This window comes from Aeromonas sp. Marseille-Q7275 (assembly GCF_965119515.1).
In genome coordinates, this window is sequence record NZ_CBCPLW010000002.1 from 109914 (window position 1) to 223885 (window position 113972).

At 62.2% G+C, this 113972-nt stretch carries 104 protein-coding genes, 7 tRNA genes and 1 pseudogene (1 of these 112 only partly in view); 51 read left to right on the forward strand and 61 right to left on the reverse strand.

Annotated elements, in window-relative coordinates:
- Positions 1-74: 74 nt before the first annotated feature.
- Positions 75-557, forward strand: a complete 483-nt coding sequence (gene rsd / locus ACWPWQ_RS02730; RefSeq protein ID WP_454008944.1) for a sigma D regulator — start codon at positions 75-77, stop codon at positions 555-557.
- A 102-nt stretch (positions 558-659) separates the two neighbouring features.
- Positions 660-1043, forward strand: a complete 384-nt coding sequence (locus tag ACWPWQ_RS02735) for a PilZ domain-containing protein (protein WP_025325652.1) — start codon at positions 660-662, stop codon at positions 1041-1043.
- Positions 1044-1100: 57 nt separating this feature from the next.
- Here ACWPWQ_RS02735 and radA read toward each other — a convergent pair whose 3' ends face one another.
- A complete protein-coding gene (radA, locus tag ACWPWQ_RS02740) occupies positions 1101-2465 on the reverse strand; it encodes a DNA repair protein RadA (protein WP_139436893.1) in 1365 nt (454 codons plus the stop codon).
- Positions 2466-2565: 100 nt separating this feature from the next.
- Here radA and ACWPWQ_RS02745 point away from each other — a divergent pair, with 100 nt between their 5' ends.
- On the forward strand, positions 2566-4935 hold the full coding sequence (locus ACWPWQ_RS02745; RefSeq protein ID WP_404837694.1) for a PilZ domain-containing protein: 2370 nt from the start codon (positions 2566-2568) through the stop codon (positions 4933-4935).
- A gap of 92 nt (positions 4936-5027) precedes the next feature.
- Here the strand turns inward: ACWPWQ_RS02745 and ACWPWQ_RS02750 are convergent, their stop codons facing one another.
- Positions 5028-5933 carry an alpha/beta hydrolase family protein gene (locus tag ACWPWQ_RS02750; protein WP_404837693.1) on the reverse strand — a complete coding sequence of 302 codons (906 nt, stop codon included), beginning with the start codon at positions 5931-5933 and terminating at the stop codon, positions 5028-5030.
- A 29-nt stretch (positions 5934-5962) separates the two neighbouring features.
- Complete coding sequence (gene serB / locus ACWPWQ_RS02755; RefSeq protein ID WP_454008945.1) at positions 5963-6967, reverse strand: phosphoserine phosphatase SerB; 1005 nt, start codon at positions 6965-6967, stop codon at positions 5963-5965.
- Between the two features lie 127 nt (positions 6968-7094).
- Here serB and ACWPWQ_RS02760 point away from each other — a divergent pair, with 127 nt between their 5' ends.
- The 3 genes from ACWPWQ_RS02760 to ACWPWQ_RS02770 all read left to right on the forward strand — a co-directional run bounded on the left by ACWPWQ_RS02760 (position 7095) and on the right by ACWPWQ_RS02770 (position 10850).
- Complete coding sequence (locus ACWPWQ_RS02760) at positions 7095-7733, forward strand: AhpA/YtjB family protein (protein WP_202047445.1); 639 nt, start codon at positions 7095-7097, stop codon at positions 7731-7733.
- Between the two features lie 490 nt (positions 7734-8223).
- Positions 8224-9909 carry a DUF3300 domain-containing protein gene (locus ACWPWQ_RS02765; RefSeq protein ID WP_454008946.1) on the forward strand — a complete coding sequence of 562 codons (1686 nt, stop codon included), beginning with the start codon at positions 8224-8226 and terminating at the stop codon, positions 9907-9909.
- Positions 9909-10850, forward strand: a complete 942-nt coding sequence (locus tag ACWPWQ_RS02770; protein WP_454008947.1) for a DUF2950 domain-containing protein — start codon at positions 9909-9911, stop codon at positions 10848-10850. Before ACWPWQ_RS02765 ends, ACWPWQ_RS02770 begins: the two co-directional genes overlap by 1 nt.
- A gap of 356 nt (positions 10851-11206) precedes the next feature.
- On the opposite strand, the gene deoD is transcribed toward ACWPWQ_RS02770, so the two are convergent.
- From deoD to ACWPWQ_RS02805, 7 genes and pseudogenes are all read right to left on the reverse strand, one after another.
- Positions 11207-11920 carry a purine-nucleoside phosphorylase gene (gene deoD / locus ACWPWQ_RS02775; RefSeq protein WP_025325643.1) on the reverse strand — a complete coding sequence of 238 codons (714 nt, stop codon included), beginning with the start codon at positions 11918-11920 and terminating at the stop codon, positions 11207-11209.
- A 144-nt stretch (positions 11921-12064) separates the two neighbouring features.
- Positions 12065-13273 carry a phosphopentomutase gene (locus tag ACWPWQ_RS02780; protein ID WP_025325642.1) on the reverse strand — a complete coding sequence of 403 codons (1209 nt, stop codon included), beginning with the start codon at positions 13271-13273 and terminating at the stop codon, positions 12065-12067.
- Between the two features lie 14 nt (positions 13274-13287).
- Entirely contained in the window at positions 13288-14619 is a 1332-nt protein-coding gene (gene deoA / locus ACWPWQ_RS02785; RefSeq protein ID WP_404837689.1) for a thymidine phosphorylase, read from the reverse strand.
- Positions 14620-14702: 83 nt separating this feature from the next.
- A complete protein-coding gene (gene deoC / locus ACWPWQ_RS02790) occupies positions 14703-15476 on the reverse strand; it encodes a deoxyribose-phosphate aldolase (RefSeq protein ID WP_043128921.1) in 774 nt (257 codons plus the stop codon).
- Positions 15477-15881: 405 nt separating this feature from the next.
- A pseudogene (locus tag ACWPWQ_RS02795) lies at positions 15882-16030 on the reverse strand (XapX domain-containing protein).
- A gap of 123 nt (positions 16031-16153) precedes the next feature.
- Positions 16154-17428 carry a NupC/NupG family nucleoside CNT transporter gene (locus ACWPWQ_RS02800; protein WP_139436905.1) on the reverse strand — a complete coding sequence of 425 codons (1275 nt, stop codon included), beginning with the start codon at positions 17426-17428 and terminating at the stop codon, positions 16154-16156.
- A gap of 209 nt (positions 17429-17637) precedes the next feature.
- The gene (locus ACWPWQ_RS02805; protein ID WP_404837688.1) at positions 17638-18429 is read right to left on the reverse strand and encodes a TatD family hydrolase; all 792 of its coding nucleotides are present in this window, start codon (positions 18427-18429) and stop codon (positions 17638-17640) included.
- Positions 18430-18469: 40 nt separating this feature from the next.
- On the opposite strand from ACWPWQ_RS02805, the gene tppF reads away from it, so the two are divergent.
- Positions 18470-19084, forward strand: coding sequence for a type IVa pilus pseudopilin TppF (tppF, locus tag ACWPWQ_RS02810; RefSeq protein WP_429109936.1), 615 nt, complete (start codon positions 18470-18472; stop codon positions 19082-19084).
- Here tppF and ACWPWQ_RS02815 read toward each other — a convergent pair.
- The 4 genes from ACWPWQ_RS02815 to amt form a co-directional block, all read right to left on the reverse strand.
- Positions 19053-19226, reverse strand: a complete 174-nt coding sequence (locus ACWPWQ_RS02815) for a hypothetical protein (protein WP_454008948.1) — start codon at positions 19224-19226, stop codon at positions 19053-19055. The genes tppF and ACWPWQ_RS02815 overlap by 32 nt on opposite strands.
- Positions 19227-19308: 82 nt before the next feature.
- Positions 19309-19818: an N-acetyltransferase family protein gene (locus tag ACWPWQ_RS02820; protein ID WP_454009047.1), complete on the reverse strand. Its 510-nt coding sequence runs from the start codon at positions 19816-19818 to the stop codon at positions 19309-19311.
- A 122-nt stretch (positions 19819-19940) separates the two neighbouring features.
- Positions 19941-21293: a 23S rRNA (uracil(1939)-C(5))-methyltransferase RlmD gene (gene rlmD, locus ACWPWQ_RS02825; protein WP_454008949.1), complete on the reverse strand. Its 1353-nt coding sequence runs from the start codon at positions 21291-21293 to the stop codon at positions 19941-19943.
- A gap of 234 nt (positions 21294-21527) precedes the next feature.
- Positions 21528-22955 (reverse strand): ammonium transporter, encoded by a 1428-nt coding sequence (amt, locus tag ACWPWQ_RS02830; RefSeq protein WP_139436913.1) that lies wholly within the window; start codon positions 22953-22955, stop codon positions 21528-21530.
- Between the two features lie 549 nt (positions 22956-23504).
- Between amt and ACWPWQ_RS02835 the strand changes: the two genes are divergently transcribed.
- Positions 23505-23873, forward strand: a complete 369-nt coding sequence (locus ACWPWQ_RS02835; protein ID WP_454008950.1) for a VOC family protein — start codon at positions 23505-23507, stop codon at positions 23871-23873.
- A gap of 138 nt (positions 23874-24011) precedes the next feature.
- On the opposite strand, the gene ACWPWQ_RS02840 is transcribed toward ACWPWQ_RS02835, so the two are convergent.
- Positions 24012-24096 (reverse strand) — tRNA-Leu (locus ACWPWQ_RS02840).
- A gap of 142 nt (positions 24097-24238) precedes the next feature.
- Between ACWPWQ_RS02840 and ACWPWQ_RS02845 the strand changes: the two genes are divergently transcribed.
- Complete coding sequence (locus tag ACWPWQ_RS02845; RefSeq protein WP_005332441.1) at positions 24239-24757, forward strand: RDD family protein; 519 nt, start codon at positions 24239-24241, stop codon at positions 24755-24757.
- A gap of 176 nt (positions 24758-24933) precedes the next feature.
- Here the strand turns inward: ACWPWQ_RS02845 and lptG are convergent, their stop codons facing one another.
- Positions 24934-26004, reverse strand: coding sequence for an LPS export ABC transporter permease LptG (gene lptG / locus ACWPWQ_RS02850; protein ID WP_454008951.1), 1071 nt, complete (start codon positions 26002-26004; stop codon positions 24934-24936).
- 135 nt (positions 26005-26139) lie between these two features.
- Positions 26140-27252 (reverse strand): LPS export ABC transporter permease LptF, encoded by a 1113-nt coding sequence (gene lptF, locus ACWPWQ_RS02855; RefSeq protein WP_454008952.1) that lies wholly within the window; start codon positions 27250-27252, stop codon positions 26140-26142.
- A 172-nt stretch (positions 27253-27424) separates the two neighbouring features.
- Between lptF and pepA the strand changes: the two genes are divergently transcribed.
- From pepA to pbpG, 6 genes are all read left to right on the forward strand, one after another.
- Positions 27425-28936 (forward strand): leucyl aminopeptidase, encoded by a 1512-nt coding sequence (gene pepA, locus ACWPWQ_RS02860; RefSeq protein ID WP_202047457.1) that lies wholly within the window; start codon positions 27425-27427, stop codon positions 28934-28936.
- Positions 28937-29092: 156 nt separating this feature from the next.
- On the forward strand, positions 29093-29548 hold the full coding sequence (locus ACWPWQ_RS02865; protein WP_041206456.1) for a DNA polymerase III subunit chi: 456 nt from the start codon (positions 29093-29095) through the stop codon (positions 29546-29548).
- 65 nt (positions 29549-29613) lie between these two features.
- A complete protein-coding gene (locus tag ACWPWQ_RS02870; protein ID WP_454008953.1) occupies positions 29614-32466 on the forward strand; it encodes a valine--tRNA ligase in 2853 nt (950 codons plus the stop codon).
- Positions 32467-32709: 243 nt separating this feature from the next.
- Positions 32710-34002 carry a hemolysin family protein gene (locus tag ACWPWQ_RS02875; RefSeq protein ID WP_319912224.1) on the forward strand — a complete coding sequence of 431 codons (1293 nt, stop codon included), beginning with the start codon at positions 32710-32712 and terminating at the stop codon, positions 34000-34002.
- An 18-nt stretch (positions 34003-34020) separates the two neighbouring features.
- Positions 34021-34686 (forward strand): DedA family protein, encoded by a 666-nt coding sequence (locus ACWPWQ_RS02880; protein WP_025325626.1) that lies wholly within the window; start codon positions 34021-34023, stop codon positions 34684-34686.
- Positions 34687-34822: 136 nt separating this feature from the next.
- Entirely contained in the window at positions 34823-35650 is an 828-nt protein-coding gene (gene pbpG, locus ACWPWQ_RS02885; RefSeq protein ID WP_139438681.1) for a D-alanyl-D-alanine endopeptidase, read from the forward strand.
- A gap of 377 nt (positions 35651-36027) precedes the next feature.
- Here the strand turns inward: pbpG and ACWPWQ_RS02890 are convergent.
- The 12 genes from ACWPWQ_RS02890 to pncC form a co-directional block, all read right to left on the reverse strand.
- Positions 36028-36104 (reverse strand) — tRNA-Arg (locus tag ACWPWQ_RS02890).
- Between the two features lie 25 nt (positions 36105-36129).
- A tRNA-Arg gene (locus ACWPWQ_RS02895) sits at positions 36130-36206 on the reverse strand.
- Between the two features lie 25 nt (positions 36207-36231).
- Positions 36232-36308 (reverse strand) — tRNA-Arg (locus ACWPWQ_RS02900).
- A 26-nt stretch (positions 36309-36334) separates the two neighbouring features.
- Positions 36335-36411 (reverse strand) — tRNA-Arg (locus ACWPWQ_RS02905).
- A gap of 98 nt (positions 36412-36509) precedes the next feature.
- A tRNA-Arg gene (locus ACWPWQ_RS02910) sits at positions 36510-36586 on the reverse strand.
- Positions 36587-36590: 4 nt separating this feature from the next.
- Positions 36591-36683, reverse strand: a tRNA-Ser gene (locus ACWPWQ_RS02915).
- A gap of 213 nt (positions 36684-36896) precedes the next feature.
- A complete protein-coding gene (csrA, locus tag ACWPWQ_RS02920) occupies positions 36897-37085 on the reverse strand; it encodes a carbon storage regulator CsrA (protein ID WP_005315760.1) in 189 nt (62 codons plus the stop codon).
- 93 nt (positions 37086-37178) lie between these two features.
- Positions 37179-38426, reverse strand: coding sequence for an aspartate kinase (locus ACWPWQ_RS02925; protein WP_454008954.1), 1248 nt, complete (start codon positions 38424-38426; stop codon positions 37179-37181).
- A gap of 16 nt (positions 38427-38442) precedes the next feature.
- Positions 38443-41067, reverse strand: a complete 2625-nt coding sequence (gene alaS, locus ACWPWQ_RS02930; RefSeq protein ID WP_454008955.1) for an alanine--tRNA ligase — start codon at positions 41065-41067, stop codon at positions 38443-38445.
- A gap of 276 nt (positions 41068-41343) precedes the next feature.
- Positions 41344-41844: a regulatory protein RecX gene (locus ACWPWQ_RS02935; RefSeq protein ID WP_454009048.1), complete on the reverse strand. Its 501-nt coding sequence runs from the start codon at positions 41842-41844 to the stop codon at positions 41344-41346.
- Between the two features lie 40 nt (positions 41845-41884).
- Positions 41885-42946 (reverse strand): recombinase RecA, encoded by a 1062-nt coding sequence (gene recA, locus ACWPWQ_RS02940; protein WP_005324574.1) that lies wholly within the window; start codon positions 42944-42946, stop codon positions 41885-41887.
- Between the two features lie 80 nt (positions 42947-43026).
- Positions 43027-43518 carry a nicotinamide-nucleotide amidase gene (pncC, locus tag ACWPWQ_RS02945; RefSeq protein WP_139438834.1) on the reverse strand — a complete coding sequence of 164 codons (492 nt, stop codon included), beginning with the start codon at positions 43516-43518 and terminating at the stop codon, positions 43027-43029.
- A 240-nt stretch (positions 43519-43758) separates the two neighbouring features.
- Between pncC and ACWPWQ_RS02950 the strand changes: the two genes are divergently transcribed.
- Positions 43759-44166 (forward strand): Spy/CpxP family protein refolding chaperone, encoded by a 408-nt coding sequence (locus ACWPWQ_RS02950; protein ID WP_236661740.1) that lies wholly within the window; start codon positions 43759-43761, stop codon positions 44164-44166.
- Positions 44167-44434: 268 nt separating this feature from the next.
- Positions 44435-47005, forward strand: a complete 2571-nt coding sequence (gene mutS, locus ACWPWQ_RS02955) for a DNA mismatch repair protein MutS (RefSeq protein WP_454008956.1) — start codon at positions 44435-44437, stop codon at positions 47003-47005.
- A 75-nt stretch (positions 47006-47080) separates the two neighbouring features.
- Here mutS and ACWPWQ_RS02960 read toward each other — a convergent pair whose 3' ends face one another.
- Complete coding sequence (locus tag ACWPWQ_RS02960; RefSeq protein ID WP_429161812.1) at positions 47081-48679, reverse strand: BCCT family transporter; 1599 nt, start codon at positions 48677-48679, stop codon at positions 47081-47083.
- Between the two features lie 9 nt (positions 48680-48688).
- Complete coding sequence (locus ACWPWQ_RS02965; RefSeq protein ID WP_454008957.1) at positions 48689-49216, reverse strand: hypothetical protein; 528 nt, start codon at positions 49214-49216, stop codon at positions 48689-48691.
- A 163-nt stretch (positions 49217-49379) separates the two neighbouring features.
- On the opposite strand from ACWPWQ_RS02965, the gene ACWPWQ_RS02970 reads away from it, so the two are divergent.
- On the forward strand, positions 49380-49859 hold the full coding sequence (locus ACWPWQ_RS02970; RefSeq protein ID WP_025325615.1) for a MarR family winged helix-turn-helix transcriptional regulator: 480 nt from the start codon (positions 49380-49382) through the stop codon (positions 49857-49859).
- Positions 49860-49924: 65 nt separating this feature from the next.
- Here the strand turns inward: ACWPWQ_RS02970 and ACWPWQ_RS02975 are convergent, their stop codons facing one another.
- Positions 49925-50506 (reverse strand): YjaG family protein, encoded by a 582-nt coding sequence (locus ACWPWQ_RS02975; RefSeq protein WP_338888779.1) that lies wholly within the window; start codon positions 50504-50506, stop codon positions 49925-49927.
- A gap of 161 nt (positions 50507-50667) precedes the next feature.
- Here ACWPWQ_RS02975 and ACWPWQ_RS02980 point away from each other — a divergent pair, with 161 nt between their 5' ends.
- Positions 50668-51612 (forward strand): D-2-hydroxyacid dehydrogenase, encoded by a 945-nt coding sequence (locus tag ACWPWQ_RS02980; RefSeq protein ID WP_454008958.1) that lies wholly within the window; start codon positions 50668-50670, stop codon positions 51610-51612.
- A 67-nt stretch (positions 51613-51679) separates the two neighbouring features.
- Here ACWPWQ_RS02980 and mepM read toward each other — a convergent pair whose 3' ends face one another.
- Positions 51680-53017, reverse strand: a complete 1338-nt coding sequence (mepM, locus tag ACWPWQ_RS02985) for a murein DD-endopeptidase MepM (RefSeq protein ID WP_454008959.1) — start codon at positions 53015-53017, stop codon at positions 51680-51682.
- A 270-nt stretch (positions 53018-53287) separates the two neighbouring features.
- Here mepM and ACWPWQ_RS02990 point away from each other — a divergent pair, with 270 nt between their 5' ends.
- Both ACWPWQ_RS02990 and ACWPWQ_RS02995 read left to right on the forward strand, forming a co-directional pair.
- Entirely contained in the window at positions 53288-54586 is a 1299-nt protein-coding gene (locus tag ACWPWQ_RS02990) for a LapD/MoxY N-terminal periplasmic domain-containing protein (protein ID WP_202047465.1), read from the forward strand.
- A complete protein-coding gene (locus ACWPWQ_RS02995; protein WP_429161808.1) occupies positions 54583-55524 on the forward strand; it encodes a TAXI family TRAP transporter solute-binding subunit in 942 nt (313 codons plus the stop codon). Before ACWPWQ_RS02990 ends, ACWPWQ_RS02995 begins: the two co-directional genes overlap by 4 nt.
- On the opposite strand, the gene ACWPWQ_RS03000 is transcribed toward ACWPWQ_RS02995, so the two are convergent.
- Both ACWPWQ_RS03000 and znuA read right to left on the reverse strand, forming a co-directional pair.
- The gene (locus ACWPWQ_RS03000) at positions 55519-56193 is read right to left on the reverse strand and encodes a transglutaminase-like cysteine peptidase (RefSeq protein WP_454008960.1); all 675 of its coding nucleotides are present in this window, start codon (positions 56191-56193) and stop codon (positions 55519-55521) included. The two genes, ACWPWQ_RS02995 and ACWPWQ_RS03000, sit on opposite strands and share 6 nt — an antisense overlap.
- Positions 56194-56269: 76 nt before the next feature.
- Positions 56270-57214, reverse strand: a complete 945-nt coding sequence (gene znuA, locus ACWPWQ_RS03005; RefSeq protein ID WP_454008961.1) for a zinc ABC transporter substrate-binding protein ZnuA — start codon at positions 57212-57214, stop codon at positions 56270-56272.
- 94 nt (positions 57215-57308) lie between these two features.
- On the opposite strand from znuA, the gene znuC reads away from it, so the two are divergent.
- Together znuC and znuB are read left to right on the forward strand one after the other, a co-directional pair.
- On the forward strand, positions 57309-58073 hold the full coding sequence (znuC, locus tag ACWPWQ_RS03010) for a zinc ABC transporter ATP-binding protein ZnuC (RefSeq protein ID WP_205643074.1): 765 nt from the start codon (positions 57309-57311) through the stop codon (positions 58071-58073).
- Between the two features lie 20 nt (positions 58074-58093).
- Positions 58094-58873 (forward strand): zinc ABC transporter permease subunit ZnuB, encoded by a 780-nt coding sequence (znuB, locus tag ACWPWQ_RS03015; protein WP_454008962.1) that lies wholly within the window; start codon positions 58094-58096, stop codon positions 58871-58873.
- A gap of 98 nt (positions 58874-58971) precedes the next feature.
- On the opposite strand, the gene ACWPWQ_RS03020 is transcribed toward znuB, so the two are convergent.
- Positions 58972-59862: a LysR substrate-binding domain-containing protein gene (locus ACWPWQ_RS03020; RefSeq protein WP_025325605.1), complete on the reverse strand. Its 891-nt coding sequence runs from the start codon at positions 59860-59862 to the stop codon at positions 58972-58974.
- Positions 59863-59953: 91 nt separating this feature from the next.
- Here ACWPWQ_RS03020 and ACWPWQ_RS03025 point away from each other — a divergent pair, with 91 nt between their 5' ends.
- Complete coding sequence (locus ACWPWQ_RS03025; RefSeq protein ID WP_139438720.1) at positions 59954-60811, forward strand: DMT family transporter; 858 nt, start codon at positions 59954-59956, stop codon at positions 60809-60811.
- Position 60812: 1 nt separating this feature from the next.
- On the opposite strand, the gene ACWPWQ_RS03030 is transcribed toward ACWPWQ_RS03025, so the two are convergent.
- The gene (locus ACWPWQ_RS03030) at positions 60813-61394 is read right to left on the reverse strand and encodes a uracil-DNA glycosylase family protein (RefSeq protein ID WP_454008963.1); all 582 of its coding nucleotides are present in this window, start codon (positions 61392-61394) and stop codon (positions 60813-60815) included.
- Positions 61395-61495: 101 nt separating this feature from the next.
- Here ACWPWQ_RS03030 and rarD point away from each other — a divergent pair, with 101 nt between their 5' ends.
- Both rarD and ACWPWQ_RS03040 read left to right on the forward strand, forming a co-directional pair.
- A complete protein-coding gene (gene rarD, locus ACWPWQ_RS03035; protein WP_171272734.1) occupies positions 61496-62389 on the forward strand; it encodes an EamA family transporter RarD in 894 nt (297 codons plus the stop codon).
- Positions 62386-62730, forward strand: coding sequence for a GIY-YIG nuclease family protein (locus tag ACWPWQ_RS03040; RefSeq protein ID WP_454008964.1), 345 nt, complete (start codon positions 62386-62388; stop codon positions 62728-62730). The genes rarD and ACWPWQ_RS03040 overlap by 4 nt, the downstream gene beginning before the upstream one ends.
- A gap of 70 nt (positions 62731-62800) precedes the next feature.
- Here ACWPWQ_RS03040 and pspG read toward each other — a convergent pair whose 3' ends face one another.
- The 4 genes from pspG to ACWPWQ_RS03060 form a co-directional block, all read right to left on the reverse strand.
- Positions 62801-63019, reverse strand: a complete 219-nt coding sequence (pspG, locus tag ACWPWQ_RS03045) for an envelope stress response protein PspG (RefSeq protein WP_319916846.1) — start codon at positions 63017-63019, stop codon at positions 62801-62803.
- 48 nt (positions 63020-63067) lie between these two features.
- On the reverse strand, positions 63068-63274 hold the full coding sequence (locus ACWPWQ_RS03050; RefSeq protein ID WP_042649985.1) for a PspC domain-containing protein: 207 nt from the start codon (positions 63272-63274) through the stop codon (positions 63068-63070).
- A 2-nt stretch (positions 63275-63276) separates the two neighbouring features.
- On the reverse strand, positions 63277-63939 hold the full coding sequence (pspA, locus tag ACWPWQ_RS03055) for a phage shock protein PspA (RefSeq protein WP_454008965.1): 663 nt from the start codon (positions 63937-63939) through the stop codon (positions 63277-63279).
- A 207-nt stretch (positions 63940-64146) separates the two neighbouring features.
- A complete protein-coding gene (locus tag ACWPWQ_RS03060; RefSeq protein WP_139438739.1) occupies positions 64147-64875 on the reverse strand; it encodes a 1-acylglycerol-3-phosphate O-acyltransferase in 729 nt (242 codons plus the stop codon).
- A 176-nt stretch (positions 64876-65051) separates the two neighbouring features.
- On the opposite strand from ACWPWQ_RS03060, the gene ACWPWQ_RS03065 reads away from it, so the two are divergent.
- The 4 genes from ACWPWQ_RS03065 to ACWPWQ_RS03080 are packed head-to-tail and all read left to right on the forward strand — an operon-like array spanning position 65052 to position 68781.
- Positions 65052-65429 (forward strand): hypothetical protein, encoded by a 378-nt coding sequence (locus tag ACWPWQ_RS03065; protein WP_454008966.1) that lies wholly within the window; start codon positions 65052-65054, stop codon positions 65427-65429.
- 50 nt (positions 65430-65479) lie between these two features.
- Entirely contained in the window at positions 65480-67522 is a 2043-nt protein-coding gene (locus tag ACWPWQ_RS03070) for a protein-disulfide reductase DsbD family protein (RefSeq protein WP_454008967.1), read from the forward strand.
- Positions 67519-68250: a DsbA family protein gene (locus tag ACWPWQ_RS03075; RefSeq protein ID WP_265436985.1), complete on the forward strand. Its 732-nt coding sequence runs from the start codon at positions 67519-67521 to the stop codon at positions 68248-68250. The genes ACWPWQ_RS03070 and ACWPWQ_RS03075 overlap by 4 nt, the downstream gene beginning before the upstream one ends.
- A 3-nt stretch (positions 68251-68253) precedes the next feature.
- Complete coding sequence (locus tag ACWPWQ_RS03080; protein WP_454008968.1) at positions 68254-68781, forward strand: protein disulfide oxidoreductase; 528 nt, start codon at positions 68254-68256, stop codon at positions 68779-68781.
- A gap of 79 nt (positions 68782-68860) precedes the next feature.
- Here ACWPWQ_RS03080 and ACWPWQ_RS03085 read toward each other — a convergent pair whose 3' ends face one another.
- Positions 68861-69280 carry an EF-hand domain-containing protein gene (locus tag ACWPWQ_RS03085; RefSeq protein WP_454008969.1) on the reverse strand — a complete coding sequence of 140 codons (420 nt, stop codon included), beginning with the start codon at positions 69278-69280 and terminating at the stop codon, positions 68861-68863.
- A gap of 361 nt (positions 69281-69641) precedes the next feature.
- Between ACWPWQ_RS03085 and atcJ the strand changes: the two genes are divergently transcribed.
- The 7 genes from atcJ to ACWPWQ_RS03120 all read left to right on the forward strand — a co-directional run bounded on the left by atcJ (position 69642) and on the right by ACWPWQ_RS03120 (position 74070).
- Positions 69642-69926, forward strand: a complete 285-nt coding sequence (gene atcJ / locus ACWPWQ_RS03090) for a cold adaptation protein ActJcold adaptation protein ActJ (RefSeq protein WP_025325592.1) — start codon at positions 69642-69644, stop codon at positions 69924-69926.
- Between the two features lie 7 nt (positions 69927-69933).
- Positions 69934-70464, forward strand: coding sequence for a cold adaptation protein AtcA (gene atcA, locus ACWPWQ_RS03095; RefSeq protein ID WP_139438756.1), 531 nt, complete (start codon positions 69934-69936; stop codon positions 70462-70464).
- Between the two features lie 13 nt (positions 70465-70477).
- Positions 70478-71239 carry a cold adaptation protein AtcB gene (gene atcB, locus ACWPWQ_RS03100; RefSeq protein WP_139438759.1) on the forward strand — a complete coding sequence of 254 codons (762 nt, stop codon included), beginning with the start codon at positions 70478-70480 and terminating at the stop codon, positions 71237-71239.
- A gap of 10 nt (positions 71240-71249) precedes the next feature.
- On the forward strand, positions 71250-72152 hold the full coding sequence (gene atcC / locus ACWPWQ_RS03105; protein ID WP_454008970.1) for a cold adaptation protein AtcC: 903 nt from the start codon (positions 71250-71252) through the stop codon (positions 72150-72152).
- A gap of 200 nt (positions 72153-72352) precedes the next feature.
- Complete coding sequence (locus ACWPWQ_RS03110; protein ID WP_202047581.1) at positions 72353-72604, forward strand: hypothetical protein; 252 nt, start codon at positions 72353-72355, stop codon at positions 72602-72604.
- Between the two features lie 71 nt (positions 72605-72675).
- Positions 72676-73050 carry a hypothetical protein gene (locus ACWPWQ_RS03115; protein WP_454008971.1) on the forward strand — a complete coding sequence of 125 codons (375 nt, stop codon included), beginning with the start codon at positions 72676-72678 and terminating at the stop codon, positions 73048-73050.
- A 255-nt stretch (positions 73051-73305) separates the two neighbouring features.
- Positions 73306-74070 carry a CPBP family intramembrane glutamic endopeptidase gene (locus ACWPWQ_RS03120; protein WP_202047480.1) on the forward strand — a complete coding sequence of 255 codons (765 nt, stop codon included), beginning with the start codon at positions 73306-73308 and terminating at the stop codon, positions 74068-74070.
- A gap of 118 nt (positions 74071-74188) precedes the next feature.
- Here ACWPWQ_RS03120 and ACWPWQ_RS03125 read toward each other — a convergent pair whose 3' ends face one another.
- Entirely contained in the window at positions 74189-74401 is a 213-nt protein-coding gene (locus ACWPWQ_RS03125; RefSeq protein WP_454008972.1) for a hypothetical protein, read from the reverse strand.
- 319 nt (positions 74402-74720) lie between these two features.
- Between ACWPWQ_RS03125 and ACWPWQ_RS03130 the strand changes: the two genes are divergently transcribed.
- On the forward strand, positions 74721-75710 hold the full coding sequence (locus ACWPWQ_RS03130; protein WP_454008973.1) for a toll/interleukin-1 receptor domain-containing protein: 990 nt from the start codon (positions 74721-74723) through the stop codon (positions 75708-75710).
- Positions 75711-75812: 102 nt separating this feature from the next.
- On the opposite strand, the gene parC is transcribed toward ACWPWQ_RS03130, so the two are convergent.
- The 11 genes from parC to nudF form a co-directional block, all read right to left on the reverse strand.
- A complete protein-coding gene (gene parC, locus ACWPWQ_RS03135; protein WP_454008974.1) occupies positions 75813-78107 on the reverse strand; it encodes a DNA topoisomerase IV subunit A in 2295 nt (764 codons plus the stop codon).
- Between the two features lie 71 nt (positions 78108-78178).
- Positions 78179-80074, reverse strand: coding sequence for a DNA topoisomerase IV subunit B (gene parE / locus ACWPWQ_RS03140; RefSeq protein ID WP_265437058.1), 1896 nt, complete (start codon positions 80072-80074; stop codon positions 78179-78181).
- Between the two features lie 168 nt (positions 80075-80242).
- Positions 80243-82255, reverse strand: coding sequence for an FUSC family protein (locus tag ACWPWQ_RS03145; protein ID WP_454008975.1), 2013 nt, complete (start codon positions 82253-82255; stop codon positions 80243-80245).
- 1 nt (position 82256) lies between these two features.
- Positions 82257-83123 (reverse strand): efflux RND transporter periplasmic adaptor subunit, encoded by an 867-nt coding sequence (locus ACWPWQ_RS03150; protein ID WP_247627317.1) that lies wholly within the window; start codon positions 83121-83123, stop codon positions 82257-82259.
- Positions 83116-83358, reverse strand: a complete 243-nt coding sequence (locus ACWPWQ_RS03155; RefSeq protein ID WP_454008976.1) for a DUF1656 domain-containing protein — start codon at positions 83356-83358, stop codon at positions 83116-83118. The genes ACWPWQ_RS03150 and ACWPWQ_RS03155 overlap by 8 nt, the downstream gene beginning before the upstream one ends.
- 93 nt (positions 83359-83451) lie before the next feature.
- Positions 83452-83853, reverse strand: a complete 402-nt coding sequence (locus tag ACWPWQ_RS03160; protein WP_454008977.1) for a GFA family protein — start codon at positions 83851-83853, stop codon at positions 83452-83454.
- A 38-nt stretch (positions 83854-83891) separates the two neighbouring features.
- On the reverse strand, positions 83892-84515 hold the full coding sequence (locus ACWPWQ_RS03165) for an NUDIX hydrolase (protein ID WP_139438796.1): 624 nt from the start codon (positions 84513-84515) through the stop codon (positions 83892-83894).
- A 2-nt stretch (positions 84516-84517) separates the two neighbouring features.
- Positions 84518-85105 (reverse strand): YqiA/YcfP family alpha/beta fold hydrolase, encoded by a 588-nt coding sequence (locus ACWPWQ_RS03170; protein ID WP_202047489.1) that lies wholly within the window; start codon positions 85103-85105, stop codon positions 84518-84520.
- A gap of 9 nt (positions 85106-85114) precedes the next feature.
- Positions 85115-85933, reverse strand: coding sequence for a 3',5'-cyclic-AMP phosphodiesterase (gene cpdA, locus ACWPWQ_RS03175; protein ID WP_454008978.1), 819 nt, complete (start codon positions 85931-85933; stop codon positions 85115-85117).
- A 27-nt stretch (positions 85934-85960) separates the two neighbouring features.
- Positions 85961-86407 carry a DUF1249 domain-containing protein gene (locus tag ACWPWQ_RS03180; protein ID WP_454008979.1) on the reverse strand — a complete coding sequence of 149 codons (447 nt, stop codon included), beginning with the start codon at positions 86405-86407 and terminating at the stop codon, positions 85961-85963.
- Between the two features lie 209 nt (positions 86408-86616).
- On the reverse strand, positions 86617-87258 hold the full coding sequence (gene nudF / locus ACWPWQ_RS03185; protein ID WP_043132558.1) for an ADP-ribose diphosphatase: 642 nt from the start codon (positions 87256-87258) through the stop codon (positions 86617-86619).
- A gap of 307 nt (positions 87259-87565) precedes the next feature.
- Here nudF and tolC point away from each other — a divergent pair, with 307 nt between their 5' ends.
- Positions 87566-88891: an outer membrane channel protein TolC gene (tolC, locus tag ACWPWQ_RS03190; RefSeq protein WP_319912243.1), complete on the forward strand. Its 1326-nt coding sequence runs from the start codon at positions 87566-87568 to the stop codon at positions 88889-88891.
- A 108-nt stretch (positions 88892-88999) separates the two neighbouring features.
- On the opposite strand, the gene hldE is transcribed toward tolC, so the two are convergent.
- Positions 89000-90427 (reverse strand): bifunctional D-glycero-beta-D-manno-heptose-7-phosphate kinase/D-glycero-beta-D-manno-heptose 1-phosphate adenylyltransferase HldE, encoded by a 1428-nt coding sequence (hldE, locus tag ACWPWQ_RS03195; RefSeq protein WP_025325570.1) that lies wholly within the window; start codon positions 90425-90427, stop codon positions 89000-89002.
- A 251-nt stretch (positions 90428-90678) separates the two neighbouring features.
- Here hldE and lpxL point away from each other — a divergent pair, with 251 nt between their 5' ends.
- Positions 90679-91602 (forward strand): LpxL/LpxP family Kdo(2)-lipid IV(A) lauroyl/palmitoleoyl acyltransferase, encoded by a 924-nt coding sequence (gene lpxL / locus ACWPWQ_RS03200; RefSeq protein WP_454008980.1) that lies wholly within the window; start codon positions 90679-90681, stop codon positions 91600-91602.
- Positions 91603-91664: 62 nt separating this feature from the next.
- Here the strand turns inward: lpxL and ACWPWQ_RS03205 are convergent, their stop codons facing one another.
- The 3 genes from ACWPWQ_RS03205 to ACWPWQ_RS03215 form a co-directional block, all read right to left on the reverse strand.
- Positions 91665-93644 (reverse strand): bifunctional 2',3'-cyclic-nucleotide 2'-phosphodiesterase/3'-nucleotidase, encoded by a 1980-nt coding sequence (locus ACWPWQ_RS03205; protein WP_454009049.1) that lies wholly within the window; start codon positions 93642-93644, stop codon positions 91665-91667.
- Positions 93645-93771: 127 nt separating this feature from the next.
- Positions 93772-94392 carry an L-lysine exporter gene (gene lysE / locus ACWPWQ_RS03210; RefSeq protein ID WP_139438811.1) on the reverse strand — a complete coding sequence of 207 codons (621 nt, stop codon included), beginning with the start codon at positions 94390-94392 and terminating at the stop codon, positions 93772-93774.
- A gap of 264 nt (positions 94393-94656) precedes the next feature.
- On the reverse strand, positions 94657-95439 hold the full coding sequence (locus ACWPWQ_RS03215; RefSeq protein WP_005324972.1) for a LuxR family transcriptional regulator: 783 nt from the start codon (positions 95437-95439) through the stop codon (positions 94657-94659).
- Between the two features lie 64 nt (positions 95440-95503).
- On the opposite strand from ACWPWQ_RS03215, the gene ACWPWQ_RS03220 reads away from it, so the two are divergent.
- The 8 genes from ACWPWQ_RS03220 (at position 95504) to ACWPWQ_RS03255 (ending at position 106098) form a co-directional block, all read left to right on the forward strand.
- A complete protein-coding gene (locus ACWPWQ_RS03220) occupies positions 95504-96130 on the forward strand; it encodes an acyl-homoserine-lactone synthase (RefSeq protein ID WP_454008981.1) in 627 nt (208 codons plus the stop codon).
- A gap of 241 nt (positions 96131-96371) precedes the next feature.
- The gene (locus tag ACWPWQ_RS03225; protein WP_319912248.1) at positions 96372-97271 is read left to right on the forward strand and encodes a LysR family transcriptional regulator ArgP; all 900 of its coding nucleotides are present in this window, start codon (positions 96372-96374) and stop codon (positions 97269-97271) included.
- Between the two features lie 100 nt (positions 97272-97371).
- Positions 97372-99408, forward strand: a complete 2037-nt coding sequence (locus tag ACWPWQ_RS03230) for an exoribonuclease II (RefSeq protein ID WP_454008982.1) — start codon at positions 97372-97374, stop codon at positions 99406-99408.
- Between the two features lie 708 nt (positions 99409-100116).
- Complete coding sequence (locus ACWPWQ_RS03235) at positions 100117-102045, forward strand: PTS mannitol transporter subunit IICBA (RefSeq protein WP_454008983.1); 1929 nt, start codon at positions 100117-100119, stop codon at positions 102043-102045.
- A gap of 37 nt (positions 102046-102082) precedes the next feature.
- Entirely contained in the window at positions 102083-103228 is a 1146-nt protein-coding gene (locus tag ACWPWQ_RS03240) for a mannitol-1-phosphate 5-dehydrogenase (protein WP_454008984.1), read from the forward strand.
- 103 nt (positions 103229-103331) lie between these two features.
- Positions 103332-103853, forward strand: coding sequence for an MltR family transcriptional regulator (locus ACWPWQ_RS03245; RefSeq protein WP_005332927.1), 522 nt, complete (start codon positions 103332-103334; stop codon positions 103851-103853).
- Between the two features lie 124 nt (positions 103854-103977).
- On the forward strand, positions 103978-105765 hold the full coding sequence (locus ACWPWQ_RS03250) for a cation:proton antiporter (protein WP_454008985.1): 1788 nt from the start codon (positions 103978-103980) through the stop codon (positions 105763-105765).
- A gap of 84 nt (positions 105766-105849) precedes the next feature.
- Positions 105850-106098, forward strand: coding sequence for a hypothetical protein (locus ACWPWQ_RS03255; protein ID WP_202047497.1), 249 nt, complete (start codon positions 105850-105852; stop codon positions 106096-106098).
- A 39-nt stretch (positions 106099-106137) separates the two neighbouring features.
- On the opposite strand, the gene ACWPWQ_RS03260 is transcribed toward ACWPWQ_RS03255, so the two are convergent.
- Both ACWPWQ_RS03260 and zntB read right to left on the reverse strand, forming a co-directional pair.
- Entirely contained in the window at positions 106138-106656 is a 519-nt protein-coding gene (locus tag ACWPWQ_RS03260; protein WP_139438827.1) for a mechanosensitive ion channel domain-containing protein, read from the reverse strand.
- A 9-nt stretch (positions 106657-106665) separates the two neighbouring features.
- Positions 106666-107631: a zinc transporter ZntB gene (gene zntB / locus ACWPWQ_RS03265; RefSeq protein WP_202047498.1), complete on the reverse strand. Its 966-nt coding sequence runs from the start codon at positions 107629-107631 to the stop codon at positions 106666-106668.
- 139 nt (positions 107632-107770) lie between these two features.
- Here zntB and ACWPWQ_RS03270 point away from each other — a divergent pair, with 139 nt between their 5' ends.
- Positions 107771-108223, forward strand: a complete 453-nt coding sequence (locus tag ACWPWQ_RS03270) for a YaiI/YqxD family protein (RefSeq protein ID WP_202047499.1) — start codon at positions 107771-107773, stop codon at positions 108221-108223.
- Between the two features lie 506 nt (positions 108224-108729).
- Complete coding sequence (locus ACWPWQ_RS03275) at positions 108730-111726, forward strand: beta strand repeat-containing protein (RefSeq protein WP_454008986.1); 2997 nt, start codon at positions 108730-108732, stop codon at positions 111724-111726.
- 168 nt (positions 111727-111894) lie between these two features.
- On the opposite strand, the gene ACWPWQ_RS03280 is transcribed toward ACWPWQ_RS03275, so the two are convergent.
- Positions 111895-113100, reverse strand: a complete 1206-nt coding sequence (locus ACWPWQ_RS03280; RefSeq protein ID WP_025325553.1) for a NupC/NupG family nucleoside CNT transporter — start codon at positions 113098-113100, stop codon at positions 111895-111897.
- A 531-nt stretch (positions 113101-113631) separates the two neighbouring features.
- Between ACWPWQ_RS03280 and dbpA the strand changes: the two genes are divergently transcribed.
- Positions 113632-113972 carry the 5' end (the start) of an ATP-dependent RNA helicase DbpA gene (gene dbpA, locus ACWPWQ_RS03285; RefSeq protein ID WP_139439596.1) on the forward strand. 1039 nt of this gene lie beyond the right edge of the window, so 341 of the gene's 1380 nt are visible here — the first part of the coding sequence; its start codon is at positions 113632-113634; the stop codon falls past the right edge of the window.

The following is a 113972-nucleotide window of genomic DNA, read 5'->3' on the forward strand; positions in this document are numbered from 1 at the left end:
GGAGTGTCGTCAGTCGCTGAGAATGACCGAAGGCCTGCAGCCATCGCGCTTCATGCCATGCCCATGGAGGGACTATGTTAACTGAACTGGAACAAACCAAGCGCGCGTTGGCAGGCAAGCACAGGGCAATCGATGACTGGCTGGATGCCAGGCAGGCATTGCTGGTCGAGTACATGCGACTGGCCGGGCGCATGCCCACCAAGTCCAAGCAACGCTCCCTTCCCGGTCATGTCGAACTGCAACGCTTCTGCGAGCAACTGGTCGACTACGTCAGCGCCGGTCATTTCGAGATCTACAACCACGTGGTCACTGCCTTCGAGCAAGCCAGCGGTGACAAGCTGGAACTGGCCAAACGCATCTATCCCCATATCCGTGCCTGCACCGAGTTTGCCCTGGAGTTCAACGACAAATACAGCAATGCCGACGAGGCCCAGCTGTTGCAGCTCGATGAGGATCTGAATCAGCTGGGTCCCGTGCTGGAGGACAGGTTCAAGCAGGAAGACAGGCTGGTCAAGGCGCTCCAGGTGGTCGAATCCCTCAGCCGCCAGCAGGTCTGATGTTCAATATTGGAGCCAGTTCAACATCCTGATGCGCCGGCTACATTACACTCTGGGGCATGGATGGTTAGCACTGTGCTCCCACGCAGACCGGAGATGAACATGGCCGAGCGCCGCCACTTTACCCGAATCTTCTATTTGACCGCCGCCAAGCTGACCCAGGGGGTGCGCCAGTGGCGTACCCAGCTGGTGGATGTCTCCCTGCAGGGTGCCCTGCTGCTCAGGCCCGAGGATTGGGTCGGCAGCGACGACAAGGAGTACGAGATCTGCTTCATGCTGGGCGGCAGTGACATCGAGATCAAGATGCAGGTCGAACTGACCCACGAGGCCAGCAAGAAGCTGGGGTTCTACTGCCACCACATCGACATCGACAGCGCCACCCACCTCAAGCGGATGATGGAGCTGAACATAGGTGAAGAGCAGTTGCTGTATCGCGAGCTGGAGCAGTTGCTGCAAGAGCACAGGGAGCACAATCCCCCCTCCTGACCCGCCAGCAATGAAGAAGGAGCCTGACAGGCTCCTTTTTGTTTCTCTTTTCGGTGGTCACAGCGCCTCGAGGGCATCGGACAGCTTCTTCACCGGCACCACTTCCATCCCCTCGATGGGGTGCTTGGGGGCGTTGGCATGAGGCACTATGGCGCGGCGGAAACCGTGCTTGGCCGCCTCCTGCAACCGCTCCTGGCCGGAGGGCACGGGCCGGATCTCCCCAGACAGCCCCACCTCGCCGAACACCACCAGATCCTTGGGCAGGGGCTGATCCCGGAAGCTGGAGACCATGGCCAGCAGCAGCGCCAGATCCGCGCTGGTCTCCTCGACCTTGACCCCGCCGACCACGTTGATGAAGACGTCCTGATCCGCCATCTGCAAGCCGCCGTGACGGTGCAGCACCGCCAGCAGCATGGCGAGACGGTTGTGATCCATGCCCACCGCCACCCGCCGCGGATTGGAGACCTGGGAGTAGTCCACCAGCGCCTGCAACTCCACCAGCAGGGGGCGCGTCCCCTCCCAGATCACCATGACGATGGAGCCGGGGGCCTGCTCCTCGCCGCGACTCAGGAAGATGGCGGAGGGGTTGCTCACCTCCTTCATCCCCTGCCCCGTCATGGCGAAGACGCCAAGCTCGTTGACCGCACCGAAGCGGTTCTTGTGGGAGCGCAGGGTCCTAAAACGCGAGTCGTGGGCACCGTCCAGCAGCACGGAGCAGTCGACGCAGTGCTCCAGCACCTTGGGGCCGGCCAGGGTGCCGTCCTTAGTGACATGGCCCACCATGAAGATGGCGACATGGTTCTGCTTGGCGTAGCGGGTGAGCAGGGCCGCGGATTCGCGCACCTGGGAGACGGAGCCGGGGGATGACTGCACATCCGCCACATGCATCACCTGGATGGAGTCGATGACCATGATCTGCGGCTGCTCCTGCTGGGCAATGATGCAGATCTGCTCCACGCTGGTCTCCGACAGCATGCGCAGCTTGTCGGTGGGCAGGCCCAGCCGGCCGGCCCGCATCGCCACCTGTTGCAGGGACTCCTCCCCGGTCACGTAGAGCGTCTTCATCCGCTGGGCCAGGCCGCACATGGTCTGCAGCAGCAGGGTCGATTTGCCCGCCCCCGGGTTGCCGCCGATGAGGATGGCCGAGCCCGGCACCACACCGCCGCCGAGCACCCGATCCAGCTCCTTGAAGCCCGAACTGAAGCGGGGGATCTCGGTGGTCGCCACTTCGGCCAGGGTCTGCACCTGGCTGCCGACGGCGCCGGCATAACCCGTGTAGCGGGCACTCTTGCCGGGGGTAGCGACGCCCAGCCGGACCTCGGTGATGGTGTTCCACTCCTTGCACTCGCTGCACTGACCTTGCCAGCGGGTGAAGTCGGCGCCACATTCGGAACAAACATAGGCGGTTTTGTTTTTGGCCATGGATAACTCGGGGACAGGATGAATTCCTGCTTGATATACTGGTTTGCGACCGGCAGATCAAACCCAGAATCGGAAAAGTGACTTTCCGCGGCAGGAATACATGGATTCAGAACAACCACTCCACCTGATAGAACAACTTGTCCCCCTGCTCCGGGAAAAGGACTTCGACGAGATCTTCAACCGCCTGACCCAGAACGAGAATACCAACGGCCGCTTCCTGCTGAAGATGGAACTCAAGCGCAAGTGCACCCCCTGCCGGCGCGTGATCGACATGCGCAACGAGCTGGGGGCTCTCTGCCAGGTGCACGAGTTCGAAGGGGTGACCCACTTCATGCCCGCCGAGGCCGTCGAGCAGTTCCAGTCCCAGTGCTACCTCTACCGGGACAGCTACACCCTCGGGGTCTACGAGGCGCTGCAAGCCTGGTACAGGCTCAATCAGGGGCGCAGCGAGAGCCTCTCCCTGCCCGCCAGCCCGTTCAGCCCCTTCGACGTCAACGCCATCCCCTTCGCCAGCCACTACGGCCGGCAGGAGGAGCGGATGCACTTCAGCTCCCCCATGGTGCTCAAGCTGGCGAGCGGGGAGAAGCTGCAGGCCAAGAGTTCGGACATCTCTCTGGGCGGGATCCGGGCCTCGGTCCCCCATCTGCCCGACTACCAGACCGGCGACCACATCGAGGTCTTCTTCACCGGCCTGGAGCGCGAACACCCCCACCCCCTGCTGCGTGGCTCGATCAGCTACCAGATCCTGGGAGAGGAGCAGAAAGAGGGGAAATTCTGGCTGCGGCTGGTTCGATGCGGCGAGCACCCCGCCTTCGACGAGTTCCTGCGCGACTTCATCGAGCGCAACCGCAGCCGCTATCGGGTCAGTGTCGACTACCTGCTGTCGGCCGCCATCATCAAGGGATACGAACAGTTCTACCTGCCGCGCATGACCGGCATGCCGCTCTACTTCGGCAAGGGCGACGCCCCTGGCCTCGAGATCGCCCTGCGCACCGAGAACAACCAGCACATCCTCGAGTACTGGCGTGACGCCAAGAACCGCGACATGCTCGCCAGCCTCTTCACGGCGGCGCGCATGCCCTCCCTGTTGCCCGCCAAAGGGGGGCTGCGAGAGACCCTGATCTACAGCTTCACCCACTCGGTGCGCAGTCACCTCTACTTCTTCTCCGCCACCCGCGAAGAGTTGCAGCAGAGCGGCCTGACGTCCCTCTTCTTCCAGGTCGGTGCCCGTCGTCCCAGCTGGCGCGTCTACAAGTTCAGCCTGGAGGCCTGCGCCCTGCACGAGGCCGACCTCGACAGCCAGCGGGGAGAGTCGCACCAGTTGCAGGACATGCTGCTGCGTGAGCGCCTCGGCCAGATAGGCTATGTCGGCCTGCTGCAGGAGATAGGGCTGGACCACCAGCGCAGCGAGTTCCACTACGACAACCAGCAGCCCAACGCCAACGCCTTGCAACGCTTCGGCCACGACACCCAGGCAGCCCCCTTCGAGATAGAGACGCTGCACTATGTGCAACTGCGCAAGGAGGCCCGCTATGTCCACAAGACGGCGATAGTGCTCAGGCACAAGGATCGCGCCTGGATCGGCTGGACCCGAGACATCTCGGCCCATGGCATGCAGATCGAGCTGGAGGAGGCATTCGAGGGGGAGAAGGGGGAGACGGTCACCGTCGCCCTGCCCAGGTTGCAGGAGCTCGCCAAGACCATGGACTTGCAGCGCCTGCCCTATCGGCTGATCAGCCTCAATTTGAGCCGTACCGTGCTGCATCTGTGCATCGAAGGCACGGCGGAGCGCCACATCGGCCATCAGTTCTTCAGCCTGCTGATAGAGAGCAACCAGAACAAGCTCAAGACCACCCAGGAGCACAAGCGCTATCGCGGCATGGCACGGGCGCTGCGCAACCTCTATACCCACCACCTGTTCAACTCGCCGGTCTATGTCAACAAGCTCAAGGCGGCCGCAAGACCTGCCGCCGTGGGCATGGCCCCCCGACCGCGCAGTCTCTCCGGCCTGCTGCAGGCCTGTGCCGGGCAGGAGAAGCAGCTGAACCTCTACCCCCTGTTCCAGGGGGCACTGCTCAAGACAGTGCTGCTCAACCCATTGCGCACCCTGGCGCGGGAAGACAAGCCGGAGGAAGAAGAGGTCTACATCGCCAGCCTGCACTCCCAAGGCGGTGTCCCCCTGTTTCGCAGCCACCTGGCCAGCAGCTTTTCCTCGCCGGAGGCGAAGCGCCGCTTCATCGAGCTGGCCCTGCAGCAGGGCGAGTTCTATTCGGTGCTGGTCGGCATCTCCCGCACCGGTCGCCCCGACACCAGCTTCATCGCGGGGGAGCTGGACTACATCGCCAAGTTCGCCATTCACAAGGCCAAGCAGCTGGAGGAGGAGCTGTGGAGCGTGGTGGGGGTCGGTGAGCTGACCGATACCACTGAGGCCACCCTGTTCCGGCTCGGCATCAAGCCCCCGGCGAAATAGCCCGGAAGAGGCCGACCCCGGGTGCCCTCACCCGTCAGGTGTCGGCATCCGGGGCGGGAGGCGGGCAGATGGCTGCCCGTTTCAGTGGGCGATCAGGCTGCCTGGGGGTTGAGCAGCCAGGCGAGGATCTCGGGGAAATGATCCTCCTGGGCCTGGGGCGCCGTCAGCATGTTGATGTGATCGTAATCGAGCCGGTTGCCGTTATCCCGGCCGAGGCGGGTATGGCGGGTCGCCGACCCCATCTCGGCGCTGAAGCGACGCACGTCCGTGGGGTGACCCAGCACCTTGTCCGCCTTGGCCGAGATCATCCAGAGCGGCGGCCAGCTCACCCTGGCGGCGGCCTCGTCATAGGCAAAGCCGTCGTGGGGGTCCTGCCAGGGCCCGCATTTCACCCAGGGAATGGTCTCCTGCAGGTAACGCAAGGGCTCATCATCGGCCCCTATCTTCAACTTGCGGGCAGCCAGAAAACCCTGGCGGCGCGCCAGCCAGGGCGCCAGCCGGTTCCAGATCAGGTCCACCTTCAGCCAGCGCTCGGGGTTCTGCACCGAGACCCCCCGCTTGGTGCCGAAGAACACCAGGCTCGCTATCTGATCCGCCAGCTCGGGGAAGCGCACCAGGGTCGAGGCCATGATGACCCCGCCCCAGGAGTGGGCCATCCAGTGCACCCTGGCCGCGGGATGGCGCGCCGCCACCCAGTGCTGCAGCGCGGGCAGATCCTCGGTGATCAGCTCATGCTGGCCGTGACCGGCCCGCTCGGCGATGGCCGGCGTGCTCAGACCCCGGCCGCGCAGGTCGGCCACGTACACCTGATAACCGTGTCTGGCCAGAAAACAGGCCAGCCCCTTGCCGGACTCGGTGTAGAAGATGCGCCCGTTCTCGATGGCGCCGTGCACCATCAGGATGGGGTCGGCATGGACGGCGACACCGGGCTGGATATGGCGCACATGGAGCCGATGTTCGCCACAGGGGACAAACAGGGATTGTTGCAACAGTTCCATCTTGTTTTCTGCTCCTCCTTGAGCGGGTTTCAACTCCAGCGCCTGTCGCGGCAGGCGAGCGCGCCGAGCAGGCAAAGCACCCCTTCCAGATCATGGTGATTGAGAGTGGCGGCCGCCTGGGCCCGCACCAGGGGCTTGGCGTGGATGGCGATGCCAAGTCCGGCCACCCCCATCATCTTGAGATCGTTGGCGCCATCGCCGACCGCCACCGTCTGGGCGGCGGGGATCCCATGCTGCCGCGCCAGCTGCAGCAGCGCCTCGGCCTTGGCGGCGGCATCCACTATGGGACCGCTCACCTGGCCGGTCAGCAGCCCCCCCTCCACCGCCAGCTCGTTGGCGAAGATGGCGTCCAGCCCCAGCGCCTGCTGCAGTTCGCCGGCGAAACGGGTAAAGCCGCCGGAGGCGATCGCCACTGTCCAGCCCGCCTGCTTGAGGGTGTCGACCATCAGCTGCAGGCCGGGCATCCAGGGCATGGCGGCCGCCACCTCATCGAGGATGGCGACAGGGGCCCCCTTCAGCAGGGCGACCCGGTTGCGCAGGCTGTCGGCAAACTCCAGCTTGCCCTGCATGGCCGCCGCCGTCACGGCCGCCACCTGCTCACCCACCCCGGCCAGACGGGCTATCTCGTCGATGCACTCGATCCGGATCGCGGTGGAATCCATGTCCATCACCAGCAGCCCGGGGAGCGCCAGGGTGGGCAAGGTGGCGAGATGGCAGGCATCTATGTCCCACTCCTGCCCCTTGAGGGCCTGCACCAGCTCGGGGGAGAAACGGCTGGCGCCGAGCAGCAGCAGGGGCACACCGGCCTGCTCCCCCACGGGATAGAGGCTGGCCTCGACCCCATGGTCTGCCAGCAGCGTCGCCACCTGTGTCAGGTGGCGGGCACCTAGCGCCTTGCCAAACAGCACCAGCCAGGCGCCGTCATGGGCACTGGCCGCGGGCAGCAGGGCCTCGGGGGTAAGCTGCCAGCAGGGAGCACCGCACAGGGCCTGGGACCAGTCGTGCGGGGAGCGGGGGAGTTGGGACAACAACATAAGAGAGACGCCTTCCTTGGGGATCATGGGGTTCATCATGCGGGCCCAGAGTAGCGTATTGCTTTTTGTACAGGCAAGCGCCAAGATCCCGCCACCATTGTCCATTCACCCCAAGAGGCTCAGCACTGTGCGTCATCTCCCCATCAAACGTGTTATCAGCCTGGCAGCGGGGATCCTGCTCGGTCTCTGGGTGCTGGTGCTGATGATCCACATGCAGGGAGCAAGCCAGGCCGCATTGCACAGCGCGGCGCGGGACAGGGCTCAGGCGCTGGTCGCCTACGCCGCCCGGGACATGCGACGCTGGATAAAGGAGGACAAGGAGAGCGAGCTGGAGCGCCTGGCCCAGGATCTGGCCGCCGAGCCCGAGATCCTCGACGTCACCCTCTACGACGCCCGCGGCATTCCCCTCGCCCAGTCGGATCAGGCCGTTCCCCTCGAGAACCTGTTGCCCATCGGCACCGACAACAAGTCCCTGCCGGAGCAGGGCAAGGGGCGCACCCAGTTCGTGCAGGAGATCCAGGAGGGGAACCTGACCCTGGGCTACCTGAGGATCACCCTGGAGGAGCAGCGGCTGATCGCCGCTCAGGACACCCACCTCAAGGTGAATCAGGAGAAACAGCGGCTGATGCTGCTGGTGATGCTGCTGGCCGGCCTGCTCATCTCCTACGGGGTGCGCCGTAACTACATGCGGGTACGCAAGCACAAGAAGAGATCGGTGCAGAGCCAGACCTCCGCCGACAACGCCCCGCCGCCCGGCATCGAATAAGGCGCCGCTCGCGAACCCCCTTGGTCCTGTTATTGCCCCCAGCGGTTCGAGTCTCTGATCGAACAGGGCATCGCGACGCTTGGCTCCGCTGAAGCGCTCGATAACGACGTGACGCGCCACGATCACCTCATGCCCTAGTTCCTCGACCAGCCTATCCAGCCATTTGTGCTGCATCGACAGCCAGCTCCTCGATCTCCTCCATCCCCAAGTGCCTTGATTGAATCTCGAGCACCACCGAAGGCGGTATCCCATAGCCCTTAACGTCTCAGATCTGCCCACCTGACTTCGGCGGCATCCAGGGTTTCAGGCCTAGCTTGAGACAGAAGCAAACGAATTTTTCACCCCTTTCCAGCCGGTTTGGGGTGTGATCTCGATTCGTGGTTTATGTTTTCGGTATGAGACGCCCGCATTGAATGCGATGAGATACAACGTTTGTGGACATCTTCAGGCAAGAGGCGCATCAGCCACTCCAGCAGAAGGAAACAAGGTCATGAAACACCCCCTATTTCGCCGTAGCGCGTTGGCGGCCGTGATCGCCCTCGGCACGGTATTGGCTGCCTGCAAGGAGGAGCCCCCCCCCGTCACGCAAAGTGTCCAGCCCAGCGCAGCCTCCAGCACAGCCAACGCTGCGGTCGCACCGCAAGCGCAGCCTCAGCCGATTAACACACAAGCATCGCAATATACCCCAGAGGCGCTCGAGACCCTGCTTGCGCCCATAGCCCTTTACCCCGATGCGGTATTGGCCCAGGTGCTGGCCAGCGCCACCAATCCGCAAGAGGTGCTCGATGCCGGCAACTGGCTGGTCGCCCACCCCAATCTCAAAGGGAAAGAGCTGACCGCCGCCATTGCGCCGCTGGGCTTTACGCCGCCCACCATGTCGCTGATGCACTTCCCGACCGTCATGGACATGATGTGCTTGAAGATGGAGTGGACGACCGAGCTGGGCAGTGCCTTCCTGGCCGATGAACCGGGCGTATTGGCAGCCGTTCAGCGCCTGCGCCAACAGGCGATGGAGGTGGGCAACCTGAAAGACTCGGAGCAGATGAAAGTGGCCAAGGATGAACAGAACAATCAGCAGATCGTCACCATTGCGCCTGCCAACCCTGACGTCATTTATGTCCCGCAATACGACCCAACCGCCGCCTACAGTGCGCCCGCCGCCGGGCCGGCTCCCGCGTCGGTGACCACAGAAACCACGACAACGACCGCGCCTGCGACAACCACCACGACAGTGGTAGAACATGACGACGACGAGGATGAATACGACCGCGGTGATATGGTCTTGACGGGCTTGCTCGCCTTTGGGGCTGGCATGTTGGTCAACGAGGTCTTCAACGACGATGATGATGAAGGCGATTACTATTACCCGCGGTGGGGATCGGGTTATCCCGACGGTTATGTTCCCTATCGTTATAACCCCAACTATGGCAATGGTTTCCGTCCCGCCAATGGGTACAACCGTCCGGTCAACTACCAGCGGGGCTCTAACAACAAGATCTATATCAACGCCGAGGGGGACGATTACTTCAACAAGTTTGAGCGCGGCCCCAACAACTACCTGCGCCAGGCCGACAGCCCCATCACGGCGGCGCGCCCCCAGCGTGCCGAGCTGGCGACCTTGGAACAACGCCCGCTGAATAACGCGGCAGGAACGGCCCGACGAGATGCCGCACCCAAGGGGACTTATGCGGGGGCCAATCGCCAGCCTGAAGGCGCATACGCCGGCGCACCGCGCGCGGTCAACGAGGTGAACCGGGAGGCACGCGCAACCGCGCCGAAGGGGAGCTATGCGGGAGCCAACCGCCAACCCAACAGCGACAATGCCAAGGTAACGCGCGACGCCAGACAGGCGAACAGGGAGGCGAATGTGGCCCAACGCACGCCGCGCCAGGGCGACTACGCAGGAGACAAGGTCAAGCGGCAGCAAATCACGCCACAGACTGCCGGAGCGCGTGATCGCGGCCATGTCCAGCCACGCGCCACTCACAGCAAGAGCGCAACACAGACGGCGACGCGCAGAGCACCTGTTGCCTCGGCCTCAACCTCAAGGAGTGCCTTCCAAGGGGTACATAATTCGGGTAGAACCGAGCGCGCCGCCAGCCAACGTGGGCGCGAAAGTGTGGCCAGTAGCGCGCGTGCCGGGCGCACCACTCAACCCAGACGGAGTACGCGATAATGAAGCCTTTGTTGAAATGGAGCTGGGCTCCCTCATGGGTGTTGGCCCTGCTGGCCCTGACCGTTGCCTGCGACGCAAGCGCCATGGCACAGCGTACCTTCGCCACCCCGGATGAGGCGGTGCAGGCCCTGATCACGGCCCTGGAGCGGAATGATGTCACCGCACTGACACTGTTACTCGGCGAACACAGTGAGGAGGCCATCACCTCGGGGGATGAGGTGGCCGATGCCAATGATCGCACCGCCTTCGTCGCGAGCTTCAAGAGCAAGCACCAACTGGTGGCCGACGGTAAGGATAAAATGATACTGGTCGTGGGGGAGTCGGATTGGCCACTGCCCATTCCCCTCGTGGCCACAGATGGCAAGTGGTATCTCGATGGCGCCACAGGGGCCAAAGAGATCGTCTATCGCCGCATCGGCCGGAATGAGCTGGGGGCGATTGCGGTATGCCGTGGCTTTATCGACGCACAGATAGAGTACGCCGCCATGGGGCATGATGGCCAATCCGCGGGACTCTTTGCGGCAAAACTGCGCAGTGATGCAGGCCAGCAAAATGGACTCTATTGGCCCGTAAGCGAGGGGGAACCAGCAAGCCCGGCCGGCGAGGAGGTCGTCCGTGCCGCCGCAGAGGGTTACAAGGCCGTGGTCGGTCAACGTACCCCCTATCATGGCTACTACTACCGTATCCTGTATGCCCAGGGGGCTGCGGCCAATGGAGGGAGTAAAGAGTACTTCGTCGAAGGACAATTAAGAGACGGTGTCGCCCTGATCGCCTGGCCAGCCGATTATGCCAACAGCGGGGTGATGACCTTCATGGTCAATCACGAGGGGCGGGTTTATCAAAAGGATCTAGGGGCCGAGACCGCAACGGCCGTCGAGGCGATCCAGCTGTTCGATCCCGATGAGAGCTGGTCGCTGGTGGTGAGCGAAGAGGGTGATTAGGGCTCTTTATCCACCATGGGATCCTGGCGAATAGCATGGGCCGAGAGCGGCGTGATTGAGATCGCAGGAGGTGATGCGGGCCCGCCGGTCCCGCCGTCGGCCAACGGAAAGGACATCGTTGTCGATCAGCGGATCTGCCAGCCGTTGCCCCGCGCCCTCGCCGGCCCACGCGATGCTCGGCATCACAATGAAGCGCCGCTGAGTCAGAATATGCTTTCGTTTCATTGTGTTGAACTCGTGATTGGCGGCCAGAAAGGATAGGCGGCGCAGCGGGCCCTCCGGGCTGACTCCCCAAATGAGGCATAAAAAAACGGCGACCCAGGGTCGCCGTTTTGCATGGAGCCGAAGCCGCGGGATCAGTCGCCCAGCAGCACGGAGTCCAGTGCGATTTCGATCATGTCGTTGAAGGTCAGCTGACGCTCTTCGGAGGTGGTCTGCTCGCCGGTACGGATGTGATCGGAAACGGTGCAGATGGTCAGGGCACGGGCACCGTACTCTGCGGCCACGCCGTAGATGCCGGCGGCTTCCATCTCGACACCCAGGATGCCGTATTTTTCCATGACGTCGAACATGGAGGGGTCCGGGGTGTAGAACAGGTCGGCGGAGAAGATGTTGCCCACGCGCACCGGGGTGCCCTTGTTCTTGGCGGCCTGCACGGCATTGGCAACCAGGTCGAAGTCGGCGATAGCGGCGAAGTCGTGATCCTTGAAGCGCAGACGGTTCACCTTGGAGTCGGTGCAGGCACCCATGCCGATCACCACGTCACGCAGTTTCACGTCTTCACGGACGGCACCGCAGGAGCCCACACGGATCAGGGTCTTCACGCCGTAGTCGGTGATCAGCTCCTTGGCATAGATGGAGCAGGACGGGATGCCCATGCCGTGGCCCATGACGGAGATCCGACGGCCCTTGTAGGTACCGGTGAAGCCGAGCATGCTGCGCACGTCGCACACCTGCTCGACGTTCTCCAGGAAGGTCTCGGCGATGTACTTGGCACGCAGGGGGTCACCCGGCATCAGCACTGTGTCAGCAAAGGCGCCATCTTTTGCATTGATATGAGGAGTTGCCATTCTCTTGATTCCTTCACACTAGGTTGAGTTTTATTGTTTTATAAAATTGCCCGCCACCTGAGTGGCAGGCGGGTCAGTTACAAAAAGCAGAGACCCTGCTGCAACCGGGCAGAGCGCACCTGAGATGCCGCCCTGCCCAAGGCATCAGAGGAAGCTGGTGCCGTATTGCAGCTTGGGCAGACCGTGGTAGGCCGCGATGCTCTGGCCGATGTCGGCGAAGGTCTCGCGGCGGCCGACGGAGCCCGCCTTGACCGGCTTGCCGTAGAACAGCACCGGGATGTATTCACGGGTGTGGTCGGTGCCGCTCCAGGTCGGATCGCAGCCGTGGTCGGCGGTCAGCACCACCACGTCGCCATCTTGCAGTATCTCGAACAGCTCCGGCAGGCGGGAGTCGAAATACTCAAGCGCATCGGCGTAGCCCTTGACGTCACGGCGGTGGCCGTAGGAGGAGTCGAAGTCCACGAAGTTGGTGAAGACGATGGTGTTGTCACCGGCCGCTTTCACCTCTTCCAGGGTTCTGTCCCACAGCTCGGTCAGGCCTGTGCCCTTCACCTGCTTGGTGATGCCCTGCTGGGCATAGATGTCGGCAATCTTGCCGATGGAGACCACCTGGCCCCCCGCATCCTTCATGTAGTCCAGCACGGTCGGCGCCGGTGGCAGCACCGAGTAGTCGTGACGGTTGCCGGTGCGCTTGAAGTTGCCCTTGCCGCTGCCCACGAACGGACGCGCGATGACGCGGCCTATGTTGTAGGGCTCCAGCAGCTCACGCACTATGTGGCACAGCTCATAGAGCTTCTCGAGGCCGTAGGTCTCTTCGTGGCAGGCGATCTGGAACACGGAGTCGGCAGAGGTGTAGAGAATGGGCTTGCCGGTACGCATGTGCTCTTCGCCCAAGTCATCCAGCACCTGGGTGCCGGAGGCGTGGCAGTTGCCGAGGTAACCCGGCAGGCCCGCCTTCTCGACGATGGCGTCCAGCAGCTCCTGCGGGAAGCTGTTGTGGTGATCGTGGAAGTAACCCCACTCGAACAGCACGGGCACACCGGCGATCTCCCAGTGGCCGGACGGGGTGTCCTTGCCGGAGGAGAGCTCCTGGGCGAAGCCGTAGGCACCGACTACCTCGATATCTTTCTTCAAGCCAGCCGGGAAGTAGCCGGAAGCCTGCTCCCCCGCGTGGCCCAGGCCCAGCTTGTTGAGGTTGGGCAGGTTGAGGGCGCCACGGCCTTCAATCTCACCGGCGGCGCAGGCCTTGGCGATATGGCCAAGGGTGTTGGCGCCCACATCTCCGAACTTCTCGGCATCGGCGGCAGCGCCAATACCGAAGGAGTCCATCATCAGAATAAAGGTACGTTTCATGGGTCTTCCCCTTGTTACAAATCGGCCAGACCGATGCGACGGTAAACCTCGGGCAGTGCCTCTGGTCGGGTGTCACCGATCTTGACGGCTGCCTGCACCATGCGGGCGGCCTCGGCAAATTGAGCTTCTGTCTGAGCGTGGATCAGCGCGAGCGGCTTGTCAGCCTCGACGCTCTGCCCCAGGCGGATAAAGTCGGTCAGACCGACCGCATAATCGAGTTTGTCCCCGGCGGCGCGGCGACCACCGCCCATGGCGACCACGGCCAGGCCCAGTTCGCGGGTATCCATGGCGGTCACGAAACCGCTCTGCGCCGCATACACGGGGCGCACTATGGCGGCCTTGGGCAGGTAAGCGTCGTAACGCTCCATGAAGTCGCTCGGACCACCGAGGCCGGTCACCATGCGACCGAAGATCTCGGCCGCCTTGCCGTTGTCCAGCACCGCCTGCAGCTTGGCACGGGCGTCCTGCTCGTTGCTGGCGAGGCCCGCGGAGATCAGCATCTCGGCACACAGCGCCAGGGTCACTTCGTGGATGCGAGGGTTGCGATACTCGCCGGTCAGGTAGCGTACCGCCTCGCGCACTTCCACCCCGTTACCGGCACTGGAGGCCAGCACCTGGTTCATGTCGGTCAAGAGCGCCGAGGTGCGGCAGCCGGCACCGTTGGCCACGGCCACTATGCTCCTGGCCAGCTCTTCGGAGGCTTCAAACGTCGGCATGAAGGCGCCGGAACCCACTTTCACATCCATCACTAGGGCTTCGAGCCCGGAGGCGAGCTTCTTGGAGAGGATGGAGCCGGTGATCATGGCGATGGATTCGACGGTGGCCGTGATGTCCCGTACCGCATAGATACGCTTGTCGGCCGGAGCGAGATCGCCGGTCTGGCCTATGATGGCGACACCCGCCTCTTTCACCACCTTCAGAAAACGATCATTGTCGACCGAGGTCTGGTAGCCGGGAATGGCATCCAGCTTGTCCAGGGTACCGCCAGTGTGGCCCAGACCGCGGCCGGAGATCATCGGCACGAAACCGCCGCAGGCAGCGACCATGGGGCCCAGCATCAGGGAGACCACGTCACCCACACCGCCGGTGGAGTGCTTGTCGACGATGGGGCCACCCAGATTGAGGTGGTCCCAGGTCAGTACCATGCCGGAGTCACGCATGGCGCAGGTCAGGGCAACCCGCTCATCCATGGTCATGTCCTTGAAATAGACCGCCATGGCCAGCGCCGCTATCTGCCCTTCGCCTATGGTGTTGTTGGTAATGCCCTGGACGAAGAATTGAATCTCTTGGGTACTGAGCGCTTCACCGTTGCGCTTCTTGCGAATAATTTCTTGAGGCAAAAACATCTTTCATTCCCTCCGTGCGCCTTGCACGAACACAGACCGAACAGGATCCGAAGAGGGGGCGGCGCACCGCCCCCTGTCACCGCTTAGTAACCGCTGGTATTGGCGGGCTTGTCGCCGTGGCCCAGGGTCGCCAGCAGGCTGGCCAGCAGGCTGGAGGCGCCGAAGCGGAAGGTGCGCGGGGAGACCCACTCCTTGCCCAGGATCTCTTCGGCCATGGCCAAGTACTGACCGGCAACGGCCGCGTCTTTCACGCCACCAGCTGGCTTGAAGCCGACTTTCGGGTTCTTCGCCTTGATCACTTCCATCATGATGCGGGCCGCTTCCGGGGTCGCATTGACCGGCACCTTGCCGGTGGAGGTCTTGATGAAGTCGGCACCGGCATCGATGGAGATCTCGGAGGCGCGACGGATCAGCGCCTCTTCCTTCAACTCGCCGGTTTCGATGATCACTTTCAGCAGCGCCTTGTCGCCACAGGCTTCCTTACAAGCTTTGACCAGATCGAAGCCGACCTGTTCATTGCCGGCCATGAAGGCGCGGTACGGGAACACCACGTCCACTTCATCGGCACCGTAGGCGACCGCGGCGCGGGTCTCGGCCACGGCGATCTCGATGTCGTCGTTGCCGTGAGGGAAGTTGGTCACGGTCGCGATGCGCACGTCGGCGGCACCGATCTCGCGCAGGGTCTTGCGAGCGATGGGGATGAAACGGGGGTAGATGCAGACGGCGGCGGTGAGGCCGGCCGGGGACTTGGCCTTGCGGCACAGGTCGATGACCTTCTGATCGGTGTCGTCATCGTTCAGGGTGGTCAGGTCCATCAGGTTCAGGGCGCGTTGGGCGGCCAGTTTCAGATCAGTCATGCTATGTCTCCAAAGTCTCGATAAGTCCCTCCACCCACGATCCGCCACCACCGAACACGCAGGATCGGCGAGGAGAGATCCCGGACGAACGGGATATGGAATTACAGCGCAAATGCACAGGCAATACGGCTGCAAATAAGGCAAGAGCCCTGTCACTTTCTTACAAAAGTGCGGACTTGGTTCCATGAAGACTTGAGAAAGGCCGACAACCGCAGACCCGACTTCCCAATCAATTCCATTTGACCGCCAACACCCACCTCATGTGGGCATTAGTCAATGCCAGCACCCTGCTGGCATCGCCTATTTCAGCCGAGATACCCCGTGTTTGCAAGCCGGATTTGCCAATTTCAGAGGTACCTCACACCCGGCAAATCCAGCACTGGAAGGTGCTTAAGAAATAGCGGGTCAGATCCAGGAGTAGGCAATTCCCCCAGATAGACCCCCACAATCCCCATTACCCTGACAGTACGGGAGGTGCCGGACGGCAACTTGAGGAAAGAAAACAACACGCCAACGATAAAGCCGGCAGCAATCGCCAGTAGCACTTCATTCATAAAACCTCCGATTTGACTCATTTTATTATTAGTCTAGAAAGGAAAACGGTTGTCACCGCCCCAAACGAGAACGCCACAGCTTTTCGCTGTGGCGCTCGTTTCAACTTGTCTGTCAGACAAGCATTACATGGCTGTCAGTGCCAGGAAGAAGCCTGCGATGGTGGCAGACATCAGGTTGGACAGAGAGCCGGCCAGCACGGCCTTCAGGCCGAACTTGGCGATGGTGCCGCGACGGTTCGGTGCCATGGAGCCCAGACCACCCAGCAGGATGGCAACGGAGGACAGGTTGGCGAAGCCGCACAGGGCGAAGGAGATGATGGCCTTGGTGTGGTCGGACATGGCCACGCCGTTGATCAGCACTTCATCCTTCAGGTAGGGGGCGAAGTTCAGGTAAGCCACGAACTCGTTCACCACCAGCTTCTGACCGATGAAGGAACCGGCCACGACCGCTTCGCTCCAGGGCACACCGATCAGGAAGGCCAGCGGGGAGAACAGCCAGCCCAGCAGCAGCTCCAAGGAGAGCTCAGGCATGCCGAACCAGCCACCCACGCCGGAGAAGATGCCGTTGATCATGGCGATGAGGCCGATGAAGGCCAGCAGCATGGCGCCCACGTTCAGGGCCAGTTGCAGACCGGCGGAGGCACCGGCAGCGGCGGCGTCGATCACGTTGGCAGGCTTGTCGTCCAGATCGCCATCGGCGGAGTTCTCGTCGTAGCTCGGGGTCTCGGTTTCCGGTACCAGCAGCTTGGCGAACAGCAGACCACCCGGGGCAGCCATGAAGGAGGCGGCGATCAGGTATTCCATCTTGACGCCCATGGAGGCGTAACCGGCCAGCACGGAGCCGGCAACGGAGGCAAGGCCACCACACATGACGGCGAACAGCTCGGAGTCGGTCATCTTGGAGATGAAGGGACGCACCACCAGCGGGGCTTCAGTCTGGCCGACGAAGATGTTGGCAGTGGCAGACAGGGATTCGGTACGGGAGGTACCCAGCACCTTCTGCAGACCACCACCCAGCAGCTTGATCACCCACTGCATGATGCCGAGGTAATAAAGAACCGCGATCAGGGAAGAGAAGAAGATGATGACGGGCAGGACGCGGAAGGCGAAGATGAAACCACCGCCACCGAACACTTCGAACATCTTGTTGCTGACCAGACCACCGAACAGGAATTCGATGCCGTTCTGACCATAACCGATGACGCTGGAGACGGCGTCGGACACGCTCACCAGAATATCCCGACCAACCGGGACATACAGCACGAAGGCACCCAGGCCTGCCTGAATGGCAAAGGCACCGCCCACGGTACGAATTTTGATTGCCTTGCGATTGCTGGAGAACAGCACAGCGATAAGGATGAGCGTCGCCATCCCCACCAGACCCATTATCAGATTCATTATTAACACTTCCTCTTTAGTAGCACCTGCCAGCTTGTTAACGTTTTGTGTATGAAAGCCGCTAATCAAGGGTGCGCATTATACTAATTACGGTGCGACAAAATAGAATACTGGTCACATTTTATAAGCCTGAAATGGGCTGAACGTCGTTTAATTAGACCGCAAACGATTTTTATGGGTCCTGTTTTTTATCACACCGGCATCGGTCGTTAATCAGCTGTTAAATTCATGGTCGCCCGCGGGAAAAGCCGCAGAGTGGATTCATGTAACACCGAAATAACATCCCCCAGCGGTTGCTGCCGTAATTGCGCCAACAACCGGGCTATGGTCGGCAGGCTGGCCGGGGTGTTGATCTCCCCCTGCTGGCCCTGAAGCGGCATGTCGGGGGCGTCGGTTTCCAGCAGCAAGGCCTCCAGCGGCATGGCGCGGATCGCCTCCCGGGTCTTGTTGGCCCGCTCATAGCTGATGACCCCCCCGATCCCCAGCCTGAAGCCCAGTTGCCAGAACGCCTCCGCCTGATGCAGGGAGCCGCTGAAGGCGTGGATGACGCCCCCCCTCGCCGGTTTGAAGCGCCGCAGGATCTTGGCGACAGTGTCGTTGGCCCGCACCGAGTGGACGATGAGAGGCAGATCATGGGCCATGGCCAGCCTCACTTGCGCCTCGAACAGTTCAAGCTGCCCCTCCTGGGGCACCTGGGTGCGCAAGTCCAGCCCGCATTCGCCGATGGCCACCAGCCCCCGGGGTTTGCCCGCCAGCAGGGCCTCCAGCCTTGCCAGCGCCCCCTCCGTCTGGGCCCCCACATACCAGGGATGCACCCCCAGACCATAGCGAATGCCGTGATGGCGCTCGGCCAGCGCCATCACCCGCCCCCAGTTTTCCTCTCCCACGGCGGGGATGATATACTCCCCCACCCCCAGCTGGCGCCACTGGGCCAGCAATGCCTCCCGATCATTATCGAACGCCGGAAAATCCAGGTGGCAGTGGGTGTCTATCAGTTCCATGTCGCGCTTACCTGTTTGTCGTACTCAATGGGTTGATTCCATGCCAAAACACCTTTCCCACGGCTTTACCCTGCTAGAACTGGTGCTGGTCATCGTCGTGCTGGCCATACTCGCCGTCACCGCCCTGCCCCGCTTCATCAACATCCAGGACGATGCCCTCAAGAGCAGCGTCTCGGCGACCGCGGGCGGTTTTGCCAGCGCCGTGCAGCTCGCCCATGCGGGCTGGGCGGTCAAGGTGAAGGGGGAGCCGCTGGCACTCTATAACTTTAGCGGCATGGGCAAGCAGGATCTCGACATCAACAGCCACGGCTGGCCTGTGGGCACCAAGGAGGATCAGGGAGGTCAGGGACCCGATGCCGTCTTCCCAGGTGGCGACAGCGATCAGATCTCCGTCAGCAGCCGGGACGATTGCGAGAGCCTGTTCGGCGCCCTGCTCGATACCGATCTGACGGCGGCCGATGAACTCGATAAAGATTCAAAGAGTGACTACATCTCCCGGCTCATCCCGGCAGACGGGCAGGCTGATGGCAAGCTGCGCCACGACAACTGCCGCTATACCCTGCGCGACTCCGTTGGCCGCTTCCCGGCCTACCCTGAGGGGCTCTCTTTCGACTACAACAGCGTCAACGGCGCCGTGACGCGCAATGTTCAGTGAGGCCGTCCTCGCCCTTGCCTGAGGCTTTCTCGTCCTCATCATGACGCACCGGCGCGCAGCAGCGCCGGTTCTCCGGGGTGAGTCCCCACTCCTGGCACCAGGCATCGTAGCGAGCCAGCCAACGCAGCAATATCCCCTTCATGGGCCCTCCTCGTCTCTATTATTCTCCCGCTACAGCCGGCCCCAATCGTGCGCGCCGAACCAGCCTCACGGGCCCAGCGGCGTCATGGGGCCGTGAACGGCAACAGCAGCCCCATGCTGATCTCGTCGACATAGCCTTCGTCCAGCCGATACGCCTGCCGCCGCAGCCCCTCATCCAGGAAACCGCACTTGCGATAAAGTGAATGAGCCACCTCGTTATGGGCCATCACCCCCAGCTCCAGTCTGCTGATGCCGCACTCCGGCGCACTCGCGATCAGGGTACGCAGCAGCCGCTCGCCCCAGCCCTGGCCGCGCGCATTCGACCGCAATCCCATCACCACCAGGGCGCAGTGGCGGTTGCGCGCCAGGCCGCCACCGATGAGCACGGCAAACCCCTGCACCTCTTCGGCCAGCACCAGCAGCCACATGGCCTGATTGGGGACAGCTGCCATGGCCTCGAGCCGCTGGCGCTGCCCCTCGATATTTGAGGGGCGCTCCCCCGCCTCATAAAGCATGAAGCGGGTCTCCCGATCCAGCTGCCCAAAGAAGTGATCCAGCGCCGCCGCATCCTCCACGTCCGCCAAACGAATCATCACCCCGCTCTCCCTGCCTGGTTGTCATGCCGCTCCACGGCCATAAAAAAACGACTCCATTTGGAGTCGTTTTTATCAGAGCCATCTGGCTAATGCCATTCTCTCGTGGCGCGGCGGCCCGATCAGGCTTTCGCTGGCAGGCTCAGACGGGCGACCGCTTCCACGTGCATGGAGTGCGGGAACATGTCCACCGGCTGCACCTCGTCCAGCACGAAGCCCTGCTTGACCAGCCAGGCGAGATCCCGGGCCAGGGTCTGGGGGTTGCAGGAGACATAGACCAGACGACGCGGCGCCATGGCGACCAGGGTCTGCAGCACCGCCTTGTCACAACCCTTGCGGGGCGGATCCATCACCACCACATCGGCGGTCACGCCCTGGGCGTGCAGCTCGGGCATCAGCTGCTCGGCCTTGCCCACGTGGAATTCGGTGTGCTCGATGCCGTTCAGGGCGGCGTTGCGGCGGGCGTCGCTGATGGCGCTCTCCACCGACTCTATGCCCACCACCTTGGCGGCCTTGCCAGCCAGGAACAGGGAGATGGTGCCGATGCCGCAATAGATGTCGAACACCGTCTCGTTGCCGGTCAGCTCGCTGTATTCCAGCGCCTTGGAGTAGAGCACATCGGTCTGGCTCGGGTTGTTCTGGAAGAAGGAGAGCGGCGAGATCTCGAACGCGAGCTCGTGGATCTTGTCGCGGATCACCCCTTCCCCCAGCAGCACGCGGTTGCTCGTTCCCAGGATGCGGTTGGTGCGCTCGTCATTGATGTTCTGCACCAGGGTAGTGATGGGCAGATCCCTCAGGGCCGCCAGCAGTTCGGCCTCAAAGGGCAGCGTCTCACCCAGGGTCACCAGCACCACCATCAGCTCGCCGCTCTTGAAGCCCTTGCGGGTCATCAGGTTACGCACGCAGCCGGTGTGGGCCACCTCGTCATAGGCGGCGATGTCATGCTCGCGCATCCAGCCGCGCACCCGGGCATTGAGCTCCACGTGCAGGGAGTCCTGCACCGCGCAGTCGTCGGCGGTGATGAGATCGTGGGAGTGCTTGCGATAGAAGCCGATCTCGGCGCCCGCCTCGCTGCCACGCACGGCGTACTGCGCCTTGTTGCGGTAGGCGAACGGGCTGTCCATGCCGAGGATGGGGTTGACCTGGGTCTCACCCAGCCCGACCTGCTCCAGCGCGCTCTGCACCAGGGATTGTTTCAGCTTGAGCTGGGCCGGATAGGCCAGCGGGCGCACCTGGCAGCCGCCGCACTCGGTGTTGGGGCAGAAATCGGCAACCCTGTCGGCGGACGGCTGGGTCAGCTCGACCAGCTTGCCGTGCAGATAGTTCGGCTTGACCTCGGTCAACTCGACCAGCGCCTGCTCACCGGGCAGCAGACCCTCGACAAACAGGGGGCGATCGAACAGGCGACCCTTGCCATCCCCCTTGTCGGTCAGTTCCAGAATATCGATCTGATGTTGGTGTCCCACTAACGGCATGAGCGGCTCCGAAGGCATAGAAGAAAGGGTGGAAGCAGGGCTGACCCGGCTACCCCAAATAAAGGGTGGCAGAGTTTAGCGGAGATCCGGCCAAATTGCAGGCATAAAACATCCCTGGAAGGAAATAACGGCAGGCTGGATCAGGGAGCGCTGGATGGGGGGCGCCTCATGGGGCGCCATAAAAAAACCGCCGGACAAGGCCGGCGGCAGGTGGTCAACGGGCGCCTGAGGGGATCACAGGCTGTAGGCTTTCTCCCCATGGCTGGTGACATCCAGCCCTTCCCGCTCGGCATCTTCCTTGACCCGCAGGCCAATCAGCAGATCCACCAGCTTGTAGGCCACGGCGGAGACCAGGGCAGTCCATGCCACCGTCACCAGCACACCTATGACCTGGATCTTCACCTGGGTCAGGATGGAGTAGCCCTCGGCCACCTGGTTGGTCACATAGTCCCACACCCCGGTGCCACCCAGATCCGGGCTGGCGAACACCCCGGTCAGCACTGCCCCCAGGATACCGCACACCCCGTGCAGGCCGAACACGTCCAGGCTGTCATCGGCCCCCAGCAGGCGCTTGAGACCATGCACCCCCCACAGACCGGCCACACCGCTCAGCAGACCTATGATGAGGGCACCACCGACACCGACGAAACCGGCGGCAGGAGTGATGGCCACCAGGCCCGCCACCGCACCGGACACGGCGCCCAGCAGGGAGGGACGACCCTTCATCACCCATTCGGCCAAGGTCCAGGAGAGCGCCGCACCCGCCGGTGCCAGCCAGGTGTTGACGAAGGCCAGGGCGGCCGTGCCGTTGGCTTCCAGCGCGGAGCCGGCGTTGAATCCGAACCAGCCGAACCACAGCAGGGCGGCCCCTATCATGGTCATGGTCAGGCTGTGGGGAGCCATGGGATCACGACCGTAGCCAACCCGCTTGCCGACCATGAAGGCACCAACCAGACCGGCGACCGCCGCGTTGATGTGCACCACAGTGCCGCCGGCGAAATCGAGGGCGCCGTGCTGGAACAGATAGCCTGCGGTGGCACCGGCGGCCTCGGCGGCGGCGGCATCCGTGTAGGCATCCGGACCGGCCCAGTACCACACCATGTGCGCCATCGGGATGTAGGCGAAGGTGAACCAGATCACGGCAAACAGCAGCACGGCAGAGAACTTCATCCGCTCGGCGAAGGCACCGACGATGAGCCCGCAGGTGATGGCGGCAAAGGCCCCCTGGAACACCACATAGATGAACTCGCTGATCCCCACCCCCTTGCTGAAGGTGGCGGCGATCGACTCAGGCGTCACCCCGACCAGCAAGAGCTTGTCGAAGGAACCGTAGAAGGCCCCGCCCTCGGTGAAGGTCAGCGAATAGCCGTAGATGACCCAGAGCACGGTGATCAGGCAGAACAGGGTGAACACCTGCATCAGCACGCTCAGCATGTTCTTGGCGCGCACCAGGCCGCCGTAGAACAGGGCCAGCCCCGGGATGGACATCAGGATCACCAGGGCGGACGCCAGCATCAGCCAGGTGTTGTCCCCCTTGTTGATGGTCACGGTCGCGGCAGCCTGCACCACCTCGGCCTGCGCGGCCACCTCTTCGGCCCAACCTGGGGCGGCCATGGTGGCGCTCAGCGCCAGCAGGCCAGTCATTACGAGTCTCTTGAACATACAGCCCTCTCCTTGTCGTCCCGGCACCCGGCCGGGTCCATTTCCTGATATGAGTGTCAAACTTGGCCACTTGCACGCATCGTCACATCCAGCTTGCCCACCCCCTCGGGCATGACGCGGCGGGCTCTTCATGGCGACCTGAATTATCTAAAGCATAAAGCAGGCCAAAAAATATAATCCTTTATTTTCAATTGGTTGACTTTGACTGTGCCATTTGATGCACCATATTGGCGCATCCTGCCCACTATCAGTAAGGGAGGCGCACTTCGGCTGTGCAGCGCCAGGCAACTGCACCAAGATGGCAACTGGGTGCCCAAACGGGGAGGATCCCGGGGCAACGGGGCCCGTTTTGCCCTCGAGATCATTTATTGAACAAATGAAAGATGCGTTTCCATTAAATAATCAAATGATGACAGCGGGGGGAGAGCCCCATCCGAGGGGAAGGAGGGGATCACAGAGGGGGGATGCAGCGCCGGATCTGGCTTGCCCCCGATCTTTCGGGCCATACTGGCGCAACCAGGTTTGCCCTGTCACCCGAACGAGGAACCCATGCCCAATCTCACCGTGACCGAAATCAAGGCATTCGTGCCTGCCCGCGACTTCAGCCTCTCCAGGCAGTTCTATCAGGATCTCGGGTTCACCCTGGCCTCCGACGGCGATGGGGTGGCCTACTTCCATTTCGGGGAGGCGAGCTTCCTGCTGCAGGACTATTACCACGAGGCGCTGGCCGAGCACTTCATGATGCACATCCTGGTGGAGGACGTAAGCGCCTGGCGGGCCCAGGTGGAGGCGAGCCAGGTCGCCAGCCGCTACGGCGTCAAGGTGACCGAGATCGTCACCCAGCCCTGGCGCATGAAGGAGTTCTGCCTGTACGACCCCTCCGGCGTGCTGTGGCGCATCGCGCAGAATATCGACTGAGGGTCTGAGGGTCTGAGGGTCTCAGGGTCTGAGGGTCTGAGGGTCTGAGGGTCTGAGGGTCTGAGGGTACAAGTATCCCGACCACCCGGAAAAACAAAAGGCCATCCGCGAGGATGGCCTTTTGTCATGGAATCTGAATGGTGCCCGGGGTCGGACTCGAACCGACACGTCTTGCAACGGCGGATTTTGAATCCGCTGCGTCTACCGATTTCGCCACCCGGGCAACTGCGAGGGATTATACGAATGGCGTTTTGGCATGCAAGGTGTTTTTCTTGCGCGGCCGTCGTTTGCTCAATTATTCAACGCCTTGCCGATGTTCGGCCAGTTACATAGAATGCCCGCATCATATTAATGGAATAATCATCATGGCCAAGCGCAAGACCCCCTCCTCTCTCCAGCCTCCCCCCCAGCACCAGCACCCTTCGGCCGGCCTGCTGCGGCGCCTGGGCGCCCTGCTCTATGACTACCTGGTGGTCATCGCCTTGCTGATCATCGCCGGTTTCATCGGCATGGGAGTGGCGCAACTGCTGCTGGCCACCGGGATGGCGACAGTTCCCGAGGGCAAGGATGCGGCCTGGCTGCTGACCAGCCCTCTCTACAGCGCCTGGCTCGCCCTGGTGATCTGCGGCTTCTACACTTGGTTCTGGACCCGTGCCGGCCAGACCATAGGCATGCGCGCCTGGCGTCTGCGCATCCAGAATCTGGACGGCAGCAACATTCGCATCACCCAAGCCCTGATCCGGCTCGCGACCTCGGCCTTCGGCCTCGGCAATCTGATGTGCGTGTTCAATCGCGCGCGGCCCCGCGCCTTCCAGGACATCTGGGCCGAGTGTGAAGTGGTGGTGCTGAGCAAGCAGGAGAACCTGGAGCAGCTGAACAAGTGACCTGGTGAGTACGAGATGAGAAACAAGAAGGGCACCCAGTGGGTGCCCTTCTTGTTGGCCAATACAGGCCGCTACTGCTTGCGGCTCAGGATATAGAAGGAGATGCCGCCGAACAGCAGGCTGGGGGCAACGGCTGCCAGCATGGAGTTGGCACCGCAGCACATCTCCTTATCCCGCTACTGCTTGCGGCTCAGGATATAGAGGGAGATGCCGCCGAACAGCAGGCTGGGCGCAACGGCTGCCAGAATGGGCGGCACCGCATACACCAGGCTGACCGGGCCGAACACCCTATCGCTCACATAGACGGCGAAGCCGGTCATGATCCCCATCAGCATCCGCGCCCCCATGCTCACCGAGCGCAGCGGGCCGAAGATGAAGGAGGAGGCCAGCAGGATCATGGCCACAACCGAGAGCGGCGACAGCAACTTGCGCCACATCTCCAGCTTGTAGCGCCCGGCATCCTGCTTGTTGGCATCCAGATAGCCGATGTAGTCCCGCAGTCCCGAGATGGGCAGGTTCTCGGGATCTATGCTCACCACCCCCAGCTGCTTGGGGGTCAGCTCGGACTGCCACGCCATCTCGGCATGTTTCTCGTCCTGGATCTGCCTGGGATCGTCGAAACGGGTGATGTGCACCTGCTTGAGCAGCCAGTGATGCTGCTCGAACACCCCCTCCTGTGCCTGGACCACGTCGATCAGGTTGCGGGACGGGGTGAAACGATACAGGGTGATGCCGGTCAGGGCGCCGTCGTTGCGCACCCCGTTGATATTGACGAAGTTGTTGCCATCCCGCGCCCAGACCCCGTAGGCCGAGACGGTGAGTCGCCCTTCCGACATGGCGCCCGCCTTGATGTCATCCGCCATCCGCTTGGCGGCAGGGGCTACGTACTCGCCCATCAGACCCACCAGCAGCATCAGGGGGATAGCCGTCTTGAGCGCCGCCATGACGATGCTGATCTTGGAGCGGCCCGCCGCCTGCATCACCACCAGCTCCGAGCTGGTCGCCAGCTGGCCGAGGCCGATGAGGCCACCCAGCAAGGCCGCCAGCGGGAAGAAGAGCACCGCCTCCTTGGGCATGGAGAGCAGCACGAAATAGAGGGCATTGAGCATGTCGTAGTTGCCCTCCCCCACGGCTTTCAACTGCTCCACATACTTGATGAGCGCCGCCAGCCCGACCAGGGTCAGTTCGCACAGCAGGATCGACATGAAGATGACCCTGCCGATATATCTATCGAGAATGCCAAACATCAGCCGAGACCCCTATCTTGTAGCTTCATGCTGATTTCTCCTGCAATGCGGTGCGCCAGATCGGCATCAAAAATGACCCGACTGTCATGTCTATCGAGAATGCCGAACATCAGCAGAGACTCCCAGGTTGCAGCATCATGCTGACTTGCCTTTGACAAAGTGACTCTTGACCCCGTTCCACCAGCTGGTGCCCTGCAGGTTGAGCGGCACCCCAATCAGCAGCAGATAGACCAGGGGCACCAGGAACATGCCGGGCCAGTGGGGCAGACGCCCGCTGTCGATGGCCGACCGGGCGGCGCTGAGCAGCAGGAAATAGGAGAGATAGAGCAGTATGGCCGGCAGCAGCTTGGCGTAACGCCCCTGGCGCGGGTTGACCCTGGCCAGCGGCACCACCAGGAAGGTGAGCACCAGGATGGAGAGGGGCAGCGACAAGCGCCACTGCAACTCGGCCATCAGCTGGTTGCTCTGGGTGCCGAGCAGCTCCATGGTAGGCTTGGCCGCCGCCTTGCGGTTGGATCGCTCCATCTCCTGCTGACGGATCACCAGGCTGTATTCGCTGAACTCGGAGACCTGGAACTGCTTGCCGGTGAACTGGCCCTCGTAGCGGGAGCCATCCCTCAGGGTCAGCCACTGCAAGCCATTGCTGTCGGCCGTCACCTGCCCCTCGTTGGCCACCACCACGGAGGGGGGCGAGCCCCCTTCGGCCCGCTGCAGCACGAAGATCTTCTGCAACTCGGAGCCCTTGTCGTTCAGATCCTGGATGTAGGCCACCAAGCGCCCCTTGTCGAGCTCCATGAAACGACCGGCCTGCAGGAAGGAGATACCCGGGTCGGCCTTGAACTCGTCGATCACCTGGTACTCGCGCTCCTTGGCCTGGGGGGCTATCCAGCCGGTGTTGAAGGCCGCCACGGCGGCCGTCAGCAGGGCCAGCAGCAGGGCGCTGCCCATCACGAAGCGGTGGCTGAAGCCCACCGCATGCATCACCGTCATCTCGCTTTCCGCATACAAACGACCGTGAGCAAACAGAATGGCTAAAAACAGACTGATAGGCAGCATCAACAGGGCCATATTCGGCAGGTTGAGCAGCAAGAGGGTGGAAACCAGGCGCGTCGGCACCTCGCCATCGGCGGCGTCGCCAATGATCTGGATAAATTGCTGGCTGACGAAGATAAGCAGCAGTACGAACAGCACCGCCAGCTGGGTTTTCAGGGTCTCCCTGAACAAATATCGGAAAACGATCACAGTCATTCCCAAGTAAACTTGTGTTTTTAGTCGAATGCCTGAAAAATAGGGCCCTATATTGGATTTTTACCAGTTTGAACTGCGGAGCCTGTGGCTGTTCGCTCCGCCTCTGATACCCCAACAAGCACCGCATTATTCAATAAATGGTGCCTTTTGTCTTTAGGATGTAGGAGATTCCATGGAGTTCAGTGTAAAGAGTGGCAGTCCTGAGAAGCAACGCAGCGCCTGCGTCGTGGTCGGCGTATTTGAGCCTCGCCGCCTCTCTCCGGTTGCCGAACAGCTGGACAAGATCAGCGACGGCTACCTCAGCTCGCTGCTGCGCCGCGGCGATCTGGAAGGCAAACCAGGCCAGATGCTGTTGCTGCATCAAGTACCGGGCGTGCTCAGCGAGCGCGTGCTGCTGGTCGGTTGCGGCAAGGAGCGGGAACTCGACGAACGCCAGTACAAGCAGATCATCAACAAGACCATCACCACCCTGAACGAGACCGGCTCCATGGAGGCTGTCTGCTTCCTGACCGAGCTGCACGTCAAGGGCCGGGATACCTACTGGAAGGTGCGCCAGGCGGTGGAAACCACCAAAGCGGGCCTCTACAGCTTCGATCAGTTCAAGACCAACAAGGCCGAGCCACGCCGCCCGTTGCGCAAGCTGGTCTTCAACGTGCCGACCCGTCGGGAACTGACCATAGGCGAGCGCGCCATCACCCACGGCCTGGCCGTGGCCAAAGGGGTGCGCATCTGCCGCGACGTGGCGAACATGCCGCCCAACGTCTGCAATCCGGCCTACCTCGCCTCCCAGGCCCGCCGTCTGGCGGATGCCTATGACAACATCACCACCAAGGTGATCGGCGAGCAGGAGATGGCCGAACTCGGCATGAACTCCTATCTGGCGGTGGCCCGCGGCTCCGAGAACGAAGCCATGATGGCCATCATCGAATACAAGGGCAACGCCGACGCCAAGCCCATAGTGCTGGTGGGCAAGGGGCTGACCTTCGACTCCGGCGGCATCTCCATCAAGCCGGCCGAAGGCATGGACGAGATGAAGTACGACATGGGCGGCGCCGCCTCCGTGCTCGGCACCATGCACGCCCTGGCCCAGTTGCAGCTGCCCATCAACGTCATAGGCGTGCTGGCGGGCTGCGAGAACATGCCGGGCGGCAACGCCTATCGCCCGGGTGACATCCTCACCACCATGTCCGGCCAGACCGTCGAGGTGCTCAACACCGACGCCGAGGGGCGCCTGGTGCTGTGCGATGCCCTCACCTATGTGGACCGCTACGATCCCGAGACCGTGATCGACGTGGCGACCCTGACCGGCGCCTGCATCATCGCCCTGGGTCACCACACCTCGGGTCTGCTGGCGAACCACAACCCCCTGGCCCACGAGCTGCTCAACGCCTCCGAGCAGGCCGGTGACCGCGCCTGGCGCCTGCCCCTGTTCGACGAGTATCAGGAGCAGCTGGAGAGCCCGTTCGCGGACATGGCCAACATCGGCGGTCGTCCGGCCGGCACCATCACGGCCGCCGCCTTCCTGTCGCGCTTCACCAAGAAGTACAACTGGGCCCACCTGGATATCGCAGGAACCGCCTGGAAGAGTGGCAAGGACAAAGGCTCCACCGGTCGCCCGGTGCCGCTGCTGACCCAGTTCCTGCTCAATCGAGCCGGCGTGGCGGACGTCGAAGACAAGGAGTAACTCCTCTCTTCGGATGCCCGCATCAGGGGAGTGGTACCACAAGGAAGAGGCTCGCCTCTTCCTTGTTTCATTGAGAGAATCCGGGAACACCGTGCCTGACACGGCGCCCCGCAGACGGCCAATCGCTGTCCGTCACAGCCAAACGGGACCAACCTGATGAGCCAAGTGACCTTTTACCTGATGAGTGAGCCGGACGACGCTCAGGCGTCTGCGGTCGAACGCCTCGCCTGCCAACTGGCAGCCGATGGCTGGAGTGCCGGCCACCTCTATCTGTTTTGCAACGACGAGGCCCAGGCCCTGCGCCTGGACGAACTGCTGTGGCAACTGCCACCGGATCGTTTCGTGCCGCACCAGTTGCAGGGAGAGAGCGGCCAGGCCCCGGTGGAGATAGGCCATCAGCCACCGAAGCGGCGCTATGCCCGCCTCATCAACCTGGCCGAGCAGACACCTTTGTTTGCAGGACACTTCGCTCAAGTGGTAGATTTTGTCCCCACTGACGAAACGCAAAAGCAGCAAGCCCGCGAGCGCTACAAGCACTATCGCCAGGCGGGTCATGCCCTCGAGATGAGGGATCAGCCCGTCCTTGCCGCACCGGATCCGGCGCAGCCCTGACTGCGCCACCTTCGATCCACGACGACCCAACACCAGACTCCATCCATCCAGAATACGGCGAGACCATGGAAAAGACTTTTAATCACAACGCCATCGAACAGGCGCTCTATCAGCACTGGGAAGCCCAGGGTTACTTCAAGCCCCACGGTGACACCAGCAAAGACTCCTTCTGCATCATGATCCCGCCGCCGAACGTCACCGGCAGCCTGCACATGGGTCACGCCTTCCAGCAGACCCTGATGGACACCCTGATCCGCTACAACCGCATGCAGGGCAAGAACACCCTGTGGCAGGCGGGTACCGACCATGCCGGTATCGCCACCCAGATGGTGGTTGAGCGCAAGATCGCCGCCGAAGAGGGCAAGACCCGTCACGACTACGGCCGTGACGCCTTCATCGACAAGATCTGGCAGTGGAAGGAAGAGTCCGGCGGCACCATCACCCGTCAGATGCGCCGCCTCGGCGACTCCGTGGATTGGGAGCGCGAGCGCTTCACCATGGATGAGGGCCTCTCCGCCGCCGTCCAGGAAGTGTTCGTGCGTCTCTACGAAGATGGCCTGATGTACCGCGGCAAGCGTCTGGTGAACTGGGATCCCAAGCTCAACACTGCCATCTCCGATCTGGAAGTGGAAAACCGCGAGATCAAGGGCCACATGTGGCACCTGCGCTATCCCCTGGCCAACGGCGCCAAGACTGCCGAGGGCCAGGATCACCTGATCGTCGCCACCACCCGTCCGGAGACCATGCTGGGCGATACCGCCGTGGCCGTGAACCCGGAAGACCCGCGCTACAAGGCGCTGATCGGCCAGCACATACTGCTGCCGCTGGTGAACCGCCTGATCCCCATCGTCGCCGACGAACACGCCGACATGGAGAAGGGCACCGGCTGCGTGAAGATCACCCCGGCTCACGACTTCAACGACAACGAAGTGGGCAAGCGCCACAACCTGCCGATGATCAACATCTTCACCCTGGACGCCCACGTGCGCGCCGAGGCCGAAGTGGTCGACACCAACGGCAACCCCAGCACCGCCTATGACGCCGCCCTGCCGACCGAGTTCGCCGGCATGGAGCGCTTCGCCGCCCGCAAGGCCATCGTCGCCAAGCTGGACGAGCTGGGCCTCTTGGCCGACATCAAGGACCACGTGCTGCAGCAGCCCTACGGCGATCGCGGCGGCGTGCCCATCGAGCCCATGCTGACCGACCAGTGGTACGTGCGCGTGGCGCCCATGGCCAAGACCGCCATCGAGGCGGTGGAAGATGGCCGCATCCAGTTCGTGCCCAAGCAGTACGAAAACATGTACTTCTCCTGGATGCGCGACATTCAGGACTGGTGCGTCTCCCGTCAGCTGTGGTGGGGCCACCGCATCCCGGCCTGGTATGACGACGCCGGCAACGTCTACGTGGGCCGTGACGAGGCGGAAGTGCGTGCCAAGCACAGCATCCCGTCCGTGACCGTGCTGCGTCAGGACGAAGACGTGCTCGACACCTGGTTCAGCTCCGCCCTCTGGACCTTCTCCACCCTGGGCTGGCCGAACAACACCGAGGCGCTCAAGACCTTCCACCCGACCGACGTGCTGATGAGCGGCTTCGACATCATCTTCTTCTGGATTGCCCGGATGATCATGATGACCATGCACTTCATCAAGGACGAGAACGGCCAGCCGCAAGTCCCGTTCAAGACCGTCTACATCACCGGCCTTATCCGTGACGAAGAAGGCCAGAAGATGTCCAAGTCCAAGGGCAACGTGCTGGACCCCCTCGACATGATCGACGGCATCTCCCTGGAAGATCTGCTGGAGAAGCGCACCGGCAACATGATGCAGCCGCAGATGGCCGAGAAGATCGGCAAGCGCACCGCCAAGCAGTTCCCGGAAGGGATCGAGGCCCACGGTACCGACGCCCTGCGCTTCACCCTGGCGGCGCTGGCCAGTACAGGTCGTGACATCAACTGGGACATGAAGCGCCTGGATGGCTACAACAACTTCTGCAACAAGCTGTGGAACGCCTCCCGCTATGTGCTGATGAACACCGAGGATCAGGATTGCGGCCTGCACGGCGGCGAGATGCAGTGCAGCCTGGCGGATCGCTGGATCCAGTCCCAGCTGCAGCTGGCCATCCGTGACTTCCGTACCGCGCTCGATACCTACCGCTTCGATATCGCGGCAGGCGTCTTGTACGAATTTATCTGGAACCAGTTCTGCGACTGGTATCTGGAGCTGACCAAGCCGGTGCTGGGCAAGGGCTCGGAGGCCGAGCAGCGCGCCACCCGTCACACGCTGGTGACCGTGCTGGAGACCCTGCTGCGTCTGGCGCATCCCATCATCCCCTTCATCACCGAGACCATCTGGAAGTCGGTGGCCCCGCTGACCGGTGTCAACGCCGACACCATCATGCTGCAGGCCTTCCCGGAGTTCGATGCCGCCAAGGTAGACGAAGCCGCGATGGCGGATCAGGAGTGGGTGAAGGAGTTCATCGTCGGCATCCGCAACATCCGCGCCGAGATGAATGTGGCGCCGAGCGTGGCCCTCAACGTGCTGCTCAAGTGCGATGCCAAGGATAGCCAGCGTGCCGGTGACAACGAGGCCTTCCTCAAGTCCCTGGCCCGTCTGGAGTCCATCCGCGTGCTTGGCGAAGGTGAAGTCGCCCCCCTGTCGGTCAAAAAATTGATCGGTGCCACCGAGCTGATGATCCCCATGGCGGGCCTCATCGACAAGGAGGCCGAACTGGCCCGTCTGGCCAAAGAGGTCGCCAGGCTGGTCGGCGAGTGTGGTCGCATCGAAGGCAAGCTCGGCAACGAGGCCTTCGTCGCCAAGGCGCCGGAAGCCGTCATCGCCAAGGAGCGCGAGAAGCTGGAGGATTACCGTCTCCAGCTGACCAAGCTGGAAGCCCAGCAGGCCGAGATCGCCGCCCTCTAAGTGCCCCTCCCGAGCCCAAAAAGCCCCCGTCTATCGGGGGCTTTTCATTTTCCGCCCCCGGATGGCAAGGCCGCTGGTATCGTGCCGCTGCCAGCATGACGACGACGCCGTGAGGAACACATGCCCTCTTGCCGCGGGAGAAATTGAAAAATTCACGGGCCAAATCACCTCCTTTCACAAGCGCAGCGCCCGCAAATTCATTACACTGCCAGCGATCTTTTCTACCGGGAGTGCTGCTGCAGTATGGAAATATTGATCCTGCTTGGATTGATTTTGCTCAATGGCGTCTTCGCCATGTCGGAAATCGCCATCGTCACCGCACGCAAGGCCCGTCTCAGCAAGATGGCCAGCGAGGGAAGCCGCTCTGCCGCCATCGCCCTCAAGCTGGGGGAGAATCCGACCCATTTCCTCTCCGCCGTCCAGATCGGCATCACCAGTATCGGCCTGCTCAACGGCATCTATGGCGAGTCCCTGCTGGCCCAGCCCTTCGCACAGTGGTTGCAGGAGTGGGGCCTCTCTCCCAAGAGCAGCAGCCTGATCGCCACCGTGATCGTCGTGGTGCTGGTGACCTACCTCTCCATCGTGGTGGGGGAACTGGTGCCCAAGCGCCTCGGTCAGCTCAATGCCGAGCGCATCGCCTGCCTGGTGGCCCGCCCCATGCTCTGGCTGGCGACCCTGACCCGCCCCTTCGTCTGGCTGCTGTCCGCCTCCACCAACGCCAGCCTGCGCCTGCTGCGGGTCGATCAGAATAACAGCAACAACGTCACCCAGGAGGAGATCCACGCCATGCTGGTGGAAGGCTCCGAGGCCGGGATCATCGAGGATCACGAGCACACCATGTTGCGGAACGTGTTCCGCCTCGACGAACGCAGCCTCTCCTCCCTGATGGTGCCCCGCAGCGACATCCGCTATCTGGATCTCTCCCTGCCGCTCGAGACCAACCTGCAGCGCCTGGTGGAGTATCGCCACAGCTTCTTCCCGGTCTGTGACGGCAGCCTCTCTGATCTGGTGGGCATCCTCAACGTCAGCAAGGTGCTGCACGCCTACATCAAGGGGGAGCCCATCGATCTGGCGGCCCTGACCCAGGACGGCAGCCTGTTGCCGGAGACCCTCAACGGCCTGGAGCTGCTCAACCACTTCCGCGCCCACGCCGAGCACATGGTGCTGGTGGTGGATGAATACGGCGAGCTGCAGGGGCTGGTCACCCAGCAGGATCTGCTGGAGACCCTGGCGGGCGACTTCCAGCAGGAAGACGGGGAGGACAACTGGGCCTTCCAGCGTGCCGATGGCAGCTGGCTGCTCGACGGCCTGATCCCGCTGCCGGAATTGAAGGACTGTCTGGAACTGGTTCGCCTCCCGGAAGAAGAAAAACATCACTATCACACCCTCGGAGGGCTTATCATGCTGCTCCTTGGCCGCCTTCCCCAGACCGGAGACCTGGTCACCCTGGAACAGTGGCAACTGGAAATCGTGGATATGGACGGCCTGCGCATCGACAAGGTGCTTGCCATGCCCTTGACCGACCAACCCAGCTAACCTGCGGAGTTTGCATGTATGGAGCAGTTTTACCACCTGGCTCACGCCTTCATTAATCAGGATCTGGCGACCCTGTCCGACCCCAAGATGGTCTTCATGGTCTACATAGTCCTGCTGACCTTCCTGGTGCTGGAAAATGGCTTCATCCCGACCGCCTTCCTGCCCGGTGACACCCTGCTGATCCTGACCGGCGTGCTCATCTATCAAGGGGTACTGCCGCTCGCCGTCATCCCGCTGCTGATCCTGGCGACCTTCGTCGGCACCTGGCTCGGCTACATGCAGGGGCGCTTCCTCGGCCACACCCAGATGTACCACAGGCTGATGTCCCACCTGGATGAGAAGCACAAGGAGAAGGTGCACTACCTGCTCAACAAGTACGGCATCATCACCCTGATCACCGCCCGCTACATCGCCTTCGTGCGCACCGCCTACCCCTACATAGTCGGCGCCAACGAGATACCCCAGGGCCGCTTCCTGGTGGTCAACCTCATCAGCTCCATCATGTGGATCTGCCCCCTGGTCGGGCTGGGTTACTACCTGAGCCACACCAAGCTTGCCGCGCAGTATGAGTCCCAGTTCCTCAGCATCATCCTCTGCCTGCCGCTGGTGCTGCTGGTCGGCGGCTTGATAGCGCTGGTCTGGCGCTGGCTGAGCAAACGCAAGGTCCACGTCTCCAGGGACTGAGCGAAATCACAGGGGTCGCCGAGAGGCGGCCCTTTTTTATGGAAATAGTGGCGAATTCAGCTCTCCCGCTCTTGTAAAGCGAGGGCAAAAATGAGTGAATCTAGCGCCTTTTTTCGCTGTGGATGGAGTCGGTTGTATGGGGTGTCGGATTCGCGCAATCGCGCTGGTATGTGGATTGATGGGACTGCTAGGATCGCAGGCAGCCCTGGCGGCGCCCAACCCGGCCAAGCTGCAACTGAAATCGGGCAGTGCCCTGGTGATGGACATCAACACGGGCAAGACCCTCTACCAGAAGAACCCTGCCCAGGTGCGCCCCATCGCCTCCCTCACCAAGCTGATGACGGCCCTGGTGGTGCTGGATGCCCGCCAGAACCTCAATCAGACCCTGACCATAGATCAGAACGACAGGGACAACCTCAAGCACACCTACTCCCGGGTGCGCATGGGCACCAAGGTGAGCCGCCGTGACGCCCTGCACCTGGCGCTGATGTCTTCCGAGAATCGCATGGCCTCTGCCCTCGCCCGCCACTACCCGGGTGGCCGCTCGGCCTTCATTCGCGCCATGAACAACAAGGCCAGACAGCTTGGCATGCGCAACAGCCGTTTCTACGACTCCACCGGCCTGTCGACCCGCAACGTCTCCACCGCACGGGATCTGGCCAGGCTCATCGCCGCCGCCTATCGCCAGCCGCTGATCCGCCAGTTCACCCAGGACACCAACAAGGAGATGCGCTTCAGCACCCCCGCCTACAGCCTGATGTTCAACAACACCAATCCCCTGGTGAAGAACCCGGACTGGGACGTGCGCCTCTCCAAGACCGGCTACACCGACGAGGCGGGGCGCTGCCTGCTGATGCGTGCCAAGCCGGACCGTCAGGAGCTCGCCATAGTGCTGCTCAACTCCGTGGGTAAACGCACCCCCATCGGCGATGCCAACCGCATTCGCAAATGGCTGAAAAGCTGAATGAACCACGCAAACAAAAAGGATGCCTCGGCATCCTTTTTGTTTGCCCGCCAAAGGCTGCTCTCGGCCGCCAGGGCGCGCAACGCCCAGAGCCTGGGTTCATGCCGCCCTCATGGTGCCAACGAGCACAGAGCGTTCCTGCAGCAGCGCCTGTGAGCAGCTGGAGGTGGCATGGGGCTGGGATGACAAGACGCCGAGTGGCAGGGTCTGATCCGGATAGGGGGAAGGTAGGACGAAGACAGGGAGTGATATGGTGGGCACGACAAGCGTCATTCAATCCGGCGGCACATCGATCGCCATCAGGGCTGCAGAGCCCCACGACCCGGGGAATGGTGCCCATAAAAAAACAGCCCCGACTGACGTCGAGGCTGTCTGTATGGTGCGCCCGAGAGGATTCGAACCTCTGACCACCTGGTTCGTAGCCAGGTACTCTATCCAGCTGAGCTACGGGCGCTCATCAACTTTTGGTACTGCTAAAATGGTGCGCCCGAGAGGATTCGAACCTCTGACCACCTGGTTCGTAGCCAGGTACTCTATCCAGCTGAGCTACGGGCGCTCACAAACTTTTGGTACTGCTAAAATGGTGCGCCCGAGAGGATTCGAACCTCTGACCACCTGGTTCGTAGCCAGGTACTCTATCCAGCTGAGCTACGGGCGCTCATAAATCTTTGATTTCACTTTAAATGGTGCGCCCGAGAGGATTCGAACCTCTGACCACCTGGTTCGTAGCCAGGTACTCTATCCAGCTGAGCTACGGGCGCCCTGATTTAAAGCGATAAAAAAAGCTTACTCAACAGTAAGCCTTTTCTAGCGTACCGACCTGCTGACAGTCGATACATGACTCATCGTGAGTCGAATATGGTGCGCCCGAGAGGATTCGAACCTCTGACCACCTGGTTCGTAGCCAGGTACTCTATCCAGCTGAGCTACGGGCGCAAAATGGCGGAGAAGGGGGGATTCGAACCCCCGATGCGGGTATAAGCCGCATACTCCCTTAGCAGGGGAGCGCCTTCAGCCTCTCGGCCACCTCTCCGTTTGCGGGGCTGATAATACTTCACAGGGATTTTTAGTCAAACACTTTTTTGGAGAAAACAGCGTGTTCGCTCAGCATTTGGTCAAAGCGTGGAATATTCAAGCAATATCGACACTTACCCCCTGGTTCCGCGCCTCGCAAGGCGATTTGCAGGGCCCGGAAAAACAAAAGGCGACACCTGAGATGTCGCCTTGAGGCTGCCAATGGAATGGCTTAGAAATTCGGTTGGCCCGGTACTTTCTCGGCCTGTATCCGCATGTATATCTCTTCGCGATGCACGGAGACCTCTTTGGGTGCGTTCACACCGATACGAACCTGGTTACCCTTAACGCCCAGCACGGTGACTGTCACTTCGTCACCGATCATCAGGGTTTCCCCTACACGACGAGTCAAAATAAGCATTCGCTTGCTCCTGTATCCTGTTTTGTATTTATATCGATATGCGCCATTATCTTACAAAGATACCGATATGGTAAATGGTTGAAACTAAATCAATCAGGGATTGTTCCCCAAGGGCTGCTCATGAGGCTCATTATCCAGCCCGAACGCTGAGTGCAACGAACGCACGGCCAGCTCCAGGTACTTCTCGTCAATCACCACGGATATCTTGATTTCAGAGGTGGAGATCAACTGCATGTTGATCCCCTCCTCGCCCAATACCTTGAACATGGTGCGCGCGACCCCGGGATGATTCCACATGCCGACCCCGACGATGGAGACCTTGGCGATCTCCCCGTTGCCCTGCACGCAGGCTGCCCCCAGCTCGGTGGCGGTCTCCTCCAGCAGGGCGCGAGCCCGGCGATAGTCATCGCGATTCACCGTGAAGGTAAAGTCGGCGGTGCCATCCCCCATGGTGTTCTGCACTATCATGTCGACATCTATGTTGGCATCGCTGATCGGATTCAGGATCTGCGCGGCCACGGTCGGCCGGTCCGGCACACCCAGAATGGTCAGGCTGGCCTCGTTGCGGTTGAACGCAATGCCGGATACCAGGGGCGCTTCCATCCTCTCACCTCCATATGTGATTAAGGTTCCCTCTCCGTCGACAAAACTCGACAGCACCCGCAGCGGTACGCGGTACTTGCCCGCGAATTCCACCGAACGGATCTGCAGCACCTTGGCCCCCAGGCTCGCCATCTCCAGCATCTCCTCAAAGGTGATGGTGGAGAGGCGGCGTGCCTTGGGCTCGATGCGCGGATCCGTGGTATAGACCCCATCCACATCGGTAAAGATCTGGCATTCATCGGCCTTGATGGCGGCCGCCACGGCAACCGCCGTGGTGTCCGAACCACCTCGCCCCAGGGTGGTGATGGCGTTGTGCTCATCACGGCCCTGGAAGCCGGCGATCACCACCACCTTGCCCGCACCCAGCTCGGCCTGAACCTGCTCGGTGTCGATCTGGGTGATGCGCGCCTTGCCATGGGCGGAATCAGTGTGGATACGAACCTGATCACCGGTCATTGAGACCGCAGGACAACCCCGTTTGTTCAACGCGATGGCCAGCAGCGCTATGGTGACCTGTTCACCGGTCGAGACCAGCACATCCATCTCGCGCCGGTTGGCATCCGGATCCAGCTGCTGGGCCATGCCCAGCAACCGGTTTGTTTCGCCCGACATGGCGGACACCACCACCACCACATCATGCCCCTGGGCGCGGCTCAGCTGAACGCGATCAGCTACCGCCTCGATCCGCACCAGCGTGCCGACCGAGGTGCCGCCGTACTTCTGTACATAGAGTGCCACAGATCACCTCGCCCGTTTACAGGCGCTCTTCCAGCCAGGAGTGAACGGATTGCAGGGCCGCCGGCACCGCTTCAGGCTGGGTGCCACCCGCCTGGGCCATGTCAGGACGTCCACCGCCCTTGCCACCCACCTGCTGGGCCACCAGGTTGACCAGCTCGCCGGCCTTCACCTTGGCGGTCAGATCGTTGGTCACGCCGGCGATCAGGTTGACCTTGTCCTCGCTGCTGGTTGCCAGCAGTACGACACCGGACTTCATCCGGTTCTTCAGCTCGTCCAGCATGCCGCGCAGGGACTTGGGATCGGCACCGTCCAGCGCCGCGATCAGCACCTTCTGGCCCTTGATCTCGATCACCTGGCTCAGCAGGTCGCTGCCAGCCTGAGCGGCCAGCTTGGCCTTGAGCTGCTCCAGCTCGCGCTCCATCATCCTGGACTTGTCCAGCAGCTGGCGCACCTTGCTACCGATGGAGAACTGGTCCCCTTTCACCAGGGCTGCGGCCTCTTCAAACTGCTCTGCCAGCTGGTGCATGAAATCGATGGCGCCCTTGCCGGTCACTGCTTCGATGCGGCGCACCCCGGCGGCAACACCGCTCTCGGCGATGATCTTGAAGAAGCCGATGTCACCGGTACGCTTGGCGTGAGTACCGCCACACAGCTCGGTGGAGTAGTCGCCCATGCGCACGACACGCACGTCCTCTTCATACTTCTCGCCAAACAGCGCCATGGCGCCGGCGGCCTTGGCCGCTTCCAGATCCATCACCTGGGTGACGACATCGTGGTTGGCACGGATCTGGGCGTTGACCAGCTCCTCGACCCGGCGAATGGTCGCCATGGTCAGGCCTTCGAAGTGGGAGAAGTCGAAGCGCATGCGCTCCGCCCCGACCAGGGAGCCCTTCTGGGTCACATGATCACCCAGCGCCTGGCGCAGGGCCGCGTGCAGCAGGTGAGTGACCGAGTGGTTCAGGGCCACGGCCTGACGGCGCTCCCCGTCGACCACGGCTTCCACCTCGGCGCCCTTCTCCAGGGTACCCAGCTCCATATAGCCCTTGTGGATGATGGCATTGCCCGCATACTGGGTGTCGGTCACGGCGAAGATGCCGTCATCCACTTTCAGAATGCCGCTGTCGCCCACCTGACCACCGGATTCGGCGTAGAAGGGGGTCTCGGCCAGCACGATCACCGCTTCTTCACCGGCGATCAGCCCGCTCACTTCGACAGCATCCTTGTAGATGCCGACCACCTGAGTCGTTTGGCTCAGCTGCTTGTAACCGGTAAATGGGGTCTCGAAATCGAGTTTCAACACCTCGTTGTAGTTCACACCGAAGTTGGAGGCCTCCTTCGCACGGGCGCGCTGCTTCTCCATCTCGGCCTTGAAGCCTTCCTCGTCGATACCGATCTCGCGCTCGCGGACCACATCGGCGGTGAGATCTGCCGGGAAACCGTAGGTGTCATACAGCTTGAACACCACCTCCCCCGGGATGACCTTGGCATCCCCCAGGTTCGCCAGCACCTCTTCGAGCAGCAGCAGCCCCCTGTCCAGGGTGCGGACGAACTGCTCCTCCTCGATGCGCAGCACGCGCTCGACCAGCGGCAGCTGGGCGATGAGTTCGGCAGCCACGTCCTTCATCTGCACCGCCAGCTCGGCGGCCAGCTTGTAGAAGAAGATCTCGGTGGCACCCAGCTTGCGACCGTGGCGCACGGCGCGGCGGATGATGCGGCGCAGCACATAGCCACGGCCTTCGTTGGAGGGCATGACGCCGTCAGCCACCAGGAAAGCGCAGGAGCGGATATGGTCGGCGATGACGCGCAGGGACTGGTTGCTCAGATCCGTGGTGCCGACGATCTCGGCCGCCTTCTTGATCAACGCCTGGAAGATGTCGATCTCGTAGTTGGAGTGCACTCCCTGCATGATGGCGGAGATGCGCTCCAGGCCCATGCCGGTGTCCACGGACGGACGGGGCAGCGGCTCCATGGTGCCGTCAGCCTGACGGTTGAACTGCATGAAGACCACGTTCCAGATCTCGATGAAACGGTCGCCGTCTTCCTCCGGTGAGCCGGGAGGGCCACCCCAGAGGTGATCGCCGTGATCGTAGAAGATCTCGGTGCAAGGGCCGCAGGGACCGGTGTCACCCATCTGCCAGAAGTTATCGGAGGCAAAGGCGGCACCCTTGTTGTCGCCGATGCGCACGATGCGCTCGACCGGCACGCCGATCTCGTTTGCCCAGATGTTGAAAGCTTCGTCGTCCGTTTCATAGACGGTCACCAGCAGGCGCTCTTTGGGCAGCTTGAGGGTACCGGTCAGGAATTCCCAGGCAAAACGGATGGCGTCCTGCTTGAAGTAGTCACCGAAGCTGAAGTTGCCCAGCATCTCGAAGAAGGTGTGGTGACGAGCGGTATAGCCGACGTTTTCCAGGTCATTGTGCTTGCCGCCGGCCCGCACACAGCGCTGGGCCGTGGTCGCGCGGTTGTAGGCACGTTTCTCTGCGCCAAGGAACACGTCCTTGAACTGGTTCATCCCTGCGTTGGTGAACAGCAAGGTCGGATCGTTGTGCGGCACCAGCGAGCTGGAGGAGACAACCTGGTGCCCCTGGGAGCGGAAATACTCGAGAAACGCTGCGCGTAACTCTGACGTGGACATATACATGGAAAATCCTGCTTGATTCGGATACGGACTTTTAATCGCAATAATGTAAGTTTTCTGCGGGGTAAAGTAAAACGCGCGGGCCCGTCACGGGTGAAAAAGCCCCCAATGAACGGGGCCGCGGCAGGACGCCGTACAGGAGCAGGCAGAAAGGGGAGTCGGCTGGGTGGCGGATCATGGTGCCGCGGCCATCAGAAACAGGATAAAACAGGGAAAAGGCCCTCTCTTATCAGCGCACGGTGCATGAACACGCATGGCGCCATGACCAGCACCGACCCTTTATTCCTCCCCCTGCTGCAGGGCAGAGATGGCGTAACGCGCCTGATCCTGGGTAAAGCCCCGCCCAAGCAGGTACTTGAGCCATTTCATCCGCAGCTTGAAATCCGCCAGATCGGCGACGCTGGCACGCCGTGCCAGCAGGGCGAGCGCCAGCTCGAACCAGTCCAGCTCCGGCTGGTCGAAGGCGGCGTCTATCTGCATATCGTCCAGCCCCTTGCGGCGCAGATCGAAGCGGATCTTGATGGGACCATGGCCCTTGGCCGCACCGGCCCGCACCGCCATGGCGCCGTAACGATCGTCATTGACCCAGTTGTAGCCGCGGCAATACTCGATAACCGCCTCGATCACCTCTTCATTGAAGCCCTGCAGCCGCAGCCGCTTGGCCAGCTCCGACTCGGCGCTCTCGCGGCGAGCCAGACTGCGCATGGCAAAGGCGCGGGCGGCGGCAAACATGTCTTCAAAGGAGAGTTCAACGGGTTCGGGGGAGGATTCATCGACCATAAATGACAAGGCCGGGTATCAACCCGGCCTTCCTTGTTCCTTATTCGAACTCTTGTTCGCTTTCGTCTTCAAACTCTTCGGCGACCGCGGCCACCGGCTTCTCGACCGGTACGGCACCGGAGAGCAGCAGCTCACGCAGGCGGGCTTCCACCTCGGCAGCCATCACCTTGTTCTCGGCGAACAGCTTCATCACGTTGGCCTTGCCCTGACCGATCTTCTCGCCGTTGTAGCTGTACCAGGCACCAGCCTTGTCGATCAGCTTGTGCTTGACGCCCAGATCCACCAGCTCGCCCTCTTTGGAGATGCCGGCACCGTAGAAGATCTGGAACTCGGCCTGCTTGAAGGGCGGGGCCACCTTGTTCTTGACTACCTTGACGCGGGTCTCGTTACCGACCACTTCGTCACCTTCCTTGATGGCGCCGATGCGACGGATATCCAGACGCACCGAGGCATAGAACTTGAGCGCGTTACCACCCGTGGTGGTCTCCGGGCTGCCGAACATGACGCCGATCTTCATCCGGATCTGGTTGATGAAGATGCACAGGCAGTTGGCGTTCTTGATGTTGGCGGTCAGCTTGCGCAGGGCCTGGGACATCAGGCGGGCCTGCAGGCCGACGTGAGAGTCACCCATCTCCCCTTCGATTTCCGCTTTCGGCGTCAGGGCTGCCACCGAGTCGACGATGATGACGTCAACGGCGTTGGAGCGCACCAGCATGTCGCAGATCTCCAGGGCCTGTTCACCGGTATCCGGCTGGGAGATCAGCAGGTCGTCGACGTTGACCCCCAGCTTGGCGGCATAGATGGGGTCGAGGGCGTGTTCCGCATCGACGAAGGCACAGGTCTTGCCTTTCTTCTGGGCTTCCGCGATCACCTGCAGGGTGAGGGTGGTTTTACCTGACGATTCCGGGCCGTAGATCTCGACGATACGACCGCACGGCAGACCGCCGATGCCCAGCGCCACGTCCAGGGAGAGGGAGCCGGTGGAGATGGCTTCGATGTCCATGGTCTTGCTGTCGCCCAGACGCATGATGGAGCCTTTGCCAAACTGCTTTTCGATCTGGCCCAGCGCAGCCGCCAGTGCCTTCTGTTTGTTCTGATCCATGCCAATCTCCGCTGGGAATCGTGATGTAGAAGTGAAGTTGGGCTAAGTATACTGTTTATGCATACAGTATCAAGCCCAATTTATCTGAGCAGGGCCAGCAGTCCGGACAAGGCCTGTCTGACCGCCTGCTGGCGCACCTGATGGCGGTCGCCATCGAAGCGGGCAAGCAGGGAGTGATGACGGCCCGAGCGATCCGCCCAGGCGAACCAGACGGTGCCGACCGGCTTGTCGTCACTGCCGCCACCGGGCCCGGCGATGCCGCTGACGGCGACGCAGATCCCCGCATCGGAACGGGCCAGGCACCCTCTGGCCATCTCCAGCACCACGGCCTCGCTGACGGCACCATGGCGCAGCAGGCTGTCGATGCTCACCCCCAGCATCTGCTGCTTGGCTTCGTTGGTGTAGGTGACAAAACCGCGGTCGAACCAGCCTGAGCTGCCCGCAATATCCGTGATGGCCGTGGCGACGCCGCCACCGGTGCAGGACTCCGCCGTGGCGGCGAGCCAGCCTCTTGCCTGCAATGCCTCGCCGAGCTCCCGGGATAAACGGTCGATCTCTGCCTCAAGCCCCATCATCATGCCCTCTCTGGCCCCTTGCGGGGGAAACATGGGGGTCATTATGCAGTTGCCCCGAATCGCGAGCAACCGACCCGGGACCAGCTGCGTCAGCGACCGACCGGTATGGCCCTGCCGGCATTCCCGCACCACAGCGGCAAGTCGCCCGCGCTTAAGCTCCAGTACATGGGGCTTCCTATAATCTGCAGGCACCGCCATGTATGCGGTTTCTATCTTTTTGGATACTGGAGAAAGCAGATGAAGCATCAATTTAAAGTCGCCATGACTGCCCTGGCGATCTGTTTTGCCACCAACACCTTCGCCGCCGAGAGCACCCCGGAGCTGCAGAGCGAGACCACCCTGGCGCAAGAGCTGAACCTCTCCACCGCACAGGTTGAGCAGATCAAGAGCCTGCGTGAGCAGGCGGCCAAGGAGCTCGGCGCGGTCAAGCTCGACGCCATCGGTCAGGACGTCATCATCAACATGATCAAGACCGGCAAGTGGGACGAAGCGGCCGCCAAGAAGCAGTTGCAGACCATCAGCAACGTGCAGGCCGAGGCTCGCTACTACCGTGCCCATTACCTGTTCGAAGTCAGCAAGGTGCTGACCCCGGAGCAGAAAACCAAGCTGCACGAGATGCTCAGTGGCAACGAAGCCATGTATTGAGAGACGGCTCCCGTTTCTGTGATGCCAATCCCCGCGCTGATGGCGGGGATCTTGCCCCTTACTCCCGCACGCCTCGCGCCCCACCCTCCTCTTAGCTTCTGATCCCGGTGACGGCCTGCCAACGTCACCCGCCCCCTGAAACCTCAGGACAGCCTTCCCCAACGCGAGATAACCCCTCACCATCTCGGCCCGACCATGTAGAATGGCCACCAGATTCAGACCCATTACGGCAGACGCTTGCCCGCAAGAGCACCTTCTGGAATAGAACATGACAGCACAGCACCAAGCCACCAGCGCCAACCTGAGCGCCCACACCCCCATGATGCAGCAGTACCTTGGCCTCAAGGCCGAGAACCCCGAGATCCTGCTGTTCTACCGGATGGGCGACTTCTACGAGCTGTTCTACGACGATGCCCGCAAGGCGTCCCAACTGCTCGACATCTCCCTGACCAAGCGCGGCCAGTCCGCGGGCAGCCCCATTCCCATGGCGGGCGTCCCCTATCACGCCATCGAGGGCTATCTGGCCAAGCTGGTGCAGCTTGGTGAATCCGCCGCCATCTGCGAACAGGTGGGGGATCCCGCCACCAGCAAGGGACCGGTGGAGCGCAAGGTCATTCGCATCATCACCCCGGGCACAGTCTCCGACGAGGCGCTGCTCAGCGAGCGGCAGGACAACCTGATCGCCGCCGTCTACCACGATGGCCGCCGCTTCGGCTACGGCACCATGGACATCGGCTCCGGCCGCTTCTTCATCAACCAGTTCGAGAAAGAAGAGACCCTGCTGGCGGAGCTGCAGCGCACCAATCCGGCCGAACTGCTCTACCCGGAATCCTTCGAGTTCCTGCGCCACGTCGAGGGTCGCCGTGGCCTGCGCCGCCGCCCGGAGTGGGAGTTCGAGCTGGGTACCGCCCGCAAGCTGCTCTGCCAGCAGTTCGGCACCCAGGATCTGGTGGGCTTCGGCGTCGAGCAGAGCGAGACAGCGCTGTGCGCCGCCGGTTGCCTGATGCAGTACGTCAAAGACACTCAGCGCACCGCCCTGCCCCACATCCGCAGCGTGCGCCTGGAGCAGCCGGATCACGCCGTCATCATGGATGCCGCCACCCGCCGCAATCTGGAGCTGACCCAGAATCTGGCCGGTGGCTATGAAAATACCCTGGCCGAGGTGCTGGATCGCACCGCCACCCCCATGGGCAGCCGCTTGCTCAAGCGCTGGATCCACCAGCCGATCCGCGATCGGGTGATCCTCAAAGGTCGCCAGAGCACCATCAAGGAGCTCATCGAGCAGAACCTCTACGACGAGCTGGGCGGATTGCTGCGCCAGGTGGGCGATGTGGAGCGGGTGCTGGCCCGTCTGGCCCTGCGCTCGGCCCGCCCCCGCGACCTCACCCGCCTGCGTCAGGCCTTCGCCCAGTTGCCCGAGTTGCAGCGCCTGCTGGCGGACAACGAGCACGAAGCGGTGCAGCAGCTGCGCGAGCGCGCCAGCACCTTCCCCGAACTGCTCGACCTGCTGGAGCGCGCGGTGATGGAGGTGCCGCCTGTGCTGATCCGCGATGGCGGCGTCATCCGTGACGGCTTCAACCAGGAGCTGGACGAGCTGCGGGATCTGGCCAACGGCGCCACCGCCAGCCTCGCCCGCATCGAGGAGCGTGAGCGGCTGCTGACCGGCATCAACACCCTCAAGGTCGGTTACAACAAGGTGCACGGCTTCTATATCGAGGTGAGCCGCGCCAACAGCCATCTGGTGCCAGCTCACTACATCCGCCGCCAGACTCTCAAGAACAACGAACGCTACATCATCGACGAGCTTAAAAAGTACGAGGACAAGGTGCTCACCGCCCAGGCCCAGGCGCTGGCACTGGAGAAGCGACTCTACGAAGAGCTGCTCGACACCCTGCTGCCCCACCTCGGCGATCTGCAGGAGTCAGCAGCCGCACTGGCGGAGCTGGACGTGCTGGCCAATCTGGCGGAGCGGGCCGAGACCCTCGACTACCGCTGCCCGACGCTCATCGACGAGGATCAGATCCTGATCGAGGCGGGACGCCATCCGGTGGTGGAGCAGGTGATGACAGACCCCTTCATCGCCAACCCCATCCGGCTGGAGCGGGAGCGCCGGATGCTGATCATCACAGGTCCCAACATGGGCGGTAAATCCACCTATATGCGCCAGACCGCGCTGATCGTGCTGCTGGCTCACATCGGCGCCTTCGTGCCCGCCGACAGCGCCCGCATCGGCCCCATCGACCGCATCTTCACCCGCATCGGGGCATCGGACGACTTAGCTTCGGGAAGATCCACCTTCATGGTGGAGATGACCGAGACAGCCAACATCCTCAACAACGCCACCGCCCGCAGTCTGGTGCTGATGGACGAGATTGGCCGCGGTACCAGCACCTATGACGGCCTGTCGCTGGCGTGGGCCTGCGCCGAACAGCTGGCGAGCAAGATTGGCGCCTACACCCTGTTCGCCACCCACTACTTCGAGCTGACCCGCTTGCCGGAGCTGATGAGCGGGCTGGCCAACGTCCACCTCGATGCGGTGGAGCACGGCGACACCATCGCCTTCATGCACGCGGTGCAGGAAGGCGCGGCCAGCCGCTCCTACGGTCTGCAAGTGGCGGCACTGGCTGGGGTGCCGAAATCGGTGATCCAGCAGGCCCGTCACAAACTGCACGAGCTGGAGAGCGCCACCCCGGTCGCCGCCGGTGAAAGCCGCCCGGCCCCGGTGACTCTCGCCCCGCAGATCCATCCGGTGGTGGAAGAGCTGGCAGCGGTGCGCCCGGACGAGCTGACCCCCCGCCAGGCGCTGGACCTGCTCTATCGCCTCAAGCAGATGCTGTAAGCACCGGCCGCCGCTCAGGCATGAAAAAAGGGGAACCGCGAGGTTCCCCTTTTTTGCCTGGTTGGCACTGGAGCATCAACCCGGACCGATGCGATCCAGCAGGCTCAGATTGACCGAGCCGGGATGGCGCTTGAGCTTCTGCCGGTATTCGAACTGGTGCTGGCTCTCCTGCTTGAGCCCCTGCATCAGCGAATAGCACATGGCCAGCATGATCAGCGAGAAGGGCAGCGCGGCTATGATGCTGGCCGCCTGCAGGGCCGCCAGGCCGCCGGAGACCAGCAGGATGGCCGCCACCAGACCCTGGCCCAGCCCCCAGATGGCGCGGTGCAGCACGGGGGGATCCTGATCGCCGATGGAGAGCAGCGTCGTAATCACGAGCGTGCCCGAGTCGCTGGAGGTGATGAAGTAGGTGCAGATAAGCAGGGTCAACACCCCTTTCGCAATCCAGCCGAAGGTCTCCCAGTGCAGCAGATCCACCGTCTTGTAGAGCGCCAGGGTCACGTCCTGGTTGACTGCCGCCACCACACCACCGCCGCCGAACAGCTCCAGATGCATGGCCGTACCGCCGAACACGGTGAGCCAGAACATGCCGAGCAGGGAGGGCACCAGCAGCACGCCGAGCACGAACTCACGAATGGTGCGCCCCTTGGAGATGCGGGCGATGAACATGCCGACGAAGGGGGCCCAGGCTATCCACCAGCCCCAGTAGAAGGCGGTCCAGCTCGATTGCCAGGCCGAGGTGCCGTTGGCCTCGGTGTTGGTCCAGAAGCTCAGTTTGACGATGTTCTGCAGGTAATCGCCGATGTTCTGCACATAGGCGTTGAGGATGTAGGTGGTCGGCCCCAGCACCAGGAAGAGGGCGAGGATGAAGGCGCTCAGCCAGATGTTGAGCTCGGAGAGGATCTTCACCCCACGCCCCACGCCGGAGATGGCCGACAGGGTGGCGATCAGGCTGATGCCGCCGATGAGCCAGAGCTGGCTGTGCTGGGAGACTTCCATGCCGAACATCTGGTTGAGGCCGGTGTTCATCTGGGAGACGCCAAGCCCCAGGGAGGTGGCCACCCCGAACACTGTGCCGAACACCGCCAGCACGTCGGCGGCATGGCCCCAGAAGCCGTAGATCCGCTCGCCGAGAATGGGGTAGAGCACGGAGCGAATGGCCAGCGGCAACTTGCGGCGGTAGCTGAAGAAGGCCAGCGACAGGCCGACGATCACATAGATGGCCCAGGGGTGCAGACCCCAGTGGAAGAAGGTGAGGCGCATGGCCATCTGGGCCGCTTCCGGCGTCATCCCCTCGGTGACGAAGGGGTTGCCCTGCAGGTGATACATGGGCTCGGCGATGCTCCAGAACACCAGGCCTATGCCCATGCCGGCGCTGAACAACATGGAGAACCAGGCGAAGTAGCCGAACTCCGGTACCTGGTCGTCGTCGCCCAGTCGAATGCTGCCAAAACGGCTGAACATCAGGTAGACGGCGAAGAACAGGAACAGGGCGACCACCAGGATGTAGTACCACTTGAAGCCAGCGATGATGGTGTCCTTGGCGCCGGTGAACCAGGTTCCCGCGGTATCCGGGTCAAACACCCCGAACAGCAGGAACAGGGTCACGACGGTGAGGGCCGTCATGGCCATGGTGGGATTGAGGCCTTTCAATAGCCCTTTGGTTGCTCTCATCGGGCCTCCTTAGTCGTTGTTGAAATAATCTTCACCCACGTGATCTCCCGCACCACCGATGGCGCGATAGACCAGTCGACCCGCCACCCGCTCGCGGTGATCCACCAGGGTGACCGAGGGCTGGCCGTTCACGGCATGACGCTTGCCGAGGAAGATGGCCATGGGCACCCCCAGACTGGAGACCCCGCTGGTGATCCAGAGCCGGTTGAAGTCATAGGAGCCGCCGATGAACTCGAGCTGGGCCAGGCCATTGTCCAGACCGGCCAGATAGAAGTTCATGGCACTCTCGTCGGGGAAGAGGTGCACCAGCACATAGGCGTAGCGCAATTCGTTAACCAACTCCTTTAGACTGAAAGAACCTGTGTCGCTGCAGGAGAGCGGCAGCTCACCATCGTAGTGATGCACTTGCAGGTTGTTGGGATCCTCGTCATAGGCGGGCTGATAGCGCACGAAAGCCGAGGTATCTGGCAGTTCATAGCGGACCCTGACCACGCGAAGGTCGGCAACCAGGGACTTGATATCCAGGTCGTCATTCATGATGTCACTCCTCAAATGTCGGGTTTAAATGCGGCAATTGTCCAATAACCTAACATAAAATTCATTAGAGCAGAAATGATTACACCAAAAACCATATTGACCTTGTTGTGGATTAGGCGGAGAATTTTGCGCCTCTCCACTGCCCTGCGATGACCCCGACTCCATGGAAAAACATGATGAAGTGCTGATTGCTCTGCGCCAGATCATCCGTGCCATCGACATGCACTCCAAGCGCCTGATCAAGGAGGCCGGGCTGACGTCGCCACAGCTCCTGCTGCTCAAGGGGATCAACGAACTTGGCCAGATCTCCATGCGCCAGCTCGCCGATCACACCAACATGAGCCAGGCTACCGCCACCACCATCATGGACAGGCTAGAGAGCCGCCAGCTGGTGCAGCGCATCCGCAGCGAAACCGACAAGCGCAAGGTGCATGCGACACTGACTGACGCGGGTCGCGCCCTGCTCGCCCAGGCCCCCACTCCGCTGCAGGAGAGCTTCATCCAGCGCTTCCAGGCACTGGAGAACTGGGAGCAGGGACTGCTGCTCTCTTCCCTGCAACGGATCTCGGCCATGATGAATGCCGACGGCATAGACGCGGCTCCCGTGCTGAGTGTCAGGCCGCTCACCGAAGAGCGTGCCTGAGCAAACGACGGCCATAAAAAAAGCTCCCGAATGGGAGCTTTTTTTATGGGAAGCTGACGGGGAGATCACTCTTCCAGGCTGATGCCTATGTTGGAGATTCCACCCTGGGCCGCAAAGGTGCGGATGGCCAGGATGCGATCGCTGTCGCGCTCATGGGCGACCTGCTTGAGCAGCTCGACCTGGAACTCCAGCTCGGCTTCCATGTATTCATGCTCGTAGAGCTCTTCGTCACTGAGATCCCGCTCTTCCAGCATCTCGATGAAACCGGCCACGGTACCGACCGAAGCGTGGCTGGCATCGTTGGCCTCTTCCCCCACCCGGCAGATCACCGAGTTGTAGGCACAGCCCAGGGCCACGCAGGCATCCAGCGCCGGATAGGCACCGTAGGATTCAAACTTGCCTGGCTCGGGAATATAGACCTCGAACGCCTCCAGAATGGCCCCCAGATTGACGCGGGATCCCTTCACGGTGAGGTAGTTCCACATCTGATCCAGCGCGTGGCGAAACGCCTTCGCATCCCCGAAGCCGGCTGCCTGGGTAAACAGCACATAGTTGGGGTACATGCGCTCTGCCAGCGCCAGGGTGTAGACGGTCTGCTGCCAAGGCTGCAGCTCGGCCAGTCGCTTATAAAACTTGTCACCAAACACTGGAGTCGGATCCTTTGCAAAATGTGGGGCAGATTGTAGCCCACGAGGGGCGTGGCGAAAACGAAAAAGCGCCCTGGTCGACTATCTTGCCCGATCAACTGGGGTAAGATGAGGACAGACCCCTCCTCCGCCGTGCCGCAAACATGATAAGGAACAAGAGTATGAGCCAACGTACCCTGCTTCTGCTCAGCCAGGACAACAACCACTATGAGCGCCTGCTCAAGGCCGCCCGCCTTCCCCATCTGCACATACTGCGGGCCGACAACCAGAGCGATGCCGAGAAGCTGATCGGTGATGCCCACATCCTGATGGCCGAACCGGCACGGGCCAGACCCCTGCTGGCCAAAGCCGACAGGCTGAGCTGGCTCCAGTCCACCTACGCCGGGGTCGATGTGCTGCTGGATGCCAGCTGCCGCCGCGATTACCTGCTCACCAATGTGCGCGGCATCTTCGGGCCGCTGATGAGCGAGTACGTGTTCGGCCACCTGCTCAGCCTGTCGCGCCAGTTGCCGCTCTACCGCGAACAGCAGCAGCAGCGACTGTGGCAGAGCCATCCCTATCTGGGGCTCAAGGGACGCACCATGCTGATCCTGGGCACCGGCAGCATAGGCCAGCACATAGCCCACACCGCCAAGCACTTCGGCATGCGGGTGCTCGGCATCAGCCACAGTGGCAATGAGCGCGCCGGCTTCGATCAGGTGTATCAACTGCCGGCACTGAACAAGATGCTGGCCCAGGCCGACGTCATCGTCAGCGTGCTGCCGGCGACCCGCGAGACCCGCCATCTGTTCACCGCCGATCGCTTCAACCACTGCAAGCCGGGGGCCATCTTCTTCAACGTCGGCCGGGGCAACGCCGTCCATGAAGGGGATCTGCTGGCGGCATTGCGCGGCGGCAAGCTGGGCACTGCAGTGCTGGATGTGTTCGAGCAGGAGCCCCTGCCCGCCGACAGCCCGCTCTGGCATCAGCCCAATCTCATCATCACTCCCCACAACAGTGCCTACAGCTTCCCGGAAGATGTGGCCCAGATCTTCATCCGCAACTACATCCGCTTCATCGACGGCCAGCAACTCGATGGCCGTATCGACTTCGACAAGGGTTACTGAATCCAGGCCACCAGCAAAAAGGCCCCGCCAGATTGGCGGGGCCTTTTTGGTATCCTCAGAGAGGGGCTCAGCCCGCCTCCATCTCCTTACGATAGTTCTTCACCTTGGCAAGGAACTGGCGCTTGTCCTTGCCGGAAAGCGGCTCCGCCATCGGCAGCTTGACCTTCATGGGGTCCACCGGACGGTTGTTGACTCGCACCTCGTAGTGCAGATGGGCACCGGTAGAGCGACCCGTGTTGCCGGAGAGCGCTATCTTGTCCCCCATCTTCACCTTCTGGCCGGGTTTGACCAGCAACTTGCTCAGGTGCAGATAGCGAGTCATCAGGGTGCGGCCATGCTTGATCACCACATAGGTGCCCGCGAGGGGATGGCGGGTCGCCTTGAGCACGACACCGTCGCCGGTCGCCATCACGGGCGTCCCCACCGGCAGGGCGAAGTCAGTCCCCTCATGGGGGCGGACCTGGCCGGTAATGGGGTGGCGTCGGGCCGGGTTGAAGTTGGAGCTGACCCGGTAGCGACTATGGGTCGGATACCGGCGGAAGCCACGCTCCAGGCTGTTCGCCTGGCCATCATAATAGTTGCCATCTTCCGACAGCCAGGCAGATACCGTCTTGCCCTGGCTGAACACTTCGACGCCCAGCAGCTGGGTGTTGCCGGTGCTCTTGCCCTCGACCGTCTCCTGTCTCACCAACACCTTGAACTTGTCGCCTCTTTGCAGATCCTTGGCGAAATTCAGGCGCCACTGGAACAGGTTGGCAATCTTCTGGATGTGGTTGGCCGGGATCCCCGCGTTGCGGGCGCTGACGTAGAAGCTGCCATTGATGACGCCGTCATAGCTCTTCTGCTGCCACTGCACCTCTTCATTGAGCATGTTGGCGCTGTAAGTGTCGTCGGTACGCTCCAGCACCAGGGTCTGCTTGATGTTCAGGCGGATCTTCAGCTGCTGCAGTATGTTGTCCTGATCGATCAGCAACTCTATGGTCTGGCCGGGCTTGAGGCGGGCCAGATTGTTCTTGGCATCCGCATCCAGCACCTTGTAGAGGGTGGTGGTGGAGAGGCCGAGATTGTTGAAGATGGTGGTCAGGTTCTCGCCGTTGCGCACCCGGTAGTCCTGCCACTGGGGCGTGGCATCGGCCGGAATGTCATCTTCCGGCGCCGCGGCCTCCACCAGTTCGTGATCCGGGATGTCGTTGAAGTCGGTGTTGTCTTCGTTGGTTGCGGTGCCAGTGGTGGCAATGGGCAACTCCAGACGCAATGGCCGCTCAAGGATGTCACCTGGAGCTGGCAATACGGCTACCGCTGACAGCGTCATGGCCGTGAGCAATAGCATGGCGTAAAAATGCTTGCGGGGAACCGGGGGTTCCCAGTTGGCAGCCTGCGCTACCAAGGGACGGAGACGTTTCATCCGCTATCCTGTTATTAGATCTAAGGGTGGTAGTTGTGGGTCTGTTTTTATGATTTTTTATTATGAAAACCGAATATCTGGGTTTTAGACCTAAATACTTACAAAAAGTTCATCGCGATATGCACGAAACTTACATTTTATGCATAACCTTCCTGCATGGGCAGAAATGATCGCCTTTTTCAGCCATTTTTTTCTATTTTTAAGAACCAAGTCCGGTTGCGTTCCCCCCCGGACCATCAGATGTTGCAAAAACATTTCCAGGGAGTGGATATGTCATTGGCAAGATTGTTAAATGTAATCATCCTGATCCTGTTCATCATTGGTGCCATCCTGCTGCTCATGCTGGAGATCACCACGGTACGGCAGTCCATCCTCGATCAGATGTCGGCCAACCTGGAGACGGCCATCACGGCCCTGGGTCTGGTGCTGCAGGGCACCCTGCTCAACGATGACAAGGTGCTGGCGGAAACCATAGTCAACGCCATGTTCGATGGCGGCTTCGTCAGCTCGGTCACGCTGCTGGATCCCGATGGCCAGTTGCTGTTCCAGAAGGTCTTCCACACGGCCCAGCAAAATATCCCCGGCTGGCTGCCGGCTGTCGTCCACATGCCACCGGTCAAGATCGAGCAGGAGCTCACCGATGGCTGGCGCATTCTGGGCACCCTCACCCTCGAGGGCCACGAAGGGTACGCCTACCAACACCTCTGGAACGCCATCAGCCGCACCGGACTGGCACTGCTCGCGGGGCTGCTGGTATTCACCCTGGTGATCACCTGGGTGTGCAGCCGCCTGCTGCGTCCCCTCGAACAAGTCAGCCTGCAGCTGGTGCAGATCCGCAAACGCCAGTTCAGCGGCAATCTGCCAACCCCATGGCTTCGCGAGTTGCAGGAGGTTGTGGTCTCCATCAACCAGCTGGTCTCCGAGCGCAAGCGGGATCTGCTGCAGCAAAGACTCAAGATCACCCAGCTCGGCAAACATGACAACCTGCAAGCCCATCAGAAACTCGCGGGACTGACCGACATCGCCAACGGCATGTACCTGCAACACTTTTTCTCAACTCAGGGAAACATCCGGCTCTATAGCCGGTTGCTGCCCCAGACCCCCCCCACCACGGACAGCTCGCCGGACGAGATCCGGGCACTGCTTAACGACTGGCTGACCCAGAAGGCGGAAGGGCTACAGCTCCCCCTCAGCCTGCTCAATCATCCCGACTGGGCACAGTTCGCCCCCACCCTGGCCAGCGCCAGGGGCAAGACCCTGGACTGGCGCTGGGATCTGGCAAGCTTCCCTCCCCTGGCCGAGGAGCGTCTGGGTGCGCTTCAGGCTCAGGGGGTCGAGATGGCATTCAGCAATGTGCCCATGAACAACGACAACCTGACCAAGCTCGATCCCATCAAGCCGGTCTTCATCAGCTGCCAGCTGACCCAGGCCCCCCTCTACTGGAACCTGCTTTCCCAGTGTCTGCATGCCTCCGGTTATACCCTGCTGGCAGAAGCCGGCGACATCAACGATACGGATACCCTGCGCAGCTGGGGCATCGATGGCTATGCCAGCCAGGAGGCATCATGAGAATCCCTATTCTATTGCTTGCCCTGCTGTGGCAGCCCGGCTCGCACGCAGTGTCCATGACCATAGGCACGGGGGGCGAACAGGGTATCTATTACCAGGTCATCAAGGAGTTTTGCCGACTGGCTCACAAGAGCGACCCCGCACTGCAATGCAAACCGCAGGCCAGCTCGGGTTCCATCGAGAATCTGCGGCAGTTGCAAGCCGGAGACATCCCCTACGCCCTCGTCCAGTCTGACTGGCTCTATCAGGCCAGCCAGGGCACGGGAGCATTTGCCAAACAACCCCAGTCCGAATTGAGAACCCTCTTTGCCACCCACGCCGAGCCTTTCACCATAGTGGTGCGGGCCGATGGCGACATCACCACCCTGGAGCAACTCAAGCTGGCCCCCATCGACATGGGACTGAAGAGTTCGGGCACTCGCCAGACGGCGCTGGCACTGTTCAACGTGTTGGGGGCAAAGGAGCAGGATCTCGATCTGAAGAGCGTGGCCAATCTGTCCGAAGCCTTGTGCAGCAAACAGATCGATGCCTATGGGTTGGTGATGGGGCATCCGAACCGGATAGTGCTGGAGACATCCAAGCGCTGCGCCATCCGTTTCATGGCCATCGAGGGCGCGACCCGGGATCAACTGCTGCAAGGCGTCAAATACTACCAGCGCAGCCAGGTTCCGGCCCGCATCTATCCCGGCAACCTGAAAGCCACCCCCACCTTTGCCATCGCCGCCACCCTGGTGACCAATGCCGCCACGCCGGATGAAGATGCCTATCGCCTGACCAAGGCCATGCTGAGCCAGCAGACCAGTTTCAACGAGCAGACCTATGGCTATGCCAACCTGTTCCACAAGGCGCGCAACAAGATAGGCCCAGTGCTGAACGCCCCGCAACATCCAGGGGCAGCAAGGTATTTCGAGGAGTTGAAAGCCGCAGGCAAGCTATAGCTGGCGACGGGGGGCACGCAGATGTTCGCTGGAGAAGCGGCTCTGCATCGACTTCCACTGGGTCAGGCGATCGGCACTCCCGGCCAGCGTCCCCTCACGACGTGACTTCATGACCCAGATGCTCTTGGCATCGAAGCTGTAAACGGGTTGCAGGTCGTTGCGCTGGCTGCCGGGCAGGATGCGACCATTGATGTTGTCCAGTACCAGAGGGTCGGACTTGGTCGTCGGGAAATAGAGCGTCACCATGTGAAACTGGTTGTAGCGGATCGCCTTCACATAGGCCAGCCGCAGCTTCTTCTCGTCAACGCCGAGCTCCATCAGGGTGTAGTACTTGGAGATGCTGTAATCCTCGCAGTCACCCCCTCTGGCCCCGATGAATTCCAGCGGATTGGCCCAATAGTCCTCGTCCCCCCAAAGCCTGGGATCCTCGCTGTAGGTCAGATTGTTGAAGTAGTTGTTGACCAGTTCCAGCTTCTGCTGATCCGTGGTGCCCGCTCTGGGCGCGAGCAGGCGGGAAAAGGCCTCGGCGCGCTGGATAGCCCTGGCGCCATAGACTTCCTGCATTTTTGCCTTCAGCTCGGGGCTGGCAATGTGTTCGGACAGGCGAGAGGCCTGCACACTGGCACAGAGCAGTGCCAGGGTGCAGGTGGGGACAAGCAATAATTTCATAGCTGACACTCCATATCAGACGCTGGAGGTCAGTATAGTTGGCCGCGGCCACCCCATAGGGCGAGTCAGGGATGCCTCAACGACACTGGGCGAAGGCGTCGGCCAGCTGTTGCATGAAGTGCGGATAAGCATCGGGACCAAGCGGCACCTGCTCACCCACTTCATCCAGCAGCAACACCTTGGCGCCAGTGTTGCGGGCGACCGATTCGATCACCGCAGGGGAGAATTGCGGCTCGGCATAGATGCAGCTCGCCTGTTTCTCTTCAAGCGCCTTGCGGATCTCCACCAGGGTCTTGGCGCCGGGGCGACGCTCCGGGCTCACGGTGAAGTGGCCCCTGGAGCTCATGCCGTAGTGACGCTCCCAGTAACCATAAGCCTCGTGAAACACGAAATAGCCCTTCTGGTTCACCACCTTCATCTGCTCGGCGATCACCTTGTCCTTGGCGTCCACCTTGGCATCGAACGCGGCCAGGTTGGCGGCATAACGGGCCTGATTGGCCGGATCCTGCTTGCCAAGCTCGGTCGCGATCGCCCTGGCAATCACCTTGGCCTGGGTCGGCCCCAGCCAGATATGGGGATCCACCCCCTCGTGGTGATGCCCCTCATGGCCTTCATCGTGATCGTGGTCATCGTGCTCATGGGCGGCGTGATCATGGTCGTGGTCGTCATGATGAGCGGGATCCTGGCTGCCCTGAGTCGCGTAGTTGAACAGCGGCATCCCCGAGACCTGGGTCAGGGTCAGCTTGTGGGGATGATTGGCCAGCGGCTTGGCCATGAAACCTTCCAGCTCGGGGCCGACCCAGACCACCAAATCGGCGTCGTTGATGCTGCGAATATCGGAAGGACGCAGGGAGAAGTCGTGGGGAGAGGCACCGGTTGGCAGCAAGACGCTGGGCTCGCTCACGCCATCCGTGATGGCCGCCGCGATGAAACCAAGGGGCTTGATGGTGGTCAGCACCTCGAGGGCGCGGACAGGCAGACTCACCGCCAGCAGCGCAGTGATCAGAGTAAGAATTCGCATAGAGGTCTCGTCAGGGAGTGAGTGTGTGATAATATAACAAACCAACGTCGCTGTTATATTATAACTCTCACAGGCTGTAAACCCCGGAGCTGTCATGACCCAACTGGTGGAGCTGAAAGAGGTCTGTCTGTCGTTTGACGGACGGTCCGTGCTCGACAAGGTCTCCTTTACCCTGAACAAAGGCAAAATCACCACCCTGGTCGGCCCCAACGGGGCGGGCAAGAGCACCCTGAGCAAGCTGGTGCTGGGCCTGCTCAACCCGGACTCCGGCAAGATCATTCGTCGTCGCGATCTGCGGGTCGGCTATGTTCCCCAGCGCCTCTATCTGGATCCCACCCTGCCGCTGACGGTGCGCCGCTTCCTGCAACTCGGCAAGAACAGCCGCCTCTCCATCGAGGAAGCGCTGGAGCGGGTCGGCGCCCAGGATCTGCTGGACAACCGGATGCAGAAGCTCTCCGGCGGCGAGATGCAGCGGGTGCTGCTGGCCCGTGCCCTGCTGGTCAAGCCCGAGCTGCTGGTGCTGGACGAACCGGTCCAGGGGGTGGATATCACGGGCCAGATCGAGCTCTACGCCCTCATCAGCCAGCTCGCCGCCGAGTTCAACTGCGCCGTGCTGATGGTCTCCCACGATCTGCACCTGGTGATGGCCAGCACCCACGAGGTGATCTGCCTCAATCGCCATGTCTGCTGCCACGGCGAGCCGGAGAGCGTGGCCCGTCACCCCGAGTTTGCCCGCCTGTTCGGGCGGCCGGAGCGGGAGGTGCTGGCAGTCTATACCCACCATCACCACTGCGACGGCGAACACCATCATCATGAGCCGCAGGTCCCCGTCATCCGCCTGCCGTCTCGCAATCCATAAGCGCAGTTAAGGACATTCAAGTGGACAGCTTTCTGTTATACGCCCTCGCGGCCGGCCTCGGCATCGCCCTGCTGGCCGGGCCCCTCGGCAGCTTCGTGGTGTGGCGCAAGATGGCCTATTTTGGCGATACCCTCTCCCACGCCTGCCTGTTCGGCATAGCGCTCGGCATACTGCTGCAGGTGGATCTCACCCTGGCGGTGGTGGTCTGCTGCCTCGCCATGGCCATGCTGCTGGTGATCATGAGCCGCAACCAGCAGGTGGCGACCGACACCCTGCTCGGCATCCTGGCCCACAGCGCCTTGTCGCTGGGCCTGGTCACCCTGAGCTTCATGGACAATGTACGGGTGGACCTGATGGCCTACCTGTTCGGCGACCTGCTCTCGGTGCAGCCCATAGACCTGCTCTGGATCTACGGTGGCGGCGCCCTGGTGCTGCTCACCCTGTGGCGGCTGTGGGATCCCCTGCTCTCCATGACCATCTCGGAGGAGCTGGCGCGGGTGGAAGGGGTGCGGGTCGACGTGCTGCGCTGCGTGCTGATGCTGCTGATAGGCCTGGTCATCGCCGTGGCCATGAAGTTTGTCGGGGCGCTGATCATCACCTCGCTCCTGATCATTCCCGCCGCCACCGCCCGCCGCTTCAGCCAGACGCCGGAGCAGATGGCCGGCTTCGCGGCCCTGATCGGCTGTCTCGCCGTGCTGGGGGGGCTGACCCTCTCCTGGTTCCAGGACACACCGGCAGGCCCCTCGGTGGTGGTCTGCGCCACCAGCCTCTTTATCCTGAGCCAGTTCAAGAAAGCCTGAGCCTGGAGTGGCCTGATCCCAGCTGTCAGGCCACTCCCAATCTCGCCTCCTCGTTCATCCCCTGCCCCCTGTTCATCCCGAGCCAGCAGCCCAACCGGCTAGAGCGGCATGCTCTGGCGCGTCTCCATCATCAACCACTGGCGCAGCCGACTGATGGCGGGCTCATGGGCCCGGGAGCGCTTGCAGGTGAAGTAGAAGGCATCTCCCGTCTCCAGCTGGTGCACCGGCAGGGCCACCAGCTGGGGATCGTCCGGTCGCAGCATGTAGTCGTTCACGAATGCCACCCCCTGATCCCAGGCCGCCGCCTCCATCGCCAGCAGCACATGGCTGAAGTGGTGCATCCGCGCCTCGTCCGGAATCACCAGCCCCCCCGCCTTGGCCCAGCGCTGCCAATCCTCCCCCCGCGCCTTGTAGATGGATTGCACCGAGAGCAGCGGCAACTGCCAGATGGCGGCAGGCCACTCCCCCTCCACCTGCTGCAACAGGCGACGGCTGCAGACCGGAAAGAGCCGCTCCCGATAGATGAGGTCGTGGCAATAACCACGGCCGTGAGGCGAGACGGTGATGAAACAGTCCGCCACCCGATCGGAGAGCTCGGGATCTTCCGCCACCATCTCGAGGCTGAGATCCAGCTCGGGGTAGAGCTGGCGCAGCCCGGCCAGCCTGGGGATCAGCCACTTCACCGCGAACGAGCTGTAGACCGCGAGCCGCAGCCGCATCTCGCCGCCGCCGCGCAGCTGTTCGCTGCTCTGGGCTATCTGGCCGAGCCCGGCGGAGATCCCCTCGAAATAGCTCTCCCCCTGGGCGGTCAGTGACAGCAGTCGCCCCTGGCGCAGCAGCAGCCGCTCCCCCAGAAAGTCCTCAAGCAGGCGGATCTGGTGGCTCACCGCGCTCTGGCTGACATTGAGCTCCAGGGCCGCACGGGAGAAGCTGAGCAGGCGGGCAACCGCCTCGAAGTATTGAACGGCGCGCAGGGGAGGTAGCTTCATTATCCAAAATTCTCATGGATGGTGATTTTTTATCATTTTACTGGATAACAGGCGTCAGACTACCCTTCCCTCATCTAACGTGGGAGGTGGTATGAACGCAGTCGGGATTGGCATCCTCTATCTGGTGCTGGGCAACATGGTGGCGGTCTTCTCCGATGCGCTGGTCAAGGTGCTGGAGCCGAGCCAGCCCGTGTTCCAGTTCGTCTTCTTCCGCCAGCTCTCCGCCGCCCTCCTGCTGGCGCCCTGGCTGCTCTGGTCCTGGCGGCGCAACCCGCCGGTGGCCATCAAGTGGCACCTGCTGCGGGCCCACATCTGGGCGATCGGCGTCTGCCTGATGGTGGTCGCCCTCACCCGCTTGCCGCTGGCCACCGCCAACGCCCTCTTCTATGCGGCCCCGCTGCTGATGGTGCCGCTCGCGGTCTGGCTGGCGGGGGAGGCGCTGTCGCGCCAGAAGGTGCTGACGGCACTGGTGGGTTTCATCGGTGTGCTGATAGTGCTGCGCCCGACCGAGGTGAACTGGGCCGCCCTGGCGGCGCTCGGGGTGGCGCTCTCCATGGCGGTCAACAACCTGCTGATCAAGCGGATCCCGCTCAAGCAGCCCATCGCCCAGACCCTGTTCTTCACCAACGTGCTGAGCATGCCCTTCATACTGGCGCTGGCCTGGTGGGAAGGGGGGAACTGGCAGTGGCAGATGTGGTGGCCCGCCTTCGGCTCCTCGGCGCTGATCATGGTCTATGCGGGCTTGTGCGTGGTGGCCTATCGCAAGGCGGAGGCGAGCAAGATCGCCTCGGCGGAGTACACGGGCCTGCTGATGGCGGTCGCCATCGGAGTCTGGCTGTTCGACGAGCAGCCCGGTCTGCCGCTGCTGCTGGGGTGCCTGTGCATCATACTGCCGCTGGTCGCCATGGCGCGCGGCAAGTCAAAACCACTGGCAGAGCCGGCGGTCTGAATCAAAGCAGCAAGGGGGCAACCCGCTGCTGCAGGTGGGGGATCACCTCCTGCTCGAACCAGGGATTCTTCCTGAGCCAGAAGGTGTTGCGCGGGGAAGGGTGCGGCAACGGCAGCCAGCCGGGACCATACTCCCGCCAGCATTGCACCGTCTCGGTAAGGGACTCCTTGCCCGCCTCCCGCAGATAGTGGCGCTGGGCATACTGGCCGATAAGCAGGGTCAGCTCTATGTTGGGCAACAGCATCAGCACCTTGTCGTGCCAGGTGGGCGCACATTCTGGGCGCGGCGGCAGATCCCCCGACTTGCCCTTGCCGGGGTAGCAGAGCCCCATCGGCATGATGGCGATGCGGGACTCGTCGTAGAAGGTGGCCTTGTCCACCTCGAGCCAGTGGCGCAGCCGATCGCCGGAAGCGTCATCCCAGGGGATGCCGCTGGCATGGACGCGGGTACCGGGCGCCTGACCGATGATCAGCAGGCGAGCGCGCTCGCTGCCGCGGATCACCGGCCTGGGCCCGAGCGGCAGGTGGGCCTCGCACAGGCGGCAGGCCCGGATCTGTTCAAACAGCAGGTCTAGTCGGTTCATGGCCTGATGGTAACAGAGTTTCCGGCAGGATCCCGCTTGTGGAACCGGCGGCAGATACTTATCATGCGGCCACATTTGTTTAATTTAATAAACGGAAAGCGATGAAGAACTGGCTGGGCCCCGGCAGTGCGGCCCTCTCCTTCGTGCTCTGGGGCATGCTGCCCCTCTATTACCAGTTCATGCCCGAGATCAACATGTGGGAGCTGCTCTCCCACCGGGTGCTCTGGTCTGTTGTCCTGCTGGGCGGCCTCTTCCTGCTGCTCGGCGTGCGGGTCCCCTGGGCACGCCTACGAAGCGAACCCCGCCAGCTCGGCCTCATCCTGCTGGCGGGCCCCGTCATGTCCATCAGCTGGTGCATGTTCACCTGGTGCCTGACCACGGGCCAGGTGCTGGCCACCAGCCTCGCCTTCTTCATGACGCCGCTGTTCAACATCGCCTTCGCCGTGCTCTTCCTCAAGGAGCGGCTCACCCCCCAGAAGCATCTGGCGGTCGCCCTGGCCCTGGCGGGGCTGGCCTACATGCTGTTCTCCTACGGCGAGCTGCCCTGGTTCTCCCTCATCATGGGGGCCAACTTCGCCTTCTACGGCCTCATCAAGAAGAAGGTGCGCCACGATGCCGGTGTCAGCCTCTATCTCGAGTCCCTGGCCCAGCTTCCCGTCGCCCTGCTGATCCTCGCCTGGCTGGGTCTGCACGGCATGAGCCAGTTCATGGCCGGTGACTGGGCCGACAAGCTGCTGCTGATGGGCTCTGCCCCCGCGACCCTGCTGCCGGTGGGGCTGTTCTGCTACGCAGTGGCACGCACCCGCATGAGCACTGTGGGGCTGCTGCAATACATAGAGCCGAGCCTCGCCTTCCTGCTCGCCATCTTCTGGTTTGGGGAGATCCCGGATCCGGTGAAATCGGTGGGCTTCGCCTTCGTCTGGGCCGGCCTGCTGGTGAGCCTGCTGCCCCTGCATCGGCTCAGGCGCGGCCGGGTCCTGTGGAAAGAGTCATGACGACGGACGTCTGTACCGATAAGCCTGCAGCTAACTGGTTTATCTATCTGGTGCGCACCGGTGCGGGCTCGCTCTATGCGGGGATCAGCACGGATCCCGAGCGACGCCTGCGCCAGCACCAGAGCGGCAAGGGTGCCCGCGCCCTGCGTGGCAAGGGGCCGCTGACCCTGGTGTGGCGCCAGGGGGTGGCGGACAAGGGTGAGGCGCTGCGCCTCGAGTATCGCCTCAAGCAGCAGAGCAAGGCATTCAAGGAGCGCCTGGTGCTCGACCCCGGACTCTGGCACGGCTGGAGCCAACCCTGGCTGAGCGCCGCCGCGGCCCCCATAGATCCGTCCCCCTGAACCAGTCGCTCCCGCCATAAAAAAGGCCGCTGGGAGCAGCGGCCAAGGAAGGATCCGATAGCAGGGAGGCTTAACGGTAGGTGTTCGACTGCTTGCGCCTGTTGCCGAGCAACCAGCACACCGCCAGCACCAACAGCAGCCAGGGCGCCAGCTTGATGATGAGGGCAAACATGCCGGCCAGGGCGCCAAACAGCACGAAGACCCCGCTCACCAACAGCATGGCCAGCACGGTAAAACCGGTCAGCGCCATGGTCACCAGCACCAGCATCAAGACGATAAATTCCAGCATGTTGTGCTCCTCACAGGCTTGCAGTGGCCAGCGGGCCTGATCCGGGGATCAATCCAGCCAGCGTTTCAATTCACGACGGGGCGGCATCACCAGCACCGCCAGCAGATAGAGGGCCAGGGCCAGGGGCGGCATCAGGATAAGCGCCAGCAAGGCCAGCACCCGCACCGTCACCCTCGAGATCCCAAGCCCCCTGGCCAGACCGGCACAGACCCCGGTCAGCTTGCGATGGGCCAGATCTTTGGGCCAGGGGCTCATGGTTATGCCTCCGCCTTACGGCTTTTCAGGCGAGCCAGCTCGCGCTCAATCTCGTCGTTCAACTCCAGCTCGCGGAACTGGGCCTCCAGGGAGGGATTCTGCCCCAGGGTCGCCGCCTCCAGCTGGGCTTCCAGCTGATCGACCCGGCCCTGAAAGCCGTCGAAGCGGGCCATCAACTCATGCATGCGCTGGTTGTCCACCTGGGCGCGGGCACGGATCCGGCTATGGGCTGTCTGTTCACGCAGGGTCAGCATCTTCTGCTTCTCGCGGGCCTCGGTCAGCTTGGTCGCCAGCCGCTCGCTGTCGGCGGTGAGCTGGGCCAGCACCTCGGTCACCCGGGCCTTGTCCTGCTCCAGTTGCTCGCACTTCTTGACCTCGGCCAGCTTCTCCGTGAGGGCGGCACGGGCCAGATCCTCACGTCCCTTCTGGATGGCGAGCTCGGCCTTGGCAGACCACTCCTGGAGCTGGTGGCGCAGCGCCTGCTGATGGCGCTCCAGCTGTTTCTGTTCGGCGATGACGCGGGCGGCCTGGGTTCTCATCTCGATCTGCACCTGCTCCATCTCTTCGATCATCAGACGCAGCATCTTCTCCGGCTCTTCACTCTTGTCGAGCAGGCTGTGCAGGTTGGCATTGATCACGTCGGTCAGGCGGCTGAATACGCTCATGGTCTGGCTCCTTGTTGATGGGATGTCACTCTCTTCCCATGGCATTACAAGAGCCGTGCCAAGATAATTTATTGTTGTTTTACAGATAGATGGAGACTCGGCATTGCCATCTCAAGGCCATGAGTTGGCGAGAATTGCCAATGATGTGGTGATTTTAACCAATAAAAAAGGGAGCCAGTGGCTCCCTTCATGGAGTTGGGCTCAGCCTCAGGCGGCCGGGCGATGGCCCAGCTTGCCATCCAGCTCCGCCAGCTTGGCTTCCATCCTGGCCCGGCAGGTATCCGACAGATCGCGGATGCCGGCGGCGCCGTGCTCCTTGCTACACAGGGGGGGCAGCATCTCCAGCAGCACCTCGCCGTTGTCCCAGCGGTTCAGGTCCACCTGACCGAAGTAGCTGGAGCAGACGATGGGCACCACGGGCACTTCGGCCTGGACGGCGGTGTGGAAGGCGCCGGCCTTGAACGGCAGCAGACCGCGGCCCTGGGAGCGGGTCCCTTCCGGGAACATCCAGATGGAGGTGCCGTGGTGCTTGATGCGATCCACTACCTGACCTATGGTGCCGATGGCACGGGAGCGGTTGGATCTGTCGATCAGCACGTTGCCGGAGAGCCAGAAGATGAGGCCGAAGAAGGGCAGCCACAGCAGGCTCTTCTTGCCCACTGCCACCACGCCGGGACGCACGGCGCCGGTCACGGTGAAGATGTCGAAGTTGCTCTGGTGATTGCAGACATAGACGGCAGGCCCCACCGACTTGACCTCGTCCGGAATGGTGACCCGGACCTTGAGCCCGATGAGCGGGCAGACGGCATGGTACATGCGGGCGAAAACATAGACGTTGTTGGGGTGGCGCGGACGCACCAGACAGAGCAACAGACCAAACACGAACCAGAAGATGAGCAGCAGGGTAAGCAGCAGCACACGGGCAAGTTTGAGCATCGAACACCTCGGAATTTGACTCGGCGCAGTATACTGGTCCCCCTTTTAGCGAACAAGCGTTCGCCAGACAGAACCGACCACCCCGGATGGAGCGCGTGGCCGCATCGAATCCCACCGGCTTGCTCATGCCACCATTGATCGATAGGATATGCCCCATTCAACAGGGTAGAACGAGCATGATTTTGCGACAACGCGTGGCGACAAGACTCCTGCTGCTGGTCTGCATCCAGGTGCTCAACTGTGCGGCCCAGCCGCTGGCCAGGCTGGCACAGCTCGACCAGGCCCTGAGCTGCCAGATGCTCCCCCTCTCCTCGTCCAGCGCCGATGCCGACGAGGGGCAAGCCACGACGCCCCAGCCCAGCAGTTGCCAGCTCAACGGCAAGTGGCTCAGTGCCGCCAGCCTGCTCTGCGCCGAGCAGATCTTCTTTGCCATCGCCTTCGTGATTGCCCTGCTGGCGCCCCTGTCGCGCCGCGCCCCTGCGCTTCCTCCCCCCATCAACATCTCGCCCCCGGAACGGCGACTGCACCTCACTCTCTGTGTCTGGCGGGAATGAGTCTGCGGCGGTTTTCTCCACCCTGACTTTCATTTTCAAGAGACAAACACATGTCAAACATCATCAAGACCGCCCTGTTGCTGAGCGGTCTGCTATGGCAATCCTTTGGGTTGGCCAGCGACACCGGCTGGCTCACCAGCCCCCAGAACGATCATGCCAAGGTGCGGCTGCAAGCTGACACCCGGGATCCCGCCGCCCCCCGGGTGCTGCTCAGCCTGCAACTTGAATCCGGCTGGAAAACCTATTGGCAGAACCCGGGGGAAGGCGGCATAGCCCCCGAGATCCTCTGGGATGCTCCCCAGCCAGCGGCGCAGTGGCACTGGCCAGTGCCCAGGCGGTTCGACGTCAGCGGCATCTCGACCCAGGGCTACCAGGGGGACGTCAACCTTCCCATCAGCCTCACCCGCAGCGGCGGCGAGGCGCTGACGGGCACCCTGCGCCTCTCGACCTGCAGCAACGTCTGCATCCTGACCGACTACCCCTTCACCCTGGCGCTGGACGGCGCTGCCCCCGAAGGGTTCGACCTGGCCTATGCGAAGGCGATGAGCCCCCTGCCACAGGCCATGCCGGGCACTGTGACCCTCGAGGCGGGCTACCGGCAGAACCAGCTGCAGCTGACCGCCGACAACCCCCAGGGCTGGCAGGATCCCCAGATCTTCCTCCAGCGCCTGGAGGGAGCCGAATTCGGCGAGCCCAGCCTGGACGTGCAGGGCAACACCCTGATCGCCCGTATTCCGGTCAGCGATGGCTGGCAGGGGGATGCCCCCGATATCCGTCATCAGCCACTCGGGTTGGTGCTGGCGAGCGGCGAGCAGGCCTGGCAGAGCGAGGTCCGCATAGGTGAGCCCCTGACCCTGCCGAGCGGCGGCCAGTCGCTGCTCTGGCTGCTGGGAGCCGCGCTGCTGGGGGGCCTCATCCTCAATCTGATGCCCTGCGTGTTGCCGGTGCTGGCCCTCAAGCTGGGATCGGTGCTGCAACTTCAGACCCGGGAGCGCCGCCCGGTGCGCCTGCAATTCCTGGCGGCCAGTGCCGGCATCCTGGTCTCCTTCTGGGCATTGGCGCTGATGAGCACCCTGCTGCGCGCCACCCAGGGGGCGGTCGGCTGGGGCATACAGTTCCAGAGCGTCTGGTTTATCGGCTTCATGGTGGTGGTGACGGCGCTGTTCTGCGCCAACCTGCTGGGGCTGTTCGAGCTGCGACTGCCGAGCAACCTCAATACCCGCCTGGCCACCAGCGGCGGTCAGGGGCTGGGGGGTCACTTCCTGCAGGGCTGCTTTGCCACCCTGCTGGCCACCCCCTGCTCGGCCCCCTTCCTCGGCACTGCGGTCGCCTTTGCGCTCGGGGCGCCGCTCGGCCAGCTCTGGCTCATCTTTACCGCCCTGGGGGTGGGCATGAGCCTGCCCTGGCTGCTCATCGCCGCCGTCCCTCGCCTGGCGCTCTGGCTGCCGAAGCCGGGCCGCTGGATGGGGCGGCTGCGCACCCTGCTCGGCCTGATGATGCTGGGTTCCAGCCTCTGGCTGCTCAGCCTGCTCGGCAACCACGTCGGCCCCTTCTGGATGCTGATCCTGATGGCGCTGATGCTGACGGCCCTGCTGCTGGCCGTCGTCTGGCGCCACGGCATACGCACGCTGACCCTGGGGCTGGCGCTGGGCTGCCTGCTGGGCGGGGCCCTGCTGCTCGGCGGTGCCTTCACCCTGGACGGCAAGCCCCAGCAGGACAGGGTCGACTGGCAGCCGCTCTCGGAGCAGGCCATCGAACTGGCACTGGCCCAGAACAAGCGAGTCTTCGTCGATGTGACCGCCGACTGGTGCATCACCTGCAAGGCCAACAAATTCAACGTACTGCTGCGAGATGACGTGCAACAGGCCCTGAGCGCCCCCGATGTGGTGGCCCTGCGCGGGGACTGGAGCCGCCCCTCCGACAGCATCGCCAGCTTCCTGCGCCAGCGCGGCAGCGTGGCCATTCCCTTCAACCAGATCTACGGGCCCGGCCTGACGGATGGCGAGATCCTCTCCCCCCTGCTGGACCGATCGACCCTGCTTGCCACCCTGGCGCAAGCCGGTATTGCCCCCTCTCAAGGAGAAACCAAATGAAACCGACCCTGCTCGCCCTGACCCTGCTGGGCACCTTGTTGACCCCGGCCCTGCACGCCGCCCCCTTCACCCCGGAACAGGAGGCCCGCATCAAGGAGCTCATCCGCGAGACCCTGGTCCAGAACCCGAAGATCCTGGATGAGGCGGCCGAATCCTGGGAGAAACAGAACGCCGCGGATCAGGCGGCCCAGCTCGGCGACTTCATCAAGGGCAACAAAGAGGTGCTGTTCAACAGCGCCACCAGCCCGCGCCTGGGGGCCAAGAACCCCAAGCTGACCCTGGTGCTGTTCACCGACTACAACTGCCCCTACTGCAAGCAGTTCGACCCCGCGGTGGCCAGGCTGCTCAAGGCCTACCCGAACGATCTGGGGCTGGTGATCAAGCTGCTGCCGTTCAAGGGGCAGACCTCCGCCAAGGCGGCCCAGTACAGCCTGACCCTGTGGCAGCAGGATCCGGCCCGCTTCCTCGCCCTGCACGACAAGTTGATGAGCAAGCAGGGCATGCTGACCGAGGCGGACATCAACAAGGCGCTGGCGGCCACCGGCAATGTGGCGCTCAAACCCGAGGGCAAGGCCACAGAGGAGCTGCGCAATAGCCTGCGCATCGGCACCCTCTTGGGCGTGCAGGGCACACCGGCGACGCTGATCGGCAACCAGCTGGTGCCGGGTGCCCTCCCCTATGAGCAGCTCGAACAGCTTGTGAAAACTGAACTGGCGAAACTGGGGTAACCAATGACCGAGACAGTAACCCCCAGACCCCGCTGGCGACGCTGGGGCAAGGAGGCGCTCTGGCTGCTGCTGTTTGCCCTGATCATCTCGACCGTGCTGGATCTGTGGCGCAGTCCGGCGCTGCCGGAGGGGAGCCCGCTGCCTGTGCTGACCCTGCAAGATGGCACCCGGGCCGACCTGCTGGCCATGAGCCGGGAGCGGCCGCTGCTGGTCTACTACTGGGCCAGCTGGTGCGCCGTCTGCCGCTTCACTACCCCGGCAGTGGAGCAGCTCTGGCAGGACGGCGGCAATGTGCTGACGGTGGCGCTGCGCTCCGGCGACGACGCCAGGTTGCAGCAGGGCATGGCCAGGAAGGGGCTGAGCTTCCCCACCCACAACGATGAGCAGGGTGCGCTCGCCGCCCGCTGGCAGGTGAGCGTCACCCCCAGCTTCCTCATCCTCAAGGAGGGCAAGGTGGTGAGCAGCACCACGGGCTGGAGCAGTCGCTGGGGCTTGCAGCTGCGGCTGCTGTGGGCCGACTGGCTGGCTTGAGCCCCATCACAATGAACAGAGCCCGGTATGACGACCGGGCTCTTTTTTTATCTGAAGGCGGTACTTTTTGCTGCGGCCCCTATTGCGCCGGTGACATCATCCCCTGGCCGAGCCGGGCCTTGACGCTGGCCCGTTCGGCCTCGTCGATCACGCCGTCACCGTTCTTGTCCATCTTGGTGAAGAGGGTCTCATGGCGTTCCATGAACTGCGCCTTGGTCGTGTCCTGCATCGGCCTCATGTTGCCCATCTTGCCGGGCATGGCCTTGCCCGATTGCTTCATCGCCTCATGCATCTTGGCCATGGCGGCCTCTTTCTCGGCGACCGACAGGGTGCCATCGCCGTTGCTGTCTTGCCGGGCGAAGCGCTGCTCGGCTCTCTCCATGAACTGGGCCTTGGTGATGTCCCCCTTGATGAACATCAAGGGCTCGTCGAGGCTCTCATCGGCGGCGATGGCGACGCCCCCCAGCAGTACCAGAGGCAGAAGATAACGTTTGAACATGGTGTCTATTCCTTGTGATGGCCCCGGCCTTGCCGGGTCCTGATGCCTATCCCCAGGGCAGGTTCCTTGTCACATGCACGCCCGACGATGTGGTTCCAGCATGAGTACACTGTCGCCCGTCACGGATACCCTCTGTCAGTGTAGTCTCCATGCCGGACCCTCCATGTCTGCAGGGCTGACAAGCCGCTCCGTGACGGACGGGATCCGTGTCCACCCCGGGCCGCTGCCATATCGCGTCCTATTCATGGCGGTGGCCTGTGGTTTCCGTTAAAATGACGGGTTTTTACCGTGCCTGGTTCCCCCAAGCCCCATCAGGCGCCAGCATTGTGACTCTGATGATGCCAGTGATGCAGGATCTGCCATGAACAACTACTTTCGGGTGCTGGGCGTCAAGTCCAACGCCAGCGAAAACGACATCAAGAAAGCCTATCGACGGCTCTCGAACCAGTACCACCCCGACAAGTTGCACGGGGCGAGCGAAGAAGAGAAAGAGCAGGCAGCCATCAAGCTGCATCAGGTGAAGAAGGCCTACGAAGTGCTTTCCGATCCCAAGGCGAGAGCCGCTTTTATCAAGGATTTCAACAACGTCATCGTGACCGATCCCGCTGCTGCCATGCAGGAGATGTGGGACCAATTCTACCCCTGAGGGCGCTATGCAAAAAAAATGGGACCAGGCGCGCATCAAAGCGCTGATGAGTGACGCGGGCGAGAACATCGAATCCTACCGGGATCAGGATCAGCCCAAGGCGCTCGAGCAGTTTACCGGCAAGATGAAGGCCCTGCTGCTGGCCGACATCAGCATGCTGGAGTTCATGCCCGAATACCTGCCGCTCGCCCTCTACGGCCGGGTGCAGTTCCCGCCCAAGGCGAAACCTGAGTGGGCCAGGTGGCTCGCCGACGGCGTACAACCCTCATGGGACGCGTTCAAGGTGTCGGTGGCGTTCAACAACGCCGATCTGCCGCTGGTCAAGGCGGTGCGGGCCCAGAGCGAAGATCAGCTGATCGAAGCCTGCGCCGTGCTCTACCTGCTGGACAACCCCCTGCCCCGCGGTGGCCGTCGTGCCGATGACGACTACGAGCTGCGTGACGACGAAGATGACGACGGGGAAGATGCCGACGCCGACTACCATGGCGGCGAGGGTGAGGAAGACGATCAGGACATGTACGACGAAGTGCGTTTCTAATTTGAGGCAAAGCATGAACAGTCTGATAGAAATTACCGCCATCGAGATCAAAGAGCTGGCCGTGGTCGAGCCCAAGCAGGCCAGCGAGAAGTTCGAGCTGATCGCCAAGACAATGTCCGACGAGCAATTGGCCGAAGTCATTGAAAACATTGATATCGTCACTCTGACCCAGATCAACGGCCAGCACGACATCTCCTTCCCGTCCATCATCTCCGAGCTGATGACCCCGGAGCGGATCCGCGACATCGTCTGCCAGCAACCTCTCTACTGGGAGGAGGCCATCAAGAACAATGCCGAAGAGCTGCAGCAGCACACCTTCGACTTCCTCAACTACCTGATCCGCACCCAGGACAGCGAGGCCAAGCAGCGCGAGATCCTGGAGTGCATCGCCGAAGACCCGGCCGGGCTCTTCTACCTCGCCATCCCCTTCATCGAGTTCTACCGTGGCGATCGCTACGAGGATGAAGAGGGCTATCGCGACACCCTGCACGCCGAAGAGGAAGATCTCGAGGAGTCCCTCGCCTACAGCGAGCGCCAGCAGAGCGAAGATGCCCACGACTACCCGCTGGATGACCCGAGAAGCCTGTTGATGCTGATCCGCGAGCAGGCTCCCGAGGTGGAGAAAGCCATCAAGTCGCTGCTGCGCAGCGAGAACGCCACCTGGGACGGCATCATCAACAAGTTCGCCAACGAGCTGGTGATGCAGGCCAAGGAGAAGAACCAGGTCAGCGACGAGTACGACGAAGTGGACGACATGTTCAGCTTCCTGGATTGAGGAGAGCCCTATGCAGCTAGTCATCCGCGAGGCCAACGAAGGCCCCTTCCTCACCCAGGTGCTGCGCTTTGGTCGCGACAACGAACGCCTGAGCGCCCAGCAGCTTGCCGCCATCAAGGGCAAGGCGGTGCTGATGAGCCTGAAATTCGCCGACAAGTACTACAACAAGTACAAGATGCACCTGCTGGAGCAGGCCGCCCACGACGTCATCGGCGTGGTGAGCCTGGGGTTGCAGGAGCTCTCCGGGCGCGACACGGCCCGGGCGCTGGCCCTGCTGCAGGCGCCGGAGGGGCCCATCAAACCGTTCCAGAAGGGCTGGTCCATGCTGATCTCCGTCGGCCCCAAACAGACGGGCAACAGCCTCTATGGCGACGTGGATGCCAGGCTGCTGGACAAGGTCTCGAGCCCCCCCGACATCGAGGAGTGGCAAGGGTGGCAGGAGTACGAGAAGGCGCTGGCCGAGCACAACAAGAGCCGCCTGATGGGGCTTATCGATCAGCACTTCTTCGCCAGCGAGAGCGACCACCCCACCATGGAGGACAAGCTGGCCGAGGCCCTGCTCTACCGCATCCTGTGCGGCAAGGGCAGCGGCGCCGCGCCCCTCAAGGTGAAGCAGGATCTCAAGCGCAAACTTGCGCGGGAGATTGAGCTCGACGAGCGCTGGTACGATACCGACTATCTCGCCGCCCAGCTTGCCCTGCTGCTCGCCGAGCTGCCCGCCGACATGGCCGATGCCCTGCGCCAGGAGCTGAGCCCGGGCTTCGTGCCGAACCTGCTGCACACCCTGGGGTTTGTGCGCCAGTACCAGCAGCAGCAACGGGAGAACGCCTCCCCGGAGAAGCTCGACAACATGGAGATGCGCGCCGGGCTCAGGCACCCCCTGCTCGGCTGGCCCCTCTACCACGACTTCTAGCGTCTGTCGGCGCTTTGCATGGCGCCATGGCCGCCTGTCCCCATAACGCCCGGCTTGCCGGGCGTTATGCTATCCGCCATCGGCCGCCGCCGAACTACCTCCTCAGCGTCATTGGCTCACCTTTTGTCAGGGATATAATGGCTCCCCCATACCGACCGCAGGGGAACGCCGTGAGCAGAAAACCCGACCGCATCACCGCCATGCAGCAGATCATCGACGCCGTGAAACAAGAATTCCCGCTCTATCAACCGGATACCTTCAGGTGCGGGCCGGACAACAGCTGCATCGGCTGCCCCAAGAAGCTGATGGAGCTGGTGGATACGGATCTCTGCTACTGGCAATACCAGATCGATCGCGGCATTCCACCCTCCTTCGACGAGATCCAGCGCTTCGGCAAGATGTGCAAAAATATCCGCCGGGCCCTGGTGCGCAACGGCCGCATCCCCGCCTGATGCTTTGCCCCCGCATCTGATAAGGTGTGACCCACAGGCCCGGAACGGGCACAAGCGAAAAGGAGAGCAAGATGACCCAGGAGCGGATCCAGACCCGATATAAGCTGGCGGGCCCCTTTGCCACTCAGGCCGAGTTGGAACAAGCCATAGCCCGAGCCATAGATGCCCACAAGCAGGACTTCTTCCCCCTGCTGGAGCGGCTAGTGGATGAGGGCAATCCCGCGGTCAACCTCAGCCAGGAGCACCCGCCGCGAGTGCTTGGCATAACGCTCGACGCCGAAGGCGCCACAGGCTCGGCCCTGCTCAGCTACGAATCCAACTTCTTCGAGTGCTGCCTCATCGTCGACAAATATGGGCAGCACCAGATCAGCGTCCCCTTTCGCCTGGAAGGGGACGAGCTCGTCTTCGACCTTGAGCTGCCCATCGCCTGGAATTTCAATAATTAATACTTCGGCGGTGTGATAAGCGCAGCGCATGGCACCGGCAACCCGGGTGAAGTCGGTGGGGCTGTGCCAGGGACTGAATGACACGACGGCCAAGAAGGCAGGAGCTCCGAGATAACGGCTCGATGGTCGGCCTTTGAATAAAGAGGCTGGCATGGCTACCCAGGCGCCCCACTTGGTGTAGGGTTGACTCCATGCCAACTGAATGAACTATCGAGGGTCAGCATGGGTGAGCACCAATCTGCAGCAATGCCGGGTTTGAACGACGGCGATAGCTATGGCTTCGAGCGCAAAAGTGCCGGAGACTTCCCCTTCTATCGCCAGCCCCCGAATGCCTTGTCTGGCCGCAGCTGGGTGCTGATCCTACTGGGGGTGGTGCTGGGGTTCGCCGTGCTGACGGCGCACCTTGCATTTTATAAAACCACGGCGGGCGGCTTTGTATCCGCCATCCTGTTCCCCCTCATCCCCCTGGCCGTGCTCGCCATGGTGGCGGGGAAGGCATGGCGAGCGCTGTTTCGAACGCCGACGGGGCGGGATCTCCTCTTGATGCTGGCGATCGCCGTCGTCAACATTCTGGTCTCGGTTGCCGTTGCCCTGGTGCTGCAACAGCTGTTCAAGATGAGTGACAACCCGGTCAGCGCCATGCTGGCAGAGGCCCCCAATACGGCGCGCATCCTCTTTTATTTAAAAACGGCCCCTCAGCTCTTTGGCGAGGAGGTGGTCTCCATCCTGCCTTTTCTGGCCATCCTCTGGTTTTGTCACACAAAGCTCGCCCTGACGCGCAAGTCCGCCATCATCATCGCCTGGCTATCCACTGCCCTTATCTTCGGGGCCATGCACCTGCCCACCTATGACTGGAATTTTCTGCAATGTTTTCTGGTGATCGGCACGGCCCGCATCGTGCTGCTCAGTGGCTACATCATCACCAAAAACATCTGGGTATCGACCGGCGCGCACATCATCAACGACTGGCTGCTGTTTACCGGCATGGTGCTGCTGCATGGTGCCCAGGCCGGCATATAGGGCCGCAACAGGCCGCTGCATGATCACAGAAAAGGAGCCCTGACGGCTCCTTTTTCCATTACCCAGCCCATAGAAAAGGCGAGACCCTTGCCTCGCCTTTGCCTGCGTCAGGTGGGGATCAGGTGAGATAGTAACGCCACGACCTGCTCGGCTCTGCATAGCCGACCCGGATGCAGAAGGGGGCGAGCTCGTGATTGGCCTGCTCCAGGCTGAGGGTCTGGTGGGCATCCTGCTCGCACCACTGCACGAACTCGTCGCTGTTGAAGCTGTAGTGATCCCCGTGAAAGGCCCCGTGGGCCTCGATCAGTCCGATGGCTTTGTCGATCTCCATGATTGGCCTCCTGGCATTGTGCTGCTCCTTTCAAGCTTAGCGAGTGGGGGAGGCTTGCGAAGCCAGAATGTTCGCCCCATCAGCACTGTGAAGATAGGTAAAAAGAGAGATAGGAGCTGTCGGCCAGCCGTTTACGCTAACAGCTGATTCAGCCTCGGTCCTGTACAGCCAGACGTAGGGTGTAATAAGCGCAGCGCATTGCACCGGCAACATAGGCGCGATAAATAGCGGTGCAATTCACGTTGTTCATTGCACCCTACTTACTTAATCGTCAGAATAGTTGTATCCAACAGTAATGGTTCAGGAGCATCTTAGAATTATGGCTAGCCTCGTTTTTTCCTACTCCCATGCTGATGAAGCATTACGTAATGAACTTGAAAAACATCTCTCCCCTTTGAAACGCATGGGAAAGATATCTACATGGCACGATCGATGCGTTATTCCAGGGCAAGTGTTTGAGCATCAAATTGACCAATATTTTTCTGAAGCAGACATTGTACTCTTGCTGATTAGCAGTGATTTTATCGCTTCTGATTATTGTTATCAGGTTGAAATGGTAAATGCTATGGAGCGTCATAGACATGGCGATGCAGTAGTTATTCCAGTAATTTTAAGGGAATGCGCCTGGCATAAATTACCGTTTGGCAACATCCTTGCTGCCACAGTGGATGCTAAACCGATCACGAAATTCGCTAGTCATGATGAAGGCTATGTGCAGGTGGTCGATGCAGTAGCGCGTGCCATTGATAATATGGAGGTGAAAAAAGCGCGGCAGAATTTTGGCTTTCGTTCACCGACTTCTTCGCCTTCGTTGACCCAAGAAACAGAATCCATTTTCACGCCGAGATCCAGCAACCTTTCTTTACCTAATAACTTTACCGATCTCGATAAAGATCGTGCCTGCCGTGAAGGGTTTGAGTACGTTTCCCTATATTTTGAAAATTCCCTGTCTGAGCTTAAAAAACGTAATCCAGGGGTAGATTATGAGTTTCACCAACTGGATGCCAATGCATTCAGTTGCGCCATTTACATCAACGGGAGCCGAGTTGGTCAGTGTGGCATTTGGCGTAACAACAGCCGTAATCATGGGGCGGGAGATATATGCTATGGTCAGGGTGGCATAACCAGAAACAGTTACAATGAATGTTTTATTATTAACGACAATGGTCAAACTCTTGGTTTCCGTCCATTGATGGGTGTTTACACAATGAGTTCTTCAAGAGAGATATTACTCACGAACGAAGGAATGGCGGAACACCTCTGGGATATGTTTTTCAACCAAATAAAGCAGGGCCATAGGCTGGGCTGAGTTTGCGAACTCTAGCATTAACCACCAGCAATGGTAATAAATGAAACCCTCATTTATTACCTGAAATTAATAGGGAGCAATAAATTGCTCCCTCTTTAGTTATCACCCCTCCTGATTTTCCCCGGCTGCCGGTTCGGCACCGGCGGCGGGTTCAATCTCGATGCGATCGACGCGCTGCAAACCACGGGGCAACTTGGCGCCGCGGCGGCCGCGCTCGCCGCGGTAGTAGTCGAGATCCGAGGGTTTGAGGGTCAGCTTGCGCTTGCCGGCAAACAGGGTGACATATTGCCCCTGAGGGATAATGGCGGCCATCACCATAAACTCCTCCCGCGCCTTGACGCGCGCCGAGGGGATGCTGATGAGCTTGTTGCCCTTGCCCTTGCCGAGCACCGGGAGAGTGCTGAGCGGGAACAGCAACATGCGCCCCTCGTTGGAGATGGCCATGCAGAGATCGGTTTCTGGCGAGCCAATCTTCTGGGGTGCCATCACCTGGCCCCCTTCCGGCACGGTGAGCAGCGCCTTGCCGTTCTTGTTCTTGCCAATGAGATCGTCATATTTGCAGACGAAGCCGTAACCGGCGTCGCTCGCGATCAGATACGGCTCCCCTTCGTTGCCCATCACCAGATGGCGCACCTCTTCCCCCGCCCCGAGTGCAAAGCGGCCGGTGAGCGGTTCGCCCTGACTGCGGGCGGAGGGCAGGGTGTGCGCCTCCAGGGAATAGGTGCGGCCCAGGCTGGAGAGGAACACCGCCTGCTGGTTGCTGCGCCCGCAGGCGTGGGCCAGATAGCCATCCCCCGCCTTGTAGGAGAGCCCGGCCACATCCACGTCGTGGCCCTTGGCGGCACGCACCCAGCCCTTGTCAGACAGGATCACTGTCACCGGTTCGCTCGGGGTCAGCTCCTTCTCGGTCAGCGCCACGGCGGTGGCGCGCTCCACCAGGGGGGTGCGGCGATCGTCGCCGTACTTCTCGGCATCCGCCAGCAGCTCTTTCTTGAGCAGGGTGTTGAGGCGACGCTCGGAACCCAGAATGAGTTCCAGCTTGTCGCGCTCTTCCGCCAGCTCTTCCTGCTCGGCGCGCAGCTTGAACTCTTCCAGCTTGGCCAGATGGCGCAGTTTGAGCTCGAGGATGGCCTCGGCCTGGGTCTCGCTGATGTTGAAGCGCTCCACCATCACCTTGCCCGGCTCATCCTCGGTGCGGATGATCTCGATCACCTCGTCGATGTTGAGGTAGGCGATCAGCAAGCCTTCGAGGATGTGCAGGCGAGCCAGCACCTTGTCGAGGCGATATTGCAGACGGCGGCGCACCGTCTCGCGGCGAAAGACGATCCACTCGGAGAGGATCATCTTGAGGGTCTTCACCTGGGGCCGGTTGTCCAGCCCCAGGATGTTGAGGTTGACCCGATAGTTCTTCTCCAGATCAGTGGTGGCGAACAGGTGGGCCATCAGCCCCTCCACATCCACCCGGTTGGAGCGCGGCACGATCACCAGACGAGTCGGGTTTTCGTGGTCCGATTCATCGCGCAGATCGGTGACCATGGGCAGCTTTTTGGCCACCATCTGGGCTGCGATCTGCTCCATGATCTTGGCGCCGGACGCCTGATGGGGCAGCGCCGTGATGACGATGTCGCCATCCTCCTCGCTCCACACCGCCCGCTGCTTGATGGAGCCCTTGCCGGTCTCGTAGATTTTGCGGATGTCGTCGCGCGGCGTGATGATCTCGGCGTTGGTCGGGTAGTCCGGCCCCTGGATGTGCGTCATCAGCACATCCAGCCCCGCATTGGGGTTGTCCAGCAGCTCGGCACAGGCAAGGGCCACTTCCCGCGCGTTGTGGGGCGGGATGTCGGTCGCCATCCCCACCGCGATGCCGGTCACCCCGTTGAGCAGGATGTGCGGCAGGCGGGCGGGCAGCACCACGGGTTCCTTCATGGTGCCGTCGAAGTTCGGCGTCCACTCCACGGTCCCTTGGCCCAATTCCGAGAGCAGCAGCTCGGAGAAGCGCGACAGCCGCGCCTCGGTATAACGCATGGCGGCGAAGGATTTGGGATCGTCCGGTGCACCCCAGTTGCCCTGACCGTCCACCAGCGGGTAGCGGTAGGAGAAGGGCTGGGCCATCAGCACCATGGCTTCGTAACAGGCGCTGTCGCCGTGGGGGTGGTACTTACCCAGCACGTCACCCACGGTACGGGCGGACTTCTTGTGCTTGGAGAGGGCCGACAGCCCCAGCTCGCTCATGGCGTAGATGATGCGCCGCTGCACGGGCTTGAGGCCGTCGCCGATGTGGGGCAGGGCCCGGTCCATGATGACGTACATGGAGTAGTTCAAGTAAGCCTGCTCGGTGAAGGCGCGCATGGGCTGGCGCTCTACCCCGTCCAGACTGAGCTCGATAGCATCACTCATATGTTTTTCTCTTGCTATGGCGCGCCCCTGGAGGGCACGCCTGGAATGCGGGTCGGCAGCTAACCGACGGCTTAGATGATGGCAAGGTTCCCCTTCTCCTCTAACCATTCACGGCGATCCGGGGCGCGCTTCTTGGCCAGCAGCATGTCCATCAGCTGCAGGGTCTCGTCCCCCTCCTCCAGCTCGCCCATGGTGAGCTGCACCAGACGGCGGGTATTGGGATCCATGGTGGTTTCCCGCAGCTGTTTCGGGTTCATCTCGCCCAGACCCTTGAATCGGGTCACCATCACCTTGCCCTTCTTCTTCTCCGCCTCGACCCGCTGCAGCACGCCGTTCTTCTCGTCCTCGTCGAGGGCATAGAAGACCTCCTTGCCGATGTCGATCCGATAGAGCGGCGGCATGGCCACATAGACGTGGCCCTTGTTGACCAGGGTGCGGAAGTGCTTCACGAACAGGGCGCACAGCAGGGTGGCGATGTGCAGACCGTCCGAGTCCGCATCCGCGAGTATGCACACCTTGCCGTAGCGCAGGCCGCTGAGATCCTCGGAGTCGGGATCCAGGCCGATGGCCACAGAGATGTCGTGCACCTCCTGGGAGGCGAGCACCTGACCGGCCTCCACCTCCCAGGTGTTCAGTATCTTGCCGCGCAGCGGCATGATGGCCTGAAACTCGCGATCCCGCGCCTGCTTGGCGCTGCCGCCTGCGGAGTCACCCTCCACCAGGAACAATTCCCCCTGCATGGGGTCGGCGCAGTTGCAGTCGGTAAGCTTGCCGGGCAGGGCCGGGCCCTGGGTAATCTTCTTGCGCACCACCGTCTTGGCGGCGCGCATCCGGCGCTGGGCGCTGCTGATGCAGATCTCGGCTATCTGCTCCGCCAGCTCGGTGTTGCTGTTCAGATAGAGGCTGAAGGCATCCTTCACCACCCCCGAGACGAAGGCCGAGCTCTGGCGGGACGACAGCCGCTCCTTGGTCTGACCGGCGAACTGGGGATCCTGCATCTTGACCGAGAGGATGTAGGCGCAGCGATCCCAGATGTCTTCCGGGGTCAGCTTGACCCCGCGCGGCAAGAGGTTGCGGAACTCGCAGAACTCGCGCATGGCGTCGAGCAACCCCTGACGCAGGCCGTTGACGTGGGTGCCGCCCAGCGCCGTGGGAATGAGGTTCACATAGGATTCGGCGAGGCATTCGCCCCCTTCCGGCAGCCAGCACAGGGCCCAGTCCACCGCGGATTGATCCGTGCTGAAGGCGCCGACGAAGGGCTGCTCCGGCAGGCAGGTGAACTGCTTGACCGCATCGATGAGGTAATCCTTGAGGCCATCTTCGTAGCACCACTCAAGCCGGATGCCGGTGTTCTTGTCGAGGAACTTGATGGTTAGGCCGGGGCAGAGCACGGCCTTGGCCTTGAGCAGGTGCTCCAGCTTGGAGACCGAGAAGCGCGGAGAGTCGAAGTAGCTCGCCTGGGGCCAGAAGCGCACCCGGGTGCCGGTGTTGCGGCGCCCGCAGGTGCCTGTGATGGTCAGCTCCTGTACCTTGTCGCCGCGCTCGAAGGCGATGTCATAGACCTGGCCGTCCCGGCGTACCGTCACCTCGACCCGATCGGAGAGGGCATTCACCACAGAGATGCCCACCCCGTGCAGACCGCCGGAGAACTGGTAGTTCTTGTTGGAGAACTTGCCCCCCGCGTGCAGCTTGCAGAGGATCAGTTCCACACCGGATACCCCTTCCTCCGGGTGTATGTCGACCGGCATGCCACGACCGTCGTCGATCACCTCGAGAGACTGGTCCTCGTGCAGGATCACCTCCAGGGTGCGGGCATGGCCCGCCAGCGCCTCGTCGACGCTGTTGTCGATGACCTCCTGGCCGAGGTGATTGGGCCGGGTGGTGTCTGTGTACATGCCGGGGCGGCGACGCACCGGTTCGAGGCCATTGAGGACCTCAATGGCATCCGCATTGTATTGAGTGGACATGGAGGGCCTTGCGAATTGACGTTTGGAGGGAATCTTACTCGCTGGGAGGGCCTTGGACAAATAGGGCGGTGGCAAAGGGTGATCCAGAGAGGCGATGGCCCAGCGGGATCAGGCGGGTGCCAGTGCCGATGACTGCGCCTGCAACGCCCAAAACAGGGACGAGAGGGATCAGGCGGGTGCCAGTGCCGAAGGCTGTGCCTGCAACAGGGGGGAGAGGGAGCTATGGAGTCGCCACACCAGGCCCGCCAGCTCCCGGGCCGAGGGCTCGGGGTGATCGGCCAGGCCACGACTGATGCGATCCAGCTCGGCCAGGGTCTGATGGAGGGAGCTGTGCTGCACCCCCTGCTCGGTGAGGATCCCCTCCAGACAGCGCACGCAGGCGTCCCGCACCAGATGGAGTGCCGGCTCCCTGCCCCGCCACTGGCGCAGTTGCCAGACGATGTGGCTGCAGTTGAGCAGCACCACGCCCCAGCGCAGCACCCAGAGCCGGGCCCCCGGATCCTGCCCCTGACCGAGCTGGCTGATGCAGTGATAGATGAGGGATTCAAACTGGCTCTCGTTCTGCCGGGGCCTGGCGGCCAGCTGATCGATGAAGTGGCGGCGCAGGGAGCGGATGAGGCGGCGGCTCTTGCGCCTGTCCGAGCTGGGTCTGAGGATCTGGAACGCCAGCCCGGCCACCATGACCCCCAGCACCTTGCCGATGCTGTCGTTGACGAAGGCCTGATAGTCGTAGCTCGGCGGGTTGGTGATGGCGAGGAAAGAGCCGAGCAGCACGATGAGCTGGCCCCAGAGCGCCGCCGACGAGGGGCGCTGCAACTTGATCAGCTGCATGGTGATGAGCGCCGGGAACAGCAGGGCGCAGAACAGCCAGAAGTCGTCGATGCGGATCATCAGGCCGAACTTGACCGCGAAGCAGATCAGGCTCAGCAGCAGGATGGCCTGCAGCATGGTCTGGGTCCCCTTGGTCGGCGTCGGGGTGGCCGAGTAGAGCACGCAGCAGATGGAGAGCAGGGTCAGGGCCGAGGCGCCCGACTCCCACTGGGTGTTGATCCAGAAGGCGCAGCCCAGCACCACGCAGAGGAAGGTGCGACCGCCGTTGTAGGCCGCCTCGACGCTGTCGTTGTAGCGGGTGAGCGAGCTGTGGCGCGGCGGTGCGGGCCACTCCTGGCCGTCATAGGACGCCAGCCGGCCGAGCCAGCGCTGGCACTCCAGATAGCTCCAGCAGAAATGGCGCAGGCGCAGCCAGAAGGTGCGGCGGCGAAAGTCGCTGCCCGACTCGGCCACGAAGGGGGCCAGCAGGCGGGCGATGCGGTATTTGTCGCAATCGGGCTCGTCCAGCGCGCGGATCACCGAGCCCAGCAGGGGCGTCAGCCCGTCCGGCGGCTGCGGCCAGTGTTGCAGCATGCGGCGCACCCCGGAGATCAGGCTGACCATCCGCAACTGGCGGTGCAGCAGGAAGTTGAGCAAGCGGTTGTGGCGGCGCAGACGGTGGTGACTCCACACCGCCTGAATGCGCAGCACGTTCATGGTGAGGATCTGGCCGATGATCCCCTCGTGGGCGCCGCGCACATCGGCTCCCGCCTCCCCCAGCCAGAGCAGTTGGGCGTGCTCCCGCAGCCGGGCCTGGCTCTTGCCAAGGGAGGCCAGCAGGGTCTCGCCATCCGAGAGGCTCGGCAGAATCATCATCATCAGGCCGCCGCAGAGGATGCCCACTATCACCTCGCTCACCCTGGCCTGGGCGATGTCGAAGATGTGCGCCGTCTCGGTCACGTTGACGCAGGAGAAGGCGATGATGGCCGCGGTGTAGCCCGCCAGGGCGAAGGCGTAGGAGACGTTGTTCTGATGGTGGTTGGAGATGCAGGTGCAAAGGCCGAGCCAGAGCGCGATGAGGAAGCTGAACAGCCAGGGATCGCTGATGCCAAGGCCGGTGATCATCACGGCCGCCATGGCGCCGATGAGGCTGCCCACCACCCGCCCCAGGCTCTTGCTGATGACGCCGCCGACGGTGGGGAAACTCACCACGGCAGCGGAGGTCATGGCCCAGTAGGGGGCATCCAGTTGCAGCACGAAGGCCAGCCAGAGCGACAGGCACATGGCCAGGCTGTTGCGCAGAGCGTAGCGCCACTGGCCCTCATTGGCCTGGCCCCAGGGTGTCTGGCGCCAGCGTCCCCGGCCTGCCACCCTATTCCCCAATGGTGATGGTGCAGGTGGTGCCCGCGATCAGGGCAAGCCCGGGCGGCACTTCCAGCAGCTTGATCCGCACCGGCACCCGCTGGGCCAGCCGCACCCAGGGCACGTTCGGCTTGACGTCGAGCAGCAGCCCCTCGCTCCCCTCCAGGCTCTGATCGTGAATGGCGCGCCCTATGCTTTCCACCTCCCCCTTGAGCGCCTGCTCCCCGCTGTAGAGCACCATGCGCGCCGGCTTGCCCGGCGCTATGTGCCCGAGCTTGGTCTCTTCGAAATAGCCCTGCACGTAGAAGGAGTGGATGTCGACCAAAGCCACCAGGGGCACCCCGGCGCTGGCATAGTTGCCGACCCTGGCCTGCAGGTTGGTGATGTAGCCGTCGCTGGCGGCGTGCACCTCGGTTCGCGCGAGCGACCATCTGGCCTGCTCCAGATTGGCCTGGGCCACCTGATAGGCCGCCTTCATCGCCTGGGCATTGAGCCTGGACTCGTCGACCGCCTCGGCGGAGATGACGGTGCGGGACAGCCCCTGGCGACGCCTGGCCTCGTGCTCCGCCTTGTCGAGATCCGATTTCGCCTTGGCCAGGGCCGCGTTGGCGTTGTCCAGGGCAATCCGGTAGGGCACGGGATCCAGGCTGAAGAGGACGTCCCCCTTCTTCACCAGCTGGTTGTCCTTGATCCAGATGCTGACTATCTTGCCCGACACCTCGGGGGTGATGCTGACCAGCTCGGCCCGCACCTTGCCATCCCGGGTCCAGGGGCCCTGCATGTAGTAGTTCCACAGCCACCAGAGCGACACCAGCGCCAGGGCGCAGACCAGCAGGGTGGAGAAGTATTTGAGGGTTGCCAGGGGAGATTTAGCCATGTAGCAGTATCCAGAGTGCGCCACTGACGGCGAGGATAAACAGGGAGAGATCCATCAGCAGGGGGTGCCAGACCTCCCCGCTGTAGAGCCAGTCCCGCAGCAGGTGGTGCACCGGCAACCAGCCGAGCAGGCCGAGCAGCACCGCCTTGAACAGGGGCGGAAAGTAGAGCGAGGCCCCCAGGATCAGATCCGGCAGCGCTGAAGCAGTCGTCACGGGCAGGCTCCCGGTTGGCAAGAGGAGAAGAGTGGCAATGGCCCGCCAGAGGGCAGGCAGACCAAGGTTAACACAGCCATTTCGACGGCTACAGAAGCAGATGGCCCCCTGGTCTCATTCCGCCCTGTCGGCCGGGTGGTTGATGCCGTCCCGCAGCGGCACCTCCCCCAGCTCGAACGGATTGACCCCCTCGAGGCAGGCGAGGTTGTAGCCATACTCGGCCGGATTGGAGCGGCGCTGGTGGTGGGTGTAGATGCCGCAGACACCGCAGAAGTAGTGCTTCGCGGTGCGGGTGTTGAACTGGTAGCAGCGCAGTGCCTCCTCCCCCTGCAGGATGCGGATGCCGGAGAGCGGCACAGAGGCGACTATGGCCCCCCGCCGCCGGCAGAGGGAGCAGTCGCAGCGGCGGGGATCCACCACCCCCTCCGGCAGACTGAGCTCCAGCACCACGGCGCCGCAGTGGCAGCTGGCCCTGTGTTTCGCCTGAATGGGGGTATTGCCGATGCGTTTGATCATGTGGCCTCCTTGCCGCCGGGCCCAGTGTCCCGGGAGTGTCAGTCAAACAGGGTGTGGCGCCGCCCCTGCCGCACATGGTCGTGCAGGCTGCGCAGCTGGGACTCGACCACCCGGTGGCGGGAGAGCTCGGGCAGGGCGTCGATGGGGAAATAGGCCGCCCCCCGGGTCTCGTCAGTCTCGGTGAGCAGCGATCCACCCGTCACCTCGCACAGGAAGAAGGCCTTGTGGGCATGGGGCAGTTGCGGGGGATGGGGGTGCTTGAGCTTGTCGAACAGGGCCAGCAGCTGCACCGCACGGCACTCCAGACCTGTCTCCTCCACCACCTCGCGCACCACGGCGCCCGCCGGCGAGTCGCCGATGTCGCACCAGCCCCCAGGCAGGGTCCAGAGCCCGTCGCTGCGCTCCTGCACCAGCAGGAGATGACCGTCGTCGTTTTGAATAAAGGCCCGTACATCCAGCTTGGGGGTGGGGTAGCCGTCATCCAGGGCGATCCACGAGGCGATGGCCTCGGGCGCCAGCTCGCTCTGGCTGGCGATGAGGGCCACCGTGGCCGCCCTGAGCGCCTCGAAGCGGGCAATATCGAAGGGATCCTGGGAGTAGGTGAGGCCCGCTTGCGCCGTGGCCAGTACCTGTTCCAGAAAGGCGGCCAACGGCGGTTGCACGGCTAGAGCCCGAGGAAACGAATGATCTGGGCCGGATAGCGCTCGAAGCCGACGAAGGCGTGGTTGCCGCCGCACTCCAGGGAGAGGCGGGCAAACTCGTATTCCCTCAATGCCTTGCGATAGTCGAGCACCTCATCCTCCTGCTGCTGCAGGATCCAGAGCCGCTCGGGGGCGCGCACCGGCACCGCCAGCGCCCGCAGCTCGTCCATGTGGGTCGGCAGCAGCTCGTAGCGCTCGTCGGTATAGGGATTGACCTGGGGGCCCAGGTAGTCGCAGAGCAGCTCGTGAGGACGCACCGCCGGGTTGATCAGCGCCGCGCGGCAGCCATGCAGTTCGCTCACCCGGGTCGCCATAAAGCCGCCGAGGGAGCTGCCCACGGCACCTAGCCTGAGCCGGCCATCATGGCGAGCCCTGGCCTCGGCAATGACGCCCTCGATGGCTTCCCAGGCCGCCGCCGGGGTATTGGGCTGGGCCGGGATGAGCACTTCGATGTCGGGCCTGTGTTCTGCCACCCAGGCCGCCATCTGCTGCGCCTTGGCCGAGCCGGGGGATGAATTGAAACCGTGCAGGTAGAGGAGTACGGGCTTCATGGCAACGCCTCAGTAACCGGTGGCATCGGGGTCGGGCACGAACTGCCCCACCGGCAGCCGCCACACCTGGCTGGCAATGCGGCCATCCGGATGCAGGGTGAGATAACGCCAGCCCGGGCCGGATTCGTCCAGGGCGAAACCGTCGGAAAGCGGCTTGAACTGGATGCAGGTGGAGGGGCTGGCGATCAGCCTCACCCCGCGGTGCACCTCGTCAAACTCCTGATGCACATGGCCGAACAGAATGGTTTTCTGCTGGGGGTGGCGGGCCAGCACGGCGAAGAGATCGTCGGCATTCTTGAGATTGTGCTGATCCAGCCAGGCGCAGCCCACCGGCACCGCCTGATGGTGCAGGGCGATGAGGGCGTGGCGCTCGGGATGCTGGCGCAGGGCGCTGTCCAGCGCCGCCAGCTGGTGATCGCCGAGCACTCCGTGGGGTTTGCCACGCACCTGGGTATCGAGCAGGATCACCTGCCAGTGCTCTCCCACCAGCTGCTTGGCCTCGCTGATCCCGGCGGCATGGAGATACTCCGTCATCAGGGGGCCGTCATCGTGGTTGCCGGGCAACCAGTAGATGGGGCGCGCCAGCGGGGCCATCATGGAGGCGAACCGCTGATAGGATTCCGGGCTGTGATCCTGGGAGAGATCCCCGGTGGCGAGGATCAGATCGAACGGATGCGCGTTGGCCTGCACCTGCTCCAGCACGGCGGCCAGGCTATCTGCGGTTCGCACGGCCAGCAGTCGTCCCTCGGCACTGGCGAAGAGATGGGTATCGGTAATCTGTAACAGGCGCACACTGCCGTCCGGCGCCTGAGGTAGCTCTGTTTCCAAAATCACGCTTCTTTTTTATGGGTTCGACTAGAGGATGTTGATCAGGCTGGTGCCATGTTTGAGACAAAATCTTAGCCAATCGGCCAGGAATAGATTTACCTGCTCTTTTTCATCCCTGTGGTGCATTTTTTTATTGGGATAATCATAACGTGGTTGCAACATTGAAATCTGTTGCGCCGCACACACTTCCGCCATCCGCACGTCGTGATACAAACGAATCTCGATGCGAGCCTGCAAGTAGCTCGGCAACTCGGGATTGTGCTGGACCAGGATCACCTGGCTGGTGAAGCGGCTCTCCTCGCTGACGGTGAGCTGGAACTGCAGGCCGTTGCCCACCTGATAGCGGCGCTCCGCCCCCACGCTGCCGCCGGGGGGCAGCAACTTCATCAAGGCCATGTAGTTCACCTCGCAGGTACGCTGCAAGGACATCAAGTCAGGCACATAGCGCTTCATCGGGCTCTGGACTAATGGCATATCGCAGCTCCATCAATCAACACCCGTGGGTAATTGACCTCGCAGGTACGCTGCAAGGACATCAGATCAGGCACATAGCGCTTCATCGGGCTCTGGACTAATGGCATATCGCAACTCCATCAATCAACACCCGTGAGTAATTGACCTCGCAGGTGCGCTGCAAGGAGATCAAGTCAGGCAGATGGCGCCCGGTGTGAACGAGCACCACCTCAGCGCCCCGCCAGCCAGCGGGCCTGCAGCTCGCCATGATTGAGGGCCAACCATTGCAGGGCGATGACGGAGGCGGCATTGTCGATGCGCCCCTCTTTGAGCCAGGCGTAAGCCTGCTCGCGGCTCACCACATGGACCCGGATGTCTTCACCCTCTTCCGCCAGACCGTGGATCCCCGCCGCCTGGCTGGCATCCACCTCCCCCACATAGACCTCGATCCGCTCCGTGCTGCCACCCGGGCTCACCAGATAACTGATGGCATGCTCGCAGCGGCCCACCTCGATGCCTGCCTCTTCCACCGCCTCCCGGCGCACCACGGCTTCGGCGGTCTCCCCTTCATCTATGATGCCGGCCACCAGCTCCAGCAGCCAGGGAGTGGGGCTGGTCTCGATGGCACCGATGCGGAACTGCTCCACCAGCACTATCTGGTCCAGCACGGGATCATAAGGCAGCAGCGCGGCCGCATGGCCCCGCTCGAACAGCTCGCGGACTATGGGCTCATTCCAGCCACCGGCAAATAACCTGTGTTGCAGGCGATAGACGTTCACTTTGAAAAAGCCGTTGTATCCAGATGATTTATCGATGATTTTCACATCATCACCGGAATAGTGACTGGTTTGAGGCAAGGCTTGCTGTGACATACGAGACTCCTACCAGCTTGACTTGGCTTGGTTTGACCATAATATTCGGGGGCATGAATGAACATTCATTCACTCGCTCTCGCCGACGATGAGGGATGGATTTTAGCAGCCACAGGACATTTGGCTAGGCGCGTTGCCGAGAAAACTCGCCCTGACTCTTGACGTTCCTGTCGCAGGAAAAGAGACAGTTCGCAATGAAATCTGCTTGTAGTAGAGTGGTTAAGCTGAAATCAAGCTTGGTCGGTGACAATCCCCTCCTTCATCCAGCGGACAGCTTTGGGTTGATAAATAAGGTTAAAAATATCATATGAAAAGAACACTCTTGTCAGTCATGGTGATGCTGGGTGTGAGCAGTGCCGCTCATGCCGAAGACCTGCTCGAAATCTACCAGCAAGCCCAGATCAAGGATACCCAGCTGCTGGAATCCAAGGCCAAGCGGGACCAAGCCTTCGAGAAGATCAACGAATCCCGCGCCGCCCTCTTGCCACAGATCAATCTGGGTGCCGGCCTGAACTACCTGCAGAACAAGGACGATACCCAGACCAACACGGGCGCCACCGGCTCGGTGACCCTGGATCAGTCCATCTACCGTCGCAGCAACTGGGTCAACCTGGACCTGACCGAGAAGAGCGCCACCCAGTCCGACGTGGCCTACAACCTCGAGTACCAGAACCTGATGCTGCGTACCGCCCAGGCCTACTTCGACGTGCTCAAGGCGATGGACACCCTGGAGTTCGTCCGTGCCAACAAGACCGCGGTAGAGCGTCAGCTGGAACAGACCCAGCAGCGCTTCGAAGTGGGCCTGACCGCCATCACCGACGTGCATGAAGCCGAGGCCGAGCGCGATCAGGCGCTGGCAGACGAGATCAATGCCGAGAACACCCTGGACAACAGCTACGAGAGCCTGCGCGAGCTGACCGGCATCGATCATCGCCAGCTGGATGTGCTCAACACCGAGCGTTTCGCCCCGCAGAAGACCCCGTTCAACTCCGACAAGTGGCTGGAGCTGGCCCTGGACAAGAACCTTGAACTGCACAGCGCCCGCATCGGCAAGGACATCGCCAAGGAGCAGATCGATCTGGCCAAGACGGGCCACGAGCCGACCCTGGATCTGGGCGCCGGCCTCACCGCCGGTTACAACGACTACAAGGACGAGATCCGCAACCCCGAGAGCAACAGCAATCAGGGCAATGTCGGTCTGAACTTCAACCTGCCGCTCTACACCGGGGGCGCCACCACCTCCCAGGTCAAGCAGGCCCAGTTCAACTACGTGGCCGCCAGCGAGCAACTGGAGCGCAGCTTCCGCTCGGTGCAGAGCACGGTGCGTTCTTCCTACAACAACGTGAACGCCAGCATCGGCTCGGTGCGCGCCTACAGCCAGTCCGTCATCTCCGCCGACAGCGCCCTGAAGGCGACCGAGGCCGGCTATGAAGTGGGTACCCGGACCATAGTCGACGTGCTGGACGCCACCCGCAAGCTGTACCAGGCCAAGCAGAAACTCTCCGAGGCCCGCTACAACTACATCCTCAGCATCCTCTCCCTCAAGCAGGCCGCCGGCATACTGGAGCAGAAGGATCTGGAAGACGTGAACCAGGGCCTGATGCCCGCCGCCCAGGTGACGACCAAGTCCTGAGCCAAATTCACGGCATGAAAAAAGGCGACCTTGTGGTCGCCTTTTTGCTGCTTGCTTGCCCCTCGCCAGGGCGAGTGATCAGGCACCTCCGGCCGAGGCCGGAGGTGCTCAGCCGCGCTCGCGTATGGTCTTGATGATCTCGCTGGTGGAGCAGCCGTCCTCGAAGTTCAGCACCCGCACCTCGCCGCCGTTGGCGGTCACTTCGGCATAGCCGGCGATCTCTTCGGGCTTGTAGTCGCCCCCCTTGACCAAGAGGTCTGGCAGGATCTCGGCGATCAGTCGCTGGGGCGTGTCCTCACCGAAGGGCACCACCCAGTCCACGGCACCCAGGGCCGCCAGCACCGTCATGCGGCGCTCGGTCGGGTTGACCGGACGACCCGGTCCCTTGAGGCGGCGCACAGACTCATCGGTGTTGACCGCGACTATCAGGCGATCCCCCAGCTTGCCGGCATTGGCCAGGTAGGAGACATGGCCAGCGTGCAGGATGTCGAAACAGCCGTTGGTCATCACCACCTTCTCGCCGCGCAGACGGGCGGCCTGCACCGCCACCTTGAGCTGGGCCTCGGACATGACGCCAAAGCCGGTCTCCTGTTCGGTGTAGAGGGCGTTGGCCAGCTCCACCGGGCTCACTGTGGAGGTACCCAGCTTGCCCACCACTATGCCGGCGGCTGTGTTGGCCAGGGCGCAGGCCTCGTCCAGGCTCATGCCGGCGGCCAGGGAGGTGGCCAGGGTGGAGATGACGGTATCGCCGGCACCGGTGACGTCATAGACTTCGTGAGCCTGGGCCGGCAGGTGCAGCTCGGGCTGCCCTTCGCGGATCAGGGTCATGCCGTTCTCGGAACGGGTCACCAGCAGGGCGTCCAGCTCGAAGCGCTTGACCAGCGCCAGCCCCTTGGCGACCAGCTCCTCTTCGCTCTTCACCTTGCCCACCACGGCCTCGAATTCGGACATGTTGGGGGTCAGCAGGGTGGCGCCGCGATACTTCTCGAAATCCGTCCCCTTGGGATCCACCAGCACCGGGATGCCGGCGGCGCGGGCGCGGGCAATCATGCCAGGCACGTCGTTCAAGGCGCCCTTGCCGTAGTCGGAGAGGATCATCACGTCGGCCCCTGGCAGCGCCTGCTCCACCTTGCCCATCAGCAGGCTGGCATCCACGTCGTGGAAGGCCTCTTCGAAATCGAGACGCAGCAGTTGCTGGTTGCGGGACAGCACCCGCAGCTTGGTGATGGTCGGGTAGTCGGTCAGACGAACAAAATCACAGGCGACCTTGACCCCTGCCATCTGGCCGGCCAGGGCATCGGCGGCCTCATCCTGACCGGTCAGCCCGAGCAACACGGCCTGGGCGCCCAGGGCGGCGGAGTTCAGGGCCACGTTGGCGGCGCCACCCGGGCGCTCCTCGATGTGCTCGACCTTGACCACGGGCACCGGCGCCTCGGGGGAGATCCGGCCGGTGGGGCCATGCCAATAGCGATCCAACATGACATCGCCAACGACCAGAACGCGGGCTTTCTCAAACTCGGGCAGGGTGATTTTCATCTGTATCGGCTCTCAAAACCTGAAAATTTCAGCGGGCGATTTTATCACACTCTTTTCCGGGACGTGAAAAAGCACTGCCATGCCCGCCATGGCACTCCCCGCCCGACCCCTCTGACCAGGTGATGGCGATTCGCACCCGCCCCCGTTTTTCGGATAGAATCCCCTGATTGTGAGTGACAGCCTGTCCACGGGCACCGATCCCCCGTGTCGGCTGGGCTCCCTCCCTTGCCTTTGTGAACAAGAGACTCTTCATGGCCCAAGAACATGCTCCCCGCCTCGAACCCCGTCTGTTCCATCCCCGTTACTGGGGCAGCTGGTTCGGTCTGTGCCTGCTCTGGCTGCTGGTGCTGCTGCCCTGGCGCAGCCAGATGTGGCTGGGTCGCCAGCTCGGCACCCTGGCCCGCAAGGTATTGAAATCCCGCGTCAAGATTGCCCGCCGCAACCTGGAGCTGGCGATGCCCGAGCTCAGCCGGGATCAGCGGGAAACCCTGCTCAAACAGAACTTCGAGAGCGTGGGCTGCGCCATCTTCGAGGTGGGCATGGCCTGGTTCTGGCCAGACTGGCGGATGCGCCGCCTGATGAAGGTGGAAGGGGAAGAGCATGTCATCGACGCCATCGAGAAGGGCCAGGGCATGCTGCTGCTCTCCTGCCACTTCCTCACCCTTGAGCTCAACGCCCGCTGCTTCGGCCTGGTGCGGCCCGGGGTCGGCGTCTATCGCCCCAACACCAATCCGGTGCTGGAGTATGCCCAGTACCACGGTCGCTGCGCCTCCAACAAGTACCTGGTGGACCGGATGGACGTGAAGGGGATGATCAAGGCGCTGCGCAACGGCGACGCCCTCTGGTACGCGCCGGACCACGACTACGGCAGCCACGCCAGCGTCTTCGTGCCTTATTTCGCGGTGGAGCAGGCGGCCACCATCACGGGCACCGCCACCCTGGCCAGGGTCAAGAACACCGTCACCCTGCCCTGCTACAACATCCGTACCCATGAGGGCTACACCCTCCACATAGGGGCGCCGCTGGAAGACTACCCGAGCGGTGACGACCTGGCCGATGCCGCCCGCGCCAACCGCGAGATTGAAGCCGCCGTGCGCCGTGCCCCCGAGCAGTACATGTGGCTGCATCGCCGCTTCAAGACCCGCCCCAACCCGGAGGATCCGGGTTTCTACTAAGGACTCTCCCATGAAAAAGCCCTCGCACTGCGAGGGCTTTTTGTTGTCTACCCGAGGCTGCCTTACTGGCGGATCAGGCGGTAGATGGCGTAGCCGGGATGCTTGGCGTCACTCATCGGCAGGGTGGACTGGTACGCCAGATCCGCCCCCGCCAGGGCCTTGGCCTCCTCACCCGGGGAGGAGTAGAGGCGCACGTCAACGCCTGCGGGCAGCGCCTTCATGTGCCAGTTGTTGTTGGCCGCCGGGCTGAAGCCCGCCGGATTGGCAGCAGACTGGGACTTGAGGTACTGGGCGATGATCTCCCGCGTCTCGAAGGGATCTTCGTGCACTATGTTGCTGCCGTCGATGCCCGGGAAGTGACCGCCGCCGCTGGCACGGTAGTTGTTGGTCACCACGTAGAACTTCTGGGCCGGATCCATGGGCTGGCCGTTGAAGGTGAGGCCGCTGATGCGCTGACCGTCGCTGACCTTGAGCCCCTCCTTGCTGTAACGGGCCGGCTGGGTGATGTCCACCTCGTAGCTCACCCCGTCGATCACGTCGAAGTTGTAGGTGGGGAAGCTCTCGTTCACCAGCCACTGCACCTCTGTCTTGCCGGTGTCTATGCGGTTGAACTGGCCGGCACTCATCTCCAGCCACTCCTTGACGGTGGCCCCGTTCACCTCGACCACCTGCAGGGTGTTCGGATAGATGTAGAGGTCGGAGACGTTGCGCAGGGAGATGTCCCCCTGGGCCACATAGGTGAAGTCATTGATGCCGTTGCGACCGCCACGGAAGGGGGCCGCCACCGACAGGATCGGGTAGGGCTCCTTGAGCAGACCGTCTTTTTGCAGCTGCTCGGCGTGCTGACGCTGGGCATCGCTCACCAGTTGCACCGAGGGGTCATCCTGCACCAGGGCGAAGAAGCTGTGGATGGGAGAGGTGATCTTGCCTAGCGGCTCATCCAGCCACTGGTTGGTGGCGTCGTGATCCGCCTGCACCAGGTCCACCACCCGCTGATCCACGGCGCTGCCCTCGCTGGAGTCGATCTTGCGCAGGCTGGCCTGGCTCTGCTTCACCTGCCACTTGCCGTCCACCTGTGCCAGCTTGAGGTCTATGATGCCGAGGTGATTGCCCCAGTAGCCCGGCATCACGGTCGGAATACCGCTCAGGGTACCGGCCTGGTTGTCCACCTCGGGCAGGTCAGGGAAGTCGCCGGGGAAGTTCTTGTGGGCATGGCCCAGCATCAGGGCATCGATCCCCTTCACCTTGGCCAGATGCCAGGCGGAGTTCTCCATCATGGCCTCGTAGCTGTTGGCATTGATGCCGGTGTGGGCCACCACCACCACCAGATCGGCCCCCTTGGCGCGCAGCTCGGGCACATAGTGGTTGGCGGTCTCGACCATGTCGGCCACTACCACCTTGCCTTCCAGATGGCGCTTGTCCCACTGCAGCACCTGGGGCGGTGTCAGCCCCAGGATGCCGACCTTGACGGTCTGTGACTGGCCCTTGTCATCCGTTACCTGACGCTCCAGCAGCAGATAGGGGGTGAACTTGTTGCCGCTCCAGTCGATTTGCCCCTTGGCGTCGCGCTTGAAGGCGCCCGCCTCGAACACGTTGGCGTTCACATAGGGGAACTCGGCCCCCGCCAGCACCTTGCCGAGGTAATCCAGGCCGTAGTTGAACTCGTGGTTGCCGAGGTTGCCCGCGTCATAACCCAGCTCGTTCATCGCCTTGAACACCGGGTGGGCCTGCTTCTCGAGGTAGCCGGCACCGGACTGCTCGAAGATGTAGTCCGCCAGCGGCGTGCCCTGGATCAGGTCACCGTTGTCGAGCAGCAGGTTGTTGGGGTTCTCGGCGCGGGCGGCGCGGATCAACAGGGCGGTACGGGAGAGGCCGAACTTGCGATCCTCCTTGTTCTGGTAGTAGTCATACCCCAGCACGTTGGAGTGGATGTCGGAGGTCTGGATCAGGCGCAGGGAGACTGTCCCCGGCTGCGCCTTGCTGTCATTTTCATTGCTGCAGGCAGTCAGCAGCACGATGGCGGCGATTGCCCCCAGCTTCATGGAGTTATTCACTGTCTTTTCCCTTTTATTATGAGTAACGCTTTACCAGCGCCGGGAATTTAACAGACGAATATGTCAGCAGATGACACCGGGACTCATTTTTATGAAGCCCGGCACAAAAATAGCCTTATGAGGCCAGCAGAGCCCCGCTGGCCAGCTTGACCGCCAGCACCAGCATTATGATACCAACAACCATATCAATGACTTGCTGCACCCTGCTCCGGGCAAGCCAGGGAGAAAGCGCCGCCGCCCCGACCGCCAGCCCGTAGAACCACACCAGGGAGGCCAGCATGGCCCCTGCGGCGAAGGCGGGCCGCAGATCCTCGGCAAACTGGCTGCCGAAGGAGCCGAGCAGCATCAGGGTATCCAGATAGACGTGGGGGTTGAGCAGGGTCACCCCCAGCGTCATGGCCAGCACGCTCTTGACCCCCATCAGCTGGGGAGAGTCCGCCAGGGCAGCCCCCTGCCCGCGCCAGGCACTGCCAAGGGAGCGCACCCCGAACCAGCCGAGAAACAGCACGCCGCCCCAGGTCAGCAGCGCCAGGCCGATGGGGCTGGCCGCCAGCAGGTTGGCGCCGCCAAACACCCCTATGCCGATCAGCACGAGATCGCACAGGCAGCAGAGGGTCGCCGCCAGCAGATGGTGGTTGCGGTGAATGCCCCGGCTCAGCACGAAGGCGTTCTGGGCACCTATGGGGATGATCATGGCAAGGCCGAGGGTAAAGCCTTGCAGTGTGGTCGCGAACATGGACAAACCTTTGTGTGGGAGATCTGGGGGCACTATAAGGGGAAGCGTGAAATCAGAGAAATTCATTCATTTTCTGATGCATTCAAAAAACTGATGAGACGGGGCAAAAAACGACATCTGGCAGGCTGTCAATTGCAGGATCTGACAATTGTGGCCCCGGGGGCCCGCCCCGAGAATCGCCGGAGTGACAGGATCGGCTTGGGGCAGTGGGTGATGGCGACAGAGGGGAGACCGGGCGACAGGTCAGCGTCACCCGGCTGGCATTCACTGCAACAGTCTGGGGAAGTTGGTGACCACGACCTGCTCCAGATTCGGCAGCAGTATGCCGCTGCTGACCCCCTTGGCGATGGCCTGGTAGCGATTCATCGACCCCGTCTTGCGGGTGACCTGGTTGAGGTGGTAGTTCACGGTGCGTTCGGTGATCCCGAGGATGCAGGCGATCTCCCCCGATGTCTTCCCGTCGCTGGCCCAGAACAGACACTCGGTCTCTCTTTCCGTCAGGGCCTCCTGGGGATCATCCTCCCTCATGCTTTGGCGCACTATCCGGATCGCCGCCTCGAAGATGTAGTTGGACATCCAGGAGAGGATGGGCGAGGACTCCAGCAGCAGGTCGCTGGACGCCCGCTCCCGGGTGATGAACGACAGTATGCCGTTCTCCCCCGCCGCCCCGTGCAGCGGAAACGAGATGCCGTTGCGCAGCCCGAACTCCGCCGCCAGCCCCATCACGTCCATGCTCCCCTCTTGCAGGAAGCGCGCCTTCTCGTCCAGCCGGTTCCAGTAGATGGGCAGGGTCTGCGTGCGGGCGAGCTGGATGATGGGATCGCAGGCCAGCATGTTGTTCACCGTGTAGGCCTGCACCCAGGAGTCGGGGCACTGGTTGAACAACACCACCTTGGGCCTTTGCATCGACATGGGCAGGATGAGCGCGAATCGATAGTAGTCGTAGCCCATTCCCAGAGTGAAGCGGCCGATCAGCTCGGCCAGCCGGTTTCCATCCGTTACCAGCGTGAAATGTTCCAGATACTCAAGCAGTTGGTCGCGTGTCATAGGCTAGCCTCCCCTGGCCAAGGCCTTGGATTATAGCGCCTAACCATGAAATGGAGAGACATGAATGCTTGTTTTCAAAGGAAAATTGAAAGAACACCCCAGATGGGAGGTCGAAAACGAGCTTTATCGCTTTCGCAAGCGCGTCTTCTCCGATCGGCTCGGCTGGGACGTGGAATCCCACCGGGGTCTGGAGCGGGACAGCTTCGACAAGCCCGATACCCACTGGGTGCTGATTGAAGATGAAGAGGGTCTGTGCGGCTGCATCAGGCTGCTCAGCTGCGCCCAGGACTACATGCTGCCCAGCATCTTTCCCGGTGCCCTCGCCGGCGAGCGTGCCCCGCGCGGCGCCGATGTCTGGGAGCTGACCCGGCTCGCCATCGATGCCGGCCGCGCACCCGCGCTCGACAACGGCATCAGCGAGCTGACCTGCGTCATCTTCCGCGAGGTCCATGCCTTCGCCAGGGAGCAGGGGATCCGGGAGCTGGTGGCCGTGGTCAGCCTGCCGGTGGAGCGCATCTTCCGCCGCCTCGGCCTGCCCATAGAGCGGCTCGGTCACCGTCAGGCGGTGGATCTGGGGGCCGTGCGCGGGGTCGGGATCCGCTTCCACCTGGACGAGCGCTTCGAGCGCGCCGTCAGCCGTCCCCTGCGGGGGGAGTACGCTACGGCCGGGGAACTGCTCGGCATGAGCTGACCCCATAAAAAAGTCCCGGGCTGACACCCGGGACCAAAACTCTCGCTATGGCCCGTTTCCACCCCATGCAAAAACGGACCGAATGAGTATCTTATGAATCTCACCCTGTCGCTACTGTCACATCTCACAGTGACAATGCCCGTATGCCCTCCACGCAGTGCCCGTCGTCTGGCCTGGTTGTTCTCCCGCCCCCGCTCCAGTAGCATCCTTGTTCAATTCCCTTCTCTGATAAGGAGCGCTGATGAAGACGCTGGACTACAAGCTGCTGCTGGCGCTGGATGCCGTGATGCAGGAGCAGAACTTCGAGCGCGCCGCCCAGCGTCTGCACCTCACCCAGTCCGCCATCTCCCAGCGCATCAAGCAGCTGGAGCAGCAGTTTGCCGAGCCGCTGATCATCCGCAGCCAGCCCCTGCAGGCCACGGCCCTCGGGCAGAAGCTGCTGGCCCACTACCGTCAGGTGCGCCAGCTGGAGCTGGAGCTGGCGGGGGAACTCTCCCCCAGCGAGCCCCAGGCGCCGATCCGGGTCAGCATAGCCGTCAACGCCGACAGCCTGGCCACCTGGTTCCTGCCCGCCCTGGCGCCGCTGCTGGAGCAGCACCCCATAGAGCTGAACCTGCTGGTGGATGACGAGAGCCGCACCCTGGATCGGGTGCGCGAGGGCCAGGCGTTCGGCGCCGTCAGCCTGCAACCCCAGCCGCTGGCAGGCTGCTGCGTCGACGAGCTCGGAGAGATGCGCTACCTGCTGACCGCCAGCCCCGCCTTCGTCGCCCGCCACTTCCCCCAGGGGCTCACCCCGGCGGCACTGGCCAAGGCACCGGCGGTCGCCTTCGATCAGCGCGACGACATGCACGTCAGCTTCATGGCCCGCCACTTCGCCCTGGCCCCCGGCGGTTACCCCTGCCACACGGTGCGCTCGTCCGAGGCCTTCGTCGCCATGGCCGAGCAGGGGCTGGCCTGCTGCCTCATTCCCGAGTTGCAGATCCGCCAGCAGCTCGCACAGGGGCTGCTGCTCGATCTCAGCCCGGATCTCCACCTGGTCGAGCGCCTCTACTGGCACCGCTGGGTGCTGGAGCGGGGGCTGCACAAGCAGATCTCCTTGCGCCTGATCGAGCAGGGCCGCCGGGCACTGCAACCCCGCTGAGCGGGCCATTCACCTTGGCTTTGGAGGGGTAAAAACGTATAGTGCTGGGCGATCCGTCATCAGGTCTCCACCCAGGTTTTCCACTTCAGGTTCCTCACTTATGTTCCAAGACAATCCGCTGCTGGCCCAGCTCAAGCAACAAATCCGCGAAAACATCCCCAAGAAAGAGGGTGTGATTCGCGCCTCCGATCGGGGCTTCGGCTTTCTGGAGGTCGATGAGAAGACCAGCTATTTCGTGCCGCCTCCCTACATGAAGAAGGTGATGCACGGTGACCGGGTGAGCGCCCTGATCCGTACCGAGAAAGAGAAGGAAGTGGCCGAGCCGGATGCCCTGCTGGAGCAGGCCGTGGTCCGCTTCGTCGGCCGCGTCAAGATGTTCCGCGACCGCCTCAACGTGGTGCCTGATCACCCCCTCATCAAGGACGCCATCAAGGCCCGCGCCAAGAAGGGTCTGGACGAGAAGTCCTTCAAGGAAGGGGACTGGGTAGTGGCGACCCTCAAGCGCCACGCTCTGGTGGATGGCAACTTCTCCGCCGAGATCACCCAGCTCATCGCCGACAAGGACGATCACAACGTGCCCTGGTGGGTGGTGCTGGCGCGCCACAACCTGGCCCAGATCGAGCCGGCGGACCTGCCCGAGTGGAACGTCATCGAAGAGGAAGAGCTGCCCCGTCGCGATCTGACCCAGGTGCCCTTCTTCACCGTCGACGGCGCCAAGACCAAGGACATGGATGATGCCCTGTCCATCCGCAAACTGGACAACGGCTGGGAGCTGCTGGTGGCCATCGCCGACCCGACCGCCTACGTGGCCGAAGGCAGCGAGCTGGACCAGGAAGCCGCCAAGCGCGCCTTCACCGTCTACATGCCGGGCCGCAACGTGCCCATGATACCGCGCACCCTCTCCGACGAGCTCTGCTCCCTGAAAGAGGGCGAAGAGCGCAACACCCTGTGCGCCCGCCTGCTGATCGCCGAGGATGGCCTGCTGCTGGAAGAGACCGAATTCTTCGCCGCCCGCATCGTCTCCCATGCCCGTCTGAACTATGACGACGTCTCCGACTGGGCCGAACACGGCAAGGAGCTGACCATAGATGCCGGCGTCCTGGCCCAGCTGCCGCTGATGAAGGCGATGACGGAGGCGCGGATCAAGTGGCGCACCGAGCACGCCCTGGTGTTCCCGGACCGTCCCGACTACGACTTCGAGTTGGGGGAGAACGGCGCCGTGCTGGCGATCCACGTGGAGCCTCGCCGCATCGCCAACCGGATGATCGAGGAGTCGATGATCGCCGCCAACATCTGCGCCGGTCGCGTATTGGGCAAGAGCGTCGGTTACGGCATCTTCAACGTCCACACCGGCTTTGACGAGGAGTCTCTCGACGGCGCCATCGATCTGCTCAAGAGCGCCGAGGCGCCGTTCGAGAAGGAAGAGATCGCCAGCCTGTCCGGCTTCTGCGCCCTGCGCCGCTGGATCGACAGCCTGGACACCCGCTGGCTGGACGGCAAGATCCGCCGCTTCCAGAGCTATGCGCTGATGTCCGCCGAGCCGGGTGCCCACTACGGCCTGGGCCTGGATGCCTACGCCACCTGGACGTCCCCGATCCGTAAATACGGCGATATGGTCAACCATCGCCTGCTCAAGGCCGTCATCGCCGGCAAGGCCCCGGGTGAGCGTCCGAGCCAGGAGCTCACCGAACACCTGACCGAGTGCCGCCGCCTGCACCGCAGGGTGGAGCGCGACATCGGCGACTGGCTCTATGTCCGTTACCTCCAGGCCGCTGCCGGTACCGATCAGGTGTTCAACGCCGAGATCATCGACGTGATGCGCGCCGGCCTCAAGCTGCGCCTTCAGGAGAACGGCGCCGTGGTCTTCATGCCTGCCCGCCACATCCTGGACAACAAGGACAGGCTGGAGTGCAACTGGGACAACGGTCGCGTCTACCTGGACAAGACCGAAGTGGTCTATGAGCTTGGCCAGATCATCGAGGTGAAGCTGAGCGAAGCGGTGGAAGAGACCCGCTCCCTCATCGCCAAGCCGGCGGTGGCCCTGGTGCCGGGCCCGGCCCCGGAAGCACCGGCTGCCGAGAGCACAGCGAGCGAGAGCAGCGAGGCGGCGGCCGACGCGGCCCCCAAGGCGGAATAAGCCCCGCTCCCCTGCATGCCAAGAGCCCGCAATACTGCGGGCTTTTTTTATGGGCGCGGCAACCCGGCAGAAACATCAGGAAGGTGAATGGGCGGGGTCGGCCTCTGCTTGCATCTGTGTCGACACCCCTGCCGACACTCTCATCTTGTCGCTGCGGGCATTGGCAGGCGTCGCCAGGGAGGCCAATCAGGGCCTGCCAAAGGAGGCCAATCAGGGCCTGCCAAAGGAGGCGGGACAGAGCCCGAATGGCCGACAGTGCGGGGAGCAAAACTGAAAGTGGGTTACAAAACCACTGATTCATTGATTAGTAGTTGATGATGGCGCGAGATCCATCGTTGTTACCCTCTGATCTGGCGCCACCAGGCGTGCTCCAATTGGCTACAAATGATGGCTTTGTGACAAGAATCACATTGACACAGGGTTTGCGCAAACGACAAAAGGTGAGGTGCATCACATTAAAATGCCATTCACGATGGGAAAGATCGAAATGTAGCCAAACTACAGCGCCTGAATGTGATCGGCGTCACTGTGTTGTGAGGGGGGAGGTCGGGGTATTTGAGAGATGGGTCACAAGACACCCCGTTTTCAGCCTAATTTGATCACAAGCTGGTAGATTGAAGTTGCTTAGACGACAGGGATGGGGGTTCGGCAAAACCCGTCATCCCGACTACCACTTTTAATCACACAGGCTTAAAACGGGGTCCCGACATGTTATCACCGGATACCAAAGTCAAGATACAGAATTTTGGACGCTTCCTGTCCAATATGGTCATGCCCAACATAGGCGCCTTCATCGCCTGGGGTTTCATTACCGCCCTCTTCATCCCCACCGGCTGGATGCCAAACGAAACCTTGGCCAAACTGGTCGGCCCCATGATCACCTATCTGCTGCCCCTGCTGATTGGCTATACCGGCGGCAAGCTGATCGGGGGTGAGCGGGGTGCCGTGGTCGGTGCCATCACCACCATGGGCGTCATCGTGGGGACCGACATCCCCATGTTCATGGGCGCCATGATGGTCGGCCCGCTGGGTGGCTGGGCCATCAAGCGCTTCGACAAGGCGATGGAGGGCCGGGTCAAGAGCGGCTTCGAGATGCTGGTCAACAACTTCTCCGCTGGCATCATCGGCATGTTGTGCGCCATCCTCGCCTTCTTCGTCATCGGTCCCTTCGTCAAGGTGCTCTCCGGCGCCCTGGCCGGCGGTGTCGACTTCCTGGTCGCCCACAGCCTGCTGCCGCTGACCTCCATCTTCGTCGAACCGGCCAAGATCCTCTTCCTCAACAACGCCATCAACCACGGCATCTTCTCGCCGCTCGGGATCCAGCAGGCCACCGAGCAGGGTCGTTCCATCTTCTTCCTGATCGAAGCGAACCCGGGTCCGGGTCTGGGGGTGCTGCTGGCCTACATGGTGTTCGGCCGTGGCGCCGCCAAGCAGTCCGCCGCCGGTGCCTCCATCATTCACTTCTTCGGCGGCATCCACGAGATCTACTTCCCCTATGTGCTGATGAACCCGCGCCTCATCCTGGCGGTGATCGCTGGTGGCATGACCGGGGTCTTCACCCTGACCCTGTTCAATGCCGGTCTGGTCTCCCCCGCTTCCCCGGGCTCCATCTTCGCCGTGCTGCTGATGACGCCGAAAGCCTCCCTGATCGGGGTGCTGCTCTCCATCATCGCCTCCGCCACCGTCTCCTTCCTGGTCGCCGCCGTGTTCGTTCGCGCCCAGCAGCCGGAAGCCGACGAGGCCGATGCCCTGGGTGAAGCCACCCGCAAGATGAAGGCCATGAAGGGTGCCAAACCCGAAACCACAGCGGCCAAGAAGCCGGGCGGCGAGCTGATGGCGGTGCGCAATATCGTGGTCGCCTGCGATGCGGGCATGGGCTCCAGCGCCATGGGCGCCGGCATGCTGCGCAAGCGGGTACAGGCCGCCGGTCTCGACATCAGCATCACCAACCGTGCCATCAACAACCTGGACGATCAGGTGGATCTGGTCATCACCCACAAGGATCTGACCGACCGTGCCCGTCGCCATGCACCGCATGCGCAGCACATCTCCCTCTCCAACTTCCTCGACAACGCCCTCTATCAGGAGCTGGTGCAAAACCTCAGCCTGGCCAACGCTGCAAACGACGATGTAGCCAACCCGCAACTGCTGGTGGCGGCCAACGACGACAACTACGAGCCGCAGGCAGCCGAGGTCTTCACCCTGAGCCTGCAGGACGTGCACCTGGGCCTCAAGGCCGACAACAAGGAGGCCGCCATCCGGGCTGCCGGCAAGCTGCTGGCGGAGCGGGGCTACGTGGCGCCGGATTACGTCAACGCCATGCTGGAGCGCGAGCAACTGGTCTCCACCTACCTCGGCGAATCCATCGCCGTCCCCCACGGCACCATAGCCGCCAAGGAACACGTGAAGCGTACCGGCATCGTCATCTGCCAGTACCCGGCCGGGGTCGCCTTTGGTGAGGACGCCGATGAAGTGGCCCGCCTGGTGATCGGCATCGCCGCCCGCAATGACGAACACATGCAGGTCATAACCCGTCTGACCAATGCACTGGATGAACCCGGTCTCATCGACCGGCTGGCCAGTACCCAGGATCCCCAGGAGTTCCTGGATCTGCTGGGCGCCGAACAGGCTGCCTAATCATCCTTCATCGTCTTTGGTTGTAGAGGTTAATATCATGAAAACATTGCATTTTGGTGCCGGCAATATCGGTCGTGGCTTCATCGGAAAACTGCTGGCGGACGCCAGCCATCAGGTCACCTTCGCCGACGTCAACGAAACCCTGATCGACCAGCTCAATCACCGCCAGGAGTACAAGGTGCACGTGGTGGGCACGGATCAGAAGCTGGACGTGGTGCGCAACGTGGCCGCGGTCAGCTCCGCCGGACACGAGGTGATAGCTCGCATCATCACCGCCGATCTGGTCACCACCGCGGTCGGGCCCAACATCCTGGACAAGATTGCCAGCACCCTGGCCAAGGGGTTGCAGGCCCGTTTCGATGCCGGCAACCTGACCCCCCTCAACGTCATCGCCTGCGAGAACATGGTGCGCGGCACCAGCCACCTCAAGCAGGAGGTACTCAAGTACCTGCCGGTCGCGTATCATGCCACCCTCGACAACTGCGTCGGCTTCGTCGACTCGGCGGTGGATCGCATAGTGCCCCCTGCCGCGGCCAACGATGATCCGCTGGAGGTGACGGTGGAGAGCTTCAGCGAGTGGATCGTCGACCAGACCCAGTTCAAGGGCGAGCTGCCCCAGGTGGCGGGCATGGAGCCCACCGACAACCTGATGGCCTTCGTCGAGCGCAAGCTGTTCACCCTCAACACCGGGCACATCGTCACCGCCTACCTCGGCAAGCTGAGGGGCTACCGCACCGTGCGCGAGGCGATCGAGGATCCGGTGATCCGCAGCAAGGTGCGCCGTGCCATGGAGGAGAGCGGAGCCGTGCTGGTGAAACTCTACGGCTTCGATCCGCGCCTGCACGCCGCCTACATCGAGAAGATCCTGTCCCGCTTCGCCAACCCCTATCTGGTGGATGAAATCGACCGGGTCGGCCGTCAGCCACTGCGCAAGCTGGCGGCGGGGGACAGACTGGTGAAGCCGCTGCTCGGCACCCTGGAGTACGGCCTGCCCAGCGATCACCTGCAGGAGGGCATCGCCGCGGCGCTGCTCTATCGCAACGATGATGATCCCCAGGCGGTGGAATTGCAGGCCCTGCTGGCAGAGCTGGGCCCTGCCAGGACGCTGGCCCGGGTGACCGGGCTGGAGGAAGAGAGCGAGATCGTGCGCGCCATCGTCGCCCGTTATGACAATTTGAAGTGACCCCATGGGGCGCACTCGCCGGCAGCCCGAGCGCATGCGCCCCATATGATAAAAACCGGGAGAGAGCCTGGCTCTCTCCCAGTCAGCCGGACCCTGAACACCTATGACCACACACCAGGAAGATGATGTACTGGAGCGACTGAACGAGCAGGATGGCCCCCGCGGCTTCTTTCTCGAGGTCGTGACCATCCTGGAAGAGGCGGTCGACTCCCTGATGCGGCGCGCGTTCCGCCAGGAGGAGTATGCCGTCAAATACGCCATCGAGCCCCTGCTCAACCAGAGCGGCCCCCTCGGCCAGCTGGAGGTGCGCCTCAAGCTCATCTTCGCCCTCGGCCTCATCTCCCTCGAGCGCTATCAGGATCTCGAAGCCTACCTGAAGATCCGCGATTTTCTGGTACGCGACCCCAAGGATTACCGTTTCAGCGACAAGCCGATCCGCGACCTGCTAGGCCGCCTGCATGCCATCCATCAGACCAGCATGATGCCGCAAGATCCCCCGGCCAATGAGGAGGACTGGCCCCTCTATCAGATGCAGCTCAACCGGCTCGATCAGATGGTGCGCTCCGCACTGGTGCTGGCGGTGACCGACTGCGTCACCGAACTCCACAAAGAGAGCCCCATCTGATCAGGCCAGCCCGCTGAGGCTACTCCCGGGATCCCGGCCTCCCCGAGGCCGCCTCTAACGGGTGTCAATTTGCCCTCCTTCCCCGCTACACTACTCCCAACCCCATTACCCACCCGAGGTTGGCATGATTGCACTCTCTCTCGCCGGGATCGCCCTGATCTCCCTGCTCGCCCAGTGGCTCGCCTGGTCCGTGCGCGTCCCCGCCATCCTGTTCCTGCTGCTCAGCGGCCTCTTGCTCGGCCCGGTGACGGGCGTACTCGACCCGGACCAGTTGCTGGGGGAGCTGCTGTTTCCGCTGGTGTCGCTCTCGGTCGCCATCATCCTGTTTGAAGGGGCCCTGACCCTGCACCTGACCGAACTCAAGGGGATAGGCAAGGTGGTACGCAACCTCTGCTCCACCGGCATGCTGGCCAGCTTCGCGGTCATAGGCGCCGCCAGCTACTGGCTGCTGGGGCTGGACTGGCGGGTCGCCATGGTGCTCGGTGCCGTGCTGGTGGTCACCGGGCCGACCGTGGTCGCCCCCATGCTCAGCGTCATTCGGCCGGTACGGGAGGTGGACAAGATCCTGCGCTGGGAGGGGATAGTCATCGATCCCATCGGTGCCCTGTTTGCGGTACTGGTGTTCGAGGCGGTGCGCCTCGGCAGCCAGGGGGATCTCATCGATCACACCCTGCTGGCCCTGGCCAAGACGGTGGGGGTCGGCTCTCTCATCGGGATGGCGGCAGGCTGGATCACCACCCTGATCATGCGCAAGGACTGGTTGCCGGTCAGTCTGCACAAGTTCGGGGTGCTGGCCCTGGTGCTGGTCACCTTCACCCTGTCGGACTGGATCAGCCACGAGTCCGGCCTGCTGGCGGTAACCGTGTTCGGCATCTGGCTCGCCAACCAGGAGGGGCTGGATCTGGAGGAGGTGCTGGCCTTCAAGGAGGATCTCGCAGTCATCCTCATCTCTTCCCTCTTCATCCTGCTGGCGGCCCGCCTCGATCTGGCGCAGCTCTGGCAACTCGGTCCCATGGTGCTGGTGCTGCTCTGCGTGGTGCAGTTCGTGGCCCGTCCGCTCTGCATCCTGGTCTCGACCCTGGGATCGGATCTCCCCTGGCGCGCCCGCGCCCTGCTCGCCTGGATAGCCCCCCGAGGCATAGTGGCGGCGGCGGTCAGCGCCTCCTTCGCCATCAGCATGCACGAGGCCGGCATTGAAGATGCCGACAAGCTGGTGCCCCTGGTGTTTGCCGTCATCATCTTCACCGTGGTGTTGCAGAGCCTGACGGCGACCCCGCTGGCCAGGCTGCTCGGCATGCGCCAGCCCGCTCCCGACACCTGGCTGCTGATCGGCGCCAACTCGGTGGCCCGCGCCATAGGCAGGGCGCTGGCGGATCAGGGCATACCCGTCCATCTCTCCGATCCGGCCTGGGAACATTGCAAGCTGGCCCGCATGAGCGGCCTGCCCTGCTATTTTGGCAATCCGCAATCGGAACACGCCGAGCTGCACCTGCCCCTCACCAGCATCCATACGGTGCTGGCGCTTTCCCCCAACCGTCACAACAACGCCCTCGGGGTGCTGCACTTTGCCCACCTGTACGGGGAGGAAAAAGTCCACTCCCTGCGCTCCAGCGAGCAGCACGGCAAGGCGAACCGGGAGAGCGCCACCTTCCGTGCACGCCAGGATCTGTTCGGGCCAGAGATGAATTTCGCCCGCCTGAGCGGCCTGCTGAGCCGGGGCGGCCAGATCAAGGCGACCCGCCTGAGCGACGCCTTTGACTGGACCCAGTATCAGGAGGCCAATCCCGGCGCCATTCCCCTGTTCATCGTCGATGCCAGGGGAAAACCCCGGGTCGTCACAGGCCCAGTGTCACCGCTGGCCGGGGAGCTGCTGATCGCCCTGCAGCCACCACGGGAGCCCCAGGCGGCTTGATGCGCCGCCATCCGGCTCCCTGCGCCTGCGTCCGCCGCGGGCGACTAGACTTGAGGGTGGCGCCATGAGTCACAGGAGGATGTCATGACAGTCAGCGAATTGCGTGCGCTTCATCAGCAGCACAGGTTCAAGGAGGCGGAGATCATGCATGACATCATCTCCCCCGGCTGGGTAGTGGAGTTTCGGGGTCAGGACGGCCATCTCTACATGATGACGGACACCCTGGGTTGCCCGATGAGTTTCTCCTCGACCGAAGAGGCTCGCGACCATATCCACCTGGTGGCCGATTGCCCCATCCAGGTCGAGCACCTCTATCGCTTCTTCGAGCGTTGAGGCTGATGCCAGCAAAAAGGCTCCCTGGGGAGCCTTTTCTCATTCCGGCTGCAGCGGCTCGGCTTCCTTGCTCTCCAGCCGTCTGACCGGCTTTTGCAGGATCAGGTTGGCCGGGTAGGTCACCAGATCGCCGTTGTCATCCCGCACCCTCAGGTAGAACAGGCCTATTTCGGTGATGACGCCGGTGACTGAGTCATCCTTGTCGAGGATGCGGATCCGGTCACCGATCTTGTAGGGGAAGGCGAAGAAGATGGTGATGCTGGCAGTGATGTTGGAGAGGATAGACCACTGGGCCACCATGGCGACCCCGAGCACGGCGAAGAAGGAAGACGCGAGCACCACCAGCCGGGAGAAGTCGAGCCCCCAGACCCCCGCCAGGATCAGCAGGGTGGCGCAGCCGAGCAGGAAGTGGAACACATGCTCCACATAGAGCACCCGGTTTTCGCTCACCTGCCGGCTCTGGCCGAGCGCCATCAGGCTCTTGTGAATGAGGCCGCGAATGAGAGTATGCCCCAGCAACAGCAGCAGGGTCACACCAAAGGATTCCCATGTCGTCATGTGCGCTCCTTACCACCAGCGTCGATATTTGAGCCATACCGCCAGCCCGGTCGCCAGCGCCAGCAGGGAACCGCAGAAGACCCAGAAGGCGGTCGGGCTCTCGGCCCCGGGGATGCCCCCCAGGTTGATGCCAAACAGGCCGGTCAGGAAGCTGGCGGGCAGGAACATCAGCGCCATCACCGACATCTGGTAGGCGCGGCGATTGGTCGCCTCCGCCGTCAGGTTGTTGATCTCGTCCGCCAGCACGGCGGAGCGAGCCACCCCGGCATCCAGATCGTCCAGCCAGCGGCGCAGCCGATCGGCGATGTCGAGCAGGCGGCGGCGATCGTCCTCATCCAGCCAGCTGAGCTTCTCGTTGGCGAGGCGCGCCACCAGATCTCGCTGAGGGGAGAGATAGCGGCGGATCATGATGAGCTGCTTGCGGATCCGCGCCAACCGCCCGTTGGCGGGCAGTTCACGCATCAGCACTATCTCTTCCAGCTCAAGGATCTGATCGTGCAGCTCCTCGACAAACTCCCCCGCCCTGTCGGTCAGGGCATCGCAGATCTCCACCAGCCAGTCGGCGGTAGAGATGGCGCCGCCCCCCAGCACCAACTGCTGGAAGACATCTTTTTCCGACAGCAGGGAGCGACGGCGACTGCTGAGGATGAAATCTGGGGTGATGTAGATGCGCAGCGCCACCATCTCTTCGGGCCTGTGATCCTTGTTGTGATTGATGCCACGCAGGATCAGCAGCACAGTCTCCCCCATCCGCACCAGCTTGGGCCTGTTGCTCTGACCGAGCAGGGATTCGCGCGCGGCGTCATTGAGCAAGGGGGTCTGCAACAACCAGCGGGCCGCCTCCGGATTGCCGTAATCCAGATGCACCCAGCTGGGCTGGGCTGCCGGGATCTCGCTGCCTGTGGCCAGCGGGGTCATCCCCCCCTTGCCATCCAGGGTCAGGCCATAAATTACGTCACTGGGCACCCGATCCATCTCGTCTCCTTCTCGTTCATGCTCAGGCCCCAGCTTACACGAAAGCAGGGGCCGACTCAGCCCCGCACCGGGAAGGGGGCGCCTGTGCTACCATGCCCGCTCTCGTTTCATGCCCGTTTCAACTACAGGAAGCCATGCCATGTCCATCTGGGTCGATGCTGATGCCTGCCCCATTCCGGTCAAGGAGATCCTCTACCGCGCCGCCCACCGCGCCCAGGTTGTCACCACCCTGGTGGCCAATCAGGGGCTGCGGGTTCCCCCCTCTCCCTTCATCAAGACCCAGCAGGTGGAGAAGGGTTTCGATGTGGCGGATCATGTCATTGCCCAGCAGGTTCAGCCCGGCGATCTGGTGATCACCGGCGACATCCCCCTCGCCTCCTGGGTCATCGATGCCGGTGGCGAGGCGCTCAATCCCCGTGGCGAGATCTACACCCGCGAGACCATCCAGGCCCGGCTCGGCATGCGCAATTTCATGGAGGAGCTGCGCTCGGCCGGGGTGCAGACCGGCGGCCCGGCCCCCTTCAACGCCGCCGACAAGCAGCGCTTCGCCAATGCCCTCGACAAGTGGCTGCTCAAGGGCAAGCTGACCTGAGTCATCGCAACAGGGCATCATGGCCTGGCTGACGATGAGCCCCTGCCATCTGTGGCAGGGGCTCATCGTCAGCCGGCCCATCTTCCCCCTCACCTAGCGCCACGCTGGACCCGCAGACGGCGCCCCACCCATAAGATTCATTTTTTATATAACTTTTAGTGTCAATTTAGTCACAAACTAATATTTTTAATTCTATCAGTATCGATTGAATTATCAATATCGCTATCCTAGACATATTAAAACGCCACAAATAATAATTTAATCACTATTGGCTTGACCAATTACCACCATGTCTAAAGGATGCCTAAAATACCTACCAAATATTGAGTACGTCTGACCAATAAAAGTAAAATCCAATAATAACAACACCTTTGATGATTTCATTATCTATTCAATATTGAGGCAGCCATGGCTGCAGGATTCGCTGTTCCCATACAGGAGTACCGGGATGATCTTCACCTCATATTAAGCACAAGGATTGAAGGGGAATATCAATGAGCAAGCCCATGAATGTATTTCTTTCACTGTTTTTCACTCTTTTCTTATTCAGTTGCGGCGGCGGGGGTGGCGGAGGAGAGGATAATCCGACCAATCCGGCGCCCGTCACCAAATCACTGACCCGGATCGACATATCAGCCGACACCGCTGGCAACAAGGCCCGAGCCGAAGCCAACCCCAGCACCCCGCTCGGGATCAGCACTCAATATCTTGCCATCGCGACCTACAGCGACAACAGCACGGCCGACATCACGGAGCAGGCAAGCTGGAGCAGCGCGGATAGCACCATTGCCACCATAGATGAAAAGGGCCTGGTCAAAACACTCAAGGTCAGCAGCACCGGGATCAGTGCCAGCTATCAGGGGGTTACCAGCAATATCTCCACCCTCACCATCACGGATGCCATTGCCACCAAGGTCTCCATCATTCCCCCCACAACCAGGTTGGCCAAGGGGCTGACCCTGCAACTGCAGGCCATTGCCACCCTCTCCGATGATACAACCAGGGATGTGTCGACCCAGGCCAGCTGGCGGAGCAGCAACCCGACCGTGTTGAGTGTCGATGACAAGGGAAAAGCTACCGCCATCGAAGCCGGTGATGCCACTGTCACGGCCACGGTACAGGGGGTCACAGGCCAGACCACTATCTCGGCAGTCGCTCTGACCGTCAGCCAGATCCAGATCATCCCGGCCACAGTGCAACTGGCCATAGGTACCATGACCAAGCTGACGGCCATCGCGACCTTCGCCGATCAGAGCACTCAGGATGTCTCCTCCCAGGTGGGTTGGTTGAGCAGCAACACCGCCGTCGCCACCGTAGATAGCACGGGTCTGGTGACCGGCGTTGCGGCGGGATCCACTACCCTGTCCGCCAGCCTGCTGGGGGTCACTGCCAGCACCAGCATCCAGGTCAACAACACCAGTGTCAGCGCTCTGCAGGTCATTCCTGCCGTCACGACCATAGCCCTCGGCACCAAGAGCCAGTTGCAGGCCATCGCCACCTTTGGCGACGGTTCTACTCAGGATGTGTCATCACAGGTCCAGTGGAGCAGCAACGACCCCTTCATCGCCAGTGTCGATAGCCTGGGACTGGTCACGGGGAGCGGCATTGGTCAGGCGACCGTCACCGCCACCCTTGGCGCCATCAGCCGCAGTGCGACCCTGACTGTCACCAATGCCATCGCCACTGCGCTGCAAGTCATACCGCCGACAGCCTCCCTGCCCAAGGGGACCAAGCTGCAGTTCCAGGCCATCGCCACCTTCAGCGACAACTCATCGCAGGACGTAACCAGCCAAGTCAATTGGAACAGCTCGGATATCAGCGTCGCGACCATAGATCTGAACGGTGAAGCCACCGCGTTCAGCGAAGGGGGATCGAGTATCTCGGCCAACTTCTTGGGCGTCACCAGCAATACTGTGCTGCTGGTGGTTACCAATGCCACCGTCAACAGCATCCAGGTCGTCCTGAATGGCGGCAGTGGCAACCTGGCCAAGGGCAGCTCGGTTCAGTTCAAGGCCCAGGCCGTGCTGAGCGATGGCAGCACCCTGGATGTCTCTAGCCAGGCCGCCTGGTTCAGCAGCGATCAAACCAAGGTCACCATCAATGCCCAGGGGCTGGCAACCGGGGTTGCCGTGGGTACCAGCACTATCAGTGCCAGCCTGAACGGTGTCACCAGTGCCGGGACTGTGCTGACCGTCACCAATGCCACCGTCAGCCAGATCCAGATCACCCCGCCCAGTCTCACCCTGGCCAAGGGGACCAAGGGCAAGTTAACGGCGATCGCCACCTATAGCGATAACAGTACTCAGGATATTTCGAACCAGGTGGTCTGGAACAGTTCGAACATAGGGGTGGCCACCATCAACCTGTCCGGCGAAGTCAGTGCTGTCAGCAACGGCAGTGCAACCTTGACCGGCAGTGTGGGCGCGGTCACCAGTAACAGCGTCAGTTTGAGCGTGACCAATGCCAGCGTGAATCAGATCGATTTGTCGGCAACGGCATCAACCCTGGCAGCCGGCACCAAGGCTCAATTGACCGCCGTTGCCAGCTACTCCGATGGCAGCAGCCAGAACATTACCCCCCTGGTCTCCTGGAGCAGCAGTGACAGCGACGTCGCCACCGTCAGCACCAGTGGTGAAGTCACGGCAGTGGCCCCGGGGACGGCCGTCATCACCGGCAGCTTCGGCGGGCAAACCAGCACCTTGACCGTCACCGTCACGGCTGCGACTGTGAGTGCCATCCAAATCAGCACTCCCCTTACCTCACTGGCATTGGGGACCAATGGCCAGTTGAAGGCTCTCGCAACCTACTCTGACGATACCCTGGTTGATGTGACCAGCCAGATCAGCTGGAGCAGCAGCGCCCCGACTCTGGTCAGCGTGGATGCCAACGGCCAGATCAAGGCGCTGGCGGTAGGCTCTGCCGTCATCAGTGGCAGTCTGGGAGGAGCTAGCGCCGCCATCAATATCGCAGCGACGGCGGCGACCCTGACCGGGCTCACCATAGACCCCATTCCCAATCTGGCGAGCGGGAATCAGGCGCAACTCAAGGCGACGGCCAGTTTCAGCAACCTGACCAGCCAGGATGTGAGCGCCCTGGTCAGCTGGCAGAGTGACAACACCGGAGTCGTGACCGTCTCCGGCACAGGCTTGGCCCAAGGGGTGACCGCAGGAACAGCCAATATCACCGCCAGCTTCCTGACCGGGACAGACAGCAAGCCAATCACCATCACGGCGGCAACTCTCGGCAACCTGACAGCCAGTTGCACCACACAGGTCCAGCTGGGAGCACTCGGCCTGCCGATCGCCAACATAGTGACCCGCAAGGCCGTCGCCACCTTCTCAGACGCCAGCACGCTGGATGTCAGCAACAGCGTCATCTGGAGCAAAAATGGCATTGTCATCGGGGTAACCCTGAACAACACCGATATATTGCTGTTGACCCAGTCGGTGACTTACCAGGCCACTCTCAATGGCGTGACCAGCAACACCATCACCTGCCCTTGAGACCAGCCATTGAGCCACCAGACAGAGAGGCCGCCAGCATTGGCGGCCTCTTCTTATCTTCTCAACATGCGGCAAGTCATGATGAGCAGAACCACCTTTCGGCTGACTCACCCAGAAAAACAAACCCCTGCCGAGGCAGGGGTTTGTCATGGTGATGGCGAGGTGCGATTAGATCATCACACCGGCGATCACGGCGGAGAGCAGGCTCACCAGGGTGGAGCCGTACACCAGTTTCAGACCGAAGCGGGAGACCATGTTGCCCTTCTCTTCGTTCAGCGCCTTCACCGCACCGGCGATGATGCCGATGGAGCTGAAGTTGGCGAACGACACCATGAAGATGGAGAGGATGCCGACGGTGCGGGGCGAGAGATCGGCGGCAATCTTGCCCAGATCCATCATGGCCACGAACTCGTTGGTCACCAGCTTGGTCGCCATGATGGAGCCGGCTTGCAGCGCCTCACCACCCGGGATGCCGAGGATCCAGGCGATGGGGTAGAAGATGTAGCCCATGACGTGTTGGAAGTTGACGCCAAACGCCATCTCGAACAGGTAGTTGACCAGGGCGATCAGGGCGATGAAGCCCACCAGCATGGCCGCCACTATCACGGCAACGGAGAAACCGGCCATGATGTACTCCCCCAGCATCTCGAAGAAGTTCTCCTTCTTCGGGGTATGGTGCTCGTCCCCCTCGGCCAGCGCCTTGGCGTCGGTCACGGTATTGTCAGGCTCGTACGGGTTGATGAGCGACAGCACGATGAAGGTGCTGAACATGTTGAGCACCAGCGCGGCCACCACGTAACGGGGCTCGATCAGCTGCATGTAGGCACCGACGATGGACATGGAGACGGTGGACATGGCCGTCGCCGCCAGGGTGTACATCTGCTTCTCGTTCAGGTGCGGCAAGGTGTTCTTGAGCGCGATGAAGTTCTCGGACTGGCCGACGATCATGGAGCTGATGGCGTTGAAGGACTCCAGCTTGCCCATGCCGTTGATCTTGGCCAGTACGGTGCCGATGCCACGAATGACGATGGGCAGCAGACGGATGTACTGCAGTATGCCGATCAGCACCGAGATGAAGACGATGGGCATCAGCACCATCAGGAAGAAGGAGAAGGCCCCTTCGTTGACCAGGCCACCGAACACGAAGTCGGTCCCCTGCTTGGCAAACTCCATCAGCTTGGTGAAGCCGGCGGCGAAGCCACCTACCACCGCCAGACCCACTTCGGAGTTGAGCATGAACCAGGCCAGCGCCAGTTCCACCACCAACAGCTGCCCGATATAACGCAGCTTGATCTGTTTCCAGTTGCGGCGGTTTGCCAGCAACGCCAGCGCGAGGACCATCACGAGTCCAAGCACAAAGTGAACGTATTCCATACCAGTAGCACCCAGTGAATTGTTATTTTTGACCGGCGCCATCATAAAGAATCGTATATTTAAAAATCAGATAGCCATCAAAATCTGGTTCAATAATATGTATGCGAGATAATACAAACGTTTTTAAATTAATTAACCATTAACGGTATATTAATCACCCAGTTAAAAGTAAAAATATCCTTATAAAACATATGAATGGGAATATGGAAGTTGCACTGACAACACCGATGGATATTTCAGCATCATTCTCGCAACATTCACTCCTCTGCACGGCACATATTTCAACCAGGAATATTTAATCAGCCGGGACGGGAAACGTTTACCTCCGGTAAATAATTAGCGAGCGACCGCAAACCTTCACCTGGAGCCATCCCGGTCGCGCCTCTCTGTCGCCATGGGGACGGATGAAGCCACCCCGAGGTTGCACGGGCTTAAGCGTTCAAAAATCCGCCACATCCGGCAGCGCTTTCTGATACAATGCGCGCCCTTGCGCACGGCGCATCCCCGTTTTCTCCGAAATAGAGTCCTTTTGTGAACAACAGCGAATTTAGCAGCCTCAATCTCTCCCCCGCCCTGCAAGAGAACCTCACCAGCCTGGGTTACCTGCAGATGACCCCGATCCAGGCCCAGAGCCTGCCCCTGGTACTCGAGGGCAAAGACCTGATCGCCAAGGCAAAAACCGGCAGCGGCAAGACAGCCGCCTTCGCCCTCGGCCTGCTCTCCCGGCTCAACGTCAACCGTGTCGATGTACAGGCCCTGGTGCTCTGTCCGACCCGCGAGCTGGCGGATCAGGTGGCTCAGGAGATCCGTCGTCTGGCCCGCGCCCTGCCGAACGTCAAGCTGGTGACCCTGTGTGGCGGCACCCCGACCGC

Excerpts from the sequence above, each read along its gene's own strand:
- ACWPWQ_RS03215 (WP_005324972.1), bottom strand. The coding sequence starts at position 95,439 with ATGACACGCGACCAACTGCTTGAGTATCTGGAACATTTCACGCTGGTA.
- ACWPWQ_RS02875 (WP_319912224.1), top strand. The coding sequence starts at position 32,710 with ATGGAAATATTGATCCTGCTTGGATTGATTTTGCTCAATGGCGTCTTC.
- ACWPWQ_RS02870 (WP_454008953.1), top strand. The coding sequence starts at position 29,614 with ATGGAAAAGACTTTTAATCACAACGCCATCGAACAGGCGCTCTATCAG.
- ACWPWQ_RS03150 (WP_247627317.1), bottom strand. The coding sequence starts at position 83,123 with ATGGCTAAATCTCCCCTGGCAACCCTCAAATACTTCTCCACCCTGCTG.
- ACWPWQ_RS02765 (WP_454008946.1), top strand. The coding sequence starts at position 8,224 with ATGAAACACCCCCTATTTCGCCGTAGCGCGTTGGCGGCCGTGATCGCC.
- pspG (WP_319916846.1), bottom strand. The coding sequence starts at position 63,019 with ATGCTGGAATTTATCGTCTTGATGCTGGTGCTGGTGACCATGGCGCTG.
- ACWPWQ_RS02970 (WP_025325615.1), top strand. The coding sequence starts at position 49,380 with ATGGAAAAACATGATGAAGTGCTGATTGCTCTGCGCCAGATCATCCGT.
- rsd (WP_454008944.1), top strand. The coding sequence starts at position 75 with ATGTTAACTGAACTGGAACAAACCAAGCGCGCGTTGGCAGGCAAGCAC.
- ACWPWQ_RS03075 (WP_265436985.1), top strand. The coding sequence starts at position 67,519 with ATGAAACCGACCCTGCTCGCCCTGACCCTGCTGGGCACCTTGTTGACC.
- ACWPWQ_RS03170 (WP_202047489.1), bottom strand. The coding sequence starts at position 85,105 with ATGAAGCCCGTACTCCTCTACCTGCACGGTTTCAATTCATCCCCCGGC.
- recA (WP_005324574.1), bottom strand. The coding sequence starts at position 42,946 with ATGGATCAGAACAAACAGAAGGCACTGGCGGCTGCGCTGGGCCAGATC.
- ACWPWQ_RS03230 (WP_454008982.1), top strand. The coding sequence starts at position 97,372 with ATGTTCCAAGACAATCCGCTGCTGGCCCAGCTCAAGCAACAAATCCGC.
- ACWPWQ_RS03115 (WP_454008971.1), top strand. The coding sequence starts at position 72,676 with ATGACCCAGGAGCGGATCCAGACCCGATATAAGCTGGCGGGCCCCTTT.
- ACWPWQ_RS02990 (WP_202047465.1), top strand. The coding sequence starts at position 53,288 with ATGTCATTGGCAAGATTGTTAAATGTAATCATCCTGATCCTGTTCATC.
- ACWPWQ_RS02960 (WP_429161812.1), bottom strand. The coding sequence starts at position 48,679 with ATGAGAGCAACCAAAGGGCTATTGAAAGGCCTCAATCCCACCATGGCC.
- ACWPWQ_RS02805 (WP_404837688.1), bottom strand. The coding sequence starts at position 18,429 with ATGGAACTGATAGACACCCACTGCCACCTGGATTTTCCGGCGTTCGAT.
- ACWPWQ_RS03205 (WP_454009049.1), bottom strand. The coding sequence starts at position 93,644 with ATGAAGCTGGGGGCAATCGCCGCCATCGTGCTGCTGACTGCCTGCAGC.
- ACWPWQ_RS03040 (WP_454008964.1), top strand. The coding sequence starts at position 62,386 with ATGACGACGGACGTCTGTACCGATAAGCCTGCAGCTAACTGGTTTATC.
- ACWPWQ_RS02750 (WP_404837693.1), bottom strand. The coding sequence starts at position 5,933 with ATGGAACTGTTGCAACAATCCCTGTTTGTCCCCTGTGGCGAACATCGG.
- atcJ (WP_025325592.1), top strand. The coding sequence starts at position 69,642 with ATGAACAACTACTTTCGGGTGCTGGGCGTCAAGTCCAACGCCAGCGAA.
- ACWPWQ_RS03180 (WP_454008979.1), bottom strand. The coding sequence starts at position 86,407 with ATGCCATTAGTCCAGAGCCCGATGAAGCGCTATGTGCCTGACTTGATG.
- tppF (WP_429109936.1), top strand. The coding sequence starts at position 18,470 with ATGCCAAAACACCTTTCCCACGGCTTTACCCTGCTAGAACTGGTGCTG.
- nudF (WP_043132558.1), bottom strand. The coding sequence starts at position 87,258 with ATGTCACAGCAAGCCTTGCCTCAAACCAGTCACTATTCCGGTGATGAT.
- tolC (WP_319912243.1), top strand. The coding sequence starts at position 87,566 with ATGAAAAGAACACTCTTGTCAGTCATGGTGATGCTGGGTGTGAGCAGT.
- ACWPWQ_RS03220 (WP_454008981.1), top strand. The coding sequence starts at position 95,504 with ATGCTTGTTTTCAAAGGAAAATTGAAAGAACACCCCAGATGGGAGGTC.
- lptG (WP_454008951.1), bottom strand. The coding sequence starts at position 26,004 with ATGTTTGGCATTCTCGATAGATATATCGGCAGGGTCATCTTCATGTCG.
- ACWPWQ_RS02770 (WP_454008947.1), top strand. The coding sequence starts at position 9,909 with ATGAAGCCTTTGTTGAAATGGAGCTGGGCTCCCTCATGGGTGTTGGCC.
- rlmD (WP_454008949.1), bottom strand. The coding sequence starts at position 21,293 with ATGCCGTTAGTGGGACACCAACATCAGATCGATATTCTGGAACTGACC.
- atcB (WP_139438759.1), top strand. The coding sequence starts at position 70,478 with ATGAACAGTCTGATAGAAATTACCGCCATCGAGATCAAAGAGCTGGCC.
- ACWPWQ_RS02965 (WP_454008957.1), bottom strand. The coding sequence starts at position 49,216 with ATGAATGACGACCTGGATATCAAGTCCCTGGTTGCCGACCTTCGCGTG.
- ACWPWQ_RS03050 (WP_042649985.1), bottom strand. The coding sequence starts at position 63,274 with ATGAGCCCCTGGCCCAAAGATCTGGCCCATCGCAAGCTGACCGGGGTC.
- ACWPWQ_RS02935 (WP_454009048.1), bottom strand. The coding sequence starts at position 41,844 with ATGGTCGATGAATCCTCCCCCGAACCCGTTGAACTCTCCTTTGAAGAC.
- ACWPWQ_RS03060 (WP_139438739.1), bottom strand. The coding sequence starts at position 64,875 with ATGCTCAAACTTGCCCGTGTGCTGCTGCTTACCCTGCTGCTCATCTTC.
- ACWPWQ_RS03065 (WP_454008966.1), top strand. The coding sequence starts at position 65,052 with ATGATTTTGCGACAACGCGTGGCGACAAGACTCCTGCTGCTGGTCTGC.
- znuC (WP_205643074.1), top strand. The coding sequence starts at position 57,309 with ATGACCCAACTGGTGGAGCTGAAAGAGGTCTGTCTGTCGTTTGACGGA.
- zntB (WP_202047498.1), bottom strand. The coding sequence starts at position 107,631 with ATGGATCGGGTGCCCAGTGACGTAATTTATGGCCTGACCCTGGATGGC.
- ACWPWQ_RS03110 (WP_202047581.1), top strand. The coding sequence starts at position 72,353 with ATGCAGCAGATCATCGACGCCGTGAAACAAGAATTCCCGCTCTATCAA.
- ACWPWQ_RS02780 (WP_025325642.1), bottom strand. The coding sequence starts at position 13,273 with ATGAAACGTACCTTTATTCTGATGATGGACTCCTTCGGTATTGGCGCT.
- deoD (WP_025325643.1), bottom strand. The coding sequence starts at position 11,920 with ATGGCAACTCCTCATATCAATGCAAAAGATGGCGCCTTTGCTGACACA.
- lptF (WP_454008952.1), bottom strand. The coding sequence starts at position 27,252 with ATGACTGTGATCGTTTTCCGATATTTGTTCAGGGAGACCCTGAAAACC.
- lpxL (WP_454008980.1), top strand. The coding sequence starts at position 90,679 with ATGGCCCAAGAACATGCTCCCCGCCTCGAACCCCGTCTGTTCCATCCC.
- ACWPWQ_RS03280 (WP_025325553.1), bottom strand. The coding sequence starts at position 113,100 with ATGGAATACGTTCACTTTGTGCTTGGACTCGTGATGGTCCTCGCGCTG.
- pepA (WP_202047457.1), top strand. The coding sequence starts at position 27,425 with ATGGAGTTCAGTGTAAAGAGTGGCAGTCCTGAGAAGCAACGCAGCGCC.
- ACWPWQ_RS02980 (WP_454008958.1), top strand. The coding sequence starts at position 50,668 with ATGAGCCAACGTACCCTGCTTCTGCTCAGCCAGGACAACAACCACTAT.
- ACWPWQ_RS02735 (WP_025325652.1), top strand. The coding sequence starts at position 660 with ATGGCCGAGCGCCGCCACTTTACCCGAATCTTCTATTTGACCGCCGCC.
- ACWPWQ_RS02995 (WP_429161808.1), top strand. The coding sequence starts at position 54,583 with ATGAGAATCCCTATTCTATTGCTTGCCCTGCTGTGGCAGCCCGGCTCG.
- deoA (WP_404837689.1), bottom strand. The coding sequence starts at position 14,619 with ATGTTTTTGCCTCAAGAAATTATTCGCAAGAAGCGCAACGGTGAAGCG.
- ACWPWQ_RS03255 (WP_202047497.1), top strand. The coding sequence starts at position 105,850 with ATGACAGTCAGCGAATTGCGTGCGCTTCATCAGCAGCACAGGTTCAAG.
- ACWPWQ_RS02865 (WP_041206456.1), top strand. The coding sequence starts at position 29,093 with ATGAGCCAAGTGACCTTTTACCTGATGAGTGAGCCGGACGACGCTCAG.
- ACWPWQ_RS03260 (WP_139438827.1), bottom strand. The coding sequence starts at position 106,656 with ATGACGACATGGGAATCCTTTGGTGTGACCCTGCTGCTGTTGCTGGGG.
- lysE (WP_139438811.1), bottom strand. The coding sequence starts at position 94,392 with ATGTTCGCGACCACACTGCAAGGCTTTACCCTCGGCCTTGCCATGATC.
- ACWPWQ_RS03240 (WP_454008984.1), top strand. The coding sequence starts at position 102,083 with ATGAAAACATTGCATTTTGGTGCCGGCAATATCGGTCGTGGCTTCATC.
- ACWPWQ_RS03130 (WP_454008973.1), top strand. The coding sequence starts at position 74,721 with ATGGCTAGCCTCGTTTTTTCCTACTCCCATGCTGATGAAGCATTACGT.
- ACWPWQ_RS03235 (WP_454008983.1), top strand. The coding sequence starts at position 100,117 with ATGTTATCACCGGATACCAAAGTCAAGATACAGAATTTTGGACGCTTC.
- mutS (WP_454008956.1), top strand. The coding sequence starts at position 44,435 with ATGACAGCACAGCACCAAGCCACCAGCGCCAACCTGAGCGCCCACACC.
- deoC (WP_043128921.1), bottom strand. The coding sequence starts at position 15,476 with ATGACTGATCTGAAACTGGCCGCCCAACGCGCCCTGAACCTGATGGAC.
- mepM (WP_454008959.1), bottom strand. The coding sequence starts at position 53,017 with ATGAAACGTCTCCGTCCCTTGGTAGCGCAGGCTGCCAACTGGGAACCC.
- ACWPWQ_RS03125 (WP_454008972.1), bottom strand. The coding sequence starts at position 74,401 with ATGGAGATCGACAAAGCCATCGGACTGATCGAGGCCCACGGGGCCTTT.
- radA (WP_139436893.1), bottom strand. The coding sequence starts at position 2,465 with ATGGCCAAAAACAAAACCGCCTATGTTTGTTCCGAATGTGGCGCCGAC.
- pncC (WP_139438834.1), bottom strand. The coding sequence starts at position 43,518 with ATGGGGCTTGAGGCAGAGATCGACCGTTTATCCCGGGAGCTCGGCGAG.
- ACWPWQ_RS02745 (WP_404837694.1), top strand. The coding sequence starts at position 2,566 with ATGGATTCAGAACAACCACTCCACCTGATAGAACAACTTGTCCCCCTG.
- ACWPWQ_RS02800 (WP_139436905.1), bottom strand. The coding sequence starts at position 17,428 with ATGAATCTGATAATGGGTCTGGTGGGGATGGCGACGCTCATCCTTATC.
- ACWPWQ_RS03250 (WP_454008985.1), top strand. The coding sequence starts at position 103,978 with ATGATTGCACTCTCTCTCGCCGGGATCGCCCTGATCTCCCTGCTCGCC.
- parC (WP_454008974.1), bottom strand. The coding sequence starts at position 78,107 with ATGAGTGATGCTATCGAGCTCAGTCTGGACGGGGTAGAGCGCCAGCCC.
- ACWPWQ_RS03070 (WP_454008967.1), top strand. The coding sequence starts at position 65,480 with ATGTCAAACATCATCAAGACCGCCCTGTTGCTGAGCGGTCTGCTATGG.
- ACWPWQ_RS02815 (WP_454008948.1), bottom strand. The coding sequence starts at position 19,226 with ATGAAGGGGATATTGCTGCGTTGGCTGGCTCGCTACGATGCCTGGTGC.
- znuA (WP_454008961.1), bottom strand. The coding sequence starts at position 57,214 with ATGCGAATTCTTACTCTGATCACTGCGCTGCTGGCGGTGAGTCTGCCT.
- ACWPWQ_RS02820 (WP_454009047.1), bottom strand. The coding sequence starts at position 19,818 with ATGATTCGTTTGGCGGACGTGGAGGATGCGGCGGCGCTGGATCACTTC.
- ACWPWQ_RS03275 (WP_454008986.1), top strand. The coding sequence starts at position 108,730 with ATGAATGTATTTCTTTCACTGTTTTTCACTCTTTTCTTATTCAGTTGC.
- ACWPWQ_RS03025 (WP_139438720.1), top strand. The coding sequence starts at position 59,954 with ATGAACGCAGTCGGGATTGGCATCCTCTATCTGGTGCTGGGCAACATG.
- ACWPWQ_RS02950 (WP_236661740.1), top strand. The coding sequence starts at position 43,759 with ATGAAGCATCAATTTAAAGTCGCCATGACTGCCCTGGCGATCTGTTTT.
- ACWPWQ_RS03085 (WP_454008969.1), bottom strand. The coding sequence starts at position 69,280 with ATGTTCAAACGTTATCTTCTGCCTCTGGTACTGCTGGGGGGCGTCGCC.
- ACWPWQ_RS03030 (WP_454008963.1), bottom strand. The coding sequence starts at position 61,394 with ATGAACCGACTAGACCTGCTGTTTGAACAGATCCGGGCCTGCCGCCTG.
- ACWPWQ_RS02845 (WP_005332441.1), top strand. The coding sequence starts at position 24,239 with ATGGCCAAGCGCAAGACCCCCTCCTCTCTCCAGCCTCCCCCCCAGCAC.
- ACWPWQ_RS03270 (WP_202047499.1), top strand. The coding sequence starts at position 107,771 with ATGTCCATCTGGGTCGATGCTGATGCCTGCCCCATTCCGGTCAAGGAG.
- pspA (WP_454008965.1), bottom strand. The coding sequence starts at position 63,939 with ATGAGCGTATTCAGCCGCCTGACCGACGTGATCAATGCCAACCTGCAC.
- ACWPWQ_RS03080 (WP_454008968.1), top strand. The coding sequence starts at position 68,254 with ATGACCGAGACAGTAACCCCCAGACCCCGCTGGCGACGCTGGGGCAAG.
- serB (WP_454008945.1), bottom strand. The coding sequence starts at position 6,967 with ATGTTGTTGTCCCAACTCCCCCGCTCCCCGCACGACTGGTCCCAGGCC.
- atcC (WP_454008970.1), top strand. The coding sequence starts at position 71,250 with ATGCAGCTAGTCATCCGCGAGGCCAACGAAGGCCCCTTCCTCACCCAG.
- alaS (WP_454008955.1), bottom strand. The coding sequence starts at position 41,067 with ATGTATATGTCCACGTCAGAGTTACGCGCAGCGTTTCTCGAGTATTTC.
- hldE (WP_025325570.1), bottom strand. The coding sequence starts at position 90,427 with ATGAAAATCACCCTGCCCGAGTTTGAGAAAGCCCGCGTTCTGGTCGTT.
- csrA (WP_005315760.1), bottom strand. The coding sequence starts at position 37,085 with ATGCTTATTTTGACTCGTCGTGTAGGGGAAACCCTGATGATCGGTGAC.
- atcA (WP_139438756.1), top strand. The coding sequence starts at position 69,934 with ATGCAAAAAAAATGGGACCAGGCGCGCATCAAAGCGCTGATGAGTGAC.
- amt (WP_139436913.1), bottom strand. The coding sequence starts at position 22,955 with ATGTTCAAGAGACTCGTAATGACTGGCCTGCTGGCGCTGAGCGCCACC.
- ACWPWQ_RS03020 (WP_025325605.1), bottom strand. The coding sequence starts at position 59,862 with ATGAAGCTACCTCCCCTGCGCGCCGTTCAATACTTCGAGGCGGTTGCC.
- ACWPWQ_RS03245 (WP_005332927.1), top strand. The coding sequence starts at position 103,332 with ATGACCACACACCAGGAAGATGATGTACTGGAGCGACTGAACGAGCAG.
- ACWPWQ_RS02880 (WP_025325626.1), top strand. The coding sequence starts at position 34,021 with ATGGAGCAGTTTTACCACCTGGCTCACGCCTTCATTAATCAGGATCTG.
- ACWPWQ_RS02835 (WP_454008950.1), top strand. The coding sequence starts at position 23,505 with ATGCCCAATCTCACCGTGACCGAAATCAAGGCATTCGTGCCTGCCCGC.
- pbpG (WP_139438681.1), top strand. The coding sequence starts at position 34,823 with ATGGGGTGTCGGATTCGCGCAATCGCGCTGGTATGTGGATTGATGGGA.
- ACWPWQ_RS03160 (WP_454008977.1), bottom strand. The coding sequence starts at position 83,853 with ATGATCAAACGCATCGGCAATACCCCCATTCAGGCGAAACACAGGGCC.
- parE (WP_265437058.1), bottom strand. The coding sequence starts at position 80,074 with ATGTCCACTCAATACAATGCGGATGCCATTGAGGTCCTCAATGGCCTC.
- ACWPWQ_RS03225 (WP_319912248.1), top strand. The coding sequence starts at position 96,372 with ATGAAGACGCTGGACTACAAGCTGCTGCTGGCGCTGGATGCCGTGATG.
- ACWPWQ_RS03000 (WP_454008960.1), bottom strand. The coding sequence starts at position 56,193 with ATGAAATTATTGCTTGTCCCCACCTGCACCCTGGCACTGCTCTGTGCC.
- rarD (WP_171272734.1), top strand. The coding sequence starts at position 61,496 with ATGAAGAACTGGCTGGGCCCCGGCAGTGCGGCCCTCTCCTTCGTGCTC.